We start from the raw sequence: 100,757 nt of genomic DNA on the forward strand, positions 1-100,757 counted from the left end.
GTGGCGTTTTGTTCCACACCCGCCCCCGCCGGCTCCTGTGGGGGGATCGCGGGAAACGGTTCTCGGTGGCCGTCAGTGGCCGTCGGGCGCCGTCGGGCGTTCAGAAGCCGACGGCGACCTCCATCCACTGCGGGTCCTGCATCGAGGTGTAGGCCGCCTGGCCGCCCACGTCGTCGTACGGGAAGCCGTACGCAAGCCCGTTGATCGCGTGGTCGTGCCAGAACTTGGCGTACCAGTTGGCCGGGTCCCCGGAGTAGAAGCGCGCCGGGTCCTGCTGCTCGTCGGCCGGGAGGGTGGCGGTGTGCCGGTTCAGCGCCGCGCACGTGGTGGGGTCGCCGGCCAGCGTGCCCGCGCAGCCGAAGATGTCCGAGGTCGCCGCGTTCACGCCGACCGACTGGGCGTAGGAGGTGAAGTAGTCGGCGTTCGCGCCGCCGGCCCGGAAGCTCGGGTCGCTGCCCGGGGCGATGATCCGGTACGGCGCCTGGGTCTGCGCCAGCACCTTGAACTGCTGCGGCACCGCGTCCTGGAACTCCTGGAACACCTGGTCCCGGCTGGTGGTGAACAGGTCCTGGGTGTCGCCGAGTTGGACGTCCTGGCCGCTGTGCGAGTGCAGCCGGATCGCCAGCGGCAGCGCCCACGCGTCGACCCGGGTGGTGTTGCCGTTGAAGACGTCCGGGCCGATGGTGAACTCGATGAAGTCGTTGTACTGGCTGTTCGGCGAGCCGACGTAGAAGTACATCCGGCCCGAGGAGTTGGCCGGCATGTCGAAGTACGGCTGCTCGGCGATGGAGTGCTCCTGCCCGTCGAAGCTCCAGTAGACCTGGCTGTCGGGGTAGGCGCCGTTCGTCCGGTTGAGGATCGCCACCTCCATCACGTTGTTCGCGGCCGGGATCTGGCTGGTGTCGCCCCAGAAGGAGTCGTCACCGCCGGTCGGCGGGGGCGTGGTGGCGTCCGAGGTCAGGTGCACCGAGAACTCCCACAGCGACACGCCGTACCCGGTGGCGCGCGCGGTGGTGTAGACCCGCACGTAGCGGCCGGTGCCGGTGACGTCGAGGTTCTGGATGCCGCCGGTCGCGGTGGTCGTGGAGTAGACCGTGGTCCAGTTCGTCGCGTCGTCGGAGACCTGGATCTGGTACGCGCTGGCGTACGCCGTCTCCCAGTTGAGGCCGACGCTGCACAGCGGCTGCGAACTGCCCAGGTCCACCCGCAGCCACTGCGGGTCGGACGCGGCGCTGGACCACCGGGTGCCGGTGTCCCCGTCGACGGCGGCGGAGGCGGGGGTGCCCGCGTTCTCGGTCGAGGACGCCGCGGCCGGCCGCCCCTGCGCGGCGTTGCCGGCGGCGCACGCGGACGGGCTGCCGGTGCCGGCGCCGTAGACCTGGAACTCCCAGAGCGAGTAGCCGTACTGCGTGGCGCGCTGGCTGCCGTACATCCGGACGTACCGCCCGGAACCGTTTACGGTGACCGTCTGGTCGCCACCGGTACCGGTGGTGGTGGAGTAGACGTCGGTCCAGTTCGTGCCGTCCGCGGACGTCTGGATCTTGAACGCCTTCGCGTACGCCGTCTCCCAGTCGAGGGTCACCTGGCTGATCGACTGGTCGCTGCCCAGGTCGACCTGGAGCCACTGCGGGTCGGCGGCGGCGCTGGACCACCGGGTGCCGGTGTTCCCGTCGACCGCGGCGGACGCGGGGGTGCCGGCGTTCTCGGTGGAGGAGGCGGTGGCGGGCCGCCCCTGGGACAGCAGCGAACCGGCCGCGCGGGCCGGCGACTGCGTGGTGACGGCGAGCGCGAGGCCCGCGGTCAGCGAGAGCAGGAGGGCGAGCACGAGACAGGGCCGGGACCTGTCGCGTGGGGTACGCCGTGGCCGCACCGACGGCGGCGCGCTGGTTGGCATCTGGTGTCTCCTCATCCGGGTGGGGGTCCGCGAGGGACGCGGGAGCGCGGGGTGAGAGCGCTCTCCGGTGAGGTGATGTCTACAAGGCCGGTCCTTCGGCGTCAATGAGTTGTTCCATAATCGCCCGCTCGGCCCGCCGTCTTTTCGAGTTCCGAAGGGGGCCCGGCCGGGGCCCGGCGGTCACGGCCGGGGTTGGAGTGCCTTGCGGCCGACGGGCCGGAGCCGGGCCGTCACAGCCAGCGGGGCGGAGGGATCGCCGGTTCCGGGCCGCCCGCGCCGAGCCGCCGACGGTGGCGCGCCAGCAGCCGGGTGGTCGAGTACGCCGTCGCCGCGGACGGGAAAAGAAGGCCAGCGCGACGGCTGCGATTCCGATTCCGGCGGCGGCTTTGAGGCGCATGGGAGTGCGTCCTTCTTTTCTGGTGATTCTCGTGGCGGGGGTGGTGGCAGCGGGGATCGGATCTTTCCGACCCGGCCGCCGGGAAACAAGGAAAGCATTCGCGCGGCGCCGCCCGCGAAGTTCTTTCAGCTCTGTAAGAACCGCGGGCACCCTGCGGCCGATAGGTAGCGTGCGGGGCATGGAGAACACACCGCGGGTGATGATCGTCGAGGACGACGCGACGGTGCGGACGGTCCTCGGCGACTATCTGCGGGCCAGCGGGTGGTCGATGTCCCAGTACGGCGACGGGCACGCCGCCCGCCAGGCACTCGCGGACGGACTGCCCGACATCCTGGTCGTGGACCGGATGCTGCCCGGGGCCAGCGGCGACGAACTGTGCCGCCAGGCCCGGGCGACCTCGGACATCCCGATCATCATGCTCACCGCGCTGGGCGCCGTCGACCAGCGCATCAGCGGGCTGGAGCACGGCGCCGACGACTACGTGGTCAAGCCGTTCGCGATGAAGGAACTAAACCTGCGGATGCAGGCCCAACTACGCCGCCACGCGCCCTCGAGCCCCGCCGCGCCCTTCACCGCGGGCGCGTTCCGGATCGACCCCGCCCGCCGGCGCGCGTGGCTCGGCACGAACGAGATCGCCCTGACCACCCGCGAATACGAACTGCTGCTGTACTGCGTCCAGCACCCCGGACAGGTACTCACCCGGGACGACATTCTCGGCGAGGTGTGGGGATGGAACTTCGGGGACGCCGCGACCGTGACCGTCCATGTGCGCAGGCTGCGCGAGAAGATCGAACCCGAACCGCGCTATCCGGTCTACCTGCGCACCCAATGGGGCGCCGGATACCGGTTCACCCCGCACGGAACGGAGTAGCCGCGCATGCTCGCCCTGCCCGACATCGGCCTCATCGTCATGACCACGGTGATCTGCACCGCGGCCGTCACCCTGCTCGCCGGCCTGGCGTTGCACGCGAACCGCAGGGGGCCGGTCGCCTCGCAGTTCGCGATCGTGGTGGCCGGGGCGGTCACCTCGATCGTGTCGTCGATCCTCGCGGTCATGGTCGAGATGTTCATCTCCACGCACGACCTGACGGTGCTGGTGTGGGTGATCGCGATCTCCACGGTCATCAGCCTCGCCACGACCTGGCTGACCATCTCCCGAGTGGTGCGGCGGTCGGTCGGACGGCTGTCCGCGTCGGCGCGGCACCTGGCCGCCGGGGCGGTGCTGGAACCGGCCGAGCCCGGCTGGCGGGAGTTCAACGACCTGCACGCCCGGCTCGCCGACACCTCGGTGCAGCTCGCACAGGCCCGTGCGGAGGTGGAGAAGCTCGACGCGGCCAGGCGGCAGTTCTTCGCGTGGATCTCGCACGACCTGCGCACCCCGCTGGCCGGCATCCGCGCGATGACCGAGGCGATCGACGACGGGTTCGCGCCCGACCCGGCCGACTACGTCCGCACCATCCGCGCGCGGGTGGACACCGTGACCGGCATGGTCGACGACCTCTTCGCGCTCTCCACCCTCCAGAGCGGCACCCTGCACCTGCAACGCGAACTCGTGCCGCTGCTCGACATCGTCTCCGACGCCGTCGTCGACGTGCGGGCCGCGGCGAGCGCGCGCGGCATCCGCGTCGTCCACCGCGACGTGGCGGGCCACATGCTGTGTGCCGACCCGCGCGAACTCACCCGCGCCATCGGCAACCTGCTGCCAACGGCGTCCGGCACGCCCCGGAGCACAGCGACATCCTCGTCACCGCCCACCACCGCGACGACGACCACCTCATCATCAGCGTCCTCGACCACGGCCCCGGCGTCGCCAGCGAGGACCTCGGGCACATCTTCGACGTCGGCTGGCGCGCCAACAGCGCCCGTACCAGCGACGAGCATGCCCACACCGGACCGGGCGCCGGGCTCGGCCTGGCGATCGTCCGCGGCATCATCGAGGCGCACGGCGGGCACGTCGACGCGTGCCGGCTCCCCGAGGGCTTCCAGCTCTCCATCACCCTCCCGGCGACCCCGGCGGTGTGAGGGGGCTCAGCGGGGCTCAGGGGGGCTCAGGGGGGCTCAGCTCAAGGGGACGGCGAGGAGGCGGGTGCGGAGGGGCTCGGCGGTGATCTGGTCGGCGAACTGCCAGGAGTAGTCGAGGACTTCTTCGGTCTGGAGCTCGGCCACGTCGGCTGCCGTCCGGAACAGGTAGCGGATGTCGAAGTGCTGGTGGTCGGGTTCGTCCTTGGCGGGGTTGGCCGGGATGGGGTGGATGTCGATGTGCAGGGGCAACGGGCTGTCGGGGGTGACCTGTTCGGGGTCGATGCCGGTCTCCTCGGCCAACTCCCGCAGGGCGGCGCCCATGAGGGTCGTGTCGGTGTCCTCCAGGTGCCCGCCGGGAAAGAGCCACTTCCCCAGTGCCTTGTGCTCCACGAGCAGGACACGTCCGTCCGGGCGCAGGAGCAGGGCACCGGCGGTGACGTGCCCGCGGAACTCCTTGCGCGAGGCGATGGTGTCGGGGTGGGTCTCCAGTGCGGCGGTGAGGGCCGCGAGGCCGTCCTTGTCCTCGGGGTGCCGGCTCAGGTAGGTGGTGAGGGTGGCGTGGAGGTGCTGGGGGGTGATGGGCATGGGGGCGGGTCCTCAGCGGTTGAAGTAGGTCAGCCAGGTGTCGGCGATCACGGCCCGGTCGGCGGCGGTGACGTCGTGGATGCCGTGGGCGAGCCCGCCGCGGGTGAGCATGCGGACGGCGGCCAGTATCTCCGCCTGCACGAGGTGGATGAACGGCCCGACGCTGGCGCCGTGCAGGAAGTTGACGGCGTTCCCGCCGTTGAGCAGGTAGAAGTAGTGCCCGGTGGTCTGGTACCGCGTGACGTGTTCACCGTCCCGGGTGCGCTGGTAGACAGCCGACAGCCCGGCGAGGTCGAGTTCGTCCTCGGATGCCGACAGCGTCGCCACGCACATGAAGGTGTGGCGCACCCTGCGGGAGTCCGCCGTGTACGGCGCCGCCGCCCAGCGCGTGATCGGGGCCGCCCGGCAGGCGCTCCGCGGCGCCTGACCGCTTCGACCGTTCCGCCCGGCCGGGCCGCCCCTCCGCCCCGGCCGCCGCCGCGCAAAAAGGCGCCCGGCCGCGTTTCCGCGGCCGGGCGCCCTGTGAAGCTGGGGTGAGTGACGGGACTCGAACCCGCGACATCCTGGACCACAACCAGGTGCTCTACCATCTGAGCTACACCCACCATGAGCGGCGCTTTTCCCTGCCGGGGCGGCGCCGCTTGGAAAAGTGTACAGGGTGGCGGGGGGTGGTCGCGCCCGCTTATGCGGCCGGGTACGCGCCCGTCAGTGGGCGGCGTGCGGGGCCGGCGGCAGGACGTGCTTGGCCGCGATCGCGCGGGCGGTGTCCGTGTCCGGGCCGGGGGCCGGTACGAAGACGGCCTCGCGGTAGTAGCGCAGCTCGGCGATGGACTCGCGGATGTCGGCGAGCGCGCGGTGGTTGCCGTTCTTCTCCGGGCTGTTGTAGTACGCCCGCGGGTACCAGCGGCGCGACAGCTCCTTGATCGAGGAGACGTCCACGATGCGGTAGTGCAGGTGCTGCTCCAGCGCCGGCATGTCCCGGGCGAGGAAGCCGCGGTCGGTGGAGACGGAGTTGCCGCACAGCGGTGCCTTGCGCGGCTCGGCGACATGGGTGCGGATGTAGTCCAGCACCGTCTGCTCCGCCTCGGCCATGTCGACCCCGCCGGGCAGCTCCTCCAGCAGACCGGAGGCGGTGTGCATCTGCCGGACGATCTCCGGCATCGTCTCCAGCGCCTCGGCGGGCGGGCGGATCACGATGTCCACCCCCTCGCCGAGGATGTTCAGCTCGGAGTCGGTGACGAGCGCGGCCACCTCGATCAGCGCGTCGTGCGCCAGCGAGAGGCCGGTCATCTCACAGTCGATCCACACCATCCGGTCGTTCATGTGTCTCACCCTACGGGCGATCACGTGGTCCCGGGAGGGCGGCTCCCAGACCGCGCCCGGCCCGCAGCCGCCCGCGGGTGGCCGCCTCGGCCGGATCGGACCGCCCCGACTGCTCCGGGACGCGTGCGGAGGCGGTGTACGCGTCCGGGTCGCCCTTGAGCGGTGCGGCCAGCACCTGCGGACCGCCGCTGGGACCGCCGCCCGGGCCGCCGCCGGGACCGCCGCCCTGAGCGATGCCCGTACCACTGCCCGGCCCGACCCCCGTCCCGGCCCCGGCCCCGGCACCGTGACCGCCGCCGTGGCCGCCCGCGCCGCCGTGACCGTTTCCGTGCGCGTGCACAGAGCCGTGACCGGCACCGTTCCCGGGCCCACCCGGCCCGCCCGGACCACTCGCCCCGCCCCGGCGCGCGGCCGGCACCTCGGGCGCCGAGCCGGCCCGGTCACCGTCGTCCTGCGGCCTGCGGGCCCGGTACGCGGCCCGGTACGACGCGGGCGAGGAGCCGAGTTGCCGGCGGAAGTGCCCGCGCAGCGCCACCGGCGAGCGGAAGCCGCAGCGCCCGGCCACCTCGTCGACGGAGTAGTCCGACGTCTCCAGCAGCCGCTGCGCCTGGAGCACCCGCTGGGTGATCAGCCACTGAAGCGGCGCGCTGCCGGTCAGCGAGCGGAACCGGCGGTCGAAGGTGCGCCGGCTCATGTACGCGCGCGCGGCCAGCGCCTCGACGTCGAACTGCTCGTGGAGGTGCTCCAGCGCCCACGCGACGACCTCGGCCAGCGGGTCCGCGCCGATCTCCTCCGGTAAAGAGCGGTCCATGTGCCGCTGCCCGGTCTGCCAGTCCGCCCGGCGCGGCGGGACGACCAGCCGGCGGGCGAGCGCGGCGGCCGCGTCCGTACCGTGGTCGGTGCGCACCACGTGCAGGCACAGGTCAATACCGGCCGCTGTTCCGGCGGAGGTGAGCACGTCGCCGTCGTCCACGAAGAGCTCGCGGGGGTCGACGTGCACCGACGGGTACCGCTTGGCGAGCGTCGGGGCGTACATCCAGTGCGTGGTGGCCGGCCGGCCGTCCAGCAGACCGGCGGCGGCGAGCACGAACGCGCCGGTGCACAGCCCGATGATGCGCGCACCCTCCTCGTGTGCGCGGCGGATCGCCTCCAGGGCCTCCGGCGGCGGTGCTTGGGATATCGAGCGCCAGGTGGGCACCACCACGGTGCCGGCCCGGGCGAGCGCCTCAAGGCCGTAGGGCGCGGTGAGTTCGAGCCCGCCGGTGGTGCGCAGCGCGCCCTCCTCGCCGGCGCAGACCAGCAGCCGGTAGCGGGGGACCCCCGCGTCCTGCCGGTCGATGCCGAAGACGGACAGGGGTATGGAACTCTCGAAGATCGGACCACCGCTGAAGAGCAGCACCGCGACGACCTCCGGACGGCGGCGCGCGGAGAGCTTGCGGATGGCGCGAGGCGATGCCGATGGTGCTTGCGACGGAGTGTCCGCCGCCGTACCGGAACTGGACTCCTGGCTCATGGAGCTCAAGCCCCCCTCGTATCGACGCGTCGTCCCCTCGGTCCTGCACGTAATCCCCCGCTGTCCAGCGCAGTCACCCATGATCAAATCTACTGTGTCAGGTGGGGCGTTAGTGACAAGTTCACCATCTGACGCTAAGTCGACAAGGCAACGTGGCGTGAAGCATTCGATCACGAAGCGTTTCACCCTGGCGGCTTGCTGGGAAGTACGCCTCGTGCCGTTGCGACTGCGGACCGCACTGTCCGCGTCCTGCCGCATCGTAGAACCGCTGGTGGCGCAGGTGTTAGTGCGCGCGGCCGCCAACGAATGTGCAACGGTGCCAAGTTGGCCGAAAATCGCTGTTCCGGCGCTGAATGGGCGTAGAGCGGTACCGGATATTCCGGAGTGAACTTGCACATGCGCGGCCGCCGTCGGGCTGGTGCGGGCGGTGCTGGTCGGGTCGGGGCGGCGGGCGGTGACGGGAGGTGCCGGGGAGGTGTCGGCGGTGCGCCCCCGCGATGCGCCCGTGCGCCGAAGCGTGTCGCCGGTTGGCGTGATGACGTTGCCCTCACAGGCGCGGTGCCGTTGCGCTCTTGGGCTCCCTCCGGCATTCTCCTGGGAACTCCGGGTACGCAAGACATACGGAAGAGCCTGTGAAGGGCCCGTCGGCCCTGTGCAGGCGCTTGCACCGGCCGTACTCTGGAGGGAGTGGGACGGGAAGTGGTGAACTGGCCGAAACCGGCCGCTGCGGCGGCCCGCCCCGCGAGAAACGTCTTGTCCGCTGCTCGGCGCGTCAGCGCCGCCCTCGCCGAGAATCCCCATCATGGCCGGTCATGACATTCCCGAGCCTGCCGAGGGCAGGCCGCTTGCCGACGAGGCAGCGCTCCCCGAGCTGGCCACCGCGCGGCACCACGCCTGTGATCCGGCCTTCCGGCACGGCGTGGTCGTCGGTTTCGACGGCTCCGTCTCCAGTGAGCGCGCGCTGTCCTACGCGATCGGGATGGCCCGCAGAACGCACTCCGCGCTGATCATCGTGCATGTCGCGAACCGGCTGCCGGCCACCGTGTGGGCCGGCTGCGAGCCGCCGGTCTTCGTGGACGTGCCCGACCACCGCACCGAGGTGCTGGGCCTGGAGCTGGCCTGCGCCGACCATCTCGCCGAGATCTCCTGGGTGTTGGTGGAGCGCGGCGGCGACATCTGCCACGAGCTGGAGGAGGTCGGCAAGGAGTACGAAGCCGACGCCATCGTGGTCGGCGGGACCCACGGGATGGTCGGGCGGATCTTCGGGTCGGTGGCCGGGCGGCTGGCGCGGCGGGCGCAGCGGCCGGTGGTGGTCATTCCATGAGGTTGTGAGGCGTGAGGCGGCCCTGGCGCGGGCCGGGGAGCCGGCCCGCGCCAGGGCGTAGCGCGGTCACTCCACGGTGACGGACTTCGCGAGGTTCCTCGGCTTGTCGATGTCCCGGCCCAGCGCCAGCGCGGTGTGGTAGGCGAAGAGCTGGAGCGGGATGCCCATCAGGATCGGGTCGAGCTCGTCCTCGTTCTTCGGGACGATGATCGTGTGGTCGGCCTTTTCCTGCTCCTGGTGGGCCACGGCGAGGATGCGGCCGCTGCGGGCCTTGATCTCCTCCAGCGCGGCCCGGTTCTTCTCCAGCAGGTCGTCATCCGGCACGATCGCCACCGTGGGCATCGCCGGCTCCACCAGGGCCAGCGGCCCGTGCTTCAGCTCCGAGGCAGGGTACGCCTCGGCGTGGATGTAGCTGACCTCCTTCAGCTTCAGCGACGCCTCCCTGGCCACCGGGTACCCGCGCACCCGGCCGATGAACAGCATCGACTTCGCGTCCGCGAAGTGCAGCGCCAGCCGCTTGATCTCCGGCTCGGCCTTGAGGATCTCGTCGATCTGGCCGGGCAGCCGCCGCAGCCCCTCGATGATCCGGCGGCCGTCGGCGACCGACAGGTCCCTGATCCGGCCCAGGTGCAGCGCGAGCAGCGCGAAGGCCACCACCGTGTTGGTGAAGCACTTCGTGGACACCACGCAGACCTCGGGCCCGGCGTGCACATAGGTCCCGCCGTCCGCCTCCCGGGCGATCGCCGAACCCACCACGTTGACCACGCCGAGCACCCGCGCGCCCTTGCGCTTGAGCTCCTGTACGGCCGCCAGCACGTCGTACGTCTCGCCGGACTGCGACACCGCGACGTACAGCGTGTCCGGGTCGACCACCGGGTTGCGGTAGCGGAACTCCGAGGCCGGCTCCGCGTCGGCGGGGATACGGGCCAGCTCCTCGATGAGCTGCGCGCCGATCTGACCGGCGTGGTAGCTGGTGCCGCAGCCGAGGATCTTGATCCGGCGCACCCCGCGGGCCTCGCGCGGGTCGAGGTTGAGCCCGCCGAGGTGGACGGTGGCGAACTTGTCGTCGATCCGCCCGCGCAGCACCCGGTCCACCGCCTCGGCCTGCTCGGCGATCTCCTTGTGCATGTACGTGTCGTGGCCGCCCATGTCGTACGACTCGGCCTCCCACTCCACGGTGGTCGGCGTGGCGGTGGTCCGCGAGCCCTCGGTGGTGTAGGTGCGGAAGTCGTCGGCCTTCAGGGTGGCCATCTCGCCGTCCGCGAGCGTGACGACCTGGCGGGTGTGGGCGACGAGCGCGGCCACGTCGGAGGCGACGAACATCTCCTTCTCGCCGATGCCGAGCACCACCGGCGAACCGTTGCGGGCCACCACGATCCGGTCCGGGAAGTCGCGGTGCAGCACCGCGAGGCCGTAGGTGCCCTCGACCGAGCGCAGCGCCTCGCTCACCCGCTGCTCCAGCGTGTCGGCCTGCGAGCGGGCGATCAGGTGGGCGAGCACCTCGGTGTCGGTCTCGGAGGTGAAGGCGGTGCCCTCGGCGCTGAGCCTGGCGCGCAGCTCGGAGGCATTGTCGATGATGCCGTTGTGCACGACGGCGACCGCGCTGTCCGCGTCCAGGTGCGGGTGGGCGTTGGCGTCGCTGGGCGCGCCGTGGGTGGCCCAGCGGGTGTGTGCGATGCCGGTGGTGCCGGCGAAGCGCTTGGGGACGCGGGCCTCCAGGTCACGCACCCGGCCCTTGGCCTTGACGGTCCGCAGTTCACCCGATCGGCCGGTGATCGCGATGCCGGCCGAGTCGTAGCCCCGGTACTCCAGCCGCTGCAGGCCCTCCAGCAGCAGTGGTGCCACGTCGCGCCTGCCGATGTAGCCGACAATTCCGCACATATGCCGTCCCTCTCGGTCGTACCTGTCGGGTGCCCGGCGCCCCTGAGCGCCTGGTGGGGGTGGGTGAAGCTGGGGGGGTGGGTGAAGCTGGGGGGGGTGGGTGGAGCTGGTGGGTGGGTGGAGCTGGTGGGGGTGTGGGGCGGGGTGCCTCGGTCAGCCGTAGACGATCCGGCGCAGCTGGCGCTGGGACAGCGCGGCCGGGGCGACCGCGCGGTGCGGCAGCTCCTCGCTGATCCGCTCGAAGATCTCCGTGTTGACCAGGCCCTTCGCCTGGAGCTCGCGGTGCCTGCGGCGGACGTACTCCTCGGTCGTCTCGTCGAAGTACGCCAGGACGTCCATGACCACCCGGGCCGCCTCGCCGCGGTGCAGCGACGTGGTGCGGACCAGGTGGTCGATGAGGTCGTCATAGGACGTCCGGTGTTCAGGCACCCGTTGATACTCATCAGATCATCGCCGCTTTGCAAGAATCCTGCCCGCTTTCGGGCACCCCAGTGCGGTTGGGGAGGGCCGAACGGGTGAGTGGCGATCGTTAAACGGTGAGTGGCAGGCCTTGAACGGAGGAGCGGCAGGCGTTCACCGGGTGAGCGGCAGGCGCTCTCTCCGGATCTGCCGGCGTTATCGGGTCACTCGGCCAGCCCCAGCTCCCTCGCGATCAGCATCCGCTGCACCTCGCTGGTGCCCTCGCCGATCTCCAGGATCTTCGAGTCCCGCCACATCCGGGCCACCGGGTACTCGTTCATGAAGCCGTACCCCCCGTGCACCTGGGTCGCCTCGCGGGCGTTGGTCACCGCGATCTCCGAGGTGTAGAGCTTCGCCAGCGCCGCCTCCTTCTTGAACTCCTCCCCGCGCACCAGCCGCGACGCCGCGTCCCGCCAGGCCAGCCGGGCGGTGTGGGCGCGCATCTCCATGTCGGCCAGCTTGAACTGGATCGCCTGGTTCGCGCCGATCGGCCGCCCGAACGCCTCCCGCTGCCGCGCATACGCCAGCGACTCGTCCAGGCAGCCCTGGGCCAGCCCGGTGGCCAGCGCGGAGATCGCGATCCGGCCCTCGTCCAGAATCCGCAGGAACTGGGCGTACCCCCGGCCCTCCGCGCCCAGCAGGTTCGCCGCCGGCACCCGGCAGTCCGTGAACGACAGCTCCCGGGTGTCCGAGGCGTTCCACCCGACCTTGCTGTACTTCTTCGACACCGTGAAGCCCGGCGTCCCGGACGGCACGATGATCGAGGAGATCCGCGGCCGGCCGTCCTCCTTGCGCCCGGTCACCGCGGTCACCGTGACCAGGCCGGTGATGTCGGTGCCGGAGTTGGTGATGAAGCACTTCGTGCCGTTGATCACCCACTCGCCGGTCGCGTCGTCGAGCCGCGCGGTGGTCCTGGTGCCGCCCGCGTCGGAGCCGCACTCCGGCTCGGTCAGGCCGAAGGCGCCCAGCATCTCGCCCGAGCACAACCGCGGCAGCCAGGTCCGCTTCTGCTCCTCGGTGCCGAACCGGAACACCGGCATCGCGCCCAGCGACACCCCCGCCTCCAGGGTGATCGCCACCGAGGAGTCCACCCGGGCCAGCTCCTCCAGCGCCAGCCCCAGCGCGAAGTAGTCCCCGCCCATCCCGCCGTACTCCTCCGGGAACGGCAGCCCGAACAGGCCCATCCGCCCCATCTCCCGCACGATCTCGTACGGGAACTCCTCCCGCTCGTAGAAATCGCCGATCTTCGGTGCGATCACGTCATGGGCGAACTCGGCCACGGTCGCCCGCAGCGACTCGTGCTCCTCGGACAGGCGGTGGTCGATGGACATGGCTACGGCTCCCGATGGGTGAGGGCGCGGACGGTACGGGACGGGCTGGGCCGTCCCAACTGCTCCGCCATCCAGACGCTTGTGGCGCTGAGGCGGTCGAGGTCGACCCCGGTCCTGATGCCGAGCCCGTGCAGCATCCAGACGAGGTCTTCGGTGGCGAGGTTCCCGGTGGCGCTCTTGGCGTACGGGCAGCCGCCCAGGCCACCCGCCGAGGCATCGACGACAGCCACCCCGCGTCGCAGCGCGGCCAAGGTGTTCGCCAGCGCCTGGCCGTACGTGTCGTGGAAGTGCACCGCGAGGTGTCCGATCGGGACCCCGGCGGCGGTCAACTCGTCCAGCAGCGCCACCACATGGCCGGGCGTCGCCACCCCGATGGTGTCGCCGAGGCTCAACTCGGCGCAGCCCAGCTCGTACAGCCTGCGGGCCACCTCTGCGACCTGGGCGATCGGGACCGGGCCCTCCCAGGGGTCGCCGAAGCACATCGACAGATAGCCGCGCACCCGCAGCCCGGCGTCCCTGGCGCGGGCCACCACCGGCTCGAACATCGCCAGCGACTCGGCCACCGTGCGGTTCAGATTCGCCCGGGCGAAGGACTCGGTGGCGCTGCCGAACACCGCGATCTCCCGCACCCCCAGTTCGAGGGCGCGCTCCAGCCCCCGGGCGTTCGGCACCAGGACCGGCAGGCGCAGCTCCGGCCGCCCGGCCAGGTCCGCCAGGAGCGGCATCAGCTCGGCCGCGTCCGCCAGTTGGGGCACCCACTTGGGGTGCACGAAGCTGGTCGCCTCGATCGTCGTCAGCCCCGCGTCCGCCAGGCGGTGCACGAACTCCGCCTTCACCTGTGTCGGCACCGTCGACTTCTCGTTCTGCAGGCCGTCGCGGGCACCGACCTCATGGATGCGGACGTATTCCGGCAGGCCGGGTGCCGGAACCGCCATCGGCAGGCCCGCGGGCAGCCCCGCACCGGTGTCCTGCGAGCTGTTGGTGTCGGTCATGACGCCTCCCTCGCGCTGTCCGGGGTGGCATCGGCGCCGCCCTCCGGGGTGCCCGGGGCGTCCGGGGTGCCCGGGGAGTTCGGGGCGTCCGGGAGATTCGGGGTGACCACCGCCAGCACCTGGTCCATCGCCACCGCCGTGCCCGCGGCGACATCGATCTCGGCCACCGTGCCGTCGTAAGGCGCGGCGATCACGTGCTCCATCTTCATCGCCTCCACCACCAGCAGGCCCTGTCCGGCCACCACCTGCTCGCTCTTGGCCACCTTCACCACCGTGACCGTGCCGGGCATCGGCGCCGTCAGCGCGCCGTCCCCCGCACCGGCCGCCAGCCCGCGCAGCGCCGCGGCCACCGGGTCGTACGACTGCACATGCCAGCTGTCGCCCTCCCGGCCGAGCCACTCGCCCGCCGTGTCGAAGCCGCACGCCCGGCCCTCGCGGTACAGCGTCACCCGGGAGCCGGCCACCTCGATCCGCGCCTGCACCGGGGGGCCGTCGCCGATCCTGACCCGGCCGGCGCGGATTCCGACCCGCACCGGCTCCCGGCCCGGCACCCGCAGATGGTGCACCGTCCACGCCGGCTCCCCGCCCAGTCGCCACCCGCTCGGCACCGAGAACGGGTCGACCCACCCGCCGCCCTCCGTCTCCGCGCCCAACGCACGCTGCCGCAGCAGCGCCGCCGTCTCGTACACCTCGTCCGGCACCCCCTCCGGCACCAGCAGCGCCGCGTCCCGGTCGATCAGCCCGGTGTCCAACTCGCCCGCGACCACCGCCGGATGGGCCAGCAGCCGCCGCAGGAACCCGGTGTTCGTCTCCACACCCAGTACCACGGTGCCGGCCAGCGCCGCCCGCAGTCGGCGCAGCGCCGTCGCCCGGTCCGGCCCGTACCCGATCACCTTGGCGAGCATCGGATCGTAGGCGGTGCCGACCTCGGTGCCCGCCGCCAGGCCGGAGTCCACCCGCACCCCGGGGCCGTCCGGGTCACGCACCTCCAGCACGGTGCCCGCCGACGGCAGGAAGTCCACCCCGCCGTCGCCCGGCCGGGCCATCTCCGCGCAGATCCGCGCCTCGACCGCGTGCCCGGTCAGTGCCACGTCCTGCTGGCCGAAGTCCAACGGCTCCCCGCACGCCACCCGCAGCTGCCACGCCACCAGGTCCAGCCCGGTCACCAGCTCCGTGACCGGGTGCTCCACCTGGAGCCGGGTGTTCATCTCCATGAAGTAGTACGCGGACGGGTCCGCGCCCGGCACGATGAACTCCACCGTGCCCGCACCGGTGTACCCGCAGGACCGCGCCGCCTGCACCGCCGCCTCACCCATGGCGGCCCGGGTCGCCGGGTCCAGCAGCACCGAGGGCGCCTCCTCGATCACCTTCTGGTGGCGGCGCTGGAGCGAGCACTCCCGCTCGCCCAGGTGCACCACATGGCCGTGCGCGTCGGCCAGCACCTGGATCTCGATGTGCCGGGGCCGGTCCACCCAGCGCTCCACCAGCAGCGTGTCGTCACCGAAAGAACCGCGCGCCTCCCGGCGGGCCGCCGCGATCTCCTCGGGCAGCTGCGCCGTGTCCCGGACCAGCCGCATGCCCTTGCCGCCGCCGCCCGCCGACGGCTTGAGGAGCACCGGCATGCCGATCTCCCGTGCCGCCTCCGCCAGTTCCTCGTCGGTCAGCCCGCTGCCGCTGCTGCCCGGCACCACCGGCACCCCGGCGGCCCGCACCGTCTGCTTGGCCCGGATCTTGTCGCCCATCAGCTCGATCGCGTCGGCCGGCGGGCCGATGAAGACCAGGCCGGCCTCGGCGCAGGCCCGGGCGAAGCCCGCGTTCTCGGCGAGGAAGCCGTAGCCGGGGTGGACCGCCTGGGCGCCCGCCTCACCGGCCGCCCGGACCAGTTCGGCCGCCGACAGGTAACTGTCCACCCGTACCGCGCAGTCGGCCTCCCGCACATGCCGGGCCCCGGCGTCCGCCTCGGTGAACACCGCCGCCGACCGCACCCCCGACGCGCGCAGGGTGCGCATCACCCGCACCGCGATCTCGCCCCGGTTGGCGACCAGTACGGTGTCGAACATCTCCGACCGGCTCGGTGTGGTCACACTGCTCATCTCGGCCCTCACATCCGGAAGACGCCGTAGCCCGGCGCGGTCGGATCGGCCGCCGGCAGCGGCGCGTTGGCACAGGCGGTCAGCGCCAGCCCCAGCACGGTGCGGGTCTCCAACGGGTCGATCACCCCGTCGTCCCACAGCCGGGCCGTCGCGTAGTAGGCGTTGCCCTGGGTCTCGTACTGCTCGCGGATCGGCGCCTTGAACTCCTCCTCCGCCTGCTCGCTCCACTTCTCACCGGCGGCCGCCAACTGGTCCCGCTTCACCGTCGCCAGCACCGAGGCGGCCTGCTCACCGCCCATCACCGAGATCTTGGCGTTGGGCCACATCCACAGGAAGCGGGGGCTGTAGGCCCGGCCGCACATCGAGTAGTTGCCCGCGCCGTAGGAGCCGCCGATCACCACGGTCAGCTTCGGCACCCGCGCGCACGCCACCGCCGTCACCATCTTCGCGCCGTGCTTGGCGATGCCCCCCGCTTCGTACTGCCGGCCCACCATGAACCCGGAGATGTTCTGGAGGAAGAGCAGCGGGATGCCGCGCTGGTCGCACAGCTCGATGAAGTGCGCACCCTTGAGGGCGGACTCGGCGAACAGGATGCCGTTGTTGGCCACGATGCCGACCGGGTGGCCCTGGACGTGGGCGAACCCGGTGACCAGCGTGGTGCCGTACTCCGCCTTGAACTCCGCGAAGCGGCTGCCGTCCACCAGCCGGGCGATCACCTCCCGGACGTCGTACGGGGTGCGGGAGTCCGCGGGCACCGCTCCGTAGAGCCCCGCGGGGTCCACCGCGGGCGGCTGCGCGGGCTGCACCGTCCACGGCGGGGCGCCCCGGGCGGGGAGCGTGGCCACGATGTCGCGGACGATGCTCAGCGCGTGCGCGTCGTCCTCGGCGAGGTGGTCGGTGACGCCGGAGGTCCGGGAGTGCACCTCGCCACCGCCGAGTTCCTCGGCGGTGACCACCTCGCCGGTTGCGGCCTTCACCAGCGGCGGGCCGCCGAGGAAGATCGTGCCCTGGTTCCGCACGATCACCGCCTCGTCGCTCATCGCCGGCACGTAGGCGCCTCCGGCGGTGCACGAACCCATCACCGCGGCGATCTGCGGGATGCCGCGGGCGGACATGGTGGCCTGGTTGAAGAAGATCCGGCCGAAGTGGTCGCGGTCGGGGAAGACCTCGTCCTGCCGGGGGAGGAAGGCGCCGCCGGAGTCCACCAGGTAGACGCACGGCAGCCGGTTGTCCAGCGCGACTTCCTGGGCCCGCAGGTGCTTCTTCACCGTCATCGGGTAGTAGGTGCCGCCCTTGACGGTGGCGTCATTGGCCACGACCACGACCTCGCGGCCCGAGACCCGGCCGATCCCGGCGATCACCCCTGCGGCGGGCGCCTGCCCGTCGTACATCCCGTCGGCCGCGAGCGGGGCGAGTTCGAGGAAGGGGGAACCGGGGTCGAGCAGCCCGTCGACCCGGTCCCTAGGCAGCAGCTTCCCCCGCGCGGTGTGCCGCGCCCGCGCCTTCTCCCCGCCGCCGAGCCGGGCGGCGGCCAGCTTGTCACGCAGCGTGGCCGTGAGGTCGGCGTGAGCCCGCGCGTTGGCGCGGAATGTCTCCGATGTCGGATCTGCGGCACTGGTCAAGGTGGGTGCTGCCATGGGTCGGCCCCCGGATGGTGTTAGCGAGCGTTAACCGATGACTCCACGTTAACGCCCGCTAACGGGATTGTCTAGACTCGATTTCATGAGTCCGACGAAAGCTGTGGAAAACCGGCGCGAGCAGATCCTCAGAGAGGCCGCGCGGCTCTTCGCCGAGCGCGGGTTCCACGGGGTCGGCGTCGACGAGATAGGGGCCGCGGTCGGCATCAGCGGCCCCGGCCTGTACCGGCACTTCGCCGGGAAGGACGCGATGCTCGCCGAGCTGCTGGTCGGGATCAGCGGGCGGCTGCTGGCGGCGGGCCGGATGCGGGTCGCCGAGAGTGGCGAGCCGGCCGAGGCGCTGGACGCGCTGATCCGCGGCCACATCGACTTCGCGATCGACGACCGGCCGCTGATCACCCTGCACGACCGCGAGCTGGACCGGCTGCGCGACTCGGACCGCAAGCTCGTCCGCCAGCTCCAGCGGCAGTACGTGGAGGAGTGGGTGGGCGTGGTCCGCCGCGTCTATCCCGACGCCAGCGAACTGGAGGCCCGCGCCGCGGTGCACGCGGTGTTCGGCCTGCTCAACTCCACCCCCCACCTCGGCGCCCAGTCCGGACTGCCCGACCGCGCCGGAATGGCCGCCCTCCTGCACCGGCTCGCGCTGAGCGCGCTGGACGCCCTCGACAGCACCTCCGGCCTGGACAGCGACGACGACCGGCGGGTAACTTTCTGAGCGCTTGCTTATTCTCGGACGGGAGGCGCGCTGTGCGTCGTACGGTGTTCAACGAAGACCACGAAGCGTTTCGCGCGACGATCCGCGCCTTCATCGAGGCCGAGGTCGTCCCCGTCTACGACGAGTGGCTGGCGGCCGGACAGGTGCCGCGGGAGTTCTACTACAAGCTCGGCGAGCTGGGCGTCTTCGGCATCGAGGTGCCGGAGGAGTTCGGCGGCGCGGGCGAGACCAGCTTCAAGTTCCAGGCCGTGATCAGCGAGGAGCTGTCCCGCGCCGGAGTCAGCTTCGGCGGCAGCAGCGTGCACGTCGGCCTGTGCCTGCCGTACGTGATGGCGTACGGCACGCAGGAGCAGAAGAAGCGCTGGCTGCCCGGCTTCGTCAGCGGCGCCACGATGTTCGCCATCGCGATGACCGAGCCCGGCACCGGCTCCGACCTGGCCGGCATGAAGACCACCGCCAAGCTCGCCGAGGACGGCAGCCACTACGTCCTCAACGGGGCGAAGACCTTCATCACCGGCGGCGTCCACGCCGACCGCGTGATCGTCTGCGCCCGCACCGCCCCGCCCACCCCCGAGGACCGCCGCGCGGGCATCTCGCTGTTCGTCGTCGACACCAAGTCCGAGGGCTACGCGGTCGGCCGGAAGCTCGACAAGCTCGGCCTGAAGACCTCCGACACCGCGGAGCTGTCCTTCTCCGACGTGCGCGTGCCGATCGAGGACCTGCTCGGCGAGGAGGGCAAGGGCTTCTCCTACCTCGGCCAGAACCTCCCGCAGGAGCGGCTGGCCATCGCCGCCGGCGCCTACGCCCAGGCCGCGGCCGCCGTCCGCTTCGCCCAGGCCTACGTCCAGGACCGCACCGTCTTCGGCAAGACCGTCGCGTCCTTCCAGAACACCAAGTTCGAGCTGGCCGCGTGCAAGGCCGAGGTCGACGCCGCCGAGGCCGTGGTGGACCGCGCGCTGGAGGCCCACGACCGGCGCGAGCTGTCCGCCGCCGACGCCGCCTCCGCCAAGCTGTTCTGTACCGAGGTCGCCGCTCGCGTGATCGACCGCTGCCTCCAGCTGCACGGCGGATACGGTTACATGAACGAGTACCCGATCGCCCGCCTCTACGCGGACAACCGGGTCAACCGGATCTACGGCGGGACCAGTGAGGTCATGAAGACGATCATCGCCAAATCGATGGGCCTGTGAACGACAACCCGACGCCCCTGCAGTCCCTGCTCGCCCTCCTCGACCTGGAGCGGATCGAGCAGGACATCTTCCGCGGCTACAGCCGCTCGGCCGTGGTGCCGCGCGTCTTCGGCGGCCAGGTCGCCGCGCAGGCCCTGGTCGCGGCCGGCCGCACCGTGCCCGAGGAGCGCGCCGCACACTCCCTGCACGCGTACTTCCTGCGACCCGGCGACCCGGGTGCGCCGATCGTCTACCAGGTGGACCGGATTCGCGACGGCCGCTCCTTCACCACGCGCCGGGTCGTCGCGATCCAGCACGGCCAGCCGATCTTCCACCTCTCGGCGTCCTTCCAGGTGCACGAGGACGGCCTGGAGCACCAGGAGGCCATGCCGGCGGCGCCGGACCCCGAGACCCTTCCGTGCGCCGACGAACTGCTGCCGGCCCACGCCGACAAGTTCCCCGACCCGACTGTGGTCGACCGACTGCGCGAGGCGCGTGCCGCCGTGGACCTGCGCTATGTCGAGGACCCGCCCTTCCTCACCGCCGGAGTACGCCGCGAGCCGCGCTCCCAGGTGTGGTTCCGCACCCGCGGCAAAGTCGTCGACGACCCCCTGCTCCACGTCTGCCTCGCCACCTATGTGTCGGACATGACGCTGCTCGACTCCGTGCTCCTTGCGCACGGGCGCGGCGGCTGGGCGGTCGGCGACGTGGTGGGCGCGAGCCTGGACCACGCGATGTGGTTCCACCGCCCCTTCCGCGCGGACGAGTGGCTGCTCTATGACCAGCAGAGCCCGTCCGCCTCGGGTGGCCGCGGACTGGGCACCGCCCGCATCTACACGCAGGACGGCGCGCTGGCCGTGTCGGTGATCCAGGAGGGCCTGGTCCGGGTGCCGCGCGCCTGAGGCGGAAGCCGTCCCGGTCAGGGCCCGGCCGCGGCCGGCCGGTCCCGGGTCGTGCGGGTCAGTCCCGAGTCTTACGGGTCCTGGCCCGCCGGGCCCGCGGGTCCGGGCGGTGCCGCCCGCCGCCGTTCGGGCGGGGCGCCGGACGGTGCCGCAGGTCGGCCGCGTCCAGCAGATAGGACGCCATGGGCGCGTAGAAGTGCGGCTGCACGTTGTCGTCCAGCGGCACCGTCACCAGGACCGTGCCCTCGGACTCGCCCACGAACAGGGCCGGGTCGTTGGAGTCCGCGAAGCCGACGGTCTCGATGCCGCGCGACCCCGCGCAACCGGCCCACCCGTGGTCGGCCACCACCAGGTCGGGCAGCCCGCGCCCGTCGCGCTCCAGGGCGTTGAGCACCTCGGCCATCGGCTCGGGGGAGTGCGTGTGCACCAGGCTGCCGCCCCGGTGCAGCATGAAGACGCCGCCCAGGTAGCGGATCTCGCCGCCGTCCGCGTAGAGGTTCTCCGCCGGTCCGACCACATGGCAGCCGACCGTGCGCAGCGCCTTGGCGAGCACGTTGTGCACGGCGAACAGCCCCGCCGGGTGCCCGCTCGCCAGCAGGACCGTGGACCGGTTCTCCACCGCCTTCTTCAGGACCGCTGCCATCCGGTCCAGCCCGTCCACGGTCAGTTCCGGGTCGATGGTGTCCTGCCCGCGGACGTGTTCGGGATCGGCGACGACCCCGCACCGCTCGGCCATCAGCTCGAGCACCGCGGCCTCGTCGCTCCACCGGTCGCCGAGGTCCAGCCCGAACCAGAAGTAGCGGTTGCCCTCGGCGAGCTCGCGGTAGTGGTCGAGGTTGTTCTCGCGCGGAGTCGCGACGTCACCGGCGATCCGGGTGCGTATCAGGTGCGAGACGAGGGCCTGGCGAGTGGGGGTGGCAGGCAGCGGGTCCATGGGCATGAGCACATTCTCCCGCCCCTGCGTCCTGGTATGCGACGTGCCCTGGATCGACGCCGAGGCGTAATCACCGCCGCCGATTGGAGGAAACGTACATTTCGGGGAGGGGCAGGGGTCCGTAGGGTCGCGGAGACCGGCGGACCCGCCGGCACGAGCGCCCACTGCGGACCCGGCACCGTCCGTGGCGGTAGCTGCCGCGCACGCAGCGGCAGCACTTTGCTTTACAGCCGTGAGCTCACAGCCGTGAAGGACCGACCGCGCCCATGAAGCCGGTCGTCCTGCCGGTCGTACTGGACGACGGTCGCACCGATGACCGCCACACCGAGAAGAGGCAGCCCTATGAGCAGCGCACAGCCGCGCGGCCCCGTCGACTCCTCGCAGGTCCCGCGCTACGCGGGTCCCGCGACCTTCGCCCGGCTGCCCCGGCTCGACGAGGTGGGCGCCGCCGACGTCGCGGTCGTCGGCGTGCCCTTCGACACCGGCGTGTCCTACCGCCCCGGCGCGCGGTTCGGCGGCAACGCCATCCGCGAGGCGTCCCGGCTGCTGCGCCCGTACAACCCGGCGCAGGACGCCTCCCCCTTCGAACTGGCCCAGGTCGCCGACGCGGGCGACATCGCCGCCAACCCGTTCGACATCGGCGAGGCGGTGGAGTCCGTCCAGGCCGCCGCCGACGACCTGCTGGCGACCGGGGCCCGGCTCATGACGCTCGGCGGCGACCACACGATCGCCCTGCCGCTGCTGCGCGCGGTCGCCCGCCGGCACGGGCCGGTGGCCCTGCTCCACTTCGACGCCCACCTCGACACCTGGGACACGTACTTCGGCGCCGCCTACACGCACGGCACGCCCTTCCGGCGCGCGGTCGAGGAGGGCATCCTCGACACCTCCGCGCTCTCCCACGTCGGAACCCGCGGCCCGCTCTACGGCCGGAAAGACCTCGACGACGACGCGAAGATGGGCTTCGGCATCGTCACCTCCGCCGACGTCATGCGCCGCGGCGTCGACGAGGTCGTCCAGCAGCTGCGCGAACGGATCGGCGACCGCCCACTGTACGTCTCGGTCGACATCGACGTCCTGGACCCCGCCCACGCTCCCGGCACGGGAACTCCCGAGGCCGGCGGCCTCACCTCCCGCGAACTCCTGGAGATCCTGCGCGGCCTGGCCGGCCGACACCTGGTCTCCGCCGACGTGGTGGAGGTCGCCCCGGCGTACGACCACGCGGAGATCACTGCCGTCGCCGCCTCCCACACCGCCTACGAGCTGACGACGATCATGGCGCGGCAGATCTCCGCCACCCGCTGAGACCGCCCCTGTCCCTTTTTCGCCCCGCAGCGGATCACTCGAAGTGATGAGGACCAAAGTCGTACTCATGTGCGACTTTGGTCGTTGGATTTGTTGCGGGAGGATGAAACGCGCGGTCAGGCGCGTTGGGCCTCAGCGGGTCAGGCGGTCGCGGACCGCGGGGAAGAACGTGGTGGAGGACAGCGTGGCGAAGGCGAAACCGGGGGAGCCGGCCGAGGACGGCTACGGGCAGGGCTGGCTTCGAAGGCTCAGCGGCTATGCGTGGCGCTACAAGCGGAGCGTGCTGCTGTCGTTCGGGGCGTCCCTGGCGGGCATGGGCGTCACCGCCCTGGTGCCGCTGGTGCCCAAGCTGATCATCGACGACGTCATCGTCAAGCACGACCGGCAGCTCATGCCGTGGGCGATCGCCCTGGTGGCAGCCGCTGCCGTCGTCTACGTCCTCACGTACATGCGCCGCTTCTACGGCGGGCGGCTGGCGCTCGACGTCCAGCACGACCTGCGTGACGAGATGTTCCGGTCGATCATGCGGCTCGACGGCCGCCGCCAGGACGAACTGAGCACCGGGCAGGTCGTCGGCCGCGCCACCAGCGACCTCCAGCTGATCCAGGGACTGCTGTTCATGCTGCCCGTCATGATCGGCAACCTGCTGCTCTTCCTGCTCTCCCTCGTCGTGATGCTGCTGCTCTCCCCGGTACTGACGCTGGTGGCGCTCGCCGTCGCCCCCGCGCTGTGGTTCATCGCCGACCGCTCCCGCAAGCGGCTCTTCCCCGCGACCTGGTACGCCCAGGGCCAGGCCGCTGCGGTCGCCGGGATCGTGGACGGGTCGGTCACCGGCGTCCGCGTGGTCAAGGGGTTCGGCCAGGAGCAGCAGGAGATGGACAAGCTGCGGACGGTGGGCCGCCGCCTGTTCGCCGGGCGGCTGCGCACCGTCCGGCTCAGCGCCCGCTACACACCGGCGCTCCAGGCGGTCCCCTCGCTCGGCCAGATCGGCATGCTCGCCCTGGGCGGCTGGATGGCCGCCCGCGGCCAGATCACCCTGGGCACCTTCGTGGCGTTCTCCACCTACCTCGCGCAGCTCACCGGCCCGGTCCGGATGCTGACGATGATGCTCACCGTCGGCCAGCAGGCACGCGCCGGAGTCGAGCGCGTCCTCGAACTCATCGACACCCGCCCGACCCTCGACGAAGGCACCAGGGCCCTCCCGCCGAGCGCCCCCGCCACCGTCGACTTCGACCACGTCACCTTCGGCTACAGCGCCGAGCGCCCGGTCCTGGACGGCTTCGACCTGAGCATCGAACCCGGCGAGACCGTCGCCGTGGTCGGCGCGTCCGGCTCCGGCAAGTCCACCGTCTCCCTGCTGCTGCCCCGGATGTACGACGTGACCGGCGGCGCCGTGCGGATCGGCGGGGTGGACGTCCGCGAGCTGACCTTCGCCTCGCTGCGCTCCGCGATCGGCCTGGTACCCGAGGACAGCTTCCTGTTCTCCGACACGGTCCGCGCCAACATCGCCTACGGCAAACCCGACGCCACCGACGAGGAAGTCCTGGCGGCGACCCGCGCCTCCCAGGCGCACGAATTCATCAGCGCCCTGCCGGACGGCTACGACACGGTCGTCGGCGAGCAGGGGCTGACGCTGTCCGGCGGCCAGCGGCAGCGCGTCGCCCTGGCCCGCGCGATCCTCACCGACCCCCGGCTGCTGCTCCTGGACGACGCCACCTCCGCGGTGGACGCCCGGGTCGAGGCGGAGATCTTCGACGCCCTGCGCCAGGTGATGCGCGGCCGCACGACGCTGCTGATCGCCCACCGCCGCTCCACCCTCGCGCTCGCCGACCGGATCGCCGTCCTGGACGCGGGACGCCTGGCCGACGTGGGCACCCACGAGGAACTCCAGGCGCGCAGCCCGCTCTACCGTGCGCTGCTCACCGACCCCGAGGCGCTCGGCGCGGACGTCATGGAACGCGACCCGGCCGGCGCCGCCGCGGAGCCGGACACGCGGGCGGCCGCCCTTGCGGGCGACGCCCCCGTCACCCCTGATCTGTGGCCGGAGCGGCTGCGGACGACCGACCAGGCCGGCGACACTGCCGGTCGGGGCGGGACCGCGGTGGCAGGCAGAGGTCCCGGCGGTCCCGGCGGTCCGGGCGGGGGGATGGCCGGCGCGCTCGCCGGAATGCCCGCCACCCCGGAACTCCTCGCCAAGGTCGCGGCCCTGCCGCCCGCGCTCGACACCCCGGACATCGACGAGGAGCAGGCAAGCGCCGCCGACCGGCGGTTCGGCCTGGGCAGCATGCTCCGCGGCTTCCGCACTCCGCTGCTGCTCAGCCTGCTGCTGGTCGCGGTCGACGCCGTCGCCGGGCTGCTGCTGCCGGTCCTGATCCGCCACGGCATCGACGCGGGCGTACGGCGGCACGCGCTGCACGCGGTCTGGATCGCCTCCCTGGTCGGCCTGGGACTGGTCCTGCTCCAGTGGGCGGTCGAATGGGGCTCCACCCTGCTCACCGGCCGCACCGGTGAACGCGTCCTGTACACGCTGCGCGTGAAGATCTTCGCCCACCTACACCGGCTCGGGCTGGACTTCTACGAACGGGAGCTGTCCGGCCGCATCATGACCCGGATGACCACGGACGTGGACGCCCTGTCCACCTTCCTTCAGACCGGCCTGGTCACCGCGCTGGTCAGCCTGCTGACCTTCGTCGGCATCCTGGTCGCCCTGCTCGCCATCGACGTACAGCTCGCCCTGATGGTCTTCGCGACCCTGCCCCTGCTGGTCCTCGCCACCTGGGTCTTCCGCCGCAAGTCGGTGCGCGCGTACGAGTCCGCGCGCGAACGGGTCGCGGTCGTCAACGCGGACCTGCAAGAACACGTCGCGGGCCTGCGCGTGGTGCAGGCGTTCCGCGGCGAGGAACTCGGCGCGCAGCGCTTCCTGAACCGCAGCGACGAGTACCGCACGGCCCGGGTCCGCGGCCAGTTCCTGATCTCGGTGTACTTCCCGTTCGTCCAACTGCTGTCCAGCGTGGCGGCGGCACTGGTGCTGATCGTGGGCGCCCACCGGGTCAACGCCGGCACCCTCACCGCCGGCGCCCTCGTCGCCTACCTGCTCTACATCGACCTGTTCTTCTCCCCGGTCCAGCAACTCTCCCAGGTCTTCGACGGCTTCCAGCAGGCCACGGTCTCGCTCGGCCGCATCCGCGAGCTGCTGCGCCAGCCCACCACCACCCCGCAGGCCGCAGACCCGCGGACGGTCTACCGCCTGCGCGGCGAGATCACCTTCGAGGATGTCGACTTCCGCTACGGCAGCGCCGACGCCGACACCCCCGATGCCCTGGCCGGCATCCAACTGCACGTACCGGCCGGCCAGACCGTCGCCTTCGTCGGCGAGACCGGTGCGGGCAAGTCCACCCTGGTCAAGCTCGTCGCCCGCTACTATGACCCGACCGGCGGCGCCGTCCTCGTCGACGGCACCGACATCCGCGCCCTCGACCTGACCGGCTACCGGCAGCAACTCGGTGTCGTCCCCCAGGAGCCCTACCTGTTCGCGGGCACCGTGCGTGACGCCATCGCATACGGCCGGATGGACGCCACCGACGCCGAAGTGGAGGCCGCCGCCCGCGCGGTGGGCGCCGACGGGATGATCGCCACCCTCGAAGGCGGCTACCTCCACCAGGTCACCGAACGCGGCCGCAACCTGTCCGCCGGACAGCGCCAGCTCATCGCCCTGGCCCGCGCCGAACTGGTCGACCCCGCCATCCTGCTCCTCGACGAGGCCACCGCGGCACTCGACCTCGCCACCGAAGCCCTGGTCAACCAAGCCGCCGACCGCCTCGCCGTCCGCCGCACCACCCTGGTGGTCGCGCACCGGCTCAGCACCGCCGCCCGAGCCGACCGGGTCGTGGTCCTCGACCACGGCCGCATCGTCGAGGACGGCACCCACGACGAACTCCTCGCCCAGGACGGCCACTACGCCGAACTGTGGCGCACGTTCACCGGCGAAGTCCGCTCCGCCGCCTGACACCCACCACCGCCCACCTCATCCGAACCCCGCTGCGTCGGCAGCGGGGTTCGCTCACTGCGTGTCCCTCCAGTGCGTCCGCAAGGCCTCGACCGCGGCCATGATCGACGGCCGCCGCGCGGCCCCCTTCCGCCACAGCGCGTACAACCGCCGTACCGGTGCGGGCTCCAACCGCACCACCCGCACCCCCGCGGGCAGCGGACCCCGGCCCAGCCGCGGCACCAGCGCGATACCCAACCCCGCCGCCACCAGGGCGACCTGCGTCCCGTACTCACCGACCTGGTACGCCATGTCCGGCTCGGTGCCCGCCTCCCGCAACGTCCGCACCAGCCAGTCATGGCACACCGAACCCGGCGGCTGGCAGATCCACCGCTCCCGCGCGATGTCCGTGCGCAGCACCGACTCCCGCGCGGCCAGCGGATGCCCGGCGGGCACCAGCACATCGCACCGGTCGTCACCGATGACCGCCCGCCCCAACCCCTCCGGCACGGGCAGCGGCGCGATGTCCCAGTCGTGCGCCACCGCCAGGTCCACCCCGCCCCGCACCACCAGGTCGACCGACAGGTGCGCGTCGACCTCGACCAGCCGGAGGTCCAGTGCCGGGTACGCGTCCGCCAACCCGGCCAGCACCGGCGGCAGCAACCCGCAGGCCGCAGTGGGGAACGCCGCAACCGTCAACCGCCCGCCCGGACGGCCGCGCTGCTCCTCCAGCGCCACCTCGGCCGACTCCACCACCCGCATCAGCTCCTGCGCCGCGGTCACCAGGAGCTGCGCGGCATCCGTCAGCACCACGCCGCGGCCCTGCCGCTCCAGCAGCACCGAGCCGGCTTCCCGCTCCAGCTTGGCGATCTGCTGGGACACCGCGGACGACGTGTATCCCAGCGCCGCGGCCGCCGCACCGATCGACCCATGCGTGTGCACCGCGTGCAGCGCCCTCAACCGGCCCAGATCGAGCACACCCGCACGCTCCCTTCCCATCCCCACGGGCCGGAGCCCAGTCGACTTCCCAGGGCTCGGCCCCCGGCCCCGCTGCCTCGCCCGATCAGGCAGGTCAGGCCGATTCGGACAGCAGCCGGACCAAGTGCTCCCGCCCGGCGCCCAACATGCCCGGCAGATCCTCCGCCTGCGGATTCCACCGCTTCTCGTACTCCCAGCACAGCCAGCCGTCCCACTGGGCCCTGCTGAGCACCTCGATGGTCTCCGCCAGGGGCAGCACGCCCTTACCGAGCGCAAGCGGCGTCCGATCCTCCGCCGAAGCGATGTCCTTCACCTGCACATAGCCCAGGTACGGGGCCAGCACGGGATACGTCGAGGACGGCTGCTCCCCGGCCAGCCAGGTGTGCATCACGTCCCAGATCGTGCCCACCGAGTGGTGTCCCACAGCGCCCAACACCCGAGCCACATCGGCGCCGGCCCGGTGCGAGTCGTGCGTCTCCAGCAGCACCCGGACCCCGCGGTCGGCCGCATACGGTGCCACCGCGGCCAGCCGCCGTTCGGCCAGCGCGTCCGCCTCGGCGGCCGGAAGGTCCCCGCCGCCCGGGAACACCCGCACGTAGGACGCGCCCAGGTCAGCGGCCAGGTCGACCGCGGCCTCGGTCTCGGCCAGCACGGGGCCGTCCTCGCCACGCGCGGCCACCCGCGCATAGGCGGCCACGGTGAGGATGTCGATCCCGGCTGCCGCGAACTGCTCGACCACCCGGGCCCGTTCATCCGCGGCGAGCCCAGGGTGCACAGGTTCCTCGTCGCTCGCGCGCAGCTCGACGCCGTGGTAGCCGTTTTCTGCCGCGAGGCGCACCACCTGGTCGATGGGCAACGTGGGAAGTCCGAGGGTGGAGAAGGCGAGTCTCATTTGCCGGACACTAGGCACGGCTCCCGCACGGGGTCAACCGGTGCCACGCGTCCCCGCTCCGGCGTGTCGCCCCCGCATCCCTGCAACCCAGCCTCCTTTCGATGACGGGAACTTCACCCTCGGACCCCACTGGAGCGCCACGGGTACGGGCGCATCAGCGGTCCCACCTTCACATCCAGCTCCGGGCTCCGGCTCCGGGTCTGGCGTCGGCGTCGGCTCCGGGTCCGGGTCCGGGTCCGCTCGCAGGCCAGCCCGTCAAAGGACCAGTCGCCAGTCCTGGCCCACCAGGTCCTGGCCGAAGCTGTGATGGGGTTTCTGCGCCACCAGTTCGAACCCGGCCCGCTGGTAGATCCTGCGGGCACCCGCCAGTACGTCATTGGTCCACAGGACCATGTCGCGGTAACCGGCCTGGCGGGCGAAGGATATGCACGCGTCCACCAACCGCCCCCCTATCCCGTGCCCGCGGGCAGCCGGGTCGACCAGCAGCAGGCGCAACCGCGCCGTGTCGGGCGCGTCGTCCCGCACGCAGAAGACGCACCCCGCCCGTTCCCCGTCCAGCTCGGCCACCCACATCCCCTCGCGCTCCGGGTCATGGTCGGCCGCGTAGTCCGCAACGATGCGCGCGACCAGCGCTTCGTACCCCTCGTCCCAGCCGTACTCCGCCGCGTACACCGAGGCGTTGCGCTCGATCGCCCATCCCAGGTCGCCGGGGCGCGGAACGCGCAGTATCACGCGCGGACCGGTGGTGACGCGGTGGTCGTCGTGCAGGATCTCGCGGACCGTGCGCATCGCGGCGGTGAGCCGTGGCCGGTCTTCCGGCGATATCCGGCCGACCAGTGAACCCACGGCCTCCTGGGCGCGCTCCTCCAGCAGTGACGCGGCTTCCTTCCCCTGTTTGGTCAGTTCGATCCGCTGTCTTCGCGCGTCCTCCTCGGAAGGCCTGCGCGTGACGAGTTGCCGCTCCTCGAACTTCGACAGCATCCGGCTGAGATGGCCGGCGTCCAGCGACAACTCCACGCGCAGGTCGGCCGCGTCCGTGCGTCGCGCGTGCGCGAGTTCGTACAGCACACGCGCCTCCGTGAGCGTGAACGGCGTGTGGAGGTGGCGGCTGTAGTCGAGCGCGCCGATGAGGTTGGTGTAGAAGCGGTTGAACTCGCGGATCTCCTGGACTGCCATGACGACTCCGGCCTTTCCGTTTTTCTTTGCCTGAGTCAAAGGTATGCCCGTGGCGGAGCCGAGCGAAAGCCCCGATTTCCGGTCTGTGGATAAACCCCGGCGGGCTCAGCGGGCGGCGTGCGCCGGTGGCGCCGTGGAGTCCCGGACCATCAGTTCCGTGGTCACCGTGGCGACCGAACCCGGCGGTGGAGTCGACCGGCCCAGTACCAGTCGGCCCGCGCGTGCGCCGGCCTCCTGGAGTGGGATGCGGACCGTGGTCAGCGCCGGTGAGGCGTCCACACTGAAGGGAAGGTCGTCGAACCCGGCCACGGAGATGTCCCCGGGGACGCTGAGCCCGCGGTCGCGGAGGGCGGCGCACACGCCGAGCGCGGCCGCGTCGTTGGCCGCGACGATCGCGGTCACGGAGGGGTCCTTGCGGAGCAGTTCCAGCGCGCCGTCGTAGCCGGACGCGCGGTCGTACCCCCCGTGCACGACGGGCTGGCCCGGCAGATCGGCGAGGTCCGCGCCGTCGTCGGGCCGCGGGGCGAGCCCGCGTGCGGCGAGCGCCGCGAAGTGGCCTTCGAGGCGGTGCCGCGTCGTGCTGCGTTCGATCGGGCCGGCCACGCAGCCGATCCGCCGGTGGCCGAGCGAGAGCAGGTGCTCGGTCAGTCGCCGGGCCCCGCCGTGGTTGTCGAAGGTGAGGGTGGTGATGCCCGGCGCCGGGCCGGGCAGCGGTGGCCGCCCGCACAGCACGATCCGTGTGCCGGACGACGCCAGCCGGGTCAGCCGGGCGGACACGGTGGCCGTGTGCGGGCCGTCCTCGACCGCTCCTCCGGTCAGCACCACGCCGGCCGCGCGCTGGCGTTCGAGCAGGGTCAGATAGGTGAGTTCGGACTCGGGGGAGCCGCCGGTGTTGCAGACCACCGCGAGTTTCCCGCCGCCGTTCGCGTTGCCGGACCCGCCGGCGATCTCGCGTTGGAGCGCACTGGCGATCAGGCCGAAGAAGGGGTCGGCCACGTCGTTGACCAGCACGCCGACGAGATCTGAGCTCGCCGCGGCGAGTGCTCGCGCCTGCCCGTTGACGACGTAGTCCAGCTCCGCCACGGCCCGCTGCACCCGCTCTCGGGTGCTGCCGGCCACGGGGTAGTTGCCGTTGAGCACGCGGGAGACCGTTGCCGACGACACTCCCGCGCGCGCCGCGACGTCGGCCAGTGTCACTGCCATGTCGCTCCTGACCTCCTCGTGCGGCGACCGGACGTTCGACCGCCCTGACCGGCGCCCTACCGGCGCTCGGCCGTCGCGGCACATGCTCTCACTTCGCCGCCGTGCGCGGCAGCGGCAGTGCCGTTCCGCAGGCCACCCTCTCAGCAAGCGCTTACTTTCGCATCCTGGAGAGTCTTGTCGACCGCCACTCATGCAAGCTAGCGTGATGCGGAAGAAAGCGCTTGCTATGGTGCGAGCGCATCGTAGTCGGCCTTCGTGCCCACCCCCGACCGCTCAGGAGAGGCCCATGACACGCAAGACCGTGAGGATCGCCATGAACGGCGTCACCGGACGAATGGGCTATCGACAGCACCTGGTGCGGTCGATCCTCAGCCTGCGCGAACAGGGCGGCCTCGACCTAGGCGACGGCACCGTGCTGTGGCCGGAGCCCGTCCTGGTCGGCCGCCGCGAGCACGCGCTGCGCGCGATCGCCGAGCAGCACGGCCTGGAGCACTGGAGCACGGACCTGGACGCGGTCCTGGCCGACCCGTCGATCGAGATCTACTTCGACTCCCAGGTGACCTCCGCCCGTGAGGAAGCCGTCAAGCAGGCCATCGCGGCAGGCAAGCACATCTACTGCGAGAAGCCCACCAGCACCTCGGTGGCCGGCGCGGTGGAGCTGGCGCGGCTGGCCACCGAGGCCGGCGTCAAGCACGGCGTGGTGCAGGACAAGCTGTTCCTGCCCGGTCTGCAGAAGCTCCGACGCCTGGTCGAGGGCGGCTTCTTCGGTCAGATCCTCTCCGTGCGCGGCGAGTTCGGCTACTGGGTCTTCGAGGGCGACTGGCAGAGCGCGCAGCGCCCGTCCTGGAACTACCGTGCTGAGGACGGCGGCGGCATCGTGGCGGACATGTTCCCGCACTGGGACTACGTGCTGCATGAGCTGTTCGGCCGGGTGCGCAGCGTGCAGGCGCTCACCGCGACCCACATCCCGCAGCGCTGGGACGAGCAGGGCAAGCCGTACGACGCCACGGCGGACGACGCGGCCTACGGCATCTTCGAACTGGAGGGCGGCGCGGTCGCGCAGATCAACTCCTCCTGGGCCGTGCGCGTCAACCGCGACGAACTCGTCGAGTTCCAGGTGGACGGCACTCACGGCTCCGCCGTCGCAGGGCTGCGCAAGTGCCGTGTCCAGCACCGCTCGGCGACTCTCAAGCCGGTCTGGAACCCTGACCTGCCGGCCACCGAGACCTTCCGCGACCAGTGGCAGGAAGTCCCGGACAACGCCGATTTCGACAACGGCTTCAAGGCGCAGTGGGAGCTCTTCCTGCGGCACGTGGTGCTCGACGAGCCCTGGCAGTGGGACCTGCTGGCCGGGGCCCGGGGCGTCCAGCTCGCCGAACTGGGCCTGAAGTCCTCCGCGGAGGGCCGCCGCTTCGACGTCCCGGAGCTTTCGCTGTGACCATCCTGCTGCCGGACGCGTCCGGCACGACCCGTGCCTACGAACCCCGGTCGGAGCCGATGCACCACAAGGCGGGCCTGCCCCTGCGCAGCAGGGTGGTGTATTCGGCCGCTCATGTCGTCGCCGACCCCTTCCACACCGCCGCCGACGCCCCCGCGGCCGTCGACTGGGACGCGACCCTCGCCTTCCGCCGCCACCTGTGGAGCCAGGGTCTCGGAGTGGCCGAGGCCATGGATACCGCGCAGCGCGGCATGGGCCTGGACTGGCCGGTCGCGGCCGAGCTGATCCGCAGGTCCTCCGCCGAGGCACGGACGACGGGCGGCCGCATCGCGTGCGGTGTCGGCACGGACCAACTCGTCGGCCCCGCCGCCGCACAGGCCACCCTCGCCGAGGTCGTCGCCGCCTACGAGGAGCAGTTGGCCGTGGTGGAAGGGGCCGGCTCGCAGGCCATCATCATGGCCTCGCGCGCCCTGGCCGCGGTCGCCAAGGGGCCGGACGACTACCTGGAGGTGTACGGGCACCTGCTGCGGCAGTCCGCGGACCCGGTGATCCTGCACTGGCTCGGCCCGATGTTCGATCCCGCACTCGCCGGCTACTGGGGCAGCGGCGATCTCGACATCGCGACCGAGACGTTCCTCGAGGTGATCGCCGCCCACCCGGACAAGGTCGACGGCATCAAGATCTCGCTGCTCGACGCGGGCCGCGAGGTCGCGCTGCGCCGCCGCCTGCCCGAAGGGGTGCGCTGCTACACCGGCGACGACTTCAACTACCCGGAGCTGATCGAGGGCGACGACGAAGGCTTCAGCCACGCCCTGCTCGGCATCTTCGACCCGCTGGCTCCGCTGGCCTCTGCCGCGGTCAGCGCCCTGGACACCGGGGACGCCGCGGGCTTCCGGGCACTGCTGGACCCCACGGTCGGCCTGTCGAGGCACCTCTTCGAGGCGCCGACCCGCTTCTACAAGACCGGTGTGGTCCTGCTCGCCTGGCTGGCCGGATACCAGGACCACTTCACGATGGTCGGCGGACTCCAGTCGGCCCGCTCGCTGCCGCATCTCGCGCGGGCCTACGAACTCGCCGACCAGGTGGGGATCTTCGCCGACCCCGCACTCGCCGAGGCCCGGATGCGCGGGCTGCTGGCCGTATACGGAGTGGACGCATGACCGGAGATCTGGGCGCCGTGACGGACCTCGCGCGCCTGAGCATCAACCAGGAGACCATCAAGCAGTGGTCGCTGCCCGAACTGGCCGCGGGCTGCACGGAGGTCGGCATCACGTCGGTCGCCCTGTGGCGCGCACCGGTCCAGGAGTACGGAGTCTCGGAGGCGGCCGCGCTGATGCGCGACCACGGGATCACTGTCACCTCCTTGTGCCGCGGCGGCTTCTTCACCGCCTCCGACCCGGCGCAGCGGGCGGAGGCACTGGCCGACAACCGTGCGGCGATCGACGAGGCCGCGACCCTGGGCACCGGCACCCTGGTGCTGGTCTCCGGCGGCCTGCCCGAGGGCGATCTCGACATCGCGGCCGCCCGGGAACGGGTCGCGGAAGCGATCGGCTCGCTCGTGCCGTACGCCGCGGAGCACGGCGTGCGGCTGGCGATCGAGCCACTGCACCCGATGTACGCCTCGGACCGCTGTGTGATCTCGACGTTGGGACAGGCCCTGGACATCGCGGAGCGCTTCGTGCCCGAACACGTCGGCGTCGTGGTGGACACCTACCACCTGTGGTGGGATGACCGTGCGCCGGCCGGGATCGCGCGTGCCGGCGAGGGCGGCCGGATCGCCTGCTTCCAGGTCGCCGACTGGGTGACGCCGCTGCCCGAGGGCGTACTGCTCGGGCGCGGTCAACTCGGTGACGGCTGCGTCGACCTCAGGGGATTCCGCGTCCTTGCCGACAAGGCCGGCTATCAGGGCCAGGTGGAGGTGGAGATCTTCAACCCCGGCCTGTGGGCGAGGGACGGTGCCGAGGTGCTCGCCGAAGTCGCCGACAGGTACCGGAGGCACGTGCTCTGACGTGCCCTGACGGGGCCGGAAAAAAATCTTCGAATTTTGCCGTTCCGCGGTGCAACCCTTTCGGGCCGTGGTGTGTCGTACATGGCATCGGGGCTCCCGGAGGGGGTTCAGGGAGCCCGGCTGGTACGCCCGAGGGGGGTTTCGGGGGTACAGGGGGAGGGATGAAGAGGGGCCCGGCTTCGGCCGGGCCCCTCTCGCTTTCCGCCCGCCGGCTTCGGAGTTGTCCACAGCCGGGCGGGTGACCGCCGCCGCGCTGTCGGCCGCTGCCGGTACCTTCGGAGCAGATCACCGACCGGCCCGAAGGGAGCTCGCAGATGGGTGAGGCACCGCACCTTTCGGTCCTGGAGGGCGTCCTCGAACGGATCACGTACGCCAACGAGGACAACGGCTACACGGTCGCGCGGGTGGACACCGGACGCGGTTCCGGCGACCTGCTCACGGTGGTGGGCGCCTTGCTGGGCGCGCAGCCGGGCGAGTCCCTGCGGATGAACGGCCGCTGGGGCTCCCACCCGCAGTACGGCAAGCAGTTCACCGTCGAGAACTACACGACGGTCCTGCCGGCCACGGTCCAGGGCATCCGGCGCTACCTCGGCTCCGGGCTGATCAAGGGCATCGGGCCGCGCATCGCCGAGCGCATCGTGGACCACTTCGGCACCGACACGCTGGACGTCATCGAGACCGAGGCCACCCGTCTCGTCGAGGTGCCCGGCCTCGGGCCCAAGCGGACGAAGCTGATCGCGGCCGCCTGGGAGGAGCAGAAGGCGATCAAGGAGGTGATGGTCTTCCTCCAGGGCGTCGGGGTGTCCACCTCCATCGCCGTGCGCATCTACAAGACGTACGGCGACGCCTCGATCTCCGTGGTGAAGAACCAGCCGTACCGGCTCGCCGCCGAGGTGTGGGGCATCGGGTTCCTGACCGCCGACCGGCTCGCACAGGCGGTGGGGATTCCGCACGACAGCCCCGAGCGGGTCAAGGCCGGCCTGCAATACGCCCTTTCGCAGGCCACGGACAACGGCAACTGCTTCCTGCCGGAGGAGCGGCTGATAGCCGACGCGGTGAAGCTGCTGCAGGTGGACACCGGCCTGGTGATCGAGTGCCTGGGGGAGTTGGCCGATGAGGAGGGCGTGGTGCGTGAGAGCGTCCCTTCGCCCGACGGGGACGGCGAACCGATCAAGGCGGTGTACCTCGTGCCATTCCACCGGGCGGAGATCGCGCTCGCCGCCCAGGTTCTGCGGCTGCTGCGCGGACCTGAGGACCGTATGCCCGCCTTCCAGGACGTCGACTGGGACAAGGCGCTGGCCTGGCTCGCCGAGCAGACCGGCGCGGACCTCGCCCCCGAGCAGCAGGACGCCGTGCGCTTGGCGCTCACACAGAAGGTCGCTGTACTCACCGGCGGCCCGGGCTGCGGCAAGTCGTTCACGGTGCGCTCGGTGGTCGCCCTGGCGGTTGCCAAGAAGGCCAAGGTGGTGCTGGCCGCGCCGACCGGTCGGGCTGCCAAGCGGCTCGCCGAGCTGACCGGGGCCGCCGCCTCGACGGTACACCGCCTGCTGGAGCTCAAGCCGGGCGGCGACGCGGCCTACGACCGGGACCGGCCGCTCGACGCGGACCTGGTGGTCGTCGACGAGGCGTCCATGCTGGACCTGCTGCTCGCGAACAAACTGGTGAAGGCGGTGCCACCCGGAGCGCACCTGCTGTTCGTCGGCGATGTCGACCAGCTGCCGAGCGTGGGAGCGGGCGAGGTGCTGCGGGATCTGCTCACCCCGAGCGGCCCGGTGCCGGCGGTGCGGCTGACCCGCATCTTCCGCCAGGCCCAGCAGTCCGGTGTGGTGACGAACGCGCACCGGATCAACTCGGGCACCCCGCCGGTCACTCAGGGACTGGCCGATTTCTTCCTCTTCGCCGAGGAGGACTCGGAGGCGGCGGCCCGGCTGACAGTCGACGTCGTGGCCCGTCGAATTCCGGCCAGGTTCGGTCTCGACCCGCGCCGCGACGTCCAGGTGCTCACCCCGATGCACCGCGGGCCGGCTGGCGCGGGCGTGCTCAACGGGCTGCTCCAGCAGGCTGTCACCCCGGCCCGCCCGGACGTCGCCGAGCGCCGCTTCGGCGGGCGCACCTTCCGGGTCGGCGACAAGGTCACGCAGGTCAGGAACAACTACGAGAAGGGTGCCAACGGCGTCTTCAACGGCACTGTGGGCGTGGTCACCGCCCTCGACACGGTGGAGCAGAAGCTGACGGTGCGGACCGACGAGGACGAAGAGGTCGGATATGACTTCGACGAACTGGACGAGTTGACCCACGCCTATGCCGTCACGATTCACAGGTCGCAGGGCAGCGAGTACCCCGCGGTGGTGATCCCCGTCACTACCGGCGCTTGGATGATGCTCCAACGGAACCTGCTTTACACCGCGGTCACACGGGCGAAACGCCTGGTCGTGCTGGTGGGGTCCCGCCGGGCGATCGGCCAGGCGGTGCGCACGGTCTCGGCGGGTCGGCGCTTCACCGCTCTCGACCATCGGCTTGATCTGGGCGCAAAATAGGCACTCCGTGCCACTTTTCGGCCCGATGGCCGACCCCGAGTGCACACCCCAGTGCCAAATGGGGGACAGTGGACGTAGTCAGGGCACCTCGAAGAAGAGGCAAAACCGTCGGTGAGGGAATGACGTGAGCGACAACTCTGTAGTACTGCGGTACGGGGACGGCGAGTACAGCTACCCCGTTGTGGACAGCACCGTCGGTGACAACGGCTTCGACATCGGCAAGCTGCGTGCCGATACCGGGCTGGTCACCCTGGACAGCGGCTACGGCAACACCGCGGCGTACAAGTCCGCGATCACCTTCCTCGACGGTGAGCAGGGCATCCTGCGCTACCGCGGGTACCCGATCGAGCAGATCGCCGAGCGCGGCTCCTTCCTGGAGACCGCGTACCTGCTGATCAACGGCGAGCTGCCGACCGTCGACCAGCTCTCCTCGTTCCAGGGGCAGATCACGCAGCACACGCTGCTGCACGAGGACGTCAAACGGTTCTACGACGGCTTCCCGAAGGACGCCCACCCGATGGCGATGCTGTCCTCCGTGGTCAGCGCGCTGTCGACGTTCTACCAGGACAGCCACAACCCGTTCGACCCCGAGCAGCGCGACCTGTCCACGATCCGGCTGCTCGCCAAGCTGCCGACGATCGCGGCGTACGCGTACAAGAAGTCCGTCGGCCAGCCGGTGGTCTACCCGCGCAACGACCTCGGCTACGTCGAGAACTTCCTGCGGATGACCTTCTCGGTCCCGGCCGAGGAGTACGAGCTCGACCCGGTCGTGGTCAACGCGCTGGACAAGCTGCTGATCCTGCACGCCGACCACGAGCAGAACTGCTCGACGTCCACGGTCCGGCTGGTCGGCTCCTCGCAGGCCAACCTGTTCGCGTCGATCTCCGCCGGCATCAGCGCGCTGTGGGGGCCGCTGCACGGCGGTGCCAACCAGTCCGTGCTGGAGATGCTGGAGCGCATCAAGGCCGAGGGCGGCGACGTCGACTCCTTCATCCGCCGGGTGAAGAACAAGGAAGACGGCGTGAAGCTCATGGGCTTCGGGCACCGCGTCTACAAGAACTTCGACCCGCGGGCGAAGATCATCAAGGCGGCGGCGCACGATGTCCTCTCGGCGCTCGGCAAGTCCGACGAGCTGCTCGACATCGCGCTCAAGCTGGAGGAGCACGCGCTCAGCGACGACTACTTCGTCTCGCGCAAGCTCTACCCCAACGTGGACTTCTACACCGGCCTGATCTACCGCGCGATGGGCTTCCCGACCAGCATGTTCACCGTGCTGTTCGCGCTGGGCCGGCTGCCCGGCTGGATCGCCCAGTGGCACGAGATGATCAAGGAGCCCGGCTCCCGCATCGGTCGGCCGCGGCAGATCTACACCGGCGTCGTCACCCGCGACTACGTCCCGGTCGAGGCCCGCTGACCTGGGCCCACGCGTAAAGAGAGCGCCCCGCGACGGATCCCCCCACGGGTCCGGCACGGGGCGCTCCCGTTTCCCGGAGCGGATCCCCCCACGGGTCCGTACCGGGCGTTTTTCGGCGGCCGCGCCAAGCCGGGACGAAGCGGCCGGGAGGGCCGCTCAAGCTCCCCGGAGATCGCCCCGGCGACGCAACTCGATCCATCCCCCAAGATGGACCGTACCTCAACTCTCTACACCGGCTCCGCCGGGGGCCGGTGTTCAAGACATAAGACCCACGAGACGCCGTATTGGTTACGCTCTCGGCGATGTGATCTACGTCTCTTCGCTGTGGGTGTTTGTGCTGGCTACCCCGCTCGCGGCCGGTCCGGCGTGATCCCGTAGCGTGCTGTTTCTCCTCGAGGGGCGGAGCACATGGCAGAGAACGCGACAACGGTCCGGAACATCGTCGTGACCGGCGGAGGCACAGGGATCGGCCTGGCCATCGCGATCCGGTTCGCGGAGGACGGCCACCGCGTCACGATCGTCGGCCGCCGCCGCGAGGTCCTGCACGCCGCCGCGGACGAGCTGCACACCGAGCGCGGGCTGGACGTCACTCCGGCCGTCTGCGATCTGGCCGATCCCGACGACGTCGAGAGGGTCCTGGCACAACTGCCCGAGCGGGTCGACGTTCTGGTCAACAGCGCGGGCAGTCGCGAGCTGGCCGTGGGAGCCGGGCCGCACGGTCTGCTGGCGCGCTGGCGCGGTGACTTCGAACGGAACGTCCTGACGGCGGTGCTGCTCACCGAGTCGCTGCGGGACCGCTTCTCCGACGCCGGCCGGGTGGTCACCGTCACCTCGGTCGCGGCGCTGCGCGGCGGTGGCTCCTACGGGGCCTCCAAGGCCGCCCTGCACGCCTGGAACCACTCCCTGGCCGCCCAGCTGGGCCCGCAGGGCGTCACGTGCAACATCGTGGCTCCCGGGACCGTGGCGGGCACCGAGTTCTTCGGGTCGCGGCTCAATGATGCGGAGCTGACCCGGCGCGCGGGACGCACGCTGGTGGGCCGGGTCGGCAGGCCGGCGGACGTGGCGGCGGCCGTGCTCTTCCTGGCCTCCCCGGAGGCCGGCTTCATCACCGGCGAGATCCTGCAGTGCAACGGCGGCGAGTTGCTCGGCCGTTGACGGCGACCAGTGGTTTCCGGGCCTCCACCCACGGGAGTAGGCCCGCTGCATCCCGAGGATGAGATTTCCGGGGAATCGGCGGAGAAGTACCCCTACACCGCCAAACCCGCTTGCCGAGCCGAGGGAACCGCTGGGAGCGTTGATCCCAGGGGGTGGGAAGAGGGGCGGTGGTATGGACGTTGCACTGAGCGTGTCGTCGATCGACTTCACCTCCGGTCTCGCCGAGCACCTGCGGGGTGGCAACGTCTTCTGGGCGTACGCGCTGCTGGCCGCGACGACGGCCCCGCCGCTCGTACCCAACGCCGTCCTGCTCGTCACGGGCGGTGTGATGGCCGCTGAGGGCCGTCTCAGCATCGCCCTCGTGCTGCTGGTGGTGGCGGGCAGCGCCGTTGTCGGTGACATGCTGCTGCACCGCGCCGGGCGGGCACTGAGCGGCCGGGTGCTGCACCGCATGCGCCGCCGGCCCCGCCAGGCGGCACTGCTCAAATGGGCCGCCCTGCGCATCCAGCGGCATGGTGTGCCCTTCGTCATAGGCGTCCGCTTCCTGCCCAGCGGCCGGGTGATCGGCGGGCTGGCCGCGGGCGTCGTGCGGTACCCGGCACGGCGGTATGCCGTCGGCGCGGGTGTCGCGGAGGCGGTGTGGGCGTCGTATTCGGTCGGTGCCGGATACATCAGCGGCCGGGCAGCATCGAACTCCTTCTACGCACTGTCCCTCGGGCTCGGCATATCCCTGCTGGTCGCCGGGGTCGGCACGGTGGCGCAGTGGGTTTCACGCGGGCGGGACCGACGGCATGGCGACGGGGGCAGCCCCCCGTCCGTCGTGGTCGCGTCCGCCGCCGGGGGGTGTGAAGGGCCGGCCGGACCGACTGCGGCGGGTGTCGAGGGCGGCACCTCGGCGGCGTCCGCTCCGCAGCCGTCCGCAGCCACGGGTGCCGTGATCGTCCCGCCGCCTGCCGCGTCCGAGCGTCCTCCGCCGGTCTCGGTGCCCGAGGACGGCCGGGAGATCCTGCCGTCTCCCGTGCCGCCGCCGGACAACGATGCGGGCGACAGTTCGCGTCCGCTGACCGGGCGCGGCACTTAGCGGTGAGCTGCGCCGCGGCGCCGGGTCAGCCGGGGTCCCGGCGCCCCCTGTTGCCCGGGCGGCGGGCGCTCCACGCCCGGATCGTGTCCGCGTACCAGAACGGTTTCCCGCGTTCGACGACGTCGGGGTCCGGCAGGTGGCCGTGCTTCCGGTAGGAACGCACGGTGTCCACCTGGACGCGGATGTGGGCTGCGATGTCCGCGTACGACCACAGGGTCCGATCGGTCATGAAGCACCTCCATGCGACGGCGATATCGATCAGCACCTTCGTCCGGACAACGACGGGGCGCGACGCGCGCATGCGGTTGTTGATCTTCTGTGACACGGAACCCGCGTAACGGTGACAAACCGCAGGTCACGGCCAGTATTACCGAAGTATTGATCACATCGAAGCACACTCGATCACTCGTTCGAGTTGCTTGTCGGTGGAGATCGTTTCGGACCGGCCGGACTGCGGCAGAATTACCGTGCGTGACAATCCCGCTTCGGGCCTCAGCCTTCTTGCTCGGGCGCGCCGGCCACCACTCGCAGCAGGTGGGCGGCGGTAGCGGTCATCGCGTCGCGACCAGGGCGGAGGTAGCGGCGCGGGTCGACGGCTGTGGGGTCCGAGGCGAGGTAGTCGCGTACGGCGGTGGTGAAGGCGATGTTGAGCGCCGTCCCGATGTTGATCTTCGCCATGCCTGCGGTGACCGCCTGCCGCAGTTCGCCGTCGGACACGCCGGACGAGCCGTGCAGGACCAGCGGCACGCCCACGGACTCGCGCAGCCGGCCGATGAGTTCGTGGTCGAGCCGGGCGGTGCGCTCGGTCATCGCGTGCGAACTGCCGACCGCGACGGCCAGCGAGTCCACACCGGTGGCAGCGGTGAAAGCCGCGGCCTCCGCCGGGTCGGTGCGCACACCCGGGGCGTGCGCACCGTCCTTGCCGCCGACCTCGCCGAGTTCGGCCTCCACCCACACCCCGTGGGTGTGGGCCCACTCGGTGATCCGGGCGGTGGCGCTGACGTTCTCCTCGTAGGGCAGGACCGATGCGTCGAACATCACCGAGGTCACGCCGGCGGCGACCCCGGCGCGAAGGAGTGCCTCGTCCTCCACGTGGTCCAGGTGGAGGGAGACGGGTACGGCGGCCGCTTCGGCGGCGGCCGCCGCGCCCGCGAGCACGCCATCGAGGCGGCCGCCGTGGAACTTCACGGCGTTCTCGCTGATCTGGAGGATGACGGGCAGACCGGTCTGCTCGGCGGCGGCGGTGATCGCTTCGGCGTGCTCCAGGGTGATCACGTTGAAGGCGGCCACGCCACCGCCGGACGCGTGTGCGGCGAGGACGAGTTCGGCGGTGGCGGCGGTCGGCATGCGGCTTCCTCGGGTCCGGGTCCCCGGGGTCGTTCGGGGACCGGTGGGCCGGCACGCGGCGTGCCGACGGTGCAGGTGGGTCGGTCCGCCGTGGCAGCGGCGGACGGAGGTGGAGCAGGTGCCGACGGATGCGGAAGCGCCGTCAGCGAGAGAAGCGGAGAAGGGAGGTGGATGGAGATGGGGTCAGCCGAGGATGACCGATCGGGTCAGGTTGCGCGGACGGTCCGGGTTGTAGCCCTTGGCCTCGGCGATCGCGACGGCGAGGCGCTGGGCGCGGACGAGGTCGGCGAGCGGGTCGACGGTGGGCCGGTGCTCCAGGTGCCCGCCGACGGCGGCGACATTGTCGGCCAGCCCCTCGGGCAGCGGGCCGAAGGACCAGGCGACGCGGCCGGGGCCCGTGATGCTGATCGGGCCGTGGCGGTACTCCATGGCCGGATATGCCTCGGTCCAGGCGCCGGCGGCCTCCCGCATCTTGAGCGCGGCCTCCTGCGCCAGCCCGTAGGTCCAGCCGGTGCCGAGGAAGGTGACCTGCTCGGCGGCCAGTGCCTCGGGTGACAGATCGTCGCTCACAGCGATGCGCGCGTCGGCGATCGCGGTGGTGAGGTCCTCGCCGAGGTGGGCACGGAGCAGCGCCAGCGCGGTGGTGGCGAAGCGGGTCTGCACCACGGACTGCTCGTCGGCGAAATCCAGGACGACGATCTCGTCCGCGGCCTGCATGACCGGGGTCTTCGGGTCGGCGGTGATGGCGGTGACCGGGGTGGAGCCGAGCAGTTGCTCGCAGGCCCTGAGCACCTCGGTGGTCGTGCCGGAGCGGGTGATCGCCAGCACACGGTCGTAGCTGCGGCCGAGCGGGAACTCGGAGGCGGCGAAGGCGTCCGTCTCACCCTGACCGGTGCTCTCGCGCAGGGTGGCGTAGGACTGCGCCATGAACCAGGAGGTGCCGCAGCCGATGACCGCGACCCGCTCACCACGGGCGGGCAGCTTCCCGGACTGTTCCGGAGCGAGCTCGACCGCGCGCTGCCAGCAGTCGGGCTGGGTGGTGATCTCGGTGGTGGTCAGTGACGGGGCGGCCATAAGGGCTCCTCGGGCAGGCGGCGCGCGGGGCTGCGCGGTCGGGTGTCGTGCGCGTACTTCGGTCAGTGTAGATGATTGATTCTGCTTGAAGTGAGGGTGTAATGAACAGGAGTGCGCAGTTCGGTTGCTCTATCGGGTGGGCGGGCGCCGCCGTGGGGGCGGGAAGCACAAAGCCCGGCCCCTGCGCCTGGGGTGGTGGAGTTGCTGGCGCAGGGGGCCGGGCCGGTGTGGAGGCGGGTGGATCAGCTCTTGGTGAGTTCGTCGGTGGCGGTCCGTCCCGCCTCGGTGCTGCGCTGCAGGAAGTCGGCGATGGTGGTCAGTGCGTCATCGTCGTAATCGGCGCACACGCCGTCCATGGCATGGCTGAGGCCGGAGAGGAGATAGCCGATCTCGGCTTCCTTCTCCTTGATCACCTGGACGAGGATCGCTCGACGGTCGCTGGGGTTGGGGGTGCGGACCACCCAGCCGCCTCGTTCCAGCCGGTCCAGCACGCCGGTGAGGGTGGCGGGGTGCAGGCCCGCGCGCCGCGCCAGTGCTGTCGGGCCCATCGGGCCGTGTCGGCTGATCAGGTCCAGGCACTCCAGATCGGCGTCCCGAAGGTCGAGGTGCGCACCTATCTGGTGGTTGAGAAGCGTGAGTTGGGCATGGAGGTCCCGCACATGCTCCTTGATGTGGTTCGTCAGCCGTCTGCGGCGTCGGGCTGTCGAAGCCGCCCCGGACAGGGTGGAGTCCATACGCAACGATCCCTCGCATCGTTTGCCTGATCGCCGGGGTGGCCCATAGCTGCCAGCGCGCTCGCCCCCGGCGGCGAGCGCGGTACCGGCAGGTGCTCGAAGCCTGCTGGGGACAGCTCAGGCGCACACTTTCTCACACCGTCTGTTCACCCTCGTAGCCCTTTCTGGCAAAAGCATGCCTGGTCCTGGGCAGGGGAGTTCGGGACGCCGGGAGGGAGGATGCGCTGGTGGAGAGCAGGGGCCAGGGAGGCGGCAGGGGCGGTGCCGGGAGCGGTCAGGCAGCGCGTCTGTGCGGTGCGGCGGCGTTCGGAGCCGGTGTGTGATCACGGCGGTGCAGGGTTTGCTGCGAGGCGGCGTCGGGGGCGCCGCGTTCGAGGGCGTCCACTGCGTGTTCGGCGCCGACGACCTCCTCTCGGATCGCCGAGCAGGACCGGGCGATCAGGCGGGATACGTGCATCTGCGAGATGCCGAGCCGGTCGGCGATCATGCTCTGCGTCATTCCGTGGAAGAAGCGCAGGTAGAGGATCTGGCGTTCGCGCTCGGGAAGGCGGCACAGTTGCGGTTTGACCGCTTCGCGGTCGAGTACGACGTCGAGCGCGGGGTCGGGGGCGCCCAGAGTGTCGGCCAGGGACATGGGCCCGGAGTCCAGGGGTTGCCGGCACTGGGCGTCCAGCGACAGGGAGCTGAAGCTCTCCAGGGCTTCCAGGCCGGCGGCGGCTTCCTCCTCGGTGAGGCCGGCGTGCTCGGCGATCTCCCGGGCGGTGGGTTCGCGTCCCGGCCGGGTCTGGGTCAGCTCCTGGTGTGCGGCGCGGACGCGGGCTCGTAGGGCTTGGACGCGGCGCGGTACGTGCACCGACCACATGCAGTCGCGGAAGTGCCGTTTGATCTCGCCGTCTATGGTCGGCACCGCGTAGCTCTCGAAGGCGGTGCCGCGGTCGGGGTCGTACCGGCTCACGGCTTTGACCAGGCCGAGGGCGGCCACTTGGCGCAGGTCGTCCAGGGACTCGCCGCGGTTGCGGTAGCGCCCGGCCAGGCGGTGAGCCATCGGCAGCCACTCCGTGGCGATCTGCTGCCGAAGATGTTCCTTGGAGGCGCCGTCCGGCAGCCGGGCGAGCAAGCGGAACGCCTCGGCCGTGTCGGGGGCGTCGTCGTGCGGGTGCCGGCCCCGGGGGGAGGCGTGTGCGGATGTGTGACTGGAAGCGGGGACGGAAGAGGCCATCAATCACCAGCTCCTCGCGCTGCGACCCCTCAGGGATACGGTCGGTCACGGCCGGGGGAGGGGCCGAAGGTGGTGTGCCCGGTGAGATGTGTGACAAACCACCGTAAAAGGATCAAATAGTCAAAAGAGCGACCATCTGCGTGTGGCGCCCCTGGTCGGGCTGCGTGTGCGGCGCGGCCGTGCGCCGGGGTTCGTGTGCCGTAGTGCTTGCGGGTGCGGGGCGTGTGCGGAGAGCTCCGGGTGGGGCGTCAACACTCCTGTGTGCGGGGGGAGTTCGTCGCAGACTGGTGATGGCGGTACGCATCCGGGTCCGGCTGGACGCGGCCTTCCGCGCTTGGGGACTTTGCCAAGCCGAGTCCAGGATTTCGCCTGGACTGTGGAGATCGCCGAGGCGGGTCGTGATGTCCTGTACATGCCACATCGGACGACCTATGCGAGGTGCGCATGTCCCGCCCGTACATCCGTCCTGCCTGTCTGCTCGCCGCCGCCGCTCTGGTCGCGGGGGCTGCCGGAACCGCCGGTGCCGCCACGTCCGGTACTGCTGCGACCGCTTCTGCCTCGGTCGCCCCCTCGGCGGTCACCTACACCCTGGTCACCGAGCCGTCCGCCGGTTACGGCGCGATCTACAACCTGATCGGCTCGGCGACGACCAGCATCGACCTCACCATGTACGAACTGACCGACACCACCGCCGAGCAGGATCTCGTCGCCGCCGCCAAGCGCGGGGTGACGGTCCGGGTGATCCTCGACCAGAACCTGGAGAAGTCGAACAACACCGCGGCCTACACCTACCTCAATGCCAACGGCGTGCCCACGCACTGGGCTTCCACCACGTACGCCGCCACCCACCAGAAGACCCTCACGGTGGACGACGCCACCACCGCCATCATGAGTGGCAACCTGACCAGCCAGTACTACTCCACCAGCCGCGACTTCGCCGTCATCGAGAACAACTCCCTGGACGTCAAGGCGATCGAGAAGGTGTTCGCGGCCGACTACGCCGGTACCGCGATCACCCCGACCGACGGCGACCACCTGGTGTGGAGCCCGACCGACGCCCAGTCGAAGATCCTGGCGATCATCAACGGCGCCACCACCAGCCTGTCGGTGGAGAACGAGGAGATGGGCTACGCCACCGTCGTCACCGCGCTGGAGAACGCCGCCAAGCGCGGGGTGAACGTGGAGGTCACCATGACCAACGACGACAACGAGTACGCCGACGAGTTCGATGCCCTCACCGCGGCCGGCGTCCATGTGCACACCTACGCCTACACCGCGTCCCTGTACATCCACGCCAAGGCGATCGTCGCCGACTACGGCACCAGCGCCGCCACCGTGGACGTCGGCTCGCAGAACTTCTCCAACGCCTCCCTCAACAAGAACCGCGAGCTGGGCTTCATCACCACCTCCACGTCGATCATCTCCGGCATCAACACGGCGCTTGCCTCCGACTACGCGGGCGGCACGGCCTGGTCCTGATCCACGGGAGTGCGGGTCGGCGGTCGAACGGGGCTTGCGGACGGCGCGACTTCGCCGTGCGCGAGAATCCCACCGACGGCGCCGGGCACGGCCGCCGCGCACGACGGACCGGACAAGGAGCTGATCGCATGGCCACCGCCGACCTCGACGGAGTCGCCCTGAACTACGAGGTGACGGGCAAGGGGCCGCGGTTGCTGTTCCTCAACGGCTCCGGCGGGACGCTCGCCGAGGCGGCCGTGCTGATCATGCGCCTGTCCGGCCGGTTCGAGGTGGCCGCCTTCGACCAGCGCGGCATAGGCAGGTCCGGGCCCGCCGCCGGGCCGTACACCATGGCGGACCTGGGCGCGGACGCGCTGGCACTGGCCGACCACCTCGGCTGGCCGTCCTTCCGCGTGCTCGGGTTCAGCTTCGGCGGGATGGTGGCGCAGGAACTGGCCGTCACCCGGCCGGAGCGGGTGGAACGGTTGGCGCTGCTGTGCACGTCCTCCGGGGGCCGCGGCGGCTCCTCCTACCCGCTGCACACGCTGCCCCTGCTTCCGCCGGAGGAGCGGGTGGCCCGGTACACGAGCATCCTCGACACCCGCTTCTCCGCCGAGTGGCTGGCCGCCCACCCCGGCGACCGCGCCGTGGTCGAGTCGATGCGCGGGCGGCTGGCGTCGGACCGGCCGGCCGGCGTACAGCGGGGCGAGGAACTCCAGATGAGGGCCCGAGCCGCGCACGACGTGTACGACCGGCTCGCAGCCGTCACCTGCCCGACGCTGGTCGCCGCCGGGCGCTACGACGGCATCGCCCCGGTCGCCAACAGCGAGGCCATCGCCCGGGCTGTCCCGGACGCCGAGCTGCGGGTCTTCGAGGGCGGACACATCTTTCCCTTCCAGGACCCCGGCGCGCTTCCGGCCGTGATCGACTTCCTCGCACGGTGACGCCCTCGGGCGGGCCGCCACGATCCGGGATGTAGCCGCAGCAACCGCGTCAACAGCGGCCTTGGGGGCTGAAACCAGCCATCTGAGGCAACGGTTCGCCAGGTCGGAAATCGCCATAAAAGCGAAAAAAGAGGATGAAATGACTCCGTGCGTGGCCTGCGGGCTCTCGCTGTGGTGCCCCCGGCAGGACTCGAACCTGCGGCCAAGTGCTTAGAAGGCACCTGCTCTATCCACTGAGCTACGGGGGCCGGACAGTGGCCGCGGCTGTCTCCGCCCCTGGGTGGTTCCGTGACCTCGTACCGGGGTCAAGGATAGGGCGACAGATGCCCGCTGCCGCATGCTTCACCCGCGTGACACGTTGTGGAGGTTCGGTGAAGCGGTCCGATAATCCCAGGTGACCACTGAAGCCGCATCGCTTTTGACGGGTCGAAATGCTGCTGTTGTGCACTCGTTATGCCGGTGGCTCATTCCGTCCCCTGGTCCACATGCGTCCCATCGGGGTCTCGTGGCGGGCGAATAGGGCAAACCCGCTCGAATACGCTTCAAAATCACGCCAATATGGGGCATTGTGCCATTGTGGTGATCTTGGACGTACGGCCCGAGCTGCTTGATGCGCTGTCCGCACTGCGTGATGGTGTCGACGCCGCGCGCTTCCCCTTCCCACTGCCCGGGGCCGAACGGGCTCGCCGGACCCGGCAGGAGCTGCTCACCCAGCTCGACGACTACCTCGTCCCCCGGTTGAAAGCCCCGGAAGCGCCGCTCCTCGCGGTCGTCGGAGGGTCCACGGGGGCGGGAAAGTCCACCCTCGTCAACTCGCTGGTCGGCCGCCGGATCAGCCCCTCCGGGGTGCTGCGTCCCACCACCCGCACACCGGTGCTCGTCTGCCACCCCGAGGACCGGGCGTGGTTCGCGGACCCCCGGGTGCTGCCGGGGCTGGCCCGCATCTGGTCCGTCCGTCAGCGCTCCCGGGCGGACGAGGACGGACCGGACCGCTCCGACGCCGAGCGCCTCGGACCGGAGCGGGCCGAACTCCGTCTGGAGGCGGACGACTCCCTGCCCCGCGGCCTCGCCCTCCTCGACGCCCCTGACATCGACTCGCTGGTCAGCCACAACCGCGAACTCGCCGCCGAACTGATCTGCGCCGCTGACATCTGGATTCTCGTCACGACCGCCTCCCGCTACGCCGACGCCCTGCCCTGGCACCTGCTGCGCGCCGCCAAGGAGTACGACGTCACCCTCGCCACCGTCCTGGACCGGGTCCCGCACCAGGTCGTCGAGGACATCAGCCGCCACTACAGTGCCCTGCTCGCCAAAGCCGGGCTCGGTGACGTGCCCCGCTTCACCGTGCCGGAACTGCCCGAGTCGGCTGCCGGCGCCGGCCTGCTGCCGCAGACCACCGTCGCCTCGCTGCGCGCCTGGCTGGCGCACTGCGCCGAGGACCCCGCCGCGCGGCAGCACGCCGCCCGCCGCACCGCCGTCGGCACCCTCGACTCGATGAACGAGCGACTGCCCGCGCTGGCCGCCGCCTCCGCCGCCCAGCATGCGGCCGCCCAGCGGCTGACCCGCGCCGCCGAGGAATCCTACGAGCAGGCCGCATCCCGCACCGCGGCCGCGATCGAGGAGGGCAGCCCACTCGCCGGAGAGGCGCTGGCGTACTGGCAGAGTTATCCGGCCTGCGGCCCCGACGCGCTCCAGCGCGCCCTGGCCGAGGAACTGGCCGCCCTGCTGCGCACCGAGACCGACGCCGCCGACGACCGCGTGGCCGAGGCGTGGCAGCGCGAGCCGGCCGGAGCCGCGCTGCTCGACGAACCCACCTCCCGCCCCGACCGGGACCGGGTGGCCGTCGCGGCCCGGATCGACAAGGGAGTACGGCGCTGGCGGCGCGGTGTGACCGAGCTCGCCTACACCGAGGCCCGTGCCGCCCGCTCCGCCGACCGGCCGGCCACCGACCCGGAGGACATCGCCGCACTCCTCGCCACGGTGCTGCTCGGCGGCAGGGCCGGTCGGCCGGCCGGCGAGCAACTGGCCGAAACCCTCGGCGCCCAGGCCGCCGTACGGCTGCGCGACGCCGCCCGCGCCCTGCTCGACGACGCCGTCGCCGGACTGCTGTCCCGCGAACGCGAACGCCGGCTCGCGCCCATCGACGGCTACGACGTCACCGCCGGACAGCAGTCCGCCCTGATCGCCGCCCTGTCCGTACTGCAGAAGGAGAGGTGAACCCGGTGGCCACCAGCCCCTCGGCCCTGGACGACCCGAACGCATCAGCCGAGCCGACGGTGGCCGACCCGCTGACCGTGCGGGTCGAAGCCCTCGGCGAACTGCTCGGCCTGTCCAGGACCCGGATCAGCCCGGACGAGCTGGCCGACAGCAGCGAGCTGCTCGCCCGGGTCGGCGAGCGGCGGCGGCTGTCGCTCGACCACACCGTGGTCGCCGTGGCAGGGGCTACCGGCAGTGGCAAGTCCACGCTCTTCAACGAGCTGACCGGGCTCGAACTGTCCGCCACAGGTGTGCGCAGGCCCACCACCTCACGACCGGTCTCCTGCGCGTGGCAGCCGGAGCGGGCGGCGGGACTGCTCGACCGGCTGGGTGTGGCGCCGCAGGACCGCTACGCCCGCTACGGGTTGCGGGACACCTCGGCCCCGGCGTCCGGGGAGGCAGGCGCGGCAGCCGAGGCGGACGCGGAAGCACCGGCCGACGGGCGGGACGAGAAGTATCCCGGTGGCCAGGCGCCCTGTCTGCCCGGCCAGGCCGCGGCCGCGGACGACGCTTCCCACTGTGCAGTTGGCGACAGCGCCGAGATCGGTGGCGACCTCGGTGCTGCCAAGGAGCTGAGCCTCGACGGGCTGGTGCTGATCGACCTCCCCGACCACGACTCCGCCGCCCCCGGGCACCGCGAGCAGGTGGACCGCCTGCTGCGGCTGGTGGACGTCGTCGTGTGGGTGCTGGACCCGGAGAAGTACGCCGACGCGGCACTGCACGAGCGGTATCTGCGGCCTCTGGCGGGGCACGCCGATGTCACCGTGCTGGTGCTGAACCAGGTCGACCGCCTCCCGGGGGACACGGCCGACCTCGTCCTCGACGACCTGCGGCGGCTGCTCGACGAGGACGGGCTGGCGGTCGGCGAGCACGGCGAAGCGGGGGCCGTCGTGCTCGCCGCCTCCGCGCTCACCGGGCAGGGCGTGCCGGACCTGCGCGCCGTGCTGGCCCAGATCGTCTCCGAACGCGCCGCTGCGGGGCGGCGGTTGGCGGCGGACATGGACCGCGTGGCGAGCGGGCTTCAGCCGCTCTACGTCGGTGAGGGCGGCGCCGGGCTCACCGATCCGGCGCGTGAGGAGTTCGTCGACCGGCTCGCGGACGCGGTGGGAGCGGCCGGCGCCGGTCAGTCGGCGGAAAAGGAGTGGGCGAGTGCCGCATGGGACGCCTGCGGCACTCCGTGGAGTCGACTGTTGGGGGAACGGGCCGGAGCCGCGAGCTGTTCCCGTTTCGCCCGGAAAATGACCGGTTCACTCGGTCGAGGGAAAACGGTGCCGCGGCAGCCCATTGCCCGCCCGTCCGTTGTCCGCGCGCCCGCGCGTGCGGGCGCGGACAAGGAGGAAGTGCCGGCGCGGCCGACGGCGTCGCGGCCGGTGATCGACGAGGCGGTGCGCGGACTTGCGGCCGACGCCGCGCGCGGACTGCCCGCGCCGTGGGCCAGGGCGGTGCGCGACGCGGCACGGCGGGGCGGGGAAGGGCTGCCGGCGGCGCTCGACGCCGCGGCGGTCCGGGCCCGGCCGCGCACGCCGGAGCGGCCCGGCTGGTGGTCCGTGGCCGCGGCCGTGCAGTGGCTGCTGATGGCGCTCGCGCTGGCCGGGGTGGTCTGCCTGTCCGCGGTCGGCTCCGGCTCGCTGGACATGTCGTGGTGGCCGCCGCTCGTCACGGTCGCGGTGGGCGGGCTCGGCGGTCCACTGATCTCCGGCACCTGCCGGATCGCCGCGCGCGGACCGGCCAGGAGGTACGGCCAGGCCGCCGAGCGGCGGCTGCGGGATGCGGCGGCCGACTGCGGTCGGGCCCGGGTCCTCGAACCGGTCGCGGCCGAGTTGATGCGTTACCGCGAGGTGCGCGAGCAGTACGCGGTCGTGGCAGGCTCCGCTCCGGCGCCCGCCCGGCTCGTCCCGGCCGGCAGGTCCGCGGAGGGCTCGACCGGTGCGCCGCTGCCGCTCGGGCGGGCTGTGGAGCGCTCGTCTCACTCGTCCGGGTGACGAAGTTATCCACAACAGGCGGGCTATCCACATTTTCCGGATCTTTTTTCCTCAGTCGTCCGATTTCGCGCAAGATGGTCTTGCCGCGTTCCACACGGGAGTGCGGCGGACGAAAGGAATGCGCGATGAACGAGACGCTGGTGACGGTTGTGGGAAATGTCGCGACCGAGCCCGAGAGCCAGGTGACGGCCACCGGTCTGGTCGTGACCCGTTTTCGGCTCGCGACCACCACGCGGCGCTGGGACGCCGAGCGCGGCGCCTGGACCGACGGCGCGACGAGCTTCTACACCGTGCGTGCGTGGCGGAACCTCGGAAGCAATGTGAAGGAGTCCGTCTGCCTCGGTGAACCGCTGGTCGTGCAGGGCCGGTTGCGGATCAGGGAGGACGAGAAGGACGGCCGCCGCTATCTCGCGGCGGAGCTGGAGGCGGTGGCGATCGGGCACGACCTCGCCCGCGGTGTGGCACGATTCAGCCGTTCCGGCGGCCGCGGCGGGGCGAGCGCAGGTGCGGGGGCGGAAGTCCGGCCGTCCGCACCGGAGTTGACGGCTGCGGTGCCGTGAGCGGGGCTGACGTGGGCCGTACGGCGTGCGAGCGGCGGGTGAATACGCGCGGGTATTCGTGGCGTGAATTGTGTCAATGATTTATCGACAATGACGGAGACACGCCCTTCGCGCATAACGATTGAGATTCGAATGCCGCTCGGGCGGCTCTCGACTGTGGGGATCACATGCGCGGTTCCTAGGATTTCGGCGTTCGTATGTACGGGGGCTCGGCACAGGCGGGGTCAACCCCTTCATCACGACCAGGTACCTCGCCCGGAGGGGAAAATTCATGTTCAACACCTACAGACGGGGTGCTGCCCGCTTCGCGGCGGCCGGTGTCACGGCCGGCCTGCTCGCGGCCGGCGTGTTCGCCGGCGCGACCACGGCCGCCGCCGACGGCGGCAACTCCGGTGACAGCACAGCCACCACGACGTCCGGCGGCGCGACCGGCAAGCTCGGCGAGCTCGCACCGGGCATGTACGGCGGCGCGACCGTGACCGACAAGAGCGGCAAGTCCGCTCCCGAGCTGGCCGGCCTGTTCCAGCTGAAGCTCGACGACGGCACCAGCGTCTACACCTACTGCATCGACCTCTACAGGGGCGCCGACACCAGCGGCAACGCCGTCTACCACGAGGTCCCCTGGAGCGCGACGTCCCTGACCCAGGAGGGCCGGGACAAGGACGTGGCCGGGAAGATCACCTGGATACTCCAGCACTCCTTCCCGACGGTCAACGACCTCGGCGCGCTGGCGACCACCGCGGGATCGGGTCCGCTGACCAAGGAGTCGGCCGCGGCCGGCACCCAGGTCGCGATCTGGCGGCTCTCCGACGACCCGAAGGCCGCCGCGAACGACCCGGCCGCGGAGAAGCTGGCGGACTACCTCGACCAGTCCGCGCAGGCCGTCGCGGAGCCGTCGCCGTCGCTGGAGCTGACTCCGCCGTCGGTGTCCGGCAAGTCCGGCGGGCGGATCGGCCCGATCACCGCGCACACCAGCGCGACCGGTGCCCAGGCGGTCCTGGCCGCTGACGCGCCCGACGGCGTGAAGCTCGTCGACGGTGACGGCAAGCCGGTCACGTCGGTCTCGGACGGCAGCCAGCTGTACTTCGACGTGCCCGCGGGCACCAAGGAGGGCAGCACCTCGGTGACGGTGTCCGCGACGACCAGCGTGCCGGTCGGTCGCGCCTTCGCGGGTACCAACTCCAAGACCAACGGCCCGAGCCAGACCATGATCCTGGCCGGCACCAGCCAGTCGGAGATCAAGGCCACCGCGACGGCCACGTGGGCGGACCAGGGCCCGATACCGGCGCTGTCGGCGCAGGTGAACTGCTCCAAGTCCGGTGTGGACGTCAGTGCCAGCAACAAGGGCGACGAGTCCTTCACCTTCACGCTGGAGGGGAAGACCTACACCATCGCCCCCGGCGAGTCGCAGACGATCACGGTCCCCGTCGCCGAGGACCAGGGCTACAAGATCGACATCGCGCTGCCCGACAAGTCGGTGAAGACGTTCAAGGGCGTGCTGGACTGCAAGGCGGCCACCGCGCCGCCGACCATTCCGGCGACCAACCAGCCCAGCCCGGCGTCCGCGTCCGACACCGGCAACCTCGCCGAGACCGGTAGCAGCAGCGCCACCCCGATGATCGCGGGCATAGCGGTCGCCCTCGTGGTGGTCGGTGGGGGAGCGGTCTTCTTCTTCCGCCGCAACGCGCGCAAGAACTCCGCCGCCTGATCGGTGTGAGCCGGCTGGACGGGCGGGCGCGCCTGTCCGTCCAGCCCGCCTGACTGCCCGGTCCCGCCTGACCGCCCGGTCCGGCCGGGCCCGGGACGGTCAGGCCCGGTCGGCGCAGGCACGGCAGTCCCAGGCTCGGCCGGCTCCGGTGCGGCCGAACCGGTTGGACCGGCTCCGCCGGGGCCGGACCGGGCCGCGGGGACGGGCAGGGCGGGCCGGGAACGGTTCGGGTACGGGGCGGGGCTGACCTACCCGTTCGCCCCCTGGGGTGGACGGCTGGCAAGATGGGGCGTATCTGCCCTCACGCGGCGGAGCCGCACATTGGCCCTTCTCGATTGCCGGACGGTTTCTCTTGGCTGAGTACATCTACACGATGCGCAAGACGCGTAAGGCGCACGGCGACAAGGTCATCCTCGATGATGTGACGCTGAGCTTCCTGCCGGGCGCGAAGATCGGTGTGGTCGGCCCGAACGGCGCCGGTAAGTCCACCGTGCTGAAGATCATGGCGGGGCTGGAGCAGCCGTCGAACGGGGACGCGTTCCTGTCGCCGGGCTACAGCGTGGGGATGCTGCTCCAGGAGCCGCCGCTCGACGAGTCGAAGACGGTCCTGGAGAACGTGCAGGACGGCGTCGCGGAGACGAAGGCGCAGCTCGACCGGTTCAACGAGATCGCCGAGCAGATGGCGACGGACTACTCCGACGCGCTGCTGGAGGAGATGGGCAAGCTCCAGGAGCAGCTGGACCACTCGAACGCGTGGGACCTGGACGCTCAGCTGGAGCAGGCGATGGACGCGCTCGGCTGCCCCCCCGGGGACTGGCCGGTGACGAACCTGTCCGGTGGCGAGAAGCGCCGGGTGGCGCTGTGCAAGCTGCTGCTGGAGGCGCCGGACCTGCTGCTGCTGGACGAGCCGACCAACCACCTCGACGCGGAGTCGGTGCAGTGGCTGGAGCAGCACCTGGCGAAGTACCCGGGCACCGTGGTGGCCGTGACCCACGACCGGTACTTCCTGGACAACGTCGCGCAGTGGATTCTTGAGCTGGACCGCGGCCGGGCGCTGCCGTACGAGGGCAACTACTCGACGTACCTGGAGAACAAGGCATCCCGGCTGAAGGTCGAGGGGCAGAAGGACGCCAAGCGGCAGAAGCGCCTGAAGGAGGAGTTGGAGTGGGTCCGCTCCAACGCCAAGGGGCGGCAGGCCAAGTCGAAGGCCCGACTGGCCAGGTACGAGGAGATGGCCGCCGAGGCCGACAAGATGCGGAAGCTGGACTTCGAGGAGATCCAGATCCCGCCGGGTCCGCGGCTCGGGTCGGTCGTGGTCGAGGTGGACCACCTGCACAAGGCGTTCGGCGAGAAGGTGCTGATCGACGACCTGTCGTTCACGTTGCCGCGCAACGGCATCGTCGGCGTCATCGGGCCGAACGGCGCCGGCAAGACCACGCTGTTCAAGATGCTGCAGGGCCTGGAGCAGGCGGACTCCGGCACCATCAAGGTCGGCGAGACGGTGAAGATCTCGTACGTGGACCAGGGCCGGGCGAACATTGACCCGAAGAAGACGCTGTGGGAGGTCGTCTCGGACGGCCTGGACTACATCAACGTCGGACAGGTGGAGATGCCGTCGCGGGCGTACGTGTCGGCGTTCGGCTTCAAGGGCCCGGACCAGCAGAAGCCGTCCGGGGTGCTGTCCGGTGGTGAGCGCAACCGGCTCAACCTGGCGCTGACCCTCAAGCAGGGCGGGAACCTGCTGCTGCTCGACGAGCCGACCAACGACCTCGACGTGGAGACGCTGTCGTCGCTGGAGAACGCGCTGCTGGAGTTCCCGGGTGCGGCTGTGGTCGTCTCCCACGACCGGTGGTTCCTGGACCGGGTGGCGACGCACATCCTGGCGTACGAGGGCGACTCGAAGTGGTTCTGGTTCGAGGGCAACTTCGAGTCGTACGAGAAGAACAAGGTCGAGCGGCTGGGGCCGGACGCGGCGCGCCCGCACCGGGCCACGTACAAGAAGCTGACGCGCGGCTGATGGCCCGGCACGTCTTCCGCTGTCCGCTGCGCTGGGGCGACATGGACGCGTACGGGCACGTCAACAACGTGCTGTTCCTGCGGTATCTGGAGGAAGCGCGGATCGACCTGATGTTCCGGCTGGCGGACAGGGAAGGCGGGGGCACGTTCTCGGGCGGGTCGGTGGTGGCCCGGCACGAGATCGACTACCTGCGGCCTCTGGTGCACCGGTACGAGCCGGTGGCGATCGAGACGTGGGTGGACAGCATCAACGCCGCGTCGATGACGGTCAGGTACGAGGTGAAGGACGACGAGGCGGTGTACGCGCGGGCGGCGACGGTCGTGGTGCCGTACCTGCTGGCCGAGCAGCGGCCGCGGCGGATCACCGAGGAGGAGCGGGCGTTCCTGGAGCGCTACCGCGACGAGGGGGCCGTGGTCGGGTGAGCGTGCGGCTCGGCTTCGCCGAGGGACCGGGCGGGGCGGCGGTGGTGGAGGCCGACCTCGCCGCGTTCCTGGGGCGGTTGGTGAGGTGGGACAAGGCCGCGGTGGTGCGGTTGCGTTCCGCGGCCGGGGAGGCGGCGCTCGGCGTGTTCGGGCAGCCGCCGTTCGGCGGGGTGCTGGCGGTCAAGAGCCTGGCGCTCGGCGGCGACGGGATAGCGGCGGCGGTGGACGCGACGGTGTCGGCCGGGCAGTTGCTGGAGGCGGTCGGGGAGGCGGTCGGGGGCGGACGGTTCACGGTGCCGCCGTCCGTCACGGGTCCGGCCTGGGCCGGGCTGCTGCCGCCGCGGGAGGGCTGGCGGCGGGTCGCGGAGCTGGAGGCGGCCGTCGTACGGGAGGTCGCGGCGAGGGCGGTCGCGGAGTTCCGGGCGCGGACGGAGGCGCTGGTGCCGGAGCGGCGTTCCCGGGCGGAGCTGGACGCGCTCGCCGAGGAGCTCTGGAGCCGGCCGCTGCCCGGCGGCGGGGCCGGGGTGACCCTGCGCGTGGTGCATGCCGCCCACGCGCTCGGGTTCCTGCCCGCGCGGCGTTCCGGCGAGGCCGCGGGCGAGGCGGTCGCGGTGCTCGCGGCCGGCCCGTGGCTGCGGTTGCGCACCGGCTACGGCTCGGTGGCGACGCGCTCGGCGTCCGGGGCGTCCGGGCTGACGGTCTCGCCTTCCTGACCGGCCGCCGGCGCGGCCCTACTGCTCCGGGCGGTCCGGCCAGACCCCGATGTGGTCCTGTTCCAGCTCCAGCAGCACCCGGGAGCGGTTGGGCGGCGCCCCGCTGACGATCCAGGTCAGCGGTGTCGACCACGCGGTCTCCGGCTCCGTCCGGCGCACGGTGGCCATCCGCGAGTCGGTGCGGCGTATGTCGCAATCCGATCGTGATGGTCCGGCCAGCGGACGGATCGGGCGCCGCCGAGGGGACGGCCGGGGGGACACGGGGGCAGAGGGGGGCCGGCGGCCGGGGTCAGCCGGGGGTGTTGACCATGGAGGCGGCGGCGTAGACGAGGTAGTCCCAGAGCTGGCGTTCCTGGTCGCCGGGGAGCTGGAGCTCGTCGACGGCGGCGCGCATGTGGCGCAGCCAGGCGTCGTGGGCGGCGCGGTCGACGGCGAAGGGCATGTGCCGCATCCGCAGCCGCGGGTGGCCGCGCTCGTCGCTGTAGGTGCGCGGGCCGCCCCAGTACTGCATCAGGAACAGGGTGAGGCGCTCCTCGGCCGGGCCGAGGTCCTCCTCGGGGTACATCGCCCGCAGCTCGGGGTCGTCGGCGACGCCCAGGTAGAAGCGGTGTACGAGGCGGCGGAAGGTCTCCTCGCCGCCGACGAGTTCGTAGAACGTCTGCTGCTGCAACTCGCCGCGCCGGATCTCATTCACCCTTCCATCGTCGCAGACGCGGCGCCCGCTCCCGAAGGGAAGGGAAGCGGGAAGGGGCGGGCGGAAGGCCGGCAGGCGGGGCGGTTCGTGTCGGCGGGCCTTCCGGCGCACCATGGAGGTATGGCCGGGACCTGGCCGGAGGACGGGCGCTACTGGCGCCACGGGCAGCGGTACGAGCAGCGGCACGCCGCCGCCCCGGGGGAGCTGCGGGCCCGGATGGTCGACCGGATCGTGGCCGGGGGCGGCCTGACCGACCCCGCCTGGCGGGCGGCCTTCGCCGAGGTCCCGCGGGAGCTGTTCGTGCTGGAGGAGGGCGAGGAGCGCACCGGGCGGCTGCTCGCCGGGGCCTACGAGGACCGGCCGATCGCCACCCGTGTCGTCGGCGGCGAACTGGTCTCCTCCAGCAGCCAGCCGTCGCTGATGGCGCTGATGTGCCAGGCGCTGGAGGTGCACGGCGGGGAACGGGTGCTGGAGATCGGCGCGGGCACCGGCTACAACGCGGCGCTGATGGCCCACCGGCTCGGCCCCGGCACGGTCACCACGATCGACCTGGAGCCGGAGATCACGGCCGCGGCCCGCGCCCACCTGGACGCGTACGGCACCGAGGCGGCCCGCTCGGTCGAGGTGGTCACCGGCGACGGCGCGTTCGGCCACCCGCCGGGCGCCCCGTACCAGCGGGTCATGGCGACCTGCGAGCTGCCGTCGGTGCCGCCGGCGTGGCTGGAGCAGTGCGTGCCGGGCGGGCTGGTGCTGCTGCCGCTGGCCGCGGGGCTGGTGGCGCTGACGGTGTACGGTCCCGGGCGCGCGCAGGGGCGGTTCCTGGACACTCCCGCGTACTTCGTGCCGCTGCGGGGCGCGGTCGGCGCGCCGGCCGGGGCACCCGAACACGGCCTGGCCGCACGGGTGTTCGGCGGGGGCGCGGACCGGACCCGCTACGGCCTGACCGTGGACGGGACGCACCAGTGGATCTGGCGGGACCGCCCCGACGGCCCGCTGACCTGGCCGCTCACCGGCGGTTGACCGGCGGCCGGCCGGCCGGCTTGCGCGGGCGGCGCTCAGGCCCTGCGCAGCGTGATCGTCGTCCACGCGCCGACGTGCACCCGGTCCCCTTCGGCGAGCGGCACCGGCAGGTAGGGCCGGATGGACTCCTCGGCGAGGTTGACGGTGGTCCCGTTCGTCGAGTCCTGGTCGACCACCGACCAGGAGCCGTCGGGCTGCTGGACCAGCACCGCGTGGTGGTGCGAGACCCCCGGGTCCTCCGGGGAGCGGGACAGGTCGATGTCGGGCGCCTCGCCGGTGCTGTGCCGGCGGCGGCCGATCGTGACCTGGTGCCCGGTGAGCGGCAGCTCCACCTCGGGGGAGAACGCCGGGAAGTACAGCTGCCCGGCGTCCGGGCCGCTGCGGGCCATCATCGCGGTGAAGTACGCCCGGTCCGCCGCGATCACCGCCACCCAGCCGGCGCTGGTGCCCGCGGCCGCGGAGGACGACCGGCCGCTGCTGGTGGAGCCGGTCGGGCCGCTCCCGGTGCCGCCGGTGTCCGAGCGCCGGGCGGGCCTGGACGGCGGCTCCAGCTCGAAGTCCCCCGAGCCGGAGCCGACCGTGACCGAGCCGTCCGGCACCGACTCCGCCGGGCGGTTGACCTGCGAGGGCCGCGAGGCCTGCGAGTCCTCCCGCTGGTACGGCGGGTAGTCGGGCGGCGGGACCGGCTGCGGAACCGGCTGCGGAACCGGCTGCGACGGCACCACGGTCGGCGTGTGGGTGAGGAAGTTGTAGCGGCAGCCCTCGCAGAACAGCGCCGCCCCCTCCCGCGGTGTCCCGCAGCTCGGGCAGTGTTCGCCGCCCTCGCCCTCGCCGCCGAAACCGGGGGGCGAGGGCGAGGACGGCGGCGTCGAGTACGGCGAGGACGAGGACGACGTCGCGGAGGACGCCGGCCGCGATCCCGCGGCCGGTGCCGTCAACAGCACGCCGCAGACCTCGCACCAGTCGGTGGCGCTGTTCTGATGGCCGTTGGCACAGATCGGCATGGTGTCGGCTCCCCCTCCGCCGGGTTCGGGCGGCTCCAAAGGTTGTGCGCGAGCACGTTGTACCCGATGGCTACTTCTTCACGCGTACGGTCTTCGTCGACCGCGTTTCCAGGGTCATCTCGTCCGCGTCGGCGACCTTGGGCTTCAACCGCACAGTACCGTTCGCGGCGTCGACCACGTCCACCACCTTGGCCAGCAGCTTGGCGGTGTCCTCGTTGCCGGAGGCGTTGGCGAGCTGCACCGCGCGGCCCAGCTTGGCCGTGGCGGAGTCCATGTCCCCGGACTTGCGGGCCTCCAGGCCCTGCTGGATCACCTGCGCCAGCTCGGCCTGCCCGGTGTAGTGGGCGACCTGCGGGCTGATCCGGGTGGAGGCCGCCATGTCGTCGGTGCCCAGCGCCCGCACCAGGCCCTGCGCCAGCACCTGCGTGCTGCCGTCGGGCTCCGGGAGCACCAGCGAGACCCGCGCGGCGAGCATCTCCTGGCCGACGACGACCGGCGGCACCTTCACACAGACGTGGTAGTCGCGCGACTCGTCGCCCCATGACCCGGTCGGGTAGTCCCCGATCCGCGGGCCGGCCTGCGTCCGCCGCCCGGTCAGGTCCTCCACGGTGGGCGCGACCTGCTTGACGAAGGCGATCTCGGCGTTCTGCGGGGTCCACACCCGCAGGCTCACGTCGGCGACCTCCTTGCCCATCGCGTTCTCCATCATCGCCTGGAAGTCCGCGGCCAGACCGGCCGGGTCGGCGACGATGTCCACCGAGCCGAGCAGCGCCGAGGCGATCCCGGTGACCTCCTTGACCTCCCAGTCCGTGCCGACCCCGCGCGCGTCGCAGGTGAAGCGGCCGGCACAGTGGTCCAGTGCGCCGCGCAGGTCCTCCGGCTTCTCGTGCTCGTTGCGGCCGTCGGTGAGCAGGATGCCGTGCCGTATCGCGACGTCGGAGCCGGACAGCAGCCGGTCGGCCAGCCGCAGCCAGGTCCCGATCGCGGTGCCGCCGCCCGAGGTGAGCTTGCGCAGCGCCTGCTTGGCCTGCGCGCGGGTGTGCGCGTCGGCCACCGCCAGGCCGCCGTCGGCCGGGTAGACCTCGCGGGCCTGGTGGGTGCCGGCCACCACCGCGAACGACACCCCGTCGCGCAGCGTGTCGATGGCGGCCGCGGTCGCGTCCCGGGCGTTGCGCATCTTCGTCGGCGGGTACTCCATCGAGCCGGAGCAGTCGACCATGATGACCACACCGGCCGACGGCGCGCCGCCCGGCAGCGGCAGGCCGCCGGACGTGCCGCCGCCGGTCGAGGTCACCGTGACGATCGCGTTGACCTCGCGGCCGCCCTCGGGCAGGTACGCGTTCTGGTAGACGTCCACGGAGAACTGCGGCACGTTCGACTTCGAAAGACTGGGCATCGCTTCCTGTACTCCTTCACGCTGTGCTCGTCCGCCCCCGCCGTGCGCGGTGCGCCTGCGCGCCGCGCCCGGACCGGCTACGCGGAGGGTGATCCTGCCCCTGCGGCCGCTGCCGGGAACGGCAGCACCGCGACCGTTACGTTGTCGTGGCCGCCCCCGTCCAGCGCCATGCCGAGCAGCGAACGCGCGCTCGCCAGCGGCCTGGTGCGGGCGTCGGCCGGTACCGCCTCGGCCATCTCCGCGGCCGACTCGGCGTAGTTCCACAGCCCGTCGGTGCACACCACGACCACGCCCGGGCACTCCGGCTGGAAGGCGGCCACGTGCGGGTCGACCTCCGCGGCGTCCGCGCCGAGCCAGCCGGTGATCGCGTGGGCGCGCGCGTCGGCGTACGCCTCGGCCTCCGACATCAGCCCGGCCTCGACCATCCGCGCCGCCCACGAGTCGTCCTCGGTGAGGCGGGCGGCGGGCCGCTCGCGGTCGTCGGGCACCCAGTACGCGCGGCTGTCGCCGATCCAGCCGACGGTGAAGACCTGGCCGGTGACGACCGCGCTGACGTAGGTGCACGCCGGGGAGTTGCGGTGGATCGGCTCCTTGGGCTCCTCCGCGGCGAGCGCGCCGACCGCGTCGAAGGCGGTCAGCAGCGCCTCGCGCATCGCGTCGTCGGGCGCGGTGCCGCGTTCCAGGGCAGCGACCAGGGCGTCGCTGCCCGCGGTGGCCGCGGCGGCGGAGGCGTCGTCGGGGCGGTACGCGGTGGACACGCCGTCGCACACCACGGCCGCGACGGCGGCGGCGCCCCCCGGCAGGGCGGCGGTGGCCAGGGCGAAGGCGTCCTCGTTGCGGTGGTGGCGCAGCCCGCGGTCGCTGACCGCGGCGACGCCCGCCAACTCCCGTTCCTGGTGGTCGCGCTGGCGGGGCTGGGCGTGCCCGCAGTGCTCGCAGTAGCCGTCGTCGTCCACGCCGCCGACGCCGCAGGCCACGCAGACCGGGCCGGACGGTGCCTCCGGGTGGCCGCTGCCCGTGCTGTCCTTGCCCGTACCGCCGCTGCCCGTACCCCGGTTGCCCGTGGCGCCGGTGCTGTCGGCGCCGTGGGCGGAGAAGCCGAGCGGGAGTGTGGCGTCGGAGGAGGGCGGCGGGGAGGCGGCACCCCGCGGGGGAGCGAGCACGAAGGAGCTGGTGGTGTCGCCGCCGCCCGAACCGCCCGCGTCGTGCGAGCTGCCCGCGCCGTCCGAACCGCCCTCGCCGTCCGCCCCGGCCGCCGGCTCCCCGGCGGCCTCCGGGGAGACTGGCGCGACCGGCGGCGGCGCGCTCAGATCGCGGCCGCAGGCACCGCAGAACCGGTCCCCGGGGTCGTGCGGTTCGGAGCAGCCCGGGCAGATCGCCGGGCGGGCCGCGGGCGCCTTGTGCGCCGACTCGGGCAGTGGTGGCATCGGTTCACACCCAGGTCCTGGGGCGGAAGCGGTTGGCCCGCTCCACCAGTTCGATCCTCGTACCGGTCTGGCCGGCCAGCCGGGCGAGCACCCGGTAGGACCGCTCCAGGCCGAACCGCAGTCCGCGCTCGTCCAGCGCGACGCCGAGCAGCGGCACCGCGGGCGCGCCCTCCGCACCCCCCGCGCCGGCCCGGCCGGCCAGCTGCCAGTCCAGCGCGCTGCCGTACACCTCGGTGGCGAGCTGTTCGCGGCGGTCGTGGTCCAGGCCCTGCCGCTGGAGGGCCTCGACCTGGTGGGCCGCGGAGTACAGGTCCGGCAGCAGCGGTTCCTGCGGGCCCCGGTCGCGCAGCCGGGCCCGGACGGCGGCCACCCGGGCGGCGGTGTAGTGGATGGACGACTCGGGCACCGACTCCAGCGCGCGCACCGCCCCGGCCCGGTCGCCGGACTTCAGCAGCACCCGGGCCAGCCCGAAGGCCGCGCTGACGTAGCTGTGGTCGGTGGTCCACACCAGGCGGTAGTACTCGGCGGCGTTGTCGAGCTGCCCGAGTACCTCCGCGCAGATGCCCAGCGCCAGCTTCGGCGCGGGCTCGCCGGGGAACGCGTCGTAGACCGCGTCGAAGCTGAGCGCCGCGGTGGCGTGGTCGGCGGTGCACAGCGCGACCAGGCCGCGGTGCCAGACCACTCGCCAGTCGGCGCTGTCCTCGGACTCGTCGAGGCCGCGCAGCACTTCGCGGGCGCCCGGCAGGTCGTCCAGCTCCAGGTGGGCCCGCACCGCGCGCAGCCGCTTCTCCACGGAGTCGACCGGCGCGGACCGGAGCGCGGCCACCGCCTCGCCGGGTGCCGCGGCCGCTATGCCGGCCAGGAAGCCGGCGTTGGGGTCGGCGGTGTCGACGTGCGGGACGGGCAGCGCCAGGACGGCCGCGGCCGCGTCGAGCCGGGAGACGATCGGCCGCCCGGGAACGGGAACGGGGACGGCGCCGGGGACGGAGCCGGGCCCGGGAAGGGGGCCGCCGCCCGCCGCACCGGGTACGGCCGGGGCGCCCGCGGGTCCGGCCTGCGCCGGGATCGCCCGCCTGCCCCGGTCCACGCGGGGCCGGCGCGGCGCGTCCGGCGGCCGCGACGCGCCCAGCCGCGAGGTGTCACCGGTCAGCGGCCGCACCAACTCCGTGTCCACCACCCGCAGTTCCGGCCCGAACAGGGTGGACAGCGCCGGGCGCGGGGTGCCCGACTCCAGGGCGACGACCTCGCGCAGCACCCCCAGCAGCTGGTCGGACATCTCCTCGGCCGAGGAGAACCGCTTGTGCGGGTCCGGGTCGGTGGCGCGCACCAGCAGCCGGTAGAACGACTCGTAGCGCTGGAAGACCTCGATCTTGTCGGGGTCGGGCAGGCTGTCGACGAAGATGTTGCTGTAGCCCTGGAAGTCGAAGGTCAGCACGGCCAGGGTGCGGGCGACGGTGTACAGGTCGGAGGCGACGGACGGGCCGACCTCCGCGATCTCCGGCGCCTGGTAGCCGACCGTGCCGTAGATCGCCGACTCGGTGTCGTCCATGCGGCGCACCGCGCCCATGTCGATCAGTTCGAGCCGGTCCTCGGTCTGGATCGCGTTGTCCACCTTGAAGTCGCAGTACAGCAGGTTGCGGCTGTGCAGGTGGCCGAGCGCGTCCAGCGCCTCGATGGCGAACGCGATCGCCTGGGCGACCGGCAGCGGTTCGCGCCTGCCGTCGGGGGTGCGGCGCTCGTTGGCGATCTGCTTGAGCGACTTGCCGCCGACGTACGCCATGACGATGTAGCCGTCGAGGGTGCCGGTGCGCTGGTCGAGGTGCTCGACGAAGTTGTAGATCCGCACGATGTTGGGGTGCTCGATCTCGGCGAGGAAGCGCCGCTCGGAGACCGCGGCGGCCAGCGCGTCCTCGTCGCCGGTGTCGAGCAGGCCCTTGAGCACGACCCAGCGGTTGGCGACCGCGCGGTCCCGGGCGAGGTAGATCCAGCCGAGGCCGCCGTGCGCGATGCAGCCCGCCACGTCGTACTGGCCGCGCACCACGTCGCCCGGGCGCAGCTTGGGCGTGAAGGAGTACGGGTGCCCGCACTTGGTGCAGTAGCCCTCGGTGCGGCCGGGCCGCCCCTCGCGGCTGCGGCCCACCGGCGCCCCGCACTCGCCCTTGCTGCAGAAGCGCTTGCGCTCGGGCACCTCGGGGTTGGCCAGCACGGCGGCGGCCGGGTCGGCCCGCGGCACCGTGGGTACGGGGACCAGGCCGGCGCCCAGCTTGCCGCGGGTGGGGCCGGAGCCGCTGCCGCGGGTGCTGCGCACGGACACCGAGCGGCCGGTGGAGCTGCCGGCGAGGGACTGGGAGAGCCGCCCAGAGACCGAGCGGCGGGAGGCCTGGGAGGAGCGCGAGGAGCGGGAGGAGGGTGCGGAGGGTGCGGAGGACGTGCCGGGGACGGAGGTGCCGCCCGAGCCGCCGGAGCCGCCCGAGCCCGTACCGAAGCCTGCACCGGAGCCTGAGCCGCCGGCCGCACCCGATCCCGCGCCCGCACCCGCGCTGCCCACCGGGGCGGCCGGTGGCGCGGCCGCGGCCGGAGCCAGCCCGCAGGTGTCGCAGTACAGGTCGCCGCCGCCCATGTCCTCCAAGGTCCCGCCGCAGCCGGGTCGCTGGCACTCGCTCACGGTCTCCCCCTCAGCCTTCCCTGTTTCTGTCCCGGTCCCTGACTGCCGCTGCCGCACTGCCGCTCATGATGCCGACCGGTACGCCGGTCGTGGTGACGCTGCCGATTCTCGCGCGCCGGCCCGCGATCGCACGCGAGCCCGCATTCGTAGACGTGTCCGAGGCAGTCCCCGATGCCGCAACCGAGGCCGTCCCCGGTGCCGTCCCCGCGGGCCCCTTCATGCCGGGCTCCGGTCGGTGGGGGTGCGCGGGGTGCCGCCCAGGTCGGTGACGGCCTGCTGGTAGCGGCGCACCGCCCGTTCGGCCGCGCCCAGGTCGCAGGGCGCGGTCCACAGCAACCGCCGTGCCTGGTCGTACCGTTCGATCAGCACCGGGTCCTCGGCCATGCCGAGCCGGGCCACCTTCGCGCGGTAGGCGTCGAGGCGGCCGCGCAGTTCCGCCCGGACCGCCAGCGGGGCGGTGACCGCGGTCAACGACTCGCGGGCGCGCAGCAGTTCCTCGTCCGCGTGGCCCTCCAGGCTGTCGAGCAGCGGGGAGAGCCGGTGCCACTGCGCGGTGCGGGCGAACTCCTCGGCCGCGGCTAGCCGTTCGTGCAGTGCGGCGGCCGGGCCGCTGACCGCGGGCACGTCGGAGGCGAGGATCTTCGAGAGCACCTCCACCCGGGCGCCGCGCGCCTCGGTGAGGGTGCGGTCGGCCCGTGACATCACGTCCCGCAGCCGCCCGAGCCGGTGCTCGGCGTCGTCGCGCACGTGCAGCACCGCCTCGACCTCGCGCCGGATCTCCTCCAGCCTCCGCCCCGCGTCGTCGTAGCCCGAGGTGTCGGGGCGGCCGGGGGCCGGCCGCGGGTTCCAGAAGGCCAGCGGGTCGGCCACCGTACGGGCCCGCAGCTCCTTCAACTCCGCTACCAGCGCCTCCAATTCGTCCCCGGCGGGGTGCTCGCCCGGGCGGACGCCCACCGAGTGGGCCAGTGAGCGCACCCGCTGCGTCTCGGCGGCCAGCAGGTCGATCCTGGCCGGCAGCGCGGACCACACCGCGTCCGCGGCGGCCACCGTCTCCATGGCCTGGTCGTACCAGGTGTTCATCCGGCGGACCAGCTCGTCCAGGCTCAACTGCTCGGTGGTGCGGGCCGGTCCGGTCAGCGAGCGCTCGTGGTCCGGCACGGCCGCGCCGACCACGGTGATGCCGTCGCCGCGCAACAGCTCGGTGAGCCTGGCCAGTTCGGTCTGGGTCGGCCAGCGGCGGCGGGCCCGCAGCTCGCGGGCTGTGTCCAGCGCGGCGGTGTACGCGTCGAAGTGCGCCCACAGCGCGGTGATCGCCGTGTCGGTGCGCTCCCACCGCTCCTTGGTGACGCCGGTCAGCTCGGCGCCTTCGAGCAGTCTGCGCCCGGAGTGGTCCTGGAGGGCGAGCAGGGAGGTCTCGACGGCTTCGTGCTCGGCGCCGAGCCGTTCCAGCGCAAGATCGACATCCTCCCGGCCCATGACCGGGCCGGAGGCTCCCGCGACCGCCATCACACCCTCTTTCTCTTCCCGTCCGCCGGTCGGCCTTACTGGTACGTCCTACGGGTACGTCCTGCTGATATGTCCTACCGGGCGCTTCCTGCCGCTACTTGTACGTCGGCGCCGGCGGTCCGGTGACCCCCGGCAGGTCCTTGGCGAGCCAGGTCTCGTACGCGTGCATCCAGGCGCTGTCCGCGCCGCCCGCCTCATAGGCCGCCAGCACCTGGTTGACCCGGCGCACCAGGTCCTGGTCGTCCAGGTTCATGGCCACACCGTACGGCTCCTTGGTGACCGGTTGGCCGACGAGGTGCACCGTCGGGTCCTGCGCGGCCTGTCCGGCGGCGAGCGCGTTGTCGGTGAACACCGCGTCGACCTGGCCGAGTTGGAGCAGCACCAGGCAGTCGAGCTGGTTGTCGACGGTGGTGACGCGCGCGCCGTGGGCGCCCTGCTGGAGTTTCGCGTACCCGGTCGAGCCGCTGGCGGTGCACACCCGCTTGCCGGCCAGGCTGTCGTCGAAGCCGGTGATCGCGGAGTCCTTGGGCACCAGCAGCTGCTGGCCCGCCTCGAAGTAGGCGATGGAGAACGCGACCTGCTTCAGCCGGTCGCAGGTGATCGACATGGTGCGCACCACCATGTCGACCTTGTGGTCCTGTATGTCCGGCACCCGCTTGTCGGTCGGCACGGTCAGGTACTGCACCTTCGCCGAACTGCCCAGGATGTTCTGGGCGATGGCCTTGACGATGTCGATGTCGAAGCCCGTGATGGCGCCGGTCTCCGGGTCGCGGAAGCCCCACAGGTAGCTGTTCTGGTCCACGCCGACGATGAGCCGGCCGCGCTTCCTGATCCGCTCCACGGCGGCGCCGTCGGTGCTGCCGGACGACGGCGACAGGCTCGCCTCGGGCGTGGCGCAGCTGCCGGCGTCGGTGGCGGCGGCGTCCTGGACGTGCACGGTCCGGCCCGTGGCGACCCCCGGGGTGTCCCCGGCGGCCGAACCGCCGCCGAGCGGCCCCACGCCCAGCGGGCCCAGCGCCGCCGTGACGGTCAGCGCGCACGCCGCCGCCATCGCCGCGACCCCGCCCCATCCGCGTGCTGTACGGCTCATCGCGACCTCCCTGCTCCCGGCCCGGCCGGACCGGCCCCGCCCCGGGGTACGTGTGTCCGTGCGCATGGCGCTCACCGGTACTCCGACAGGCGCCGCCCGACGCCGATGACCGCCGCGCCCGCGGCGAGCAGCGCGAGCACCCCGGCGCCGACCGGCAGCAGGGCGAGCGCGCCGCGCCCGTCCGTCGCGGCCTGGTGGAACTCCTGCTGCTCCTGCGCGACGGCCCTGCCCAGGCTGGTGTCGACCGCGTCGAAGGTCTGCGCGGTGGTCTCGGTGACGGTGGCGCCGCTGCTCTTCTTCCCGCCGATCACCTCGGCAACCGCGGTGGTGTAGTCGCCGCTGTCGTCGGCCGACCGCTCGTCGGTGTGGCGCTGCCGCCACTCGGCCACGTTCGCGATCGCGGAGCGCACCGGGGCGCGCCCGGCCTCCTTGTCGGCCAGCGCCAGTGCCTGCGCCAACTCGCTGCCCCGGCCCGCCTGGTCGCCTGCGGCCGGCCCGGCCAGCGCGTCCATCTCCTTGCTGAAGCTCTCCTCGTACGCGTCGCCCGAACCGCGCGCGACCAGCGTCAGGTTCTCGTCGCCGCGGGCCTGGAGCACGTCGGTCCTGGCGTTGTTGAGCACCTGCATCGACTGCGCGCCGTGGTGGTAGGAGTCCGTGAGGTCGGTACGGGCCACGGTGTGCGCGGCGACCAGCCACAGCAGCACCACCGATGTCGCCGCCGTCGCGGTCAGCATGCCCTGGTTGAACACCCGGTTGGTGCGGCGGTAGTGCCGCCGCTGCGCCCACACCAGCGTGCCCAGCGCGATCACCCCCAGCGCCCACGACGCGTACGGCAGGGCCTTCGCGTCGGCGTAGTCGGCGCCGAGCCGGCCGTTCTCCGCCTGGTAGAGCTTGTCGGCCGCGTCCAGCAGGCCGCCCTGCTTGCGCATCTGCTGGTCGGCGTAGCGCAGGTAGGCGCCGCCGAGCGGCAGGCCCTGCCGGTTGTCGGCCTGCGCGGTCGCCACCAGCTCGGTGTAGTGCGGGAGTTGGCTGTTGAGGGCGGCGATCTGGGTGCGCGCCTCCTTGGACCCGGCGCTGTTCGCGGCGGCGTCGGCGATGAGTTCGGCGGCGGTGGTGATGTCCCTCTGGTAGCGGTCGGAGACCGCCTTCGGCTCCTCGCCGCCGACGAGGAAGCCGCCCGCGACGGTGGCGTCCGCGTCGGCGAGGGACCGGTAGATCTCGGCGGCGTTGGCGCTGAGCGGGCCGCTGTGGTCGATCACGTTGCCCGCCGCGGACTGCCGTTCGGCGACCTGCCACGCGGTGACGGCGCCGAAGGCGACCACGACGACGGCCAGTACCGCGCCGACCACGCGCAGCCGGCCCGGCTCCGTGGTGGCCGCCGCGCGCACCCGGGTGAGGGACTCCCGCCAGGCGGCGCGGCGCGGGGCGTGCGCAGCCGGCGGCAACGGGTGGGCGGGGGCGCCCTGGTGGCCCCGCGCCTGGCCCGGTACCGGCGCCGGCACCTGTGCCGTGCCCGTGGTGTTGCCGGTTGGCGTCTGCGTCACGCACCCTCCCCACAGAGCGTTCGGTGTGCAGCACAGTATGGCTGCCGTCTGCTACCTCTGCACACGCCTGGGGCCGCCGCGCGGTTCCTGGCCACCCTGTGCGCCGGGCCCGGCCCCGGACCCCGCCCTACCGGTAGTGCGCGCGCAGCGCGGTGTGCGCGTCGGGCGGGGCCGCGGTGCGGTCCAGGCCGAGCAGTGCCGCCCCGAGCACCGGGGGCGCGGTGACCACGTGCGCGCGGGCCTTGGGCGCGGCCGCGGCGAGCCCGGCGGTGACGCCGTCCAGCAGCCGGGCGTTGCCCGCCGCCAGCACCCCGCCGCCGAGCACCACGTCCACCTCGTCGTCGAGGAGTTCCAGCCGCCGCAGCGCGACCGTGGCGAGCGCGACCACCTCCTCGGCCTGCCGGTCGACGACGGACCGGGCCACCGGGTCGCCCGCGTCGGCGGTCGCGAAGAGCACCGGCGTCAGCTCGTACCGCCGCTCGTACGGGATGTGCGCCAGGTGCAGCGCCTCGATCAGCTCGTACATGGTGCGCAGCCCGAAGTGCGCGGGCAGTGCCGCGGCCAGCGCGGTCGGGCCGCCCCGGCCGTCCTCGGCGCGTGCGGCGAGGTACAGCGCCTCCTCGGCCAGGCCCGAACCGCCGCCCCAGTCACCGGAGATCTTCCCGATCGCGGGGAAGCGCGCGGTGCGCCCGTCCGGCAGCAGCCCGACGCAGTTGATCCCGGCGCCGCACACCACGGCGACGCCGCGCGGCTGCGCCACGCCCGCCCGCAGGACCGCGAACGTGTCGTTGGCGACGTGGGTCTCGCGCGCCCAGCCGCGCGCGTGCAGCGCCTGCCGCAACTGCCGCTCCTCGACCGGCAGATCGGCGTTGGCCAGGCACGCCGAGGTGTGCTCGGCCAGTGGCCGGCCGCCGCGGTCGCCCGCCGCGGGCAGCCCGGCGGCCGCGGCCGCGCGCTCCACCGCGTCGGCGACGACCGCCACGGCCCGGTCGACCCCGGTGACCGGCGGCTGGAAGCCGCCGGCGCGGGCGCCGCCCAGCACCCGTCCGTCGGCGGCGACCAGCGCCACGTCGGTCTTGCTGTTGCCCGCGTCGACGGCGAGGACGCCGCCGGGGACGAGCGGCTCGGATGTCACGCCCACGCGAAGTGCTCCCGGTTGTGCGCGATCAGCCGGTCGGTCAGGCCGTCGGCGTACGCGTACTGGCCGATCAGCGGGTGGGCCAGCAGCGCGGCGAAGACCCGGTCCCGGCCGCCGCGCAGCGCCGCGTCCAGCGCCAGGTCCTCGTACGCGGTGACGCTCGCGACCAGGCCGGCGAAGAGCGGCTCCAGCGGCGGCACCGGCAGCGGGGTGGCGCCGGTGCCGTCCACCCGCGCGGGCACCTCGACGACGGCGTCGTCCGGCAGGAAGGGCAGCGTGCCGTTGTTGTAGGTGTTGACCACCTGCACGTCGCCGGTCCACGACGGCGACGGCGGGCGCAGCAGCGAGGCGGCGAGCGCGACGGCCGCCTCGGAGTAGAAGGCGCCGCCCCGCTTGGACAGCAACTCCGGCTTCTCGTCCAGCGCCGGGTCGCCGTACATCGCCAGCAACTGCTTCTCCATCGCGGCGACTTCGGCGGCCCGCGACGGCTTGGTGCCCAGCTCGCGCACCACCGCGTCGTGCGCGTAGTAGTAGCGCAGGTAGTACGACGGCACGACGCCGAGCCGGTCCACCAGGGTGCGCGGCATGTGCAGGTCCTCGGCGATGGCGTCGCCGTGCTCGGCGAGCAGCCGCGGCAGCACGTCCGCGCCGTCCGGTCCGCCCAGCCGCACCCCGCGCTCCCAGGTGAGGTGGTTCAGGCCCACGTGGTCGAGGTGCACCTGCTCGGGGGTGACGTCCAGCAGCCGGGCGAACTTCCGCTGGAAGCCGATGGCCACGTTGCACAGGCCGACCGCCTTGTGCCCGGCCTGGAGCAGCGCCCGGGTGACGATGCCGACCGGGTTGGTGAAGTCGATGATCCAGGCGTCCGGGGCGGTCCTGCGCACCTGCTCGGCGATGTCGAGCACCACCGGCACGGTGCGCATCGCCTTGGCGAGCCCGCCCGCGCCGGTGGTCTCCTGGCCGACGCAGCCGCACTCCAGCGGCCAGGTCTCGTCCTGGTTGCGCGCGGCCTGTCCGCCGACGCGCAGTTGGAGCAGGACCGCGTCGGCGCCGGCCACGCCCGCGGCGACGTCGTCGGTGGTGACGATCCGCCCGGGGTGCCCCTGCTTCGCGAAGATCCGCCGGGCCAGCCCGCCGACCAGCTCCAGCCTTTCGGCGGCCGGGTCGATCAGCACCAGCTCCTCCACCGGCAGCGTGTCCCGCAACCGCGCGAACCCGTCGACCAGTTCGGGCGTGTAGGTGGAACCGCCGCCCACGACTGCGAGTTTCAACCTTTGACTCCTGTCAGCGTCACACCTTCGATGAAGGCTTTCTGTGCGAATGCGAGGAAGAGGACCACGACCACGGGGGCCGTCACGAGAACGGCGGCCGCCGGGTCGGATTGCCGTGGGTGTGGTGGCCGCCACGGGTGCGGTCGCGGGTGCGGGGTCAGCGGGAGGTGTCGAACACCTCGTCGCGGGTGGTGGCGAGCGCGCTCTCCAGGGCGCCGCTCAGCACGGGGTGCAGCGCGACGGTGCCGAGCACCAACCGGGGCCGGGGTACGGCCAGTTCGGCCAGCTCGGACTGGATCAGGGCGCGCAGCGGCTCGCCGCCGGAGACCGTGACGTCGCCGGCCAGCACGATCAGCTCCGGGTCGAGCACCGCGACGATCGAGGCGAGGCCGATGGCGTGCCCGGTAGCGCAGCGGGCCAGCAACTCCGCGTACGGGCCCGCGGGTTCGCCGCCGCCGTCCGCGCCGGCCGCCTCCTGGTGGAACTGCGCGGCCCGGCGCAGCAGTTCGGCCGCGGCGTCCTCCAGGCTGCCGTCCGGCACGTCGATCCCGAGTTCGCGGGCGATGCGCAGGACCGCGTTGCACCCGGCCAGCTCCTGGAAGCCGCCGTTGTTGGCCTTGGCGACGTTGCGGACCAGGGGGGTGCCGGGCACCGGCAGGAAGCCGACCTCGCCGGCGCCGCCGGTCCAGCCGCGGTGCAGCCGCCCGCCGAGGACGAAGGCCGCGCCGATGCCCTCCTCGTTCCACAGCAGCGCGAAGTCCCCGTGGCCGCGGGCCGCGCCGAGGCGCTGCTCGGCGATCGCGGCGAGGTTCACGTCGTTGTCGTACTCCAGCGGGATCGGCAGCGCGGCGGCCAGTTCGTCGAGCAGGCTGGGGGAGTGCCAGCCGGGCAGGTGGCTGGCGTAGCGCAGCCGCCCGGTGCTCGGGTCGAACGCGCCAGGGGTGCCGATCACCACCCGGTGCAGGTCGGCGCGGCCGAGCCCGGCGGCCTTCAGCGCGCCCTCCAGCGCCTGCACCACCTGCGGCACGGCGCTGCCGGCCGGGTGGGTCGGCGTGGGCAGCCGGAAGTCGCCGACCGTGCGGCCGGTGATGTCGGCGACCGCGGCCCTGATCCGCTCGGTCTTCACGTCGAGCCCGGCGACGTAGGCGGCCGCCGGGTTCACCGAGTACAACTGGGCGTTGGGCCCCGGGCGGCCCGCGGTGGTGCCGGTGGCCAGCACCAGCCCGGCCGCCTCCAGCCGCGCGAGCAACTGCGACGCGGTGGGCTTCGACAGGCCGGTGAGCTTGCCGATGCGGGTACGCGAGAGCGTGCCGTGCTCCAGCAGGAGGTCGAGCGCGGCGCGGTCGTTCATGGCGCGCAGGACGCGCGGCGTTCCGGGAGTGCCAGCCATGCGCGCCATCCTCCCCCAATTCACTGTTAGTAAACTTTCCTATCTGCAAATGTCAACATAGGCCCGCCCCCAGCCAAGCGTCAAGCCCCCCGCGGCCCCGCCCCCGCCCAACCCGTGATGAAGCGGTGTCAGCGCGCGCGGGTGGCGGTGAGGCCGAGCGCCTGGCGGACGGCGCGCTCCTGCTGCACCGAGTCCTCGCTCCGGAGGGCACGGGTGTCGCGCCTGATCGATGCGCGGGTGCTGTCCTCCGAAGCGTCGCGCCACCGCCCGGCGAGCAGGTCGACGCGGCGCAGCAGCGCGTCGAGCGGGCCCCTTGCGCGTGCGGGCCAGGTGCGCCGGCGCAGCAACTGCGCCTCGATGGTGAGCGAGTCGGCCATGCCGCCCGCCCACAACTGGTAGGAGGACAGGTCGTTCTCGCCCTGCGACGCCGGGTCCTGCGCGAGGGCGGTCTCCGGCCGGTCGGTGGCGTCGAGGTAGGCGTACTGGTCGGGGTCGAGCGTGGTCCGGTCGCGGCGCAGCGAGACGTCGCTCGTGCCGTCGCGGTGCGTCCAGTAGCAGATGATGTCCTGGTCGCCCGCGGCCCACTCCGCCCGCGTCGGCAGGAGGGAGCGGGCCAGGACCTCCGTCGGGGAGAGGGTCCAGCTGTCCATGTCGTAGGGCGTCACGAGGTTCTCGCAGTCGCCCTCGGCGGTGTCCGTCAGGTCCTCCGAGGAGGGGTAGGGCAGGCGGCCCTGGTAGAAGGTGAACCGGCCGTACACCTCGGCGTCGTGCCGGCTCGTGCACGGCACGATGTGCACGGGCGCGAGGGGCATCGTCGCACCGATGAGGGTGAGCGTGCGGTCCGCGGTGAAGCAGTCGCCCAGCGCCAGATGCCGCGGGTCGGGGTCGGCGGTGTGCGGGTCCGCCGACGGCGTGGGGCGCGCAGTCACGTGACCCCGGTGGTTCGAGGGCGCGGAGCCCTGGCACGACGCCAGCGCCAACGGCACGAGAAGGGCCGCCGCCGTGGCCGTGGACACGCGTCGGACGATCGACCGGCTGCTCACAGATCCCCCCAGATCCTCGCGCTCCCGCGGCCGTGCCGCACGGCGGGAGTGACGACCGTACCAACGGGGAAGCGGCCGTGTCCCGGGCGTTGTCCGGGCGGAAGAGGTGCGGCGGGAGCACCGGGCCCAAACCGGGCGGGGGCTTACGGGGTGGGGGAGGAGCTGCGGCGGTCGGCGTAGCTGCGGACGGCGCGGAGGAAGTCCAGTTCGCGGAAGGCGGGCCAGTAGGCTTCGCAGAAGTACAGCTCGGCGTGGGCGCTCTGCCACAGCAGGAAGTTGGACATCCGCTGCTCGCCGCTGGTGCGGATGACGAGGTCGGGGTCGGGCTGCCCGGCGGTGTACAGGTGCCGGGCCACGTCGTCGAGGTCGATCTCGTCGGCGAGTTCGCCCAGGGTGCGGCCCGACTCGGCTTGCTCGTAGAGCAGTTCGCGCAGCGCGTCGACCACTTCCTGGCGGCCGCCGTAGCCGATGGCGAGCGTGACGTGGGCCCCGGTCGCACAGCCGCTCGTCGCGGCCACCGCCTCCTTCAGCACGCGGGCGGTACGGTCGGGCAGCGCGTCCAGCGTTCCCGCGACGTGCAGTTGGCGGCGGGCGCCGGCCCCGGCCAGGCGCCGGCCGACCAGGTCCTCGATCAGGCCCATCAGGAAGGCCACTTCGGCGCTGTCGCGGCGGGCCAAATTCTCCGTGGAGCACACGAAGACCGTCACGTGGGTCACGCCCAGCCGGTCGCACCAGCCGAGCACCTCCTCCACGTGCTCGCCGCCCGCCCGGTGCCCCTGGCTCGGGCTGGCCAGGCCCATCTGCCGGGCCCAGCGCCGGTTGCCGTCCATGATCAGCCCGATGTGCCGCGGCAGCGGCCCGGACGCGGCGACCTTGCGGCGCAACCGCCGCGTGTACAGGGCATACAGCGGACCGGCCATGCGCATGCCGCGCTCCTTCCGGGACAGGCCGCGGACCCCTTCGTCGGACCCGCTACAACACGAAACGATGCCACGCCCGACCTGTTACGTCCCCCGGTCCGGCCGGAACCGCGGCCGCGCCCGCGCCCCCCGCGGCGTCAGGGGATCGCGGAGGCGGCGGGGAGGAGCGCCGTCGGCCAGCTGGCGGAGGAGGTCCACCGGTGCCAGCCCGCGGCGGGGGCGAAGGGCCCGTCGGCGCTCTTGATCATGGCCAGCACCTGGTCGCGGGCGGCCTCGACGGCGGCGTGGTCGGTGTCGTCGACGACGCCGAGCCGGCGCCCCTGGGCGTACTCGTCCTCGTCCTTCCAGGTCCACCGGGAGAGGTCGGGGCTGACGACGAGGTCGAGGAGGAGGTCGAAGGTGTCGAAGCCGAGGCCGGTGCGGCGCAGCGGCCGCTGGAAGTTGACGTACCAGTGGTCGAGGCGGTGGTCGCCGTCGGGCGCGTAGAAGGCGTTGACGCTGAAGTACGTCGCCGGGGGGTTCCAGAGCAGCAGGACGGTGTCCTGCCAGGTCCAGCGGCCCAGCCGCCAGTCGCCCGAGGCGAGGTCGTCCAGCGCCCGCATCCGCCCGACCCGCTGCCCGGACACCTGCGTCGCGATCCAGGCCGCCGGGGCCAGGGACTGGGCGCCGGGGCGGCAGGCCGCGACCAGCGCTTCGGGGTCGTCGTTCACCACGCGGAGCGCCTGGGCGCTCCAGACCCTGCCTCGGAAGACGTCCCTGCGGACGACCGTCGTTCCCGGGGCGAACGGTGCCATGTCGCCACCTCCTCGGCCGGATTCCTGCCCGGCGCCCGCGGCCGCCACCCCGGCGGGCGGAGGCACGCGACCGGCGCGGGTGGCCGCGGGCCGTACGCCGGGTGGGCGTACGGCCCGCGGTTCCCCCTGCCCTCGGACGGGCCGGCGCCGGACGGTCAGTGCCCGTGCGGCTGCGCCGGCATGCTCTGCGTCGCGCCGGGGCGCGACGGCATCGGCTGGGCGGCGGCCGCGGTCTGCGCGGCGAGGTTGGCCGCGGTGGTGCCCGGCTCGAACTGCGGGTTGCTCGGGGCCGGTTTGCGGTCGTTCAGGCGCAGCGCCCCGGTGAAGTCACCGAAGGTGCGGCGCCGCCAGGTGCTGATCGGGGTGAACTTCACCGGGCCGTTGCCGGACAGGCCGCCCGCCGCGGTGAGCGTCTCGATGAACTGCAGCCCGGAGGTGTGGTCGGAGACCTCGGAGAAGATCCGGCCGCCCACGGTCCACGGCGAGACGATGATGCACGGCACCCGGAAGCCGCCGCCGGCCGGCAGCCCGCCGCCCGGGGTGCCCTTCGGCGAGGGCACGGTGACGAACTCCTCGGGGTACCTGCGCGGGTCGGGCACCGGCGGCGGCACGTGGTCGAAGAACCCGTCGTTCTCGTCGTAGTTGAGCACGAAGACGGTCGAGTTCCACAGCTCCTCGTTGGCCGCGAGCGCCTCCAGCTTCGAGGCGAGGTACTGCGCCCCGGCCGCCGGGAGGTTCGGCGGGTGCTCGTCGGCCGCGCTCGGCATGTACAGCCAGGACACGTCCGCGAGGACCCCGTTGGCGCAGTCCTCCTCGAACCCGAGCGCCGGGTCGGCCGCCGCCGTCGGGTTCAGCGGGTCGCCGGCCTTCCCGGGCGTGCCGTCGCCGTACAGGGTGCCGCCGCTCATCACGGCGTTGTACAGCCCGGTGGGCACCGTCTTGTTCTGGAAGCTGGCGAACCAGGAGAAGACGTTGAACCCGCTGGTCGCGCCGGAGAAGTACGTCTTGACGCTGTACCCGGCGTCGTACAGGACCTCCGCCGCCGACGGGTGCGTCATCGGGTTGGGCGTGACCGTCTCCAGCACCGGCCCGCCGAACCTGCCCTGCGGGTCGTTGGTGCCGGACATCCACACCAGCCGGTTGGGGTCCGTCGGGCCGAGGATCGAGCAGTGGTAGTTGTCCAGCAGTGTGAAGGACTCCGCCAGCGCCCAGTGGAAGGGGATGTCCTCGCGGGTGAAGTACCCCATCGTGTAGGACCCGTTGACCTCGCCGTCGGAGGCGAGGTGGGTGGTCAGCCAGCCGTCCATCGCGCCGTGGTTCCACGAGGCGTGCTGGTCGCGCCAGTCGTGCGACAGCGACGGTATCGCGGCCGCGCCGGTGCTGATGGTGGACATGTGGAACGGCTCCAGGTAGCCGTCCGGGTTCGCCGGGTCGGGCTGCCGGAAGACGGAGTCGCCGTTGGGCAGCCTGATCGCGGTCGGGTCGCTGAAGCCGCGCGCGCCGGGGAACATGCCGAAGTAGTGGTCGAAGGACCGGTTCTCCATCATCACGTACACGACGTGCTTGATCTGGGACAGGCTGCCCTTGGCGGGGGTCGCGGCCGCGGCCCGCGCCAGGCTCTCCGGCAGCACGCCGGCCGCACCGGCGGCGCCGGCCAGTGTGGCGGCGCTGGTGATGAAGCGGCGGCGGGACATCCCCGAGCGGCCCGCGGCCGGGCCGGGGTTGCGGGAGTCGGTGGTGCTCATCGTCTCTCTCTTCCTCTCTCGTCGGGTCTCGGACCGGTCAGGACGTCGCGGGGGCCGTGGGCCCGGCCGCGTCGCCGGCCCGGGCGATCCCGAGCACCTGCGCCACCGCGTTGTTGTGGGTGTCGGCCACGTACAGCAGGTGCGTGGACAGGTCGACCGCGACCGCGATCGGGCTGTTGAGCCTGGAGGCGGTCGGCGCCGCGCCGCTGCTCTCGCCGCCGGGCGCGGCCGAGCTGTTGACCACGGTGGTGATGGTCCCGTCGGGGGTGACCATGCGGACCGCGTTGTTGACGGTGTCGGCGACGAACAGGTCGCCCGCGCCGTCCAGGGCCACGCCCTGCGGGTCGTTGAGCCGCGCGGAGGTGGCCGCGCCGCCGTCCCCGGCGAAGCCGCCGAGGCCGTCGTCGGCCCTGGCCGCGGCGTAGTCGCCCGCCACGGTGCTGATCGCCCCGGACGCCGCGTCCACCCGGCGGATCACGTTGTTCGCCGAGTCCGCGACGTAGAGGTTGCCCTTGGCGTCCAGGGCCAGCCCGGTGGGCTGGTCGAGCTGGGCGCGGGTGGCGGCCTTGCCGTCGCCGGCGTACCCGGCGCGGCCGGTGCCGATCACCCGGACGACCTTGTGCCTGGTGTTCACCTCGAGGACGCGGTTGTTGCGGGTGTCGGAGACGTACACGTCGCCCGCGCTGTCGACCGCCACGGCCGCCGGGCCGTCGAGCTGCGTGGTGAGCGCGTTGGCGGAGGACCGGCTGCCCGCGGTCCCGGTGCCGGCGAAGCGCGAGATCACGCCCTTCGCGGAGACCTCGCGGACCACGTTGTCGCCGCTGTCGGCGATGAAGACGTCGCCGCTGCCGTCCACGGCGGTGCCGGCCGGCTGGTAGAGCGTCGCGTCGGTGGCCTTGCCGCCGTCGCCCTTCTCCCCGCTGTCCTCCAGCTGTCCGGCGATGACGCTGGTGGCGCCGTCGCGCAGCCGCGCCACCACGTTGTCACCGGTGTTGGAGACGTAGACCGAGCCGTCGCCGACGCTCGCCAGCTCCGCCCGCAGGTTCGCCTTCGTGCCCGCGGCGCCCTGGGACTGCGCCTGCGGGGAGCCACCGCCGACGGAGATGCCCGCCGGCCGGTACAGCGAGCCCGGCGTCACGTTGGGCACGACCGCGCCGGTGCCTGGGTCCACGTGGGTGCCGGGGATGTCGCCGACCGAGGTGTACGGCATGGTCTGGAGCACCGGCCCGGACGGCACCGCGTCGGAGCCGATCCTCAGGTCGAGGTTATCGGCGGTGCCGTCGGAGTTGGCGCCGCTGCTCACGCCGACCGTCGCGATGGTGACCACGACCTTCGCGGTGCCGTCGGGCACCGTGCCGTACCATGCCTGGTGGACCAGGCTGGAGACGTTGCCGCGCTGGGCGGCGGTGACCGGGCCGATCACGCCCGAGCCGAGCGTGCCGCCCTGGTCGTCCACGAACGCGGCCGTGACGGTGGCGTAGTCGCTCTGCGTGGCGTAGCCGCCGAGGTCGCCGGAGAGCTCGAACGGCTGGTCGCCGGTGCTGAGCGCACCCAGGTCGACGGTCTGCACGCCGGTGGTGGCGATGCCCGGGATCGACACGGTGCTGGGGTTGGTGCCGCCGTAGAAGACCCGGCCGCCGGTCACGCCCGGGTACGTCGACGCGCGCGACTCCTGTGTGCCGTCGGGGGCGTTGAGCGGGGAGGCGCTGGTCCAGCAGTCGGCGATGGTCTGGTCGTCGCCCAGCGGCGCGCCGAGCGCGGTGGCCGCGGTGAAGTCCTCGGCGCCGGGGTTGGCGATGAGGTTGGCGTTCAGGGCCGGGGTGACCTGGTCGGCGGCCGGGCAGGGCGCGGTGTACGTCTGGCCGACCGTCTTCTGGCCGATCGTCAGGTTGAGGTTGTCGGCCGTGCCGTCGTTGCCGGAGTCGTCGGCGACGGCCGCCGTGACGATCGTGACGAGGATCTTCTTCGTGCCCGCCGGGACCGTGCCGTATGTGCCGTCGGAGAGCAGCTCGGTGGTGTTCGCGCGCTGGGCGGCGGTGGCCGGGCCGATGCCGGCCGTGCCGAGAGCGGCGCCGTCGGCGTCCTCGAAAGTGGCGGTGACCTGGGCGAAGTCGCCCTGTGCGGCGGACCCGCCGACCTGGCCGGTCAGCTTGTACGGCTTGCCGTCCACGTCCAGCGCGCTGACGTCGACCAGCTGGGTGCCGCTGGTGACGGTGCCCGCCGCCGATACGCCGTCCGGGCTGCTGCCGCCGTGGAAGACGCGGTCGCCGGTGGTGCCGGGGGCGGTGGAGGCGCGCGACTCCTGGGTGGCGTCGGGGGCGCCCAGCGGCGAGTTGCTGGTCCAGCAGTCGGCGATGGCCTGGTCGTCGCCGTCGGGGGCGCCGAGCGCGGTGGCCGCGGTGGCGTCCTCGGCGCCGGGGTTGGCGATGAGGTTGCTGTCCAGGGCGGGGGTGACCTGGTCGGCGGCCGGGCAGGGCGCGGTGTAGTGCTGGCCGGTGCCGTCGGCGGCGATCGTCAGGTCGAGGTCGTCGGCCCGGCCGTCGATGCCGTACCCGGCGCTGACGCCGGTCGAGGCGATGGTGACCAGGACCTGCTGGGTGCCGGCCGGGACGGTGCCGGCCGCCGCCTGCGGGACGAGGCTGGTGACGCTGCCGCGCTGCCCGGCGTTGACCGGGCCGAGCACCGCGGAGCCGAGGGTGGCGCCCTTGGCGTCCTGGAACGCGGCCGTCACCGTGGCGTAGTCGGCCTGCGTGGTGTAGCCGCCGATCGCGCCGGTCAGGGTGAACGCCTTGCCGCCCGCGTCCAGCGCGCCGACGTCGATCATCTGGGTGGCGATCGTGGTGACGCCGACGATCGACACCTGCGGGGAGTCGTAGTCGTAGCCGCCGTAGAAGGTGCGCTTGCCGGTCTGGCCCGGCTCCGAGGACGCGGCCGACTCCAGGACCGCGCCGGGCGCGTTCATCGGGGAGGAGGCGTCCCAGCAGTCGGGGACGTCCTGCGGGTCGCCCGCCGGGGCGCCGAGCGCGGTGACCGCGGTGAAGTCCTCCGCGCCCGGGTTGGCGATGAGGTTGGTGCCCAGGGCGGGGGTCACCACGTCGGCGTCGGGGCAGGCGGCGGAGAAGCGCTGGCCGGTGGTGGCCGCGGTGGCGGTGCTGCCGTCGGCGTCGGCCCCGACGAGGCCGAGGACGGTCAGCGCCGCGGCGGCCGCGGCCACGGTTCTCCAGCCGACCTTGAGTTGAGGGATCATGGCCCTCATTCACAGCCAGCGCCACGGACGCCGCGCGGCCCGGTTCCGGCGGGACGATGGATGTTGTGTGAACATTCCTCAGCCGGCCTGCGAATTGCGCCCGTTGGGCCGCATAGGCGTCGGCGCGGCCGCCGGATGGACGGTCCGGCGCCGCCCCGCACTTACGCTGGTGCGCGTGCCCGCCTCCGCCCTGCAACGCGTCGCCGTCCTCGTGCTCGAAGGGGCCAAGCCGCTCGACGTCGGGATTCCCGCGCAGGTCTTCTCGACCCGCGCGAGCATGCCGTACGAGGTGCGGGTGTGCGGTGCGGCGCCGGGTCTGGTCACCGGCGGCGACGGGCTGTCGTACCACGTCGCCGACGGCCTCGACGCGCTCGCCTGGGCCGAGATCGTCTTCATCCCCGGCTACCGCTTCCCCGACCGCGACGACCCGCCGCCGGCCGTCGTCGAGGCGCTGGTCGCCGCCCACCGCCGCGGCGCGCGGCTCGCCGCGATCTCCACCGGCGCCTTCGCACTGGCCGCCACCGGCCTGCTCGACGGCCGCCGCGCCACCACCCACTGGCACTACACGCGGGCGCTCGCCGTGAAGCACCCCCGGGTGCGGGTGGACGAGAACGTCCTGTTCGTCGACGAAGGCAGCGTGCTGACCTCGGCCGGCGCCGCCTCCGGGATCGACCTGTGCCTGCACGTGCTGCGCCGCGACCTGGGGGTGGCCGCCTCCAACCACGCGGCGCGGCGGCTGGTCGCGGCCCCGTACCGCAGTGGCGGCCAGGCGCAGTACGTGCCGCGCAGCGTGCCCGAGCCGCTGGGGGAGCGGTTCGCCGCCACCCGGGAGTGGGCGCTGCGCCGGCTCGGCGAGCCGCTCACCCTGGAGGTGCTGGCCCGCCACGCGGCGGTCTCGCCCCGGACGTTCTCGCGCCGCTTCACCGAGGACACCGGGTACACGCCGATGCAGTGGGTGATGCGGGCCCGGGTGGACGTGGCGCGGGAGCTGCTGGAGCGCTCCGGGCGCAGCGTCGAGCAGATCGCGGCGGACGTGGGGCTGGGGACGGGGGCGAACCTGCGGCTGCACTTCCAGCGGACGCTGGGGACGACACCGAGCGAGTACCGGCGGACGTTCACGCGCGGCGAGTAGCGGCGAGTAGCGGCGAGTAGCGGCGAGTAGCGGCGGGCCCCGGCGAGTCTCGGCGCGGGGCCGGTACGGTGCCGGGCGTACGGCGCAGGCGGTCCTACGGCGTGCGTGGCGCGATCCTTGCGAACCGTGGCGCTCGTGCCCAGGCCGTACCCGGCCGCCGCGCGCCACCCTGGAAGGCGAACCGGACAGTCACCCGCAGGGACCTGCGGAGACTTCAGGAACCGTGCCAGGACTGGGGACACTTCTCATGACCCGCATCGCCATCAACGGATTCGGCCGCATCGGACGCAACGTGCTGCGCGCGCTGCTGGAGCGCGACACCGAACTGGAGGTCGTGGCCGTCAACGACCTCACCGAGCCGGCCGCGCTCGCCCGCCTGATCGCCTTCGACTCGACCGCCGGCCGCCTCGGCCGCCCGGTGAGCGTCGACGGCGACGTCCTCGTGGTGGACGGCCGCCGGATCAAGGTGCTCGCCGAGCGCGAACCCGCGCAGCTGCCGTGGGCGGAGCTCGGCGTGGACATCGTGCTGGAGTCCACCGGCCGCTTCACCGCCGCGAAGGCCGCGCGCGCCCACCTCGACGCCGGCGCCCGCAAGGTCCTGGTCAGCGCGCCCTCCGACGGCGCCGACGTGACCCTGGCGTTCGGCGTCAACACCGAGGCGTACGACCCGGCCCTGCACACGGTCGTCTCGAACGCCTCCTGCACCACCAACGCGCTCGCCCCGCTCGCCGCGGTCCTGCACGACCTCGCCGGGATCGAGCACGGCTTCATGACCACGGTGCACGCCTACACCCAGGAGCAGAACCTCCAGGACGGCCCGCACCGCGACCCGCGCCGGGCTCGTGCCGCGGGCGTCAACATCGTGCCCACCACCACCGGCGCGGCCAAGGCGATCGGCCTGGTCCTGCCCGACCTCGACGGCAAGCTCTCCGGCGACTCCATCCGGGTGCCCGTCCCCGTCGGCTCGATCGTCGAACTCAACACGACCGTCGCCCGCGACGTCACCCGCGACGAGGTCCTCGCCGCCTACCGTGCCGCCGCCGACGGCCGGCTCGCCGGTGTCCTGGAGTACTCCGAGGACGCCCTCGTCTCCTCCGACATCACCGGCAACCCCGCCTCCGCGATCTTCGACTCCGCCCTCACCCGCGTCGACGGCCGCCACATCAAGGTCGTCGCCTGGTACGACAACGAGTGGGGCTTCTCCAACCGCGTCATCGACACCCTCCAACTCCTCGCCGCCTCCTGACCCTTGCCCCCCGGGTTCGCCCGGGGCACCGACCGGCCCCGTGCGCCCGAAGGCCGCGGGGCTCGGGCGGTCCGGGTGAAGGCCGGGTGGCCTAGGCTGCGCGGGTGGACGCGAGACCTGAGCTGACTCTTCTGCCGCGGGTGGCGTGGCGCGGGCAGGAGGTCAACGCGCCGCGGCTGCGGGCGCTGCTGGCGCTGCTGGCCGGGGAGCTGCGGGGCGGGTGCGGCACGGAGCGGCTGGTGCGCGGGCTGTGGCCGGAGGAGTTGCCGGAGCGGCCGGGCAAGGCGCTCCAGGTGATCGTGTCCCGGGCACGGGCGCAGTGGGGCGCGGAGGTCATCGAGAGCACCCCGGGCGGATACCGCCTGGCCCTGACCGAGGAACAGGTGGACAGCTCCGCCCTGTTGCTCGCCGCATCCACGGGCGCCGAGCGGGCCCGGGCCGGCGACCACGCGGGAGCGCTGGCGGCCGCCGAGACCGGCCTCGCACTGTGGGCGGAGGTCCCCGACGACTCCCACGACGCCGGCTCCGCGACCGACCCCGTCGCCGCGCTGCGCGCCGAACGCCGCCCCGTGCGCGACGCGTTGGCCCGTACCCGGGCCCTGGCCCTGGCCCGGCTGGGCCGGTACACCGAGGCCGCCGGCCCCCTCGCGCAGGCCGCCGCCGCCCACCCGCACGACGAGGAAGTCCTCGCCGAACTCCTGCGCACGCAGGCGGCGACGGCCGGCCCGTCCGCCGCGCTCACCCGCTACGAGGCGTACCGCCGCGGCCTGCGCGACCGGCTCGGCACCGCGCCGGGCGCCCGACTGCGGGCCGTGCAGCAGGAGTTGCTGCGCGAACAGACTCCCGCGGCCGTGCACGGCGTACCGCACGAACCGAACCCGCTGCTCGGCCGCGACGCGGACGTCGAGGCGGTGCTGCACCTGCTGCGCGACGCCCGCGCCGTGACCGTGGTCGGCCCCGGCGGCCTCGGCAAGACCCGGCTCGCCCATGCCGTCAGCCGCCGGGCCGAAGGGCGCGTCGTGCACTTCGTGCCGCTCGCCGGGGTCACCGCCGACCAGGAGGTGGCCGCCGAGGTGGCGACGGCGCTCGGCGCGGGGGACGCCCGGCACCCCGCCTCCACCGCACCCGCCTCCACCTCCACCGCACCCGACCCGGTGCCCGGCATCCTCGGCGCCCTCGGCCCCGCCCCCGCCCTCCTCGTCCTCGACAACTGCGAGCAGGTCGTCCACGGCGCCGCCGACCTCGTACGGGCCCTCGTCGCCTCCACGCGCGACCTGCGGGTGCTTGCCACCAGCCGCGCCCCGCTCGACCTCACCTCCGAGGCGGTGTACGCCCTGCCCGCCCTCGGCCCCGCCACCTCCGCCGAGCTGTTCACCCAGCGCGCCCGCGCCGCCCGCCCCGGCGCCGACCTGCCCCCGGACGCCGTCGCCGAGCTGTGCCGCCACCTCGACGGGCTGCCCCTCGCCCTGGAACTGGCCGCCGCCCGCGTCCGCGCGCTGTCGGTCCCGGAGATCGCCCGCCGCCTCGGCGACCGCTTCGCGCTGCTGCGCGGCGGCGCCCGGGACACCCCCGCACGCCACCGCACCCTGCACGCCGTCGTCGCGTGGAGCTGGAACCTGCTCGCCGAGGACGCCGCCGCCGCGCTGCGCCTGCTGTCCGTCTTCCCCGGCGGCTTCTCCGGCGCCGCCGCGGACCACGTCCTCGGCGCCGACGCGCTGCCCGTCCTGGAGCAACTGGCCGACCAGTCCCTGCTCACCGTGGCCGACACCCCTGCCGGCACCCGCTTCCGGATGCTGGAGACCGTACGGGAGTTCAGCGCCGCGCGCCGCGCCGAGGCCGGCGAGCAGGACGAGGCCGCCGACCGCTTCCTGCGCTGGGCCCGGGACTTCGGCGCCGCCCACCACGGCGTGCCCTTCGGCCCCGAACCCCGCGCGGCCTGGGAGCTGATCAGACCCGAGCAGGACAACCTCGTCCTCGCCCTGCGGCACGCCCTGGCCCGCGGTGACGGCGCCACCACCGCCGCCGTCACCGCGGTGCTCGCCGCCCTGTGGTCCAGCGACGCCGGCTACGCCCGCCTGCTCACCCTCGCCGCAGACACCGGCCCCGCCCTCTCGCACCACCGCCCCGCGCCCGAACACGCCGAAGTCGCCCGCGCCGCCGCCGTGATGTGCACCGCGGGCCTGCTCATGGGCCACGGCCCGCGTCCGCTGCGCCAACTCGCCACGCTGCGGCGGCTGCCCGCGGCCACCCCCGACACCCTGCTGGGCGCTGCCGCGCTGGTCCTCCTCGCCGTCCCCCGGATACGGCCCCCCGACTTCGCGGTGCTGAACGAACTGTGCGGCAGCGACCGCCCGTTGGTCGCCGGCATCGCCGAGAGCATCGCCACCTACGTCTGGGAGGCCGAGCACGACCCCGACCGCGCGCTCGCCTCCGCCCACCGCGTCGTCACCGAACTGGCCCCGGCCGGCAGCCCGTCGATGCGCCTGGTCGGGCACTCCCGACTGAGCGAGCTGTACCTGCGGGTCGGGCGCGGCGAGGAGGCGTACCGCCATCTCCTCGCGGTACTGGACGTGTTGCCGCTCCTCAACGACGGGCAGGAGCACCTCTTCGTCCGCTCCTCCCTCGTCCTCGCCTGCCTCCAGCGCGGCGACCTCGACGAGGCCGAGTTCTGGCTCGCGCAGTGCGAACGGGACGCCGCGCGGCGGCAGGACGCGCACTACCGGCCGGACCTGGCCGGCCGCGCCGAGGTCGCGCTGGCGCGCGGGGAGACCGAGACGGGGCTCGGCCTGTGGCGCGAGGTGGGGGAGCGGATGCGCGCGGGGGCCGGACCGGCCGCCGCCGAGCCGGCCCTGCCCGACCCCTGGACGCTGCACCTCCAGGCGGCCCTGGTCACCGCCCACGCGCACGCCGGCCGCCTCGACCTCGCCGAGCCCCAACTCGCGGAGCTGCGAAGCTCCTTGCGCCTGCTGCTGGCCGCGGACACCGCGCCCGGCGCGTCCGCGCAACTCCCCCTGTACGGCACCGCGCTGCACGCCCTCGGCATGGCCGGCCTCACCCGCGGCGACCCCGCCCCCGCCGTCCGCATGCTCGCCCTGGCCGAACGGCTGCACGTCCTGCGGGAGTTCCAGCCGACGATGTCCGCGGACCGCGCCCGGCGGGCGGCCGAGAACGCCGACCGGGCGGCGTACCGCGACGCGGTGTCGCGGTACGCCGCCCTGGCACGGGACGACCTCCGGGCCGCCGCTCGCGCCCTCGTCACCGACCGCGGTTGAAAGACCTCATCGACCAGCGGTAGCCCAGCACCGTCAGACCGGCGCACCACGCCAGCGCGATCCACCCGTTGTCCCCGATGCCCGTGCCCAGCAGCAGCCCGCGCAGCGTCTCGATGGCCGGTGTGAACGGCTGGTACTTCGCGATCGGCTGGAACCAGCCCGGCATCGTGTCCGCCGGGATGAACGCGCTGGAGATCAGCGGCAGCAGGATCAGCGGCATCGCGCTGTTCCCGGCGGCCTCGGCGTTCGGGCTCGCCATCCCCATCCCGACCGCGACCCAGGTCAGCGCCAGTGCGAACAGCGCGAGCAGCCCGAACGCGGACAGCCACTCCAGCGCGCCCGCGCCGGTGGACCGGAACCCGACGGCCACGGCGACGGCGCCGACCAGCACCAGACTGGCCAGCACCTGGAGCACGCTGCCCACGACATGCCCGATGATCGGGGCGCCGCGGTGGATCGCCATCGTGCGGAACCGGTCCATGATGCCCTCGGACATGTCGGTGGCCACCGACACCGCCGCCCCGATCACGGTGCTGCCGATCGTCATCATCAGGATGCCCGGGACCAGGTAGGCGACGTAGTCCGCGCGGTTCGCGGTCGCGCCCCCGATGCCCGCGCTCATCACGTCGCCGAAGACGTAGACGAAGAGCAGGAGCAGCATGATCGGGGTGAGCAGGAGGTTGAGGGTGAGGGAGGGGTAGCGGCGCGCGTGGAGGAGGTTGCGGCGCAGCATCGTGTGGGAGTCGCGGACGGCCAGGGGGAGGGCGCTCATCGGGTCTCTTCCTTCCGGAGGGTGCTGCTGCTGCCGGGCTGCGCGGGGACGTCGCGGCCGCCGGTGAGGGCGAAGAACACGTCGTCGAGGTCGGTGGTGTGCACGGTCAGCTCGTCCGCCTCGACACCGGCGGCGTCCAACCGGTCCAGTACGGACCGCAGTTCGCGCTGGCTGCCGTCGCTGGGGACCCGCAGGGTCAGGGCCTCCTCGTCCCCGCCCGCCCCGCGCAGTGCCGCTGCCGCCGACCGGTACGCGGCCGGGTCCGTGAACCGCAGCCGTACGTGCCCGCCCGGGACGAGCCGCTTCAGCTCCTCCGCGGTGCCCTCGGCCGCGATCCGGCCCTCGCTCAACACCGCGATACGGTCCGCGAGTTCGTCGGCCTCCTCCAGGTACTGCGTGGTGAGGAACACCGTCACCCCGTCGGCGACCAGCCCCCGTACGATGCCCCACATCGTGTGGCGGCTGCGCGGGTCCAGCCCCGTGGTCGGCTCGTCCAGGAAGATGATCCGCGGGCCGCCCACCAGCGTCATCGCGAGGTCCAGCCGCCGCTTCATCCCCCCGGAGTACGTCGACGCCGGCTTCCTCGCCGCCTCGTCCAGGCCGAACCGCGCCAGCAGTTCCGCGGCCACCCGGCGGCCCTCGCGGCGCGGCAGATGGTGCAGGTCCGCCATCAGCAGCATGTTCTCCTCGCCGGTGATCAACCCGTCCACCGCGGAGAACTGCCCTGTCACCCCGATCGCCGCCCGCACCTGCTGCGCCCCGGCCACCACGTCGTGGCCGCCGACCCGCACGTGTCCGGCGTCCGCCGCGACCAGCGTCGACAGCACCTTCACCGCGGTCGTCTTCCCGGCCCCGTTCGGCCCCAGCAGCGCGAACACGGTGCCTGCGGACACCACCATGTCCACCCCGTCGAGGACCACCTTGTCCCCGTACGCCTTCCGCAGCCCGCTCGCCTCGATGGCGGGCCCACCCGATGTCGTCGTCATGCCCCGGAGCTTCCCGCCCCCCGGCTTCACCGCGGTTTCACCCCGCACTCACCGGGTCCCGGCGGGAGCAGGCGCCGTGAAACCCTCAGCGGTTGACGGTCTGGTTCTCGCGGACGGTGACGGTGAACTGCTTGCTCGACCGGCCGTCCGGGAGCGCCGGGGCGCTGGGGGCGCCGTCGGGGTCGGCGGAAGGGGTCCAGGTGACCTTCCATACGACGCTGGCCTTCAGGGTGTAGCCCCCTGCGGAGGATGCCTTCGTGTACGTGACGTTGCAGTCCGCGTCCTTGGTGTCGACGCCGTACTTCCCCCCGGCCGCCTTCAGGTCGTACGTGCAGCTCTGCGGGTCCGCGTACGGCGTTCCCGCGTCGATCGTCAGCTGCTCCGGCACCGCGGTCGTGGTCGCCGCGACGTGGATGCCGAAGTCCGCGTTGTCCAGGCTCGCGGTCACCCACACCTTCGGCAGCGCCTTGTCGAACGCGATCTCCGTGTCCAGGTTCACCAGTTGGTTCTGCGCGATCGGGCGTAGCGTGATATCCGGATTCGGCAGGACCGTCTCGTTGAACGCCAACCCGGCCAGCGTCTTCGGGTCGACCTTCGGAATGTCGGGCGTCGACGGCTGCTCCGGTGTGATCCACTTCCACGGGTCGAGCGCCGCGCACGCGTCGGCCTTGGAGAGGTCGGGGACGATCAGCTGGTACCAGCCGCCCTTGTCGCCCTCGTGGAAGTTGTCCTTCCCGTACTCCTGCCCCATCTCGTCCCAGGCCGACCCCGAGACCCAGTTGCTGTTGATGTAGTCCGAGAACTCCTTCGGAGTGAACTCCGGCTCATACCAACAAGCCGGCGGCGACCACCCCGACGCCGCCGGCGCCGTCATCGGGACCCCCGCGCCGTGGTAACTCTTCTTGTAGCTGACCTTGGATTGGATCGAGTTGGGTGAGCCGGGCCCTGGAGTTTTCTGAGTCGGCTGGTGGCCGTGTTTGAATTCGCCGACCTTGGCGTTGCCCGGTGGTGCTGATGCGAGCACGGCGCAACCGGTGAACACCATGACCGCCAGCGCGCGATGGCGGCGTTTCACGGCTGGCATCGGGCGACTCCTTCCTGGGAATTGTCGGTTGCCGTGACCCACGTACCATCTTTGGACTTGCGCATGAGGGAGCTGTGCAGAATGAAATCGTCGGAGCTCGGGGTGGTGGTGAGGACCTTGCCGCTCTTCGTGTCCTTGTCGTAGAGGTACCGCTCGTTCTCGCAGTACGTCACACCGGCCTGCGATCCGTTGATGGTGACCTTGCGGTCGTAGTAGTGCACCGACCCGCTGATGTTGTGTCCGTTCTTCTTCAGCGCGTCGATGGTTTCGCTCCACGTCTCGAGAGCGCCCTCGGACATGTAAGTCGTAAACAGAGGCAGGTTCTTGTCGAGCTTGGTGACGGCAACGTATGTGGCATCCAAGCCGTAGCCTTGGTCGCGGAGGATGGCGTCCTTTGTCTTGTCGCCAGTTGTGTCCGCGTCGATCGTGACCTTCACGTCGCTTGGAAGGTCGAACGTCGGGGCGCCGGGGGCCGTGGTGGGGGTGGGGGAGGAAGAGGCGGTGGTGGGGGGCGGGGTACTCGCGGGGGTGGTGGCCGCGATCTTGTCATCGTGACTGCCACCCCCGCATGCGGTGAGGAACAGGGCGGCCGCAGCCACGGTGCAGGCGGCGGCAGCAAACGTCGTGCGGGGTGCCATGGCGGACCCAGTCTCCCGTTGTCGGTGTACGCAGACGTGACGGGAGCAAAGGGCGAGGCGCTGCCGAGGAGTGGTCGTGCAGAGCCCCCCCGGGCCGGCCGCCCTTCACGGTGGCCACATTCTGCAACGTTCGGAGCCCTACGTTAGCTGTCGTCACGCGCCGCAGTCCACGACGACGCGGCCGACTCCACCGGCGCGTGCCCGGCCCCGCGTTCCGCCCCACCCCTTGCATTATGGTCAAGAACCCTTGACCATTACCGCATGCCCACCGAAGAGGTCCCCGAGACCCTCCACCTCACGACGGACGAGCAGTTGCGCGCCGTCTCCAACCTCACCCGCCACCGGATCATGGCGGCACTCCGCTTCGAGCCGGCGACGATCACCCAACTCGCCGAGCGGGTGGGCCTGGCGAAGGGCAGTTCGAGCTACCACGTGCGGCTGCTGGAGCGGGCCGGACTGGTGAAGGTGGTCCGCACCCGGAAGGTGCGGGGCGTCACCGAGCGGTACTACGCGATGGCCGCGCGGACGATCGTGCTGCCGGACCCGGGCGAGGGAGGGCCGGACGTGCTGATGCGGCACGCGGTCGCGGACCTGGAGGCGGCGCGGACGGACAGCGAGCGCCATGTGCGGATGGCGCATCTGCGGCTGACGGACGAGCAGTTCGCCCAACTGGGGGCGCGGCTGGAGGCGTTGGCCGACGAGTACCGGGAGCTGTCGGACCCGTCGCTGCCGGACACCTCGCTGGTGTTCGCACTGTTCCGCCCGGCGCCGCGCCGGCAGGCCGAGGGGGACGCCAAGTGACCGCGGAGACACGGAAGTTGCCGGCCGGGTTCGGGCGGCTGTGGACCGCGCAGACGGTGTCCTCGCTCGGCGACGGGGTGTCGCAGGCCGCGATGCCGCTGCTCGCGCTGACGCTGACGCGCGACCCGATGGCGCTCGCGGTCGTCACGGCGGCGGGGACCCTGCCGTGGCTGCTGTTCGGGGTGCTCGGCGGTGTGCTGGTGGACCGGTGGGAGCACCGGCGCACGATGGGGGTGACGGACGCCGCGCGTGCGGCGCTGATCGCGGTCCCCGCGGTGGCGGCCGTACTGGACGCGCTGAGCATTCCGCTGCTGGCGGCCGTCGCGTTCCTGCTCGGCCTGGGCGGGCTGTTCTTCGACACGGCCGCCACGGCCTTCCTGCCGGACCTGCTGCGCCGCGACCCGGCGCTGCTGGAGCGCGCCAACTCCCGTCTGCGCGGCGCCCAGACCGCCATGTTCGGCTTCGCGGGGCCGCCCGCGGGCAGCGCGCTGCTCGCGCTCGGGCGGGCGTTCCCGCTGCTCGCCGACGCGGTGTCGTTCGTCCTGTCCGCGCTGCTGGTCCGCACGCTGCCCGCCGTGCCCCGGCCGGTGCCGGAGGCGCGCGAGTCCCTGCTGCGGCAGGCGCGGGCGGGGGCGTCGTACGTCTTCGGGGACCGGTTGCTGCTCGGGCTGGCGCTGCGCCCGGCGGTCGGGAACGTCGCGTTCCTCGCGGTGGAGACCGTGCTCGCGCTCTTCGCGCACGAGCGCCTGGGCATCGACACGTACGGCTACGGCCTGCTCCTCACGGCGGAGGCCACCGGCGGACTGCTCGGGACGGGCGCCGCCTCCGCCCTCGGCCGACGGCTCGGCACCGGTACCGCGCTGACCTGCACGGCCGTCGTCGAGGGGCTCGCCGTCCTCGGGCTGGCCGCCGCCCCGAACCCGTACGCGGCCGGGCTGGCGCTCGCCGTCTGCGGTGCGGGCATGGGCGCCACGATGGTGCTCGGGCCCTCCCTCCGGCAGGCGATCGTCCCGGCTCACCTCATGGGCCGCGTCGCCTCCACCTCCCGCATGCTGGCGATGTGCGCCGCCCCGGTCGGGGCCTTCCTCGGCGGCTGGCTGGCCACCGCCTACGACATCCGCACCCCGCTCTACGCCGCCGGCGCACTCCTGCTGACGATGACGGCCGTCACGGCGTCCATGACCGGCAACCGCCGGGTCGAAGCGGCCCTGGCCGCCGCCGCCCCGGCCGCTGCCCCGGCCGCCGCCCCGGGCATCTGAACCCGGTCGGCACCGGGACGGGCCCGTCGCCGCGAGGGTTCGGCCACCCGGCGGCCGCTTCGAGACGTTCTCCTCGAAAGCTTCACCAGCCGCCGGCCGGCCCCCGTCGGCGGGCCCCGTCCGCGCCCCTCCGTCAACTTCCCTCCCATGGAACTCAGGTAGAGTCCCGCGGGTCGTGGGAACCCCCGCGACCAGCGGATTCCGGTAGTGCGCCGGCTGGCCCCGGCGGACCGGACAGGGGAGAGGTGCGCACACATGGGTGCCAACGGCACTGTCGACGAGATCGGGACGGAAAGGGTCGACACCGCTGAGCCGCCGGCGCCCGGGTCCGGCAAGATCGAGGGCACGATGTCGGGGGAGCGGCTGGTGTTCTTCACCGACGCCGTGACGGCGATCTCCATCACCCTGCTGGTCCTGCCACTGGTGGACCTCGTGCCGGAGGTCTCGGCCGACCACAAGGGCGCCAGTGAGGTGATCACCGGCCACCTCGGCCAGATCTGGAGCTTCCTGCTCAGCTTCGCCGTCGTCGCGAACGTCTGGCGCGAGCACCACCGCGCCTTCTCGGCGGTCACCCGGCTCACCCGCGCCCTGGTGATATGGAACATGGGGTGGCTGCTCGCCGTCGTCGTGCTCCCGCTCCCGACCGAGATGATCGGCACCTTCGGCCGCGACCGGTTCGCCGGAGGCTTCTACTACGCCACGCTCCTGGCCACGATGGTGTGCCGGCTGGCGATGCTGCGCATCCTCAAGTCCACCCCGCAGCTGCTCGAGGAGGACGGGCGGGGCGCCCGCGTGGACATCGACGAGTCGTTCACCGAGAGCTACTGGAACGTCATCGCCCTGGTGGCCGCCTTCGCGATCGCGCTCGCCGTGCCCCTGCTGCAGTACTACAGCCTGGCGCTGCTGATCCTGCCGCGGCGGGTGCTGAAACTGCGGGCCCGCACCGCGGCCTGACGCCCGCGCGCACGCGAGCGGCCCACCGCGGGCTGCGCCGGGGCGGTGGAGATCCTGCGCAGATCTCGTGTGGCGGTCCCGCGGACATCACACTCCGGCGGGCTGCCCCGTCGTACGGGTGAAGGCGGCGCACCACGCGCCGCACCCACGCGACAGCGAAGGCGGGAACCCACCATGGAAGCTCGGATGGACCTCACGGGCAACGCGCTCATGAACAAGGTCATCCCCCACCTGGCCACGGCCGGCCGGCTGACCATGACCTCCTCTATACCGGCGGCGACCCTCGAACTGGTGCGGCTGCGCGCCAGCCAGATCAACGGCTGCGCGTTCTGCACCGACATGCACACCAAGGAGGCCGCGCACGCGGGCGAGAGCGCGATCCGGCTCAACCTGGTCGCGGTCTGGCGCGAGGCCACCGTCTTCACCGACGCCGAGCGCGCCGCCCTGGAGCTGACCGAGCGGGCCACCCGCGTCGCCGACGGCGCCGAGGGCGTCAGTGACGAGGTGTGGGCCGCGGTGACCAAGCACTACGACGAGGACCAGATCGCCGCCCTGCTCACCACCATCGCGCTGATCAACGCGTTCAACCGGCTCAACATCATGATCCGCCAGCCCGCGGGCTCCTACGTCGTCGGTCAACTCGGCTGATCCGCAAGCCCGTCCGGCGCTTCCCCCGGCCGCCTCCCACCCCCGCGTCCACCAGAGTTCACCCACGCGTAACGGGCCGCCCGGACAACCCGGACGGAGGGTGCGCGGTCGTCCTTGTCGGGGGGATTCCGCACCGGCCCGATGCAACGCGAAGGCCCTGGCGACCCTCCACACAAGTAGGCGCGCGCACCCGCGCCGCGCCGCCGGAACCCCGGCGGGCGGCAGGGCGCGGGGGGAGGGAAGGGTCGGTATGGACGCAGGCTCGCATCCGGGCGGCGGGGCGGTGGCGCAGCGGCCACCCGCGGCGGTGGGCGGCGCCCCTGCGCCGGCCCGCCGCGACGCGCTGGGCGGAGCACCGGACCGGGCACCGGCGCCGAAGGAGGGGACGGCACCGGACGGCTCGGCCGTGCCCGCCCAGTGGCACCGCGGGATGACCCTGGTCGGCACGATCAGCCTGTTCATCGGCACCCGCGGCACCTGGTCCGACGCGATGGGCAAGCACCCGCCGCTCGCCGCGCTCATCTCCGTCTGCTACGCGGGCATCCTCCTCGCGGGGGTGGCCGCCGGCGCCGTACGGACCCGCCGCGCGCTGGTGCGGACCGACGCGGGGGTCCTGCTGATCGCGCTCGTCCTGGTCGGCTGCCGGCTGGCGCTCCACCACGCCGGCGCCGACGAGGGCGTGCTCACCGCCCAGGCGGCCCAGGCCATCGACCACGGCCGGCCGATCTACGACCAGCCGTGGCCCTGGCTCTTCGAGCACTCCCGCATCGCGCTCACCAAGACCATGAGCGGCGGCGCCGACTACACCTACGGCTACCCGCCGCTGGCCGCGCTGCTCACCGCGCCGGTGCACCTGGTGGTGCACAGCACCGCCGCGGCCACGGTCGTGACCACCGGCGCCCTGATGGCCGGCACGGTGGTGCTGTGGCTGATGCTGCCCGCGCCCTGGCGGTCCGCGGCCACCGCGGTCTGCCTCGGCTTCGACCTGCTGCCGCAGTACGCCCGCGAGGGCTACCCCGCCATGCTCGCCTTCGCGCTGCTGGTCCCGGTCGTGGTCCGCTGGCCGCGGACCGGTGCCGGAGGGCGGCTCGGCCGCGCCGGAGTGGTGCGCGCGCTGTGCCTGGGCGCTGCCTGCGCCTCCCAGCAACTCGCCTGGTTCCTCACCCCGTTCCTCCTGGTCGCCCTCTACGCGGTACGGCGCGGCGAACTCGGCCGCCGCGACGCGCTCGCCGTCACCGCCCGCTACACCGGTACGGCCCTGCTGTCCTGGGCCGCGCTCAACGTCTACTTCGCCGCACAGGACCCGGTGGGCTGGGTGCACGGCATCATGCTGCCGCTGACGCAGAACGCGATCATGCACGGCCAGGGCGTGGTGGACATCTCGTACTACTTCACCGACGGCAGCAGCCGGCTGAGCTTCTACTCCTACGGCAGCGTCCTGCTCCTGCTCGGGCTGCTCGCGGCGACCTGCCTGTTCGTCCGGCGGCTCGGGCTCGCGGTCACGGTGCTGCCCTGGGCGTCGTTCTACTTCGCCACCCGCTCCCAGGACGGCTACTTCTTGATGCTCACACCGCTGTGGCTGGCGGCGCTGGCGACAGTGCCCGCCTCCGCGCTGGCCGGCGCCTGGCAGCCGCGGCTGCCGGGGCGGCTGCGCTCGCGGCGCGCGAAGGCGGCGGTGCTGGCCGGGCTGCTGGTCCCGGCGGTGGCGTGCGTGACCGTGGCCGCCGCGAGCCCGCCGCCGATGGCGATGACGGTCACCCCGCGGCTGGCCCGCGCGCACCACGGGGTGACCGCGGTGAGCGTGCGCGTGACCAACCGCGGCTCCGTGCCGCTGACCCCGCACTTCGCCACGCGCAGCGGCCAGGGCTCCTCCAACTGGTGGTCCATCGAGTCCGGCGACCGCACCCTGGCGCCGCACGCCTCCACGACCTACCTGCTGCGGCCGCCCGGCGGTTACCGCGGGTTCCCGCCGCACCAGCACCTGTACCTGACGGCGTTCACCGACCGGCCGATGACGGTGACGGCGGCGCTCATCCCGTCCAAGGGCGCGCCGCCGCGCTGAGCCGCCGCGCTGCCCTTCGCTACGACGCCGCCGGTGCGGGCGGGCGGACCATGAAGACGTCGATCGGGTCCTCGGACTCGACGGTGAATCCGTGCCGCTCGTACAGGCGGCGGGCGGCACTGCCCTGGAGCACGATCAGGCGGGTGGTCTCGCCCGCCCGGTCCGCGCGGGCGAGCAGCGTGCCCAGCACCCAGGTGCCCAGGCCCCGGCCCTGGTGGGCGCGGGCGAGGTAGAAGTGCTCCAGCACGCGGGAGCCGTCGGGCTCGGGGCGGAAAGTGACCGAGCCGGCCAGGGCGCCGTCCGCCAGGACGATCGAGGTGTGCTCGCGGGAGAAGCCGTCCCGCAGCCGCTGCCGGACCCGGTGCTCGTCATAGCGGCCGAGGCGTTCGAGGTCGGGGCGCATGACGAGCGCGCGCAGGTCGGCGACCGTCTCGACATCGGCGGGCGTCGAGGGGCGCAGCGACCAGCCGCCGGCCGCGGCCGTCCTCGTACCGGTGCTTGCGGCCGTGTTCGTGCTGTCCATGTCCGTCCCTCTGCCGGTGTGTGCGGCGGTGCTCAGTCGTCGCTGTCCTGCTCGGCCCCCGCGGAGGGGCCGTCCTCGTCCTGGCCGCCGCCGGACTGGGCCGGGACGAGGACGCCCGGGCCGCCGGTGATCTCGATGCCCTCGCGCAGGAAGGCGCGCCTGATCCGCCAGCGCAGCTCGCGGGAGACGCTCGCGGCCTGGCCGGGCATGGTGCGGGCCTGCGCCTGGAGCACCACGGAGTCCTCCGCGACCGACTCCAGCCCGAGCACCTTCACCGGCTCCCACAGCCGCTCGTCCCAGGGCGTCTCCTTGGCCATGTCGTCCGCGGTCGCCGTGATCACCGCGCGGGCCCGGTCCAGGTCCTCACCCGCGCCGACCTGCACGTCCACCACCGCGGTGGCCCAGCCCTGGCTGAGGTTCCCGATCCGCTTCACCTCGCCGTTGCGGACGTACCAGATCTCGCCGCCGTCGCCGCGCAGCTTCGTGACCCGCAGGCCGACCTCCACCACGGTGCCGGTCGCCACACCCGCGTCGATCACGTCGCCGACGCCGTACTGGTCCTCCAGGATCATGAACACGCCGGAGAGGAAGTCCGTCACCAGGTTGCGGGCGCCGAAGCCGATCGCGACGCCGGCCACCCCGGCGCTGGCCAGCAGCGGCGCCAGGTTGATCTTCAGCACCGACAGCACCGTCAGCGCGGCCGTGCCCAGGATCAGGAACGACGCCACGCTGCGCAGCACCGACCCGATCGCCTCGCTGCGCTGGCGGCGCCGCTCGGCGTTGACCAGCAGTCCGCCCAGCGCGGTGTTCGCGGCCACCTCCGCGCCCCGGTTCATCCGTTCGATGAGCCGGCTGATGGTCTTGCGTACCACCGAACGGAGTACCACCGCGATCGCGACGATCAGCACGATCCGCAGGCCCGAGGTGAGCCAGTTCGCCCAGTTGTCGTCCACCCAGCTGCTGGCCTGCGCCGCCGAACGGGGCACGTCGGCGAACGGCGCGGTGTTCTGGGGCTGCGGCGTCGGGCTGGACACGGGGACCTCCGTCGGGGGAGCCCGGGGGCTCGGGGTGCGAGGGCTCCAATGTAACGGCGGCCAAACACGTGAACGATGCCGTCTCGTTGCCCCGCGGAGGAGCGGAAGGCCGCTGATCGGGGGATGTATGGAGGGTGCGGCGGCGTTGTCCTACCAGGGACCCGGAGCGGCAGGGGCGCGAGTGTGGTCCAAAACACCCTCGGTCCGTTACCCGGGCATGGTGGCGCAGTGCACCGCATTCCGGAGAGACTGAGGCCAGATCGTCCCGGCGCGAGCCACGCGCCGCCGGCGCCTAAGGAGGCATCCGTGCCGCATGTCCTGGTCCTGAACGCGTCGTACGAGCCACTCGGCGTCGTACCGCTACGCCGCGCGCTCATCCTCGTGCTCAACAACAAGGCCGTGTGCCTGGAGGAATCCGGCGCCTACCTGCACAGCGAGACCCAGGCGCTGCCCGCGCCGAGTGTCGTGAAACTCACCAAGTTCGTACGCGTCCCCTTCCGGGGCACGGTCCCGCTGACCCGCCGGGCGCTCTTCGCCCGGGACGGCGGCAAGTGCGCGTACTGCGGGGCCGCCGCCACCAGCGTCGACCACGTCATCCCGCGCAGCCGCGGCGGCCAGCACGCCTGGGACAACGTGGTGGCGGCGTGCAGACGCTGCAACCACGTGAAGGCGGACCGCCACGTCGCCGAGCTGGGGTGGCGGCTGCGCCATCAACCGGCCCCGCCGTCGGGGCTGGCCTGGCGGATCATCGGGACCGGACATCGGGACCCGAGGTGGCTGCCATACCTGCAACCCTTCGGCGCGGACGACGCCCTGGCCCGGATCGACGGCATATCAGCCTGAGATCCGGGCTTCTTGCTTCCCACCGCGGTACGCCCGCCCGCCCCGGGCGCACCGCGGTGCCGGCCTCCACCGCGCCGCCGGCGCCGCCGAGGCACCGCCTTTCCCTGGGCGGGCCGACGCCCGCGGGGGAGGCGGCGAACGTGCGAGGATGGGCCTGCCACCGGCGGAAACCCGGTGAGCGGGACCCGGGTGATCGCTATCCGGATCGATCCGGTCGACACGTTCGACGAGTTCGGCAGTGAAGGAGAAGGCCGTCGTGGCTGGTACGAACCTCACGCGTGCGGAGGCGCAGGAGCGGGCGCGCCTGCTCCGCGTGGAAGCGTACGACATCGAGCTGGACCTGCGCGGGGCCCAGGACGGCGGGACCTTCCGCTCGGTGACCACCGTGCGCTTCGAGGTCCGCGAGCCCGGTGCGAGCTTCATCGACCTGATCGCCCCGGCCGTCCACGAAGTGGTGCTCAACGGGACCGCGCTCGACGCGGACCGCGTCTTCGCCGACTCCCGGATCGCCCTCGACGACCTGCCCGCTGGGCCGAACGAGCTGCGGGTCGTCGCCGACTGCGCCTACACCAACACCGGTGAGGGCCTGCACCGCTTCGTCGACCCGGTCGACAAGCAGGCGTACCTGTACACGCAGTTCGAGGTGGCGGACTCCCGCCGGGTCTACGCCTCCTTCGAGCAGCCCGACCTGAAGGCGGACTTCGCCTTCACCGTCCAGGCGCCCGCCGGCTGGACGGTCGTGTCGAACTCTCCGACGCCGCCGGCCCCCGAGGACGGCGTGTGGGTCTTCGAGCCCACCCCGCGCATCTCGTCGTACGTCACCGCGCTGATCGTCGGCCCGTACGCCTCGGTGCACAGCACCTGGGAGGGGGCGGGGCGCAGCGTGCCGCTGGGCGTGTACTGCCGGCCCTCCCTCGTGGAGCACCTGGACGCCGAGGAGATCTTCGCCGTCACCCGGCAGGGCTTCGACTGGTTCCACGACAAGTTCGCCCACCCGTACCCGTTCGCCAAGTACGACCAGCTGTTCGTCCCGGAGTTCAACGCGGGCGCGATGGAGAACGCGGGCGCGGTCACCATCCGCGACCAGTACGTCTTCCGCTCCAAGGTCACCGACTCCGCGTACGAGGTGCGGGGGGAGACCATCCTGCACGAGCTGGCCCACATGTGGTTCGGCGACCTGGTCACCATGGAGTGGTGGAACGACCTCTGGCTCAACGAGTCGTTCGCCACCTACACCTCCATCGCCTGCCAGGCGCACGCCCCCGGCTCGAAGTGGCCGCACTCCTGGACCACCTTCGCCAACAGCATGAAGACGTGGGCCTACCGGCAGGACCAACTGCCCTCCACCCACCCGATCATGGCGGAGATCAACGACCTGGAAGACGTCCTGGTCAACTTCGACGGGATCACCTACGCCAAGGGCGCCTCGGTCCTCAAGCAGCTCGTCGCCTACGTCGGCATGGACGCCTTCTTCGCCGGTGTGCAGCAGTACTTCAAGCGGCACGCGTGGGGCAACACCCGCCTGTCGGACCTGCTCGGCGCGCTGGAGGAGACCTCCGGGCGCGACCTGAAGTCCTGGTCGAAGGCGTGGCTGGAGACCGCGGGCATCAATGTGCTGCGGCCGGAGATCGAGGTCGGCGCCGACGGCACCGTCACCTCCTTCGCGGTGCGGCAGGAGGCGCCCGCGCTTCCGGCCGGCGCCAAGGGCGTGCCGGTGCTGCGGCCGCACCGCATCGCGATCGGCGCCTACGACCTGAAGGACGGCGTGCTGGTCCGCACCCGCCGGATCGAGCTGGATGTCGACGGCGAGCGCACCGAGGTGCCCGAACTGGCCGGCACCGCCCGCCCGGACGTCTTCCTGCTCAACGACGACGACCTGTCGTACGCCAAGATCCGGCTGGACGAGCAGTCCCTCGCCGTGGTCCGCGACCACGTCGGCGACTTCACCGAGTCGCTGCCGCGCGCGCTGGTCTGGGCGGCCGCGTGGGACATGACGCGCGACGGCGAACTGGCCGCCCGCGACTACCTGGAGCTGGTGCTGCACGGCATCGGCAAGGAGAGCGACATCGGCGTGGTGCAGTCGCTGCACCGCCAGGTCAAGCTGGCCCTGGACGCGTATGTGGCGCCGGGTAGGCGGGAGGCCGAGGTGGCCCGCTGGACGCAGGCGGCGCTGGAGCACCTCCAGGGGGCCGACGCGGGCAGCGACCACCAGCTGGCCTGGGCCCGGGCGTTCGCCGGCACCGCCCGCACCGCCGAGCAACTCGACATCCTCCAGGGCCTGCTGGACGGCACCCGCTCCTACGACGGCCTCGCGGTCGACACCGAGCTGCGCTGGGCGCTGCTGATCCGGCTGGCCGCGACCGGCCGGGCCGGCGCGGACGCGATCGACGCCGAACTGGTCCGCGACCCCACCTCCGCCGGTGAGCAGCACGCCGCGGCCGCCCGCGCCGCCCGCCCGGACGCGGCGAACAAGGCCGAGGTGTGGACGTCGGTGGTCGACGAGGACAAGCTGCCCAACGCCGTGCAGGAGGCCGTCATCGGCGGCTTCGTCCAGAGCGACCAGCGCGAACTGCTCGCCCCCTACGCCGAGCGGTACTTCGCGTCCGTCAAGAGCGTGTGGGACTCCCGCAGTTACGAGATGGCGCAGCAGATCGTGACCGGCCTCTACCCCTCGCTCCAGATCTCGCGGCAGACCCTGGACGCCACCGACGCGTGGCTGGCCTCGGCCGAGCCGGTGCCGGCGCTGCGCCGGCTGGTGGTGGAGTCCCGCTCCGGCGTCGAACGCGCCCTGAAGGCGCAGGCGGTGGACGAGGCGGCCGGGTAACGCCCGACTCC

The 100,757-nt window shown here is 72.6% G+C and carries 80 protein-coding genes, 2 tRNA genes and 2 pseudogenes; 38 read left to right on the top strand and 46 right to left on the bottom strand.

Going from position 1 to position 100,757, the window contains the following annotated elements; translation table 11 throughout:
- Nucleotides 1-100: 100 nt before the first annotated feature.
- On the bottom strand, nucleotides 101-1,894 hold the full coding sequence (locus tag AC3ERT_RS26985) for a discoidin domain-containing protein (protein WP_435177275.1): 1,794 nt from the start codon (nucleotides 1,892-1,894) through the stop codon (nucleotides 101-103).
- Between the two features lie 575 nt (nucleotides 1,895-2,469).
- Between AC3ERT_RS26985 and AC3ERT_RS26990 the strand changes: the two genes are divergently transcribed.
- From AC3ERT_RS26990 to AC3ERT_RS27000, 3 genes and pseudogenes are all read left to right on the top strand, one after another.
- On the top strand, nucleotides 2,470-3,162 hold the full coding sequence (locus AC3ERT_RS26990) for a response regulator transcription factor (RefSeq protein ID WP_435177277.1): 693 nt from the start codon (nucleotides 2,470-2,472) through the stop codon (nucleotides 3,160-3,162).
- Nucleotides 3,163-3,354: 192 nt separating this feature from the next.
- A pseudogene (locus AC3ERT_RS26995) lies at nucleotides 3,355-3,807 on the top strand (histidine kinase dimerization/phospho-acceptor domain-containing protein); the annotation flags it as partial.
- A gap of 140 nt (nucleotides 3,808-3,947) precedes the next feature.
- Nucleotides 3,948-4,313, top strand: coding sequence for a sensor histidine kinase (locus AC3ERT_RS27000; RefSeq protein WP_435177358.1), 366 nt, complete (start codon nucleotides 3,948-3,950; stop codon nucleotides 4,311-4,313).
- A gap of 36 nt (nucleotides 4,314-4,349) precedes the next feature.
- On the opposite strand, the gene AC3ERT_RS27005 is transcribed toward AC3ERT_RS27000, so the two are convergent.
- Both AC3ERT_RS27005 and AC3ERT_RS27010 read right to left on the bottom strand, forming a co-directional pair.
- Nucleotides 4,350-4,898, bottom strand: coding sequence for an NUDIX hydrolase (locus tag AC3ERT_RS27005; protein ID WP_435177279.1), 549 nt, complete (start codon nucleotides 4,896-4,898; stop codon nucleotides 4,350-4,352).
- 12 nt (nucleotides 4,899-4,910) lie between these two features.
- Nucleotides 4,911-5,225, bottom strand: a complete 315-nt coding sequence (locus AC3ERT_RS27010) for a Rossmann-fold NAD(P)-binding domain-containing protein (protein ID WP_435177281.1) — start codon at nucleotides 5,223-5,225, stop codon at nucleotides 4,911-4,913.
- Here AC3ERT_RS27010 and AC3ERT_RS27015 point away from each other — a divergent pair.
- Nucleotides 5,206-5,325: pseudogene (locus tag AC3ERT_RS27015) on the top strand (transcriptional regulator); the annotation flags it as partial. The gene AC3ERT_RS27010 and the pseudogene AC3ERT_RS27015 overlap by 20 nt on opposite strands.
- A 102-nt stretch (nucleotides 5,326-5,427) precedes the next feature.
- Here the strand turns inward: AC3ERT_RS27015 and AC3ERT_RS27020 are convergent.
- From AC3ERT_RS27020 to AC3ERT_RS27030, 3 genes are all read right to left on the bottom strand, one after another.
- Nucleotides 5,428-5,503 (bottom strand) — tRNA-His (locus AC3ERT_RS27020).
- 100 nt (nucleotides 5,504-5,603) lie between these two features.
- A complete protein-coding gene (orn, locus tag AC3ERT_RS27025; RefSeq protein WP_435137964.1) occupies nucleotides 5,604-6,221 on the bottom strand; it encodes an oligoribonuclease in 618 nt (205 codons plus the stop codon).
- Between the two features lie 10 nt (nucleotides 6,222-6,231).
- The gene (locus AC3ERT_RS27030; protein ID WP_435177360.1) at nucleotides 6,232-7,734 is read right to left on the bottom strand and encodes a helix-turn-helix domain-containing protein; all 1,503 of its coding nucleotides are present in this window, start codon (nucleotides 7,732-7,734) and stop codon (nucleotides 6,232-6,234) included.
- A 157-nt stretch (nucleotides 7,735-7,891) separates the two neighbouring features.
- On the opposite strand from AC3ERT_RS27030, the gene AC3ERT_RS27035 reads away from it, so the two are divergent.
- Both AC3ERT_RS27035 and AC3ERT_RS27040 read left to right on the top strand, forming a co-directional pair.
- Nucleotides 7,892-8,122, top strand: coding sequence for a hypothetical protein (locus AC3ERT_RS27035; RefSeq protein WP_435137967.1), 231 nt, complete (start codon nucleotides 7,892-7,894; stop codon nucleotides 8,120-8,122).
- Between the two features lie 414 nt (nucleotides 8,123-8,536).
- Entirely contained in the window at nucleotides 8,537-9,058 is a 522-nt protein-coding gene (locus AC3ERT_RS27040) for a universal stress protein (RefSeq protein WP_335977915.1), read from the top strand.
- Nucleotides 9,059-9,124: 66 nt separating this feature from the next.
- Here the strand turns inward: AC3ERT_RS27040 and glmS are convergent, their stop codons facing one another.
- The 6 genes from glmS to AC3ERT_RS27070 form a co-directional block, all read right to left on the bottom strand.
- Nucleotides 9,125-10,939, bottom strand: coding sequence for a glutamine--fructose-6-phosphate transaminase (isomerizing) (glmS, locus tag AC3ERT_RS27045; protein ID WP_435177283.1), 1,815 nt, complete (start codon nucleotides 10,937-10,939; stop codon nucleotides 9,125-9,127).
- Between the two features lie 153 nt (nucleotides 10,940-11,092).
- Entirely contained in the window at nucleotides 11,093-11,368 is a 276-nt protein-coding gene (locus AC3ERT_RS27050; protein WP_335977918.1) for a hypothetical protein, read from the bottom strand.
- 194 nt (nucleotides 11,369-11,562) lie between these two features.
- Nucleotides 11,563-12,729: an acyl-CoA dehydrogenase family protein gene (locus AC3ERT_RS27055; RefSeq protein WP_435177285.1), complete on the bottom strand. Its 1,167-nt coding sequence runs from the start codon at nucleotides 12,727-12,729 to the stop codon at nucleotides 11,563-11,565.
- Between the two features lie 2 nt (nucleotides 12,730-12,731).
- Nucleotides 12,732-13,721, bottom strand: coding sequence for a hydroxymethylglutaryl-CoA lyase (locus AC3ERT_RS27060; protein ID WP_435177287.1), 990 nt, complete (start codon nucleotides 13,719-13,721; stop codon nucleotides 12,732-12,734).
- Complete coding sequence (locus AC3ERT_RS27065; protein ID WP_435177362.1) at nucleotides 13,718-15,781, bottom strand: acetyl/propionyl/methylcrotonyl-CoA carboxylase subunit alpha; 2,064 nt, start codon at nucleotides 15,779-15,781, stop codon at nucleotides 13,718-13,720. The genes AC3ERT_RS27060 and AC3ERT_RS27065 overlap by 4 nt, the downstream gene beginning before the upstream one ends.
- A gap of 41 nt (nucleotides 15,782-15,822) precedes the next feature.
- Complete coding sequence (locus AC3ERT_RS27070) at nucleotides 15,823-17,451, bottom strand: carboxyl transferase domain-containing protein (RefSeq protein ID WP_435177289.1); 1,629 nt, start codon at nucleotides 17,449-17,451, stop codon at nucleotides 15,823-15,825.
- Between the two features lie 85 nt (nucleotides 17,452-17,536).
- Between AC3ERT_RS27070 and AC3ERT_RS27075 the strand changes: the two genes are divergently transcribed.
- From AC3ERT_RS27075 to AC3ERT_RS27085, 3 genes are read left to right on the top strand one after another with little or no spacing between them, the layout of a single operon-like run.
- Nucleotides 17,537-18,166: an SACE_7040 family transcriptional regulator gene (locus AC3ERT_RS27075; RefSeq protein WP_335977924.1), complete on the top strand. Its 630-nt coding sequence runs from the start codon at nucleotides 17,537-17,539 to the stop codon at nucleotides 18,164-18,166.
- A 32-nt stretch (nucleotides 18,167-18,198) separates the two neighbouring features.
- Entirely contained in the window at nucleotides 18,199-19,356 is a 1,158-nt protein-coding gene (locus AC3ERT_RS27080; protein WP_435177291.1) for an acyl-CoA dehydrogenase family protein, read from the top strand.
- The gene (locus AC3ERT_RS27085) at nucleotides 19,353-20,237 is read left to right on the top strand and encodes an acyl-CoA thioesterase (RefSeq protein WP_435136438.1); all 885 of its coding nucleotides are present in this window, start codon (nucleotides 19,353-19,355) and stop codon (nucleotides 20,235-20,237) included. The genes AC3ERT_RS27080 and AC3ERT_RS27085 overlap by 4 nt, the downstream gene beginning before the upstream one ends.
- A 58-nt stretch (nucleotides 20,238-20,295) precedes the next feature.
- On the opposite strand, the gene AC3ERT_RS27090 is transcribed toward AC3ERT_RS27085, so the two are convergent.
- Nucleotides 20,296-21,177 carry a phosphatase gene (locus tag AC3ERT_RS27090; RefSeq protein ID WP_335977930.1) on the bottom strand — a complete coding sequence of 294 codons (882 nt, stop codon included), beginning with the start codon at nucleotides 21,175-21,177 and terminating at the stop codon, nucleotides 20,296-20,298.
- A 336-nt stretch (nucleotides 21,178-21,513) separates the two neighbouring features.
- On the opposite strand from AC3ERT_RS27090, the gene speB reads away from it, so the two are divergent.
- Nucleotides 21,514-22,473 carry an agmatinase gene (speB, locus tag AC3ERT_RS27095; RefSeq protein ID WP_435177293.1) on the top strand — a complete coding sequence of 320 codons (960 nt, stop codon included), beginning with the start codon at nucleotides 21,514-21,516 and terminating at the stop codon, nucleotides 22,471-22,473.
- Nucleotides 22,474-22,561: 88 nt separating this feature from the next.
- Nucleotides 22,562-26,479, top strand: coding sequence for an ABC transporter ATP-binding protein (locus tag AC3ERT_RS27100; protein ID WP_435177364.1), 3,918 nt, complete (start codon nucleotides 22,562-22,564; stop codon nucleotides 26,477-26,479).
- Nucleotides 26,480-26,533: 54 nt separating this feature from the next.
- Here AC3ERT_RS27100 and AC3ERT_RS27105 read toward each other — a convergent pair whose 3' ends face one another.
- From AC3ERT_RS27105 to AC3ERT_RS27120, 4 genes are all read right to left on the bottom strand, one after another.
- Nucleotides 26,534-27,436: a LysR family transcriptional regulator gene (locus AC3ERT_RS27105; RefSeq protein ID WP_435136429.1), complete on the bottom strand. Its 903-nt coding sequence runs from the start codon at nucleotides 27,434-27,436 to the stop codon at nucleotides 26,534-26,536.
- Between the two features lie 94 nt (nucleotides 27,437-27,530).
- Complete coding sequence (locus AC3ERT_RS27110) at nucleotides 27,531-28,328, bottom strand: sugar phosphate isomerase/epimerase family protein (protein WP_435136426.1); 798 nt, start codon at nucleotides 28,326-28,328, stop codon at nucleotides 27,531-27,533.
- 255 nt (nucleotides 28,329-28,583) lie between these two features.
- Nucleotides 28,584-29,504: a bifunctional helix-turn-helix transcriptional regulator/GNAT family N-acetyltransferase gene (locus tag AC3ERT_RS27115; protein WP_435177295.1), complete on the bottom strand. Its 921-nt coding sequence runs from the start codon at nucleotides 29,502-29,504 to the stop codon at nucleotides 28,584-28,586.
- A gap of 105 nt (nucleotides 29,505-29,609) precedes the next feature.
- Nucleotides 29,610-30,707 (bottom strand): LacI family DNA-binding transcriptional regulator, encoded by a 1,098-nt coding sequence (locus tag AC3ERT_RS27120; RefSeq protein ID WP_435177297.1) that lies wholly within the window; start codon nucleotides 30,705-30,707, stop codon nucleotides 29,610-29,612.
- 286 nt (nucleotides 30,708-30,993) lie between these two features.
- On the opposite strand from AC3ERT_RS27120, the gene AC3ERT_RS27125 reads away from it, so the two are divergent.
- The 7 genes from AC3ERT_RS27125 to AC3ERT_RS27155 all read left to right on the top strand — a co-directional run bounded on the left by AC3ERT_RS27125 (nucleotide 30,994) and on the right by AC3ERT_RS27155 (nucleotide 40,340).
- Nucleotides 30,994-32,145: a Gfo/Idh/MocA family protein gene (locus AC3ERT_RS27125; protein WP_435177299.1), complete on the top strand. Its 1,152-nt coding sequence runs from the start codon at nucleotides 30,994-30,996 to the stop codon at nucleotides 32,143-32,145.
- A complete protein-coding gene (locus AC3ERT_RS27130; protein ID WP_435136414.1) occupies nucleotides 32,142-33,305 on the top strand; it encodes a dihydrodipicolinate synthase family protein in 1,164 nt (387 codons plus the stop codon). Before AC3ERT_RS27125 ends, AC3ERT_RS27130 begins: the two co-directional genes overlap by 4 nt.
- Nucleotides 33,302-34,153: a sugar phosphate isomerase/epimerase family protein gene (locus AC3ERT_RS27135; protein ID WP_435177301.1), complete on the top strand. Its 852-nt coding sequence runs from the start codon at nucleotides 33,302-33,304 to the stop codon at nucleotides 34,151-34,153. Before AC3ERT_RS27130 ends, AC3ERT_RS27135 begins: the two co-directional genes overlap by 4 nt.
- Nucleotides 34,154-34,467: 314 nt before the next feature.
- On the top strand, nucleotides 34,468-36,690 hold the full coding sequence (gene recD2, locus AC3ERT_RS27140) for an SF1B family DNA helicase RecD2 (protein WP_435136408.1): 2,223 nt from the start codon (nucleotides 34,468-34,470) through the stop codon (nucleotides 36,688-36,690).
- A 124-nt stretch (nucleotides 36,691-36,814) separates the two neighbouring features.
- Nucleotides 36,815-38,104: a citrate synthase gene (locus AC3ERT_RS27145; RefSeq protein WP_335977950.1), complete on the top strand. Its 1,290-nt coding sequence runs from the start codon at nucleotides 36,815-36,817 to the stop codon at nucleotides 38,102-38,104.
- 408 nt (nucleotides 38,105-38,512) lie between these two features.
- Nucleotides 38,513-39,259 (top strand): SDR family NAD(P)-dependent oxidoreductase, encoded by a 747-nt coding sequence (locus tag AC3ERT_RS27150; protein ID WP_335977951.1) that lies wholly within the window; start codon nucleotides 38,513-38,515, stop codon nucleotides 39,257-39,259.
- Nucleotides 39,260-39,431: 172 nt separating this feature from the next.
- Nucleotides 39,432-40,340 (top strand): DedA family protein, encoded by a 909-nt coding sequence (locus AC3ERT_RS27155; RefSeq protein WP_435177303.1) that lies wholly within the window; start codon nucleotides 39,432-39,434, stop codon nucleotides 40,338-40,340.
- A gap of 25 nt (nucleotides 40,341-40,365) precedes the next feature.
- Here AC3ERT_RS27155 and AC3ERT_RS27160 read toward each other — a convergent pair whose 3' ends face one another.
- From AC3ERT_RS27160 to AC3ERT_RS27180, 5 genes are all read right to left on the bottom strand, one after another.
- Nucleotides 40,366-40,569 (bottom strand): MarR family transcriptional regulator, encoded by a 204-nt coding sequence (locus tag AC3ERT_RS27160; RefSeq protein ID WP_335977953.1) that lies wholly within the window; start codon nucleotides 40,567-40,569, stop codon nucleotides 40,366-40,368.
- Nucleotides 40,570-40,832: 263 nt separating this feature from the next.
- The gene (locus tag AC3ERT_RS27165; RefSeq protein WP_335977954.1) at nucleotides 40,833-41,687 is read right to left on the bottom strand and encodes a class II fructose-bisphosphate aldolase; all 855 of its coding nucleotides are present in this window, start codon (nucleotides 41,685-41,687) and stop codon (nucleotides 40,833-40,835) included.
- A gap of 183 nt (nucleotides 41,688-41,870) precedes the next feature.
- Nucleotides 41,871-42,761, bottom strand: a complete 891-nt coding sequence (locus AC3ERT_RS27170; RefSeq protein WP_435177305.1) for an SIS domain-containing protein — start codon at nucleotides 42,759-42,761, stop codon at nucleotides 41,871-41,873.
- 242 nt (nucleotides 42,762-43,003) lie between these two features.
- Nucleotides 43,004-43,495, bottom strand: coding sequence for a MarR family transcriptional regulator (locus tag AC3ERT_RS27175; RefSeq protein ID WP_435177307.1), 492 nt, complete (start codon nucleotides 43,493-43,495; stop codon nucleotides 43,004-43,006).
- Nucleotides 43,496-43,769: 274 nt separating this feature from the next.
- The gene (locus AC3ERT_RS27180; RefSeq protein ID WP_435177309.1) at nucleotides 43,770-44,714 is read right to left on the bottom strand and encodes a SigB/SigF/SigG family RNA polymerase sigma factor; all 945 of its coding nucleotides are present in this window, start codon (nucleotides 44,712-44,714) and stop codon (nucleotides 43,770-43,772) included.
- A gap of 444 nt (nucleotides 44,715-45,158) precedes the next feature.
- On the opposite strand from AC3ERT_RS27180, the gene AC3ERT_RS27185 reads away from it, so the two are divergent.
- Both AC3ERT_RS27185 and AC3ERT_RS27190 read left to right on the top strand, forming a co-directional pair.
- A complete protein-coding gene (locus AC3ERT_RS27185; RefSeq protein WP_435177311.1) occupies nucleotides 45,159-46,193 on the top strand; it encodes a phospholipase D-like domain-containing protein in 1,035 nt (344 codons plus the stop codon).
- Between the two features lie 128 nt (nucleotides 46,194-46,321).
- Nucleotides 46,322-47,116, top strand: coding sequence for an alpha/beta fold hydrolase (locus AC3ERT_RS27190; protein ID WP_435136387.1), 795 nt, complete (start codon nucleotides 46,322-46,324; stop codon nucleotides 47,114-47,116).
- A gap of 172 nt (nucleotides 47,117-47,288) precedes the next feature.
- Here the strand turns inward: AC3ERT_RS27190 and AC3ERT_RS27195 are convergent.
- Nucleotides 47,289-47,364: transfer RNA gene (locus AC3ERT_RS27195), tRNA-Arg, on the bottom strand.
- Nucleotides 47,365-47,692: 328 nt separating this feature from the next.
- On the opposite strand from AC3ERT_RS27195, the gene AC3ERT_RS27200 reads away from it, so the two are divergent.
- The 7 genes from AC3ERT_RS27200 (at nucleotide 47,693) to AC3ERT_RS27230 (ending at nucleotide 56,774) form a co-directional block, all read left to right on the top strand.
- Nucleotides 47,693-49,333, top strand: coding sequence for a dynamin family protein (locus tag AC3ERT_RS27200; protein WP_435136384.1), 1,641 nt, complete (start codon nucleotides 47,693-47,695; stop codon nucleotides 49,331-49,333).
- A 5-nt stretch (nucleotides 49,334-49,338) separates the two neighbouring features.
- Nucleotides 49,339-51,354, top strand: a complete 2,016-nt coding sequence (locus AC3ERT_RS27205) for a dynamin family protein (RefSeq protein WP_435177313.1) — start codon at nucleotides 49,339-49,341, stop codon at nucleotides 51,352-51,354.
- 125 nt (nucleotides 51,355-51,479) lie between these two features.
- Nucleotides 51,480-51,914 carry a single-stranded DNA-binding protein gene (locus AC3ERT_RS27210; protein WP_335977967.1) on the top strand — a complete coding sequence of 145 codons (435 nt, stop codon included), beginning with the start codon at nucleotides 51,480-51,482 and terminating at the stop codon, nucleotides 51,912-51,914.
- Nucleotides 51,915-52,185: 271 nt separating this feature from the next.
- Nucleotides 52,186-53,622 (top strand): LAETG motif-containing sortase-dependent surface protein, encoded by a 1,437-nt coding sequence (locus AC3ERT_RS27215; protein WP_335977970.1) that lies wholly within the window; start codon nucleotides 52,186-52,188, stop codon nucleotides 53,620-53,622.
- A gap of 352 nt (nucleotides 53,623-53,974) precedes the next feature.
- Complete coding sequence (gene ettA / locus AC3ERT_RS27220; RefSeq protein WP_335977971.1) at nucleotides 53,975-55,639, top strand: energy-dependent translational throttle protein EttA; 1,665 nt, start codon at nucleotides 53,975-53,977, stop codon at nucleotides 55,637-55,639.
- Entirely contained in the window at nucleotides 55,639-56,061 is a 423-nt protein-coding gene (locus tag AC3ERT_RS27225) for an acyl-CoA thioesterase (protein WP_335977972.1), read from the top strand. Before ettA ends, AC3ERT_RS27225 begins: the two co-directional genes overlap by 1 nt.
- On the top strand, nucleotides 56,058-56,774 hold the full coding sequence (locus AC3ERT_RS27230) for a DUF8185 domain-containing protein (RefSeq protein WP_335977974.1): 717 nt from the start codon (nucleotides 56,058-56,060) through the stop codon (nucleotides 56,772-56,774). The genes AC3ERT_RS27225 and AC3ERT_RS27230 overlap by 4 nt, the downstream gene beginning before the upstream one ends.
- An 18-nt stretch (nucleotides 56,775-56,792) precedes the next feature.
- Here the strand turns inward: AC3ERT_RS27230 and AC3ERT_RS27235 are convergent, their stop codons facing one another.
- Nucleotides 56,793-56,942, bottom strand: a complete 150-nt coding sequence (locus AC3ERT_RS27235) for a hypothetical protein (RefSeq protein ID WP_435177316.1) — start codon at nucleotides 56,940-56,942, stop codon at nucleotides 56,793-56,795.
- 121 nt (nucleotides 56,943-57,063) lie between these two features.
- Nucleotides 57,064-57,468: a globin gene (locus tag AC3ERT_RS27240; protein ID WP_335977981.1), complete on the bottom strand. Its 405-nt coding sequence runs from the start codon at nucleotides 57,466-57,468 to the stop codon at nucleotides 57,064-57,066.
- A gap of 120 nt (nucleotides 57,469-57,588) precedes the next feature.
- Between AC3ERT_RS27240 and AC3ERT_RS27245 the strand changes: the two genes are divergently transcribed.
- Nucleotides 57,589-58,488 carry a methyltransferase domain-containing protein gene (locus AC3ERT_RS27245; protein ID WP_435177318.1) on the top strand — a complete coding sequence of 300 codons (900 nt, stop codon included), beginning with the start codon at nucleotides 57,589-57,591 and terminating at the stop codon, nucleotides 58,486-58,488.
- Nucleotides 58,489-58,523: 35 nt separating this feature from the next.
- On the opposite strand, the gene AC3ERT_RS27250 is transcribed toward AC3ERT_RS27245, so the two are convergent.
- The 15 genes from AC3ERT_RS27250 to AC3ERT_RS27320 form a co-directional block, all read right to left on the bottom strand.
- Entirely contained in the window at nucleotides 58,524-59,492 is a 969-nt protein-coding gene (locus AC3ERT_RS27250) for an FHA domain-containing protein (protein ID WP_335977982.1), read from the bottom strand.
- Nucleotides 59,493-59,562: 70 nt separating this feature from the next.
- Nucleotides 59,563-60,888 (bottom strand): vWA domain-containing protein, encoded by a 1,326-nt coding sequence (locus AC3ERT_RS27255; RefSeq protein ID WP_335977984.1) that lies wholly within the window; start codon nucleotides 60,886-60,888, stop codon nucleotides 59,563-59,565.
- A 77-nt stretch (nucleotides 60,889-60,965) separates the two neighbouring features.
- Entirely contained in the window at nucleotides 60,966-62,315 is a 1,350-nt protein-coding gene (locus tag AC3ERT_RS27260) for a protein phosphatase 2C domain-containing protein (RefSeq protein WP_435177321.1), read from the bottom strand.
- Nucleotides 62,316-62,319: 4 nt separating this feature from the next.
- Entirely contained in the window at nucleotides 62,320-64,935 is a 2,616-nt protein-coding gene (locus AC3ERT_RS27265; RefSeq protein ID WP_435177366.1) for a serine/threonine-protein kinase, read from the bottom strand.
- Between the two features lie 261 nt (nucleotides 64,936-65,196).
- Nucleotides 65,197-66,486: a hypothetical protein gene (locus AC3ERT_RS27270; protein WP_435177323.1), complete on the bottom strand. Its 1,290-nt coding sequence runs from the start codon at nucleotides 66,484-66,486 to the stop codon at nucleotides 65,197-65,199.
- Between the two features lie 94 nt (nucleotides 66,487-66,580).
- Complete coding sequence (locus tag AC3ERT_RS27275; protein WP_435177325.1) at nucleotides 66,581-67,576, bottom strand: glutamate ABC transporter substrate-binding protein; 996 nt, start codon at nucleotides 67,574-67,576, stop codon at nucleotides 66,581-66,583.
- A gap of 71 nt (nucleotides 67,577-67,647) precedes the next feature.
- Nucleotides 67,648-69,120 carry a hypothetical protein gene (locus AC3ERT_RS27280; RefSeq protein ID WP_435177327.1) on the bottom strand — a complete coding sequence of 491 codons (1,473 nt, stop codon included), beginning with the start codon at nucleotides 69,118-69,120 and terminating at the stop codon, nucleotides 67,648-67,650.
- 127 nt (nucleotides 69,121-69,247) lie between these two features.
- Nucleotides 69,248-70,261 (bottom strand): N-acetylglucosamine kinase, encoded by a 1,014-nt coding sequence (locus AC3ERT_RS27285; RefSeq protein WP_335977993.1) that lies wholly within the window; start codon nucleotides 70,259-70,261, stop codon nucleotides 69,248-69,250.
- Nucleotides 70,252-71,529, bottom strand: coding sequence for a family 4 glycosyl hydrolase (locus tag AC3ERT_RS27290; protein ID WP_435177329.1), 1,278 nt, complete (start codon nucleotides 71,527-71,529; stop codon nucleotides 70,252-70,254). Before AC3ERT_RS27290 ends, AC3ERT_RS27285 begins: the two co-directional genes overlap by 10 nt.
- Nucleotides 71,530-71,686: 157 nt before the next feature.
- Nucleotides 71,687-72,928, bottom strand: coding sequence for an ROK family transcriptional regulator (locus tag AC3ERT_RS27295; RefSeq protein ID WP_335977997.1), 1,242 nt, complete (start codon nucleotides 72,926-72,928; stop codon nucleotides 71,687-71,689).
- Nucleotides 72,929-73,047: 119 nt separating this feature from the next.
- A complete protein-coding gene (locus AC3ERT_RS27300; protein WP_435136334.1) occupies nucleotides 73,048-73,848 on the bottom strand; it encodes a septum formation family protein in 801 nt (266 codons plus the stop codon).
- Between the two features lie 257 nt (nucleotides 73,849-74,105).
- Nucleotides 74,106-74,888, bottom strand: coding sequence for a polyprenyl diphosphate synthase (uppS, locus tag AC3ERT_RS27305; RefSeq protein ID WP_435136331.1), 783 nt, complete (start codon nucleotides 74,886-74,888; stop codon nucleotides 74,106-74,108).
- A 131-nt stretch (nucleotides 74,889-75,019) separates the two neighbouring features.
- Entirely contained in the window at nucleotides 75,020-75,676 is a 657-nt protein-coding gene (locus AC3ERT_RS27310) for a ribonuclease FAU-1 family protein (RefSeq protein WP_435177332.1), read from the bottom strand.
- 155 nt (nucleotides 75,677-75,831) lie between these two features.
- Nucleotides 75,832-77,421, bottom strand: a complete 1,590-nt coding sequence (locus AC3ERT_RS27315) for a phospholipase C (RefSeq protein ID WP_435130251.1) — start codon at nucleotides 77,419-77,421, stop codon at nucleotides 75,832-75,834.
- Between the two features lie 37 nt (nucleotides 77,422-77,458).
- On the bottom strand, nucleotides 77,459-80,668 hold the full coding sequence (locus AC3ERT_RS27320; protein ID WP_435177334.1) for an NHL domain-containing protein: 3,210 nt from the start codon (nucleotides 80,666-80,668) through the stop codon (nucleotides 77,459-77,461).
- Nucleotides 80,669-80,843: 175 nt separating this feature from the next.
- On the opposite strand from AC3ERT_RS27320, the gene AC3ERT_RS27325 reads away from it, so the two are divergent.
- From AC3ERT_RS27325 to AC3ERT_RS27335, 3 genes are all read left to right on the top strand, one after another.
- On the top strand, nucleotides 80,844-81,800 hold the full coding sequence (locus tag AC3ERT_RS27325) for a GlxA family transcriptional regulator (protein WP_335978006.1): 957 nt from the start codon (nucleotides 80,844-80,846) through the stop codon (nucleotides 81,798-81,800).
- A gap of 247 nt (nucleotides 81,801-82,047) precedes the next feature.
- Nucleotides 82,048-83,046, top strand: a complete 999-nt coding sequence (gap, locus tag AC3ERT_RS27330) for a type I glyceraldehyde-3-phosphate dehydrogenase (protein WP_335978008.1) — start codon at nucleotides 82,048-82,050, stop codon at nucleotides 83,044-83,046.
- Nucleotides 83,047-83,150: 104 nt separating this feature from the next.
- Nucleotides 83,151-86,318 (top strand): ATP-binding protein, encoded by a 3,168-nt coding sequence (locus tag AC3ERT_RS27335; protein WP_435177336.1) that lies wholly within the window; start codon nucleotides 83,151-83,153, stop codon nucleotides 86,316-86,318.
- Here AC3ERT_RS27335 and AC3ERT_RS27340 read toward each other — a convergent pair.
- The 4 genes from AC3ERT_RS27340 to AC3ERT_RS27355 form a co-directional block, all read right to left on the bottom strand.
- Entirely contained in the window at nucleotides 86,302-87,090 is a 789-nt protein-coding gene (locus AC3ERT_RS27340; protein ID WP_435130261.1) for an ABC transporter permease, read from the bottom strand. The two genes, AC3ERT_RS27335 and AC3ERT_RS27340, sit on opposite strands and share 17 nt — an antisense overlap.
- Nucleotides 87,087-88,076, bottom strand: coding sequence for an ATP-binding cassette domain-containing protein (locus AC3ERT_RS27345; RefSeq protein ID WP_435177338.1), 990 nt, complete (start codon nucleotides 88,074-88,076; stop codon nucleotides 87,087-87,089). Before AC3ERT_RS27345 ends, AC3ERT_RS27340 begins: the two co-directional genes overlap by 4 nt.
- An 85-nt stretch (nucleotides 88,077-88,161) precedes the next feature.
- Complete coding sequence (locus AC3ERT_RS27350; RefSeq protein ID WP_435177340.1) at nucleotides 88,162-89,160, bottom strand: hypothetical protein; 999 nt, start codon at nucleotides 89,158-89,160, stop codon at nucleotides 88,162-88,164.
- A complete protein-coding gene (locus AC3ERT_RS27355) occupies nucleotides 89,148-89,798 on the bottom strand; it encodes a hypothetical protein (RefSeq protein WP_435177342.1) in 651 nt (216 codons plus the stop codon). Before AC3ERT_RS27355 ends, AC3ERT_RS27350 begins: the two co-directional genes overlap by 13 nt.
- 261 nt (nucleotides 89,799-90,059) lie before the next feature.
- Here AC3ERT_RS27355 and AC3ERT_RS27360 point away from each other — a divergent pair, with 261 nt between their 5' ends.
- From AC3ERT_RS27360 to AC3ERT_RS27380, 5 genes are all read left to right on the top strand, one after another.
- Entirely contained in the window at nucleotides 90,060-90,599 is a 540-nt protein-coding gene (locus tag AC3ERT_RS27360) for an ArsR/SmtB family transcription factor (RefSeq protein WP_435177344.1), read from the top strand.
- On the top strand, nucleotides 90,596-91,858 hold the full coding sequence (locus tag AC3ERT_RS27365; protein ID WP_435177346.1) for an MFS transporter: 1,263 nt from the start codon (nucleotides 90,596-90,598) through the stop codon (nucleotides 91,856-91,858). The genes AC3ERT_RS27360 and AC3ERT_RS27365 overlap by 4 nt, the downstream gene beginning before the upstream one ends.
- Before the next feature lie 255 nt (nucleotides 91,859-92,113).
- Complete coding sequence (locus tag AC3ERT_RS27370) at nucleotides 92,114-92,812, top strand: TMEM175 family protein (protein WP_435177348.1); 699 nt, start codon at nucleotides 92,114-92,116, stop codon at nucleotides 92,810-92,812.
- A 174-nt stretch (nucleotides 92,813-92,986) separates the two neighbouring features.
- On the top strand, nucleotides 92,987-93,460 hold the full coding sequence (locus AC3ERT_RS27375) for a carboxymuconolactone decarboxylase family protein (protein ID WP_435177350.1): 474 nt from the start codon (nucleotides 92,987-92,989) through the stop codon (nucleotides 93,458-93,460).
- Nucleotides 93,461-93,710: 250 nt separating this feature from the next.
- Nucleotides 93,711-95,522: a hypothetical protein gene (locus tag AC3ERT_RS27380; protein ID WP_435177352.1), complete on the top strand. Its 1,812-nt coding sequence runs from the start codon at nucleotides 93,711-93,713 to the stop codon at nucleotides 95,520-95,522.
- 19 nt (nucleotides 95,523-95,541) lie between these two features.
- Here AC3ERT_RS27380 and AC3ERT_RS27385 read toward each other — a convergent pair whose 3' ends face one another.
- Entirely contained in the window at nucleotides 95,542-96,045 is a 504-nt protein-coding gene (locus tag AC3ERT_RS27385) for a GNAT family N-acetyltransferase (protein WP_435177354.1), read from the bottom strand.
- A 32-nt stretch (nucleotides 96,046-96,077) separates the two neighbouring features.
- Nucleotides 96,078-97,079, bottom strand: coding sequence for a mechanosensitive ion channel family protein (locus AC3ERT_RS27390; RefSeq protein ID WP_335978032.1), 1,002 nt, complete (start codon nucleotides 97,077-97,079; stop codon nucleotides 96,078-96,080).
- A 306-nt stretch (nucleotides 97,080-97,385) separates the two neighbouring features.
- Between AC3ERT_RS27390 and AC3ERT_RS27395 the strand changes: the two genes are divergently transcribed.
- Both AC3ERT_RS27395 and pepN read left to right on the top strand, forming a co-directional pair.
- Nucleotides 97,386-97,922, top strand: a complete 537-nt coding sequence (locus AC3ERT_RS27395; protein WP_103889250.1) for an HNH endonuclease — start codon at nucleotides 97,386-97,388, stop codon at nucleotides 97,920-97,922.
- A gap of 256 nt (nucleotides 97,923-98,178) precedes the next feature.
- Nucleotides 98,179-100,746 (top strand): aminopeptidase N, encoded by a 2,568-nt coding sequence (gene pepN, locus AC3ERT_RS27400; RefSeq protein ID WP_435177356.1) that lies wholly within the window; start codon nucleotides 98,179-98,181, stop codon nucleotides 100,744-100,746.
- Nucleotides 100,747-100,757: the final 11 nt, after the last annotated feature.

This window comes from Actinacidiphila sp. bgisy145 (genome assembly GCF_057708125.1).

Coding starts and splice junctions, on each gene's coding strand:
- AC3ERT_RS26985 (WP_435177275.1), bottom strand. CDS start 1,894: ATGCCAACCAGCGCGCCGCCGTCGGTGCGGCCACGGCGTACCCCACGC.
- AC3ERT_RS26990 (WP_435177277.1), top strand. CDS start 2,470: ATGGAGAACACACCGCGGGTGATGATCGTCGAGGACGACGCGACGGTG.
- AC3ERT_RS27005 (WP_435177279.1), bottom strand. CDS start 4,898: ATGCCCATCACCCCCCAGCACCTCCACGCCACCCTCACCACCTACCTG.
- orn (WP_435137964.1), bottom strand. CDS start 6,221: ATGAACGACCGGATGGTGTGGATCGACTGTGAGATGACCGGCCTCTCG.
- AC3ERT_RS27030 (WP_435177360.1), bottom strand. CDS start 7,734: ATGAGCCAGGAGTCCAGTTCCGGTACGGCGGCGGACACTCCGTCGCAA.
- AC3ERT_RS27040 (WP_335977915.1), top strand. CDS start 8,537: ATGGCCGGTCATGACATTCCCGAGCCTGCCGAGGGCAGGCCGCTTGCC.
- glmS (WP_435177283.1), bottom strand. CDS start 10,939: ATGTGCGGAATTGTCGGCTACATCGGCAGGCGCGACGTGGCACCACTG.
- AC3ERT_RS27055 (WP_435177285.1), bottom strand. CDS start 12,729: ATGTCCATCGACCACCGCCTGTCCGAGGAGCACGAGTCGCTGCGGGCG.
- AC3ERT_RS27060 (WP_435177287.1), bottom strand. CDS start 13,721: ATGACCGACACCAACAGCTCGCAGGACACCGGTGCGGGGCTGCCCGCG.
- AC3ERT_RS27065 (WP_435177362.1), bottom strand. CDS start 15,781: ATGTTCGACACCGTACTGGTCGCCAACCGGGGCGAGATCGCGGTGCGG.
- AC3ERT_RS27070 (WP_435177289.1), bottom strand. CDS start 17,451: ATGGCAGCACCCACCTTGACCAGTGCCGCAGATCCGACATCGGAGACA.
- AC3ERT_RS27075 (WP_335977924.1), top strand. CDS start 17,537: ATGAGTCCGACGAAAGCTGTGGAAAACCGGCGCGAGCAGATCCTCAGA.
- AC3ERT_RS27090 (WP_335977930.1), bottom strand. CDS start 21,177: ATGCCCATGGACCCGCTGCCTGCCACCCCCACTCGCCAGGCCCTCGTC.
- speB (WP_435177293.1), top strand. CDS start 21,514: ATGAGCAGCGCACAGCCGCGCGGCCCCGTCGACTCCTCGCAGGTCCCG.
- AC3ERT_RS27110 (WP_435136426.1), bottom strand. CDS start 28,328: ATGAGACTCGCCTTCTCCACCCTCGGACTTCCCACGTTGCCCATCGAC.
- AC3ERT_RS27115 (WP_435177295.1), bottom strand. CDS start 29,504: ATGGCAGTCCAGGAGATCCGCGAGTTCAACCGCTTCTACACCAACCTC.
- AC3ERT_RS27120 (WP_435177297.1), bottom strand. CDS start 30,707: ATGGCAGTGACACTGGCCGACGTCGCGGCGCGCGCGGGAGTGTCGTCG.
- AC3ERT_RS27125 (WP_435177299.1), top strand. CDS start 30,994: ATGACACGCAAGACCGTGAGGATCGCCATGAACGGCGTCACCGGACGA.
- AC3ERT_RS27135 (WP_435177301.1), top strand. CDS start 33,302: ATGACCGGAGATCTGGGCGCCGTGACGGACCTCGCGCGCCTGAGCATC.
- recD2 (WP_435136408.1), top strand. CDS start 34,468: ATGGGTGAGGCACCGCACCTTTCGGTCCTGGAGGGCGTCCTCGAACGG.
- AC3ERT_RS27150 (WP_335977951.1), top strand. CDS start 38,513: ATGGCAGAGAACGCGACAACGGTCCGGAACATCGTCGTGACCGGCGGA.
- AC3ERT_RS27155 (WP_435177303.1), top strand. CDS start 39,432: ATGGACGTTGCACTGAGCGTGTCGTCGATCGACTTCACCTCCGGTCTC.
- AC3ERT_RS27160 (WP_335977953.1), bottom strand. CDS start 40,569: ATGACCGATCGGACCCTGTGGTCGTACGCGGACATCGCAGCCCACATC.
- AC3ERT_RS27165 (WP_335977954.1), bottom strand. CDS start 41,687: ATGCCGACCGCCGCCACCGCCGAACTCGTCCTCGCCGCACACGCGTCC.
- AC3ERT_RS27170 (WP_435177305.1), bottom strand. CDS start 42,761: ATGGCCGCCCCGTCACTGACCACCACCGAGATCACCACCCAGCCCGAC.
- AC3ERT_RS27175 (WP_435177307.1), bottom strand. CDS start 43,495: ATGGACTCCACCCTGTCCGGGGCGGCTTCGACAGCCCGACGCCGCAGA.
- AC3ERT_RS27180 (WP_435177309.1), bottom strand. CDS start 44,714: ATGGCCTCTTCCGTCCCCGCTTCCAGTCACACATCCGCACACGCCTCC.
- AC3ERT_RS27185 (WP_435177311.1), top strand. CDS start 45,159: ATGTCCCGCCCGTACATCCGTCCTGCCTGTCTGCTCGCCGCCGCCGCT.
- AC3ERT_RS27190 (WP_435136387.1), top strand. CDS start 46,322: ATGGCCACCGCCGACCTCGACGGAGTCGCCCTGAACTACGAGGTGACG.
- AC3ERT_RS27210 (WP_335977967.1), top strand. CDS start 51,480: ATGAACGAGACGCTGGTGACGGTTGTGGGAAATGTCGCGACCGAGCCC.
- AC3ERT_RS27215 (WP_335977970.1), top strand. CDS start 52,186: ATGTTCAACACCTACAGACGGGGTGCTGCCCGCTTCGCGGCGGCCGGT.
- AC3ERT_RS27225 (WP_335977972.1), top strand. CDS start 55,639: ATGGCCCGGCACGTCTTCCGCTGTCCGCTGCGCTGGGGCGACATGGAC.
- AC3ERT_RS27235 (WP_435177316.1), bottom strand. CDS start 56,942: ATGGCCACCGTGCGCCGGACGGAGCCGGAGACCGCGTGGTCGACACCG.
- AC3ERT_RS27245 (WP_435177318.1), top strand. CDS start 57,589: ATGGCCGGGACCTGGCCGGAGGACGGGCGCTACTGGCGCCACGGGCAG.
- AC3ERT_RS27250 (WP_335977982.1), bottom strand. CDS start 59,492: ATGCCGATCTGTGCCAACGGCCATCAGAACAGCGCCACCGACTGGTGC.
- AC3ERT_RS27255 (WP_335977984.1), bottom strand. CDS start 60,888: ATGCCCAGTCTTTCGAAGTCGAACGTGCCGCAGTTCTCCGTGGACGTC.
- AC3ERT_RS27260 (WP_435177321.1), bottom strand. CDS start 62,315: ATGCCACCACTGCCCGAGTCGGCGCACAAGGCGCCCGCGGCCCGCCCG.
- AC3ERT_RS27265 (WP_435177366.1), bottom strand. CDS start 64,935: ATGGGCGGCGGCGACCTGTACTGCGACACCTGCGGGCTGGCTCCGGCC.
- AC3ERT_RS27270 (WP_435177323.1), bottom strand. CDS start 66,486: ATGGCGGTCGCGGGAGCCTCCGGCCCGGTCATGGGCCGGGAGGATGTC.
- AC3ERT_RS27275 (WP_435177325.1), bottom strand. CDS start 67,576: ATGAGCCGTACAGCACGCGGATGGGGCGGGGTCGCGGCGATGGCGGCG.
- AC3ERT_RS27295 (WP_335977997.1), bottom strand. CDS start 72,928: ATGGCGCGCATGGCTGGCACTCCCGGAACGCCGCGCGTCCTGCGCGCC.
- uppS (WP_435136331.1), bottom strand. CDS start 74,888: ATGCGCATGGCCGGTCCGCTGTATGCCCTGTACACGCGGCGGTTGCGC.
- AC3ERT_RS27310 (WP_435177332.1), bottom strand. CDS start 75,676: ATGGCACCGTTCGCCCCGGGAACGACGGTCGTCCGCAGGGACGTCTTC.
- AC3ERT_RS27315 (WP_435130251.1), bottom strand. CDS start 77,421: ATGAGCACCACCGACTCCCGCAACCCCGGCCCGGCCGCGGGCCGCTCG.
- AC3ERT_RS27320 (WP_435177334.1), bottom strand. CDS start 80,668: ATGATCCCTCAACTCAAGGTCGGCTGGAGAACCGTGGCCGCGGCCGCC.
- gap (WP_335978008.1), top strand. CDS start 82,048: ATGACCCGCATCGCCATCAACGGATTCGGCCGCATCGGACGCAACGTG.
- AC3ERT_RS27340 (WP_435130261.1), bottom strand. CDS start 87,090: ATGAGCGCCCTCCCCCTGGCCGTCCGCGACTCCCACACGATGCTGCGC.
- AC3ERT_RS27345 (WP_435177338.1), bottom strand. CDS start 88,076: ATGACGACGACATCGGGTGGGCCCGCCATCGAGGCGAGCGGGCTGCGG.
- AC3ERT_RS27350 (WP_435177340.1), bottom strand. CDS start 89,160: ATGCCAGCCGTGAAACGCCGCCATCGCGCGCTGGCGGTCATGGTGTTC.
- AC3ERT_RS27355 (WP_435177342.1), bottom strand. CDS start 89,798: ATGGCACCCCGCACGACGTTTGCTGCCGCCGCCTGCACCGTGGCTGCG.
- AC3ERT_RS27360 (WP_435177344.1), top strand. CDS start 90,060: ATGCCCACCGAAGAGGTCCCCGAGACCCTCCACCTCACGACGGACGAG.
- AC3ERT_RS27370 (WP_435177348.1), top strand. CDS start 92,114: ATGGGTGCCAACGGCACTGTCGACGAGATCGGGACGGAAAGGGTCGAC.
- AC3ERT_RS27375 (WP_435177350.1), top strand. CDS start 92,987: ATGGAAGCTCGGATGGACCTCACGGGCAACGCGCTCATGAACAAGGTC.
- AC3ERT_RS27380 (WP_435177352.1), top strand. CDS start 93,711: ATGGACGCAGGCTCGCATCCGGGCGGCGGGGCGGTGGCGCAGCGGCCA.
- AC3ERT_RS27385 (WP_435177354.1), bottom strand. CDS start 96,045: ATGGACAGCACGAACACGGCCGCAAGCACCGGTACGAGGACGGCCGCG.